113 protein-coding genes and 5 tRNA genes (2 of these 118 only partly in view) are annotated in these 111548 nt (G+C 70.0%); 56 read left to right on the top strand and 62 right to left on the bottom strand.

All coding sequences use genetic code 11. The annotated features are described in order from the left end of the window. Positions 1-469: the 5' end (the start) of a valine--tRNA ligase gene (locus ACFVW6_RS14685; protein WP_378827609.1), read on the bottom strand. Its footprint begins 2210 nt before the window's first position; 469 of the gene's 2679 nt are visible here — the first part of the coding sequence; its start codon is at positions 467-469; its stop codon lies beyond the left edge, outside the window. 310 nt (positions 470-779) lie between these two features. Between ACFVW6_RS14685 and ACFVW6_RS14680 the strand changes: the two genes are divergently transcribed. Next, positions 780-1481 carry an AAA family ATPase gene (locus ACFVW6_RS14680; RefSeq protein ID WP_378827611.1) on the top strand — a complete coding sequence of 234 codons (702 nt, stop codon included), beginning with the start codon at positions 780-782 and terminating at the stop codon, positions 1479-1481. A 119-nt stretch (positions 1482-1600) separates the two neighbouring features. Here the strand turns inward: ACFVW6_RS14680 and ACFVW6_RS14675 are convergent, their stop codons facing one another. Continuing rightward, positions 1601-2551 (bottom strand): YegS/Rv2252/BmrU family lipid kinase, encoded by a 951-nt coding sequence (locus ACFVW6_RS14675; RefSeq protein ID WP_378827613.1) that lies wholly within the window; start codon positions 2549-2551, stop codon positions 1601-1603. A 76-nt stretch (positions 2552-2627) separates the two neighbouring features. Further along, a complete protein-coding gene (locus ACFVW6_RS14670; RefSeq protein ID WP_378827616.1) occupies positions 2628-4256 on the bottom strand; it encodes an FAD-binding oxidoreductase in 1629 nt (542 codons plus the stop codon). A 193-nt stretch (positions 4257-4449) separates the two neighbouring features. Between ACFVW6_RS14670 and ACFVW6_RS14665 the strand changes: the two genes are divergently transcribed. Continuing rightward, positions 4450-5070 carry a helix-turn-helix domain-containing protein gene (locus tag ACFVW6_RS14665; protein WP_316573868.1) on the top strand — a complete coding sequence of 207 codons (621 nt, stop codon included), beginning with the start codon at positions 4450-4452 and terminating at the stop codon, positions 5068-5070. Next, the gene (locus ACFVW6_RS14660) at positions 5060-6607 is read left to right on the top strand and encodes an FAD-dependent oxidoreductase (protein ID WP_378827619.1); all 1548 of its coding nucleotides are present in this window, start codon (positions 5060-5062) and stop codon (positions 6605-6607) included. Before ACFVW6_RS14665 ends, ACFVW6_RS14660 begins: the two co-directional genes overlap by 11 nt. Positions 6608-6854: 247 nt before the next feature. Here ACFVW6_RS14660 and ACFVW6_RS14655 read toward each other — a convergent pair whose 3' ends face one another. Both ACFVW6_RS14655 and ACFVW6_RS14650 read right to left on the bottom strand, forming a co-directional pair. Continuing rightward, positions 6855-7430, bottom strand: a complete 576-nt coding sequence (locus ACFVW6_RS14655; RefSeq protein ID WP_378827621.1) for a GNAT family N-acetyltransferase — start codon at positions 7428-7430, stop codon at positions 6855-6857. Next, on the bottom strand, positions 7427-8104 hold the full coding sequence (locus ACFVW6_RS14650; RefSeq protein ID WP_355277103.1) for a TetR/AcrR family transcriptional regulator: 678 nt from the start codon (positions 8102-8104) through the stop codon (positions 7427-7429). Before ACFVW6_RS14650 ends, ACFVW6_RS14655 begins: the two co-directional genes overlap by 4 nt. A gap of 275 nt (positions 8105-8379) precedes the next feature. Between ACFVW6_RS14650 and ACFVW6_RS14645 the strand changes: the two genes are divergently transcribed. After that, entirely contained in the window at positions 8380-9576 is a 1197-nt protein-coding gene (locus ACFVW6_RS14645) for an FHA domain-containing protein (protein ID WP_378827624.1), read from the top strand. A 79-nt stretch (positions 9577-9655) separates the two neighbouring features. Here ACFVW6_RS14645 and mihF read toward each other — a convergent pair whose 3' ends face one another. Further along, a complete protein-coding gene (mihF, locus tag ACFVW6_RS14640) occupies positions 9656-9970 on the bottom strand; it encodes an integration host factor, actinobacterial type (protein ID WP_019045768.1) in 315 nt (104 codons plus the stop codon). Between the two features lie 179 nt (positions 9971-10149). Here mihF and ACFVW6_RS14635 point away from each other — a divergent pair, with 179 nt between their 5' ends. Together ACFVW6_RS14635 and ACFVW6_RS14630 are read left to right on the top strand one after the other, a co-directional pair. Beyond that, on the top strand, positions 10150-10344 hold the full coding sequence (locus tag ACFVW6_RS14635) for a hypothetical protein (RefSeq protein ID WP_378827626.1): 195 nt from the start codon (positions 10150-10152) through the stop codon (positions 10342-10344). Positions 10345-10634: 290 nt separating this feature from the next. Further along, positions 10635-11444: a hypothetical protein gene (locus ACFVW6_RS14630; RefSeq protein ID WP_355277094.1), complete on the top strand. Its 810-nt coding sequence runs from the start codon at positions 10635-10637 to the stop codon at positions 11442-11444. A 75-nt stretch (positions 11445-11519) separates the two neighbouring features. On the opposite strand, the gene clpX is transcribed toward ACFVW6_RS14630, so the two are convergent. From clpX to ACFVW6_RS14605, 5 genes are all read right to left on the bottom strand, one after another. After that, a complete protein-coding gene (clpX, locus tag ACFVW6_RS14625) occupies positions 11520-12800 on the bottom strand; it encodes an ATP-dependent Clp protease ATP-binding subunit ClpX (RefSeq protein ID WP_218721478.1) in 1281 nt (426 codons plus the stop codon). A gap of 240 nt (positions 12801-13040) precedes the next feature. Continuing rightward, positions 13041-13706 carry an ATP-dependent Clp protease proteolytic subunit gene (locus ACFVW6_RS14620; protein WP_218721479.1) on the bottom strand — a complete coding sequence of 222 codons (666 nt, stop codon included), beginning with the start codon at positions 13704-13706 and terminating at the stop codon, positions 13041-13043. A gap of 42 nt (positions 13707-13748) precedes the next feature. Beyond that, on the bottom strand, positions 13749-14324 hold the full coding sequence (locus tag ACFVW6_RS14615) for an ATP-dependent Clp protease proteolytic subunit (RefSeq protein WP_030202569.1): 576 nt from the start codon (positions 14322-14324) through the stop codon (positions 13749-13751). A gap of 187 nt (positions 14325-14511) precedes the next feature. Continuing rightward, positions 14512-15876, bottom strand: a complete 1365-nt coding sequence (gene tig / locus ACFVW6_RS14610) for a trigger factor (protein ID WP_218721480.1) — start codon at positions 15874-15876, stop codon at positions 14512-14514. A 137-nt stretch (positions 15877-16013) separates the two neighbouring features. Then, positions 16014-16568, bottom strand: coding sequence for an FKBP-type peptidyl-prolyl cis-trans isomerase (locus ACFVW6_RS14605; protein WP_378827630.1), 555 nt, complete (start codon positions 16566-16568; stop codon positions 16014-16016). Between the two features lie 165 nt (positions 16569-16733). On the opposite strand from ACFVW6_RS14605, the gene ACFVW6_RS14600 reads away from it, so the two are divergent. Then, positions 16734-19208: a phosphoketolase gene (locus ACFVW6_RS14600; RefSeq protein ID WP_378827632.1), complete on the top strand. Its 2475-nt coding sequence runs from the start codon at positions 16734-16736 to the stop codon at positions 19206-19208. Positions 19209-19250: 42 nt separating this feature from the next. Next, entirely contained in the window at positions 19251-20051 is an 801-nt protein-coding gene (locus ACFVW6_RS14595; RefSeq protein WP_378827634.1) for a metallophosphoesterase, read from the top strand. Here ACFVW6_RS14595 and ACFVW6_RS14590 read toward each other — a convergent pair. Further along, positions 20048-20452, bottom strand: coding sequence for a DUF1801 domain-containing protein (locus tag ACFVW6_RS14590; RefSeq protein WP_378827636.1), 405 nt, complete (start codon positions 20450-20452; stop codon positions 20048-20050). The two genes, ACFVW6_RS14595 and ACFVW6_RS14590, sit on opposite strands and share 4 nt — an antisense overlap. A gap of 160 nt (positions 20453-20612) precedes the next feature. Between ACFVW6_RS14590 and ACFVW6_RS14585 the strand changes: the two genes are divergently transcribed. After that, entirely contained in the window at positions 20613-20981 is a 369-nt protein-coding gene (locus tag ACFVW6_RS14585; RefSeq protein ID WP_378827638.1) for a hypothetical protein, read from the top strand. 4 nt (positions 20982-20985) lie between these two features. On the opposite strand, the gene ACFVW6_RS14580 is transcribed toward ACFVW6_RS14585, so the two are convergent. The 4 genes from ACFVW6_RS14580 to ACFVW6_RS14565 all read right to left on the bottom strand — a co-directional run bounded on the left by ACFVW6_RS14580 (position 20986) and on the right by ACFVW6_RS14565 (position 23383). Then, positions 20986-22278, bottom strand: a complete 1293-nt coding sequence (locus ACFVW6_RS14580) for a GDSL-type esterase/lipase family protein (RefSeq protein WP_378827640.1) — start codon at positions 22276-22278, stop codon at positions 20986-20988. Between the two features lie 111 nt (positions 22279-22389). Then, positions 22390-23148 (bottom strand): 3-oxoacyl-ACP reductase FabG, encoded by a 759-nt coding sequence (fabG, locus tag ACFVW6_RS14575; RefSeq protein WP_357348112.1) that lies wholly within the window; start codon positions 23146-23148, stop codon positions 22390-22392. Positions 23149-23194: 46 nt separating this feature from the next. Beyond that, positions 23195-23271 (bottom strand) — tRNA-Pro (locus ACFVW6_RS14570). A gap of 41 nt (positions 23272-23312) precedes the next feature. After that, positions 23313-23383: transfer RNA gene (locus ACFVW6_RS14565), tRNA-Gly, on the bottom strand. Positions 23384-24081: 698 nt separating this feature from the next. On the opposite strand from ACFVW6_RS14565, the gene ACFVW6_RS14560 reads away from it, so the two are divergent. Next, positions 24082-25038: a GGDEF domain-containing protein gene (locus ACFVW6_RS14560; RefSeq protein ID WP_355277070.1), complete on the top strand. Its 957-nt coding sequence runs from the start codon at positions 24082-24084 to the stop codon at positions 25036-25038. A gap of 53 nt (positions 25039-25091) precedes the next feature. On the opposite strand, the gene ACFVW6_RS14555 is transcribed toward ACFVW6_RS14560, so the two are convergent. Continuing rightward, positions 25092-26309 (bottom strand): MFS transporter, encoded by a 1218-nt coding sequence (locus ACFVW6_RS14555; protein ID WP_378827644.1) that lies wholly within the window; start codon positions 26307-26309, stop codon positions 25092-25094. Between the two features lie 92 nt (positions 26310-26401). On the opposite strand from ACFVW6_RS14555, the gene ACFVW6_RS14550 reads away from it, so the two are divergent. Then, positions 26402-27034 (top strand): helix-turn-helix domain-containing protein, encoded by a 633-nt coding sequence (locus ACFVW6_RS14550; RefSeq protein WP_378827646.1) that lies wholly within the window; start codon positions 26402-26404, stop codon positions 27032-27034. Here the strand turns inward: ACFVW6_RS14550 and ACFVW6_RS14545 are convergent. Together ACFVW6_RS14545 and ACFVW6_RS14540 are read right to left on the bottom strand one after the other, a co-directional pair. Continuing rightward, on the bottom strand, positions 26985-27788 hold the full coding sequence (locus tag ACFVW6_RS14545) for an Fpg/Nei family DNA glycosylase (RefSeq protein ID WP_378827648.1): 804 nt from the start codon (positions 27786-27788) through the stop codon (positions 26985-26987). The two genes, ACFVW6_RS14550 and ACFVW6_RS14545, sit on opposite strands and share 50 nt — an antisense overlap. 34 nt (positions 27789-27822) lie before the next feature. Next, positions 27823-28296 carry a ribose-5-phosphate isomerase gene (locus tag ACFVW6_RS14540; RefSeq protein ID WP_355277062.1) on the bottom strand — a complete coding sequence of 158 codons (474 nt, stop codon included), beginning with the start codon at positions 28294-28296 and terminating at the stop codon, positions 27823-27825. A gap of 348 nt (positions 28297-28644) precedes the next feature. Between ACFVW6_RS14540 and ACFVW6_RS14535 the strand changes: the two genes are divergently transcribed. Further along, positions 28645-29562, top strand: a complete 918-nt coding sequence (locus tag ACFVW6_RS14535; RefSeq protein ID WP_355277195.1) for a M48 family metallopeptidase — start codon at positions 28645-28647, stop codon at positions 29560-29562. Positions 29563-29610: 48 nt separating this feature from the next. On the opposite strand, the gene ACFVW6_RS14530 is transcribed toward ACFVW6_RS14535, so the two are convergent. Next, positions 29611-30255, bottom strand: a complete 645-nt coding sequence (locus ACFVW6_RS14530; protein ID WP_378827651.1) for a disulfide bond formation protein DsbA — start codon at positions 30253-30255, stop codon at positions 29611-29613. Between the two features lie 144 nt (positions 30256-30399). Here ACFVW6_RS14530 and ACFVW6_RS14525 point away from each other — a divergent pair, with 144 nt between their 5' ends. The 3 genes from ACFVW6_RS14525 (at position 30400) to ACFVW6_RS14515 (ending at position 33384) form a co-directional block, all read left to right on the top strand. Further along, positions 30400-31620 carry an NAD(P)/FAD-dependent oxidoreductase gene (locus ACFVW6_RS14525; protein WP_378827653.1) on the top strand — a complete coding sequence of 407 codons (1221 nt, stop codon included), beginning with the start codon at positions 30400-30402 and terminating at the stop codon, positions 31618-31620. A gap of 106 nt (positions 31621-31726) precedes the next feature. Next, positions 31727-32122 carry a YciI family protein gene (locus ACFVW6_RS14520; RefSeq protein ID WP_355277055.1) on the top strand — a complete coding sequence of 132 codons (396 nt, stop codon included), beginning with the start codon at positions 31727-31729 and terminating at the stop codon, positions 32120-32122. Beyond that, entirely contained in the window at positions 32119-33384 is a 1266-nt protein-coding gene (locus tag ACFVW6_RS14515) for an RNA polymerase sigma factor (protein WP_378827656.1), read from the top strand. Before ACFVW6_RS14520 ends, ACFVW6_RS14515 begins: the two co-directional genes overlap by 4 nt. Before the next feature lie 107 nt (positions 33385-33491). On the opposite strand, the gene ACFVW6_RS14510 is transcribed toward ACFVW6_RS14515, so the two are convergent. Then, the gene (locus tag ACFVW6_RS14510; protein WP_378827658.1) at positions 33492-33905 is read right to left on the bottom strand and encodes a MarR family winged helix-turn-helix transcriptional regulator; all 414 of its coding nucleotides are present in this window, start codon (positions 33903-33905) and stop codon (positions 33492-33494) included. A 71-nt stretch (positions 33906-33976) separates the two neighbouring features. Here ACFVW6_RS14510 and ACFVW6_RS14505 point away from each other — a divergent pair, with 71 nt between their 5' ends. Genes ACFVW6_RS14505 through ACFVW6_RS14495 form a run of 3 tightly spaced genes read left to right on the top strand, consistent with a single transcriptional unit; the run spans position 33977 to position 35366 of the window. Continuing rightward, positions 33977-34387 (top strand): MarR family winged helix-turn-helix transcriptional regulator, encoded by a 411-nt coding sequence (locus tag ACFVW6_RS14505; RefSeq protein ID WP_378827661.1) that lies wholly within the window; start codon positions 33977-33979, stop codon positions 34385-34387. Between the two features lie 25 nt (positions 34388-34412). Then, positions 34413-34889: an NUDIX domain-containing protein gene (locus ACFVW6_RS14500; RefSeq protein ID WP_378827663.1), complete on the top strand. Its 477-nt coding sequence runs from the start codon at positions 34413-34415 to the stop codon at positions 34887-34889. Between the two features lie 45 nt (positions 34890-34934). Beyond that, entirely contained in the window at positions 34935-35366 is a 432-nt protein-coding gene (locus ACFVW6_RS14495; RefSeq protein WP_355277044.1) for a nitroreductase family deazaflavin-dependent oxidoreductase, read from the top strand. Here the strand turns inward: ACFVW6_RS14495 and ACFVW6_RS14490 are convergent, their stop codons facing one another. Then, positions 35367-36314 (bottom strand): AraC family transcriptional regulator, encoded by a 948-nt coding sequence (locus ACFVW6_RS14490; protein WP_378827665.1) that lies wholly within the window; start codon positions 36312-36314, stop codon positions 35367-35369. A 126-nt stretch (positions 36315-36440) separates the two neighbouring features. Between ACFVW6_RS14490 and ACFVW6_RS14485 the strand changes: the two genes are divergently transcribed. Further along, entirely contained in the window at positions 36441-37151 is a 711-nt protein-coding gene (locus tag ACFVW6_RS14485; RefSeq protein WP_378827667.1) for an NAD(P)H oxidoreductase, read from the top strand. 82 nt (positions 37152-37233) lie between these two features. On the opposite strand, the gene ACFVW6_RS14480 is transcribed toward ACFVW6_RS14485, so the two are convergent. Continuing rightward, the gene (locus ACFVW6_RS14480; protein WP_378827669.1) at positions 37234-38127 is read right to left on the bottom strand and encodes an NAD(P)-dependent oxidoreductase; all 894 of its coding nucleotides are present in this window, start codon (positions 38125-38127) and stop codon (positions 37234-37236) included. A 50-nt stretch (positions 38128-38177) separates the two neighbouring features. Between ACFVW6_RS14480 and ACFVW6_RS14475 the strand changes: the two genes are divergently transcribed. Further along, positions 38178-38534 carry a helix-turn-helix domain-containing protein gene (locus tag ACFVW6_RS14475; protein WP_357348141.1) on the top strand — a complete coding sequence of 119 codons (357 nt, stop codon included), beginning with the start codon at positions 38178-38180 and terminating at the stop codon, positions 38532-38534. An 18-nt stretch (positions 38535-38552) separates the two neighbouring features. Here the strand turns inward: ACFVW6_RS14475 and ACFVW6_RS14470 are convergent, their stop codons facing one another. Together ACFVW6_RS14470 and ACFVW6_RS14465 are read right to left on the bottom strand one after the other, a co-directional pair. Then, complete coding sequence (locus ACFVW6_RS14470; protein ID WP_378827672.1) at positions 38553-39377, bottom strand: phosphoribosylaminoimidazolesuccinocarboxamide synthase; 825 nt, start codon at positions 39375-39377, stop codon at positions 38553-38555. A gap of 134 nt (positions 39378-39511) precedes the next feature. Continuing rightward, a complete protein-coding gene (locus tag ACFVW6_RS14465) occupies positions 39512-40468 on the bottom strand; it encodes a GlxA family transcriptional regulator (protein WP_378827674.1) in 957 nt (318 codons plus the stop codon). Positions 40469-40538: 70 nt separating this feature from the next. Here ACFVW6_RS14465 and ACFVW6_RS14460 point away from each other — a divergent pair, with 70 nt between their 5' ends. The 5 genes from ACFVW6_RS14460 (at position 40539) to ACFVW6_RS14440 (ending at position 46176) form a co-directional block, all read left to right on the top strand. After that, the gene (locus ACFVW6_RS14460) at positions 40539-41486 is read left to right on the top strand and encodes an NADP-dependent oxidoreductase (RefSeq protein WP_378827676.1); all 948 of its coding nucleotides are present in this window, start codon (positions 40539-40541) and stop codon (positions 41484-41486) included. A 165-nt stretch (positions 41487-41651) separates the two neighbouring features. Next, positions 41652-44243: an aminopeptidase N gene (gene pepN / locus ACFVW6_RS14455; protein WP_378827679.1), complete on the top strand. Its 2592-nt coding sequence runs from the start codon at positions 41652-41654 to the stop codon at positions 44241-44243. A 149-nt stretch (positions 44244-44392) separates the two neighbouring features. Beyond that, a complete protein-coding gene (locus ACFVW6_RS14450) occupies positions 44393-44854 on the top strand; it encodes an SRPBCC family protein (protein ID WP_378827681.1) in 462 nt (153 codons plus the stop codon). A 99-nt stretch (positions 44855-44953) separates the two neighbouring features. Next, entirely contained in the window at positions 44954-45559 is a 606-nt protein-coding gene (locus ACFVW6_RS14445; protein WP_355277019.1) for an ATP-dependent Clp protease proteolytic subunit, read from the top strand. A gap of 26 nt (positions 45560-45585) precedes the next feature. Further along, positions 45586-46176 (top strand): ClpP family protease, encoded by a 591-nt coding sequence (locus tag ACFVW6_RS14440; protein ID WP_218721508.1) that lies wholly within the window; start codon positions 45586-45588, stop codon positions 46174-46176. 86 nt (positions 46177-46262) lie between these two features. On the opposite strand, the gene ACFVW6_RS14435 is transcribed toward ACFVW6_RS14440, so the two are convergent. Genes ACFVW6_RS14435 through ACFVW6_RS14425 form a run of 3 tightly spaced genes read right to left on the bottom strand, consistent with a single transcriptional unit; the run spans position 46263 to position 49524 of the window. Next, a complete protein-coding gene (locus ACFVW6_RS14435; protein WP_365015650.1) occupies positions 46263-47099 on the bottom strand; it encodes an SDR family oxidoreductase in 837 nt (278 codons plus the stop codon). Next, on the bottom strand, positions 47096-48574 hold the full coding sequence (locus tag ACFVW6_RS14430; RefSeq protein WP_378827684.1) for a flavin-containing monooxygenase: 1479 nt from the start codon (positions 48572-48574) through the stop codon (positions 47096-47098). The genes ACFVW6_RS14435 and ACFVW6_RS14430 overlap by 4 nt, the downstream gene beginning before the upstream one ends. Continuing rightward, positions 48571-49524 (bottom strand): patatin-like phospholipase family protein, encoded by a 954-nt coding sequence (locus ACFVW6_RS14425; RefSeq protein ID WP_378827686.1) that lies wholly within the window; start codon positions 49522-49524, stop codon positions 48571-48573. Before ACFVW6_RS14425 ends, ACFVW6_RS14430 begins: the two co-directional genes overlap by 4 nt. A 71-nt stretch (positions 49525-49595) precedes the next feature. Here ACFVW6_RS14425 and ACFVW6_RS14420 point away from each other — a divergent pair, with 71 nt between their 5' ends. After that, a complete protein-coding gene (locus ACFVW6_RS14420) occupies positions 49596-50186 on the top strand; it encodes a TetR/AcrR family transcriptional regulator (RefSeq protein WP_378828180.1) in 591 nt (196 codons plus the stop codon). A 9-nt stretch (positions 50187-50195) separates the two neighbouring features. Here the strand turns inward: ACFVW6_RS14420 and ACFVW6_RS14415 are convergent, their stop codons facing one another. The 6 genes from ACFVW6_RS14415 to ACFVW6_RS14390 all read right to left on the bottom strand — a co-directional run bounded on the left by ACFVW6_RS14415 (position 50196) and on the right by ACFVW6_RS14390 (position 55367). Further along, positions 50196-50600, bottom strand: a complete 405-nt coding sequence (locus ACFVW6_RS14415; protein WP_355277005.1) for a helix-turn-helix transcriptional regulator — start codon at positions 50598-50600, stop codon at positions 50196-50198. 58 nt (positions 50601-50658) lie between these two features. Further along, positions 50659-51867 (bottom strand): lipase family protein, encoded by a 1209-nt coding sequence (locus tag ACFVW6_RS14410; protein ID WP_378827688.1) that lies wholly within the window; start codon positions 51865-51867, stop codon positions 50659-50661. A 114-nt stretch (positions 51868-51981) separates the two neighbouring features. Then, the gene (locus ACFVW6_RS14405; RefSeq protein ID WP_378827691.1) at positions 51982-52848 is read right to left on the bottom strand and encodes an alpha/beta fold hydrolase; all 867 of its coding nucleotides are present in this window, start codon (positions 52846-52848) and stop codon (positions 51982-51984) included. A gap of 27 nt (positions 52849-52875) precedes the next feature. Continuing rightward, on the bottom strand, positions 52876-53505 hold the full coding sequence (locus ACFVW6_RS14400; RefSeq protein ID WP_378827693.1) for an HD domain-containing protein: 630 nt from the start codon (positions 53503-53505) through the stop codon (positions 52876-52878). A gap of 13 nt (positions 53506-53518) precedes the next feature. Then, complete coding sequence (locus ACFVW6_RS14395; RefSeq protein WP_378827695.1) at positions 53519-54664, bottom strand: MFS transporter; 1146 nt, start codon at positions 54662-54664, stop codon at positions 53519-53521. Positions 54665-54743: 79 nt separating this feature from the next. Continuing rightward, positions 54744-55367, bottom strand: coding sequence for a pyridoxamine 5'-phosphate oxidase family protein (locus ACFVW6_RS14390; protein WP_378827697.1), 624 nt, complete (start codon positions 55365-55367; stop codon positions 54744-54746). A 400-nt stretch (positions 55368-55767) separates the two neighbouring features. On the opposite strand from ACFVW6_RS14390, the gene ACFVW6_RS14385 reads away from it, so the two are divergent. Then, positions 55768-56802 (top strand): helix-turn-helix domain-containing protein, encoded by a 1035-nt coding sequence (locus tag ACFVW6_RS14385; RefSeq protein WP_378827699.1) that lies wholly within the window; start codon positions 55768-55770, stop codon positions 56800-56802. A 23-nt stretch (positions 56803-56825) separates the two neighbouring features. Here ACFVW6_RS14385 and ACFVW6_RS14380 read toward each other — a convergent pair whose 3' ends face one another. From ACFVW6_RS14380 to ACFVW6_RS14365, 4 genes are all read right to left on the bottom strand, one after another. Further along, on the bottom strand, positions 56826-57290 hold the full coding sequence (locus ACFVW6_RS14380) for a DUF5130 domain-containing protein (protein WP_355276990.1): 465 nt from the start codon (positions 57288-57290) through the stop codon (positions 56826-56828). Further along, the gene (locus ACFVW6_RS14375) at positions 57277-57555 is read right to left on the bottom strand and encodes a hypothetical protein (protein WP_355276987.1); all 279 of its coding nucleotides are present in this window, start codon (positions 57553-57555) and stop codon (positions 57277-57279) included. The genes ACFVW6_RS14380 and ACFVW6_RS14375 overlap by 14 nt, the downstream gene beginning before the upstream one ends. Before the next feature lie 70 nt (positions 57556-57625). Then, positions 57626-59227 carry a glycoside hydrolase family 13 protein gene (locus ACFVW6_RS14370; RefSeq protein WP_378827702.1) on the bottom strand — a complete coding sequence of 534 codons (1602 nt, stop codon included), beginning with the start codon at positions 59225-59227 and terminating at the stop codon, positions 57626-57628. Between the two features lie 176 nt (positions 59228-59403). After that, positions 59404-59817 (bottom strand): globin, encoded by a 414-nt coding sequence (locus ACFVW6_RS14365; protein WP_355276981.1) that lies wholly within the window; start codon positions 59815-59817, stop codon positions 59404-59406. Positions 59818-60002: 185 nt separating this feature from the next. Here ACFVW6_RS14365 and ACFVW6_RS14360 point away from each other — a divergent pair, with 185 nt between their 5' ends. Further along, positions 60003-60716: an HNH endonuclease gene (locus ACFVW6_RS14360; protein ID WP_255588610.1), complete on the top strand. Its 714-nt coding sequence runs from the start codon at positions 60003-60005 to the stop codon at positions 60714-60716. Position 60717: 1 nt separating this feature from the next. Here the strand turns inward: ACFVW6_RS14360 and ACFVW6_RS14355 are convergent, their stop codons facing one another. After that, positions 60718-61287: an XRE family transcriptional regulator gene (locus ACFVW6_RS14355; RefSeq protein ID WP_355276977.1), complete on the bottom strand. Its 570-nt coding sequence runs from the start codon at positions 61285-61287 to the stop codon at positions 60718-60720. A gap of 67 nt (positions 61288-61354) precedes the next feature. Here ACFVW6_RS14355 and ACFVW6_RS14350 point away from each other — a divergent pair, with 67 nt between their 5' ends. From ACFVW6_RS14350 to ACFVW6_RS14340, 3 genes are all read left to right on the top strand, one after another. Beyond that, a complete protein-coding gene (locus ACFVW6_RS14350) occupies positions 61355-62053 on the top strand; it encodes an AzlC family ABC transporter permease (protein WP_355276976.1) in 699 nt (232 codons plus the stop codon). A gap of 73 nt (positions 62054-62126) precedes the next feature. Beyond that, on the top strand, positions 62127-62447 hold the full coding sequence (locus ACFVW6_RS14345; protein ID WP_355276973.1) for an AzlD domain-containing protein: 321 nt from the start codon (positions 62127-62129) through the stop codon (positions 62445-62447). 101 nt (positions 62448-62548) lie between these two features. Then, complete coding sequence (locus ACFVW6_RS14340; RefSeq protein WP_378827707.1) at positions 62549-63058, top strand: DinB family protein; 510 nt, start codon at positions 62549-62551, stop codon at positions 63056-63058. A gap of 48 nt (positions 63059-63106) precedes the next feature. On the opposite strand, the gene ACFVW6_RS14335 is transcribed toward ACFVW6_RS14340, so the two are convergent. The 7 genes from ACFVW6_RS14335 to ACFVW6_RS14305 all read right to left on the bottom strand — a co-directional run bounded on the left by ACFVW6_RS14335 (position 63107) and on the right by ACFVW6_RS14305 (position 74848). Beyond that, positions 63107-63778 (bottom strand): hypothetical protein, encoded by a 672-nt coding sequence (locus tag ACFVW6_RS14335; protein WP_357348181.1) that lies wholly within the window; start codon positions 63776-63778, stop codon positions 63107-63109. Positions 63779-63783: 5 nt separating this feature from the next. Beyond that, positions 63784-64209: a thioesterase family protein gene (locus ACFVW6_RS14330; RefSeq protein WP_355277193.1), complete on the bottom strand. Its 426-nt coding sequence runs from the start codon at positions 64207-64209 to the stop codon at positions 63784-63786. A gap of 41 nt (positions 64210-64250) precedes the next feature. Then, positions 64251-69131 carry an NAD-glutamate dehydrogenase gene (locus tag ACFVW6_RS14325; RefSeq protein WP_378827709.1) on the bottom strand — a complete coding sequence of 1627 codons (4881 nt, stop codon included), beginning with the start codon at positions 69129-69131 and terminating at the stop codon, positions 64251-64253. 246 nt (positions 69132-69377) lie between these two features. Next, positions 69378-71054 (bottom strand): energy-dependent translational throttle protein EttA, encoded by a 1677-nt coding sequence (ettA, locus tag ACFVW6_RS14320; protein ID WP_355276963.1) that lies wholly within the window; start codon positions 71052-71054, stop codon positions 69378-69380. Positions 71055-71123: 69 nt separating this feature from the next. Beyond that, positions 71124-71687 (bottom strand): single-stranded DNA-binding protein, encoded by a 564-nt coding sequence (locus ACFVW6_RS14315; RefSeq protein WP_378827713.1) that lies wholly within the window; start codon positions 71685-71687, stop codon positions 71124-71126. Between the two features lie 123 nt (positions 71688-71810). Continuing rightward, positions 71811-72764, bottom strand: a complete 954-nt coding sequence (locus ACFVW6_RS14310; protein ID WP_378827715.1) for a serine/threonine dehydratase — start codon at positions 72762-72764, stop codon at positions 71811-71813. Between the two features lie 17 nt (positions 72765-72781). Then, positions 72782-74848 (bottom strand): cytochrome c oxidase assembly protein, encoded by a 2067-nt coding sequence (locus ACFVW6_RS14305; protein WP_357348191.1) that lies wholly within the window; start codon positions 74846-74848, stop codon positions 72782-72784. Between the two features lie 135 nt (positions 74849-74983). On the opposite strand from ACFVW6_RS14305, the gene ACFVW6_RS14300 reads away from it, so the two are divergent. Further along, positions 74984-75057: transfer RNA gene (locus ACFVW6_RS14300), tRNA-Arg, on the top strand. Positions 75058-75180: 123 nt separating this feature from the next. Here the strand turns inward: ACFVW6_RS14300 and ACFVW6_RS14295 are convergent. From ACFVW6_RS14295 to ACFVW6_RS14285, 3 genes are all read right to left on the bottom strand, one after another. Beyond that, the gene (locus ACFVW6_RS14295; protein ID WP_378827717.1) at positions 75181-75441 is read right to left on the bottom strand and encodes a hypothetical protein; all 261 of its coding nucleotides are present in this window, start codon (positions 75439-75441) and stop codon (positions 75181-75183) included. 78 nt (positions 75442-75519) lie between these two features. Next, the gene (locus ACFVW6_RS14290; RefSeq protein WP_378827719.1) at positions 75520-76842 is read right to left on the bottom strand and encodes a DUF1214 domain-containing protein; all 1323 of its coding nucleotides are present in this window, start codon (positions 76840-76842) and stop codon (positions 75520-75522) included. 203 nt (positions 76843-77045) lie between these two features. After that, on the bottom strand, positions 77046-77207 hold the full coding sequence (locus ACFVW6_RS14285) for a hypothetical protein (RefSeq protein WP_378827722.1): 162 nt from the start codon (positions 77205-77207) through the stop codon (positions 77046-77048). 180 nt (positions 77208-77387) lie between these two features. Between ACFVW6_RS14285 and ACFVW6_RS14280 the strand changes: the two genes are divergently transcribed. The 3 genes from ACFVW6_RS14280 (at position 77388) to ACFVW6_RS14270 (ending at position 80509) form a co-directional block, all read left to right on the top strand. Further along, positions 77388-79115: a WD40 repeat domain-containing protein gene (locus ACFVW6_RS14280; protein WP_378827724.1), complete on the top strand. Its 1728-nt coding sequence runs from the start codon at positions 77388-77390 to the stop codon at positions 79113-79115. 622 nt (positions 79116-79737) lie between these two features. Next, positions 79738-80241 carry a DinB family protein gene (locus ACFVW6_RS14275; RefSeq protein WP_378827726.1) on the top strand — a complete coding sequence of 168 codons (504 nt, stop codon included), beginning with the start codon at positions 79738-79740 and terminating at the stop codon, positions 80239-80241. Positions 80242-80296: 55 nt separating this feature from the next. After that, positions 80297-80509 carry a hypothetical protein gene (locus ACFVW6_RS14270; protein ID WP_218720840.1) on the top strand — a complete coding sequence of 71 codons (213 nt, stop codon included), beginning with the start codon at positions 80297-80299 and terminating at the stop codon, positions 80507-80509. 60 nt (positions 80510-80569) lie between these two features. Here ACFVW6_RS14270 and ACFVW6_RS14265 read toward each other — a convergent pair whose 3' ends face one another. From ACFVW6_RS14265 to ACFVW6_RS14255, 3 genes are all read right to left on the bottom strand, one after another. After that, positions 80570-80749, bottom strand: coding sequence for a hypothetical protein (locus tag ACFVW6_RS14265; RefSeq protein WP_355276921.1), 180 nt, complete (start codon positions 80747-80749; stop codon positions 80570-80572). Between the two features lie 90 nt (positions 80750-80839). Further along, a complete protein-coding gene (locus tag ACFVW6_RS14260) occupies positions 80840-81178 on the bottom strand; it encodes a hypothetical protein (RefSeq protein ID WP_378827730.1) in 339 nt (112 codons plus the stop codon). Positions 81179-81395: 217 nt separating this feature from the next. After that, a complete protein-coding gene (locus tag ACFVW6_RS14255; protein WP_378827732.1) occupies positions 81396-83255 on the bottom strand; it encodes a glycoside hydrolase family 5 protein in 1860 nt (619 codons plus the stop codon). A gap of 104 nt (positions 83256-83359) precedes the next feature. On the opposite strand from ACFVW6_RS14255, the gene ACFVW6_RS14250 reads away from it, so the two are divergent. The 5 genes from ACFVW6_RS14250 to ACFVW6_RS14230 all read left to right on the top strand — a co-directional run bounded on the left by ACFVW6_RS14250 (position 83360) and on the right by ACFVW6_RS14230 (position 88677). Further along, positions 83360-84310, top strand: a complete 951-nt coding sequence (locus ACFVW6_RS14250) for a LysR family transcriptional regulator (protein ID WP_378827735.1) — start codon at positions 83360-83362, stop codon at positions 84308-84310. Positions 84311-84544: 234 nt separating this feature from the next. After that, positions 84545-85915, top strand: a complete 1371-nt coding sequence (locus tag ACFVW6_RS14245; RefSeq protein WP_378827737.1) for an ATP-binding protein — start codon at positions 84545-84547, stop codon at positions 85913-85915. A 62-nt stretch (positions 85916-85977) separates the two neighbouring features. Beyond that, positions 85978-86853 (top strand): ABC-2 family transporter protein, encoded by an 876-nt coding sequence (locus tag ACFVW6_RS14240; protein ID WP_355276909.1) that lies wholly within the window; start codon positions 85978-85980, stop codon positions 86851-86853. Beyond that, positions 86846-87679 (top strand): ABC transporter permease, encoded by an 834-nt coding sequence (locus ACFVW6_RS14235; RefSeq protein WP_378827740.1) that lies wholly within the window; start codon positions 86846-86848, stop codon positions 87677-87679. Before ACFVW6_RS14240 ends, ACFVW6_RS14235 begins: the two co-directional genes overlap by 8 nt. Positions 87680-87681: 2 nt before the next feature. Beyond that, positions 87682-88677, top strand: a complete 996-nt coding sequence (locus ACFVW6_RS14230; RefSeq protein WP_355276906.1) for an ATP-binding cassette domain-containing protein — start codon at positions 87682-87684, stop codon at positions 88675-88677. A gap of 1 nt (position 88678) precedes the next feature. On the opposite strand, the gene ACFVW6_RS14225 is transcribed toward ACFVW6_RS14230, so the two are convergent. Beyond that, on the bottom strand, positions 88679-88987 hold the full coding sequence (locus ACFVW6_RS14225) for a hypothetical protein (protein ID WP_355276904.1): 309 nt from the start codon (positions 88985-88987) through the stop codon (positions 88679-88681). A 368-nt stretch (positions 88988-89355) separates the two neighbouring features. On the opposite strand from ACFVW6_RS14225, the gene ACFVW6_RS14220 reads away from it, so the two are divergent. Next, positions 89356-89886 (top strand): DUF4254 domain-containing protein, encoded by a 531-nt coding sequence (locus ACFVW6_RS14220; RefSeq protein WP_355276901.1) that lies wholly within the window; start codon positions 89356-89358, stop codon positions 89884-89886. Between the two features lie 3 nt (positions 89887-89889). On the opposite strand, the gene ACFVW6_RS14215 is transcribed toward ACFVW6_RS14220, so the two are convergent. The 3 genes from ACFVW6_RS14215 to ACFVW6_RS14205 are packed head-to-tail and all read right to left on the bottom strand — an operon-like array spanning position 89890 to position 92479. Beyond that, positions 89890-90156 (bottom strand): hypothetical protein, encoded by a 267-nt coding sequence (locus tag ACFVW6_RS14215; RefSeq protein WP_378827744.1) that lies wholly within the window; start codon positions 90154-90156, stop codon positions 89890-89892. Between the two features lie 42 nt (positions 90157-90198). Then, complete coding sequence (locus ACFVW6_RS14210) at positions 90199-91347, bottom strand: fatty acid desaturase family protein (RefSeq protein ID WP_378827746.1); 1149 nt, start codon at positions 91345-91347, stop codon at positions 90199-90201. Positions 91348-91387: 40 nt separating this feature from the next. Next, complete coding sequence (locus tag ACFVW6_RS14205; protein ID WP_378827749.1) at positions 91388-92479, bottom strand: ferredoxin reductase; 1092 nt, start codon at positions 92477-92479, stop codon at positions 91388-91390. Between the two features lie 143 nt (positions 92480-92622). Between ACFVW6_RS14205 and ACFVW6_RS14200 the strand changes: the two genes are divergently transcribed. After that, positions 92623-93270, top strand: a complete 648-nt coding sequence (locus ACFVW6_RS14200) for a TetR family transcriptional regulator (protein WP_378827751.1) — start codon at positions 92623-92625, stop codon at positions 93268-93270. Positions 93271-93395: 125 nt separating this feature from the next. Here the strand turns inward: ACFVW6_RS14200 and ACFVW6_RS14195 are convergent, their stop codons facing one another. Continuing rightward, positions 93396-94730, bottom strand: a complete 1335-nt coding sequence (locus ACFVW6_RS14195; RefSeq protein WP_355276891.1) for an MFS transporter — start codon at positions 94728-94730, stop codon at positions 93396-93398. A gap of 114 nt (positions 94731-94844) precedes the next feature. On the opposite strand from ACFVW6_RS14195, the gene ACFVW6_RS14190 reads away from it, so the two are divergent. Then, entirely contained in the window at positions 94845-95399 is a 555-nt protein-coding gene (locus ACFVW6_RS14190) for a PadR family transcriptional regulator (RefSeq protein ID WP_355276889.1), read from the top strand. Then, complete coding sequence (locus ACFVW6_RS14185) at positions 95396-97426, top strand: FAD-dependent oxidoreductase (protein WP_378827754.1); 2031 nt, start codon at positions 95396-95398, stop codon at positions 97424-97426. Before ACFVW6_RS14190 ends, ACFVW6_RS14185 begins: the two co-directional genes overlap by 4 nt. Before the next feature lie 112 nt (positions 97427-97538). Here ACFVW6_RS14185 and ACFVW6_RS14180 read toward each other — a convergent pair whose 3' ends face one another. Beyond that, positions 97539-98615 (bottom strand): phosphotransferase enzyme family protein, encoded by a 1077-nt coding sequence (locus ACFVW6_RS14180; protein WP_378827756.1) that lies wholly within the window; start codon positions 98613-98615, stop codon positions 97539-97541. 227 nt (positions 98616-98842) lie between these two features. On the opposite strand from ACFVW6_RS14180, the gene cmrA reads away from it, so the two are divergent. From cmrA to ACFVW6_RS14165, 3 genes are all read left to right on the top strand, one after another. Further along, a complete protein-coding gene (gene cmrA, locus ACFVW6_RS14175; RefSeq protein ID WP_355276883.1) occupies positions 98843-99646 on the top strand; it encodes a mycolate reductase in 804 nt (267 codons plus the stop codon). A gap of 153 nt (positions 99647-99799) precedes the next feature. Next, entirely contained in the window at positions 99800-101101 is a 1302-nt protein-coding gene (locus tag ACFVW6_RS14170) for a diaminopimelate decarboxylase family protein (protein ID WP_378827760.1), read from the top strand. Positions 101102-101202: 101 nt separating this feature from the next. Further along, the gene (locus tag ACFVW6_RS14165) at positions 101203-101535 is read left to right on the top strand and encodes a hypothetical protein (protein ID WP_355276879.1); all 333 of its coding nucleotides are present in this window, start codon (positions 101203-101205) and stop codon (positions 101533-101535) included. Positions 101536-101597: 62 nt separating this feature from the next. On the opposite strand, the gene ACFVW6_RS14160 is transcribed toward ACFVW6_RS14165, so the two are convergent. Next, positions 101598-103259, bottom strand: coding sequence for a helicase HerA-like domain-containing protein (locus ACFVW6_RS14160; RefSeq protein WP_378827762.1), 1662 nt, complete (start codon positions 103257-103259; stop codon positions 101598-101600). Positions 103260-103361: 102 nt separating this feature from the next. Between ACFVW6_RS14160 and orn the strand changes: the two genes are divergently transcribed. From orn to ACFVW6_RS14145, 3 genes are all read left to right on the top strand, one after another. Next, positions 103362-104000, top strand: a complete 639-nt coding sequence (orn, locus tag ACFVW6_RS14155; RefSeq protein ID WP_378827764.1) for an oligoribonuclease — start codon at positions 103362-103364, stop codon at positions 103998-104000. Positions 104001-104055: 55 nt separating this feature from the next. Next, a tRNA-His gene (locus ACFVW6_RS14150) sits at positions 104056-104128 on the top strand. Positions 104129-104250: 122 nt separating this feature from the next. Beyond that, entirely contained in the window at positions 104251-105561 is a 1311-nt protein-coding gene (locus tag ACFVW6_RS14145) for an FAD-binding oxidoreductase (protein WP_378827766.1), read from the top strand. Between the two features lie 2 nt (positions 105562-105563). Here ACFVW6_RS14145 and ACFVW6_RS14140 read toward each other — a convergent pair whose 3' ends face one another. Next, positions 105564-106091, bottom strand: a complete 528-nt coding sequence (locus tag ACFVW6_RS14140; RefSeq protein ID WP_378827770.1) for a CGNR zinc finger domain-containing protein — start codon at positions 106089-106091, stop codon at positions 105564-105566. Between the two features lie 25 nt (positions 106092-106116). Between ACFVW6_RS14140 and ACFVW6_RS14135 the strand changes: the two genes are divergently transcribed. Together ACFVW6_RS14135 and ACFVW6_RS14130 are read left to right on the top strand one after the other, a co-directional pair. Then, complete coding sequence (locus ACFVW6_RS14135; RefSeq protein ID WP_355276869.1) at positions 106117-106293, top strand: hypothetical protein; 177 nt, start codon at positions 106117-106119, stop codon at positions 106291-106293. 108 nt (positions 106294-106401) lie between these two features. Then, entirely contained in the window at positions 106402-106755 is a 354-nt protein-coding gene (locus ACFVW6_RS14130) for a hypothetical protein (protein ID WP_218720864.1), read from the top strand. A gap of 64 nt (positions 106756-106819) precedes the next feature. Here ACFVW6_RS14130 and ACFVW6_RS14125 read toward each other — a convergent pair whose 3' ends face one another. Beyond that, positions 106820-108028: an Ig-like domain-containing protein gene (locus ACFVW6_RS14125; protein ID WP_355276868.1), complete on the bottom strand. Its 1209-nt coding sequence runs from the start codon at positions 108026-108028 to the stop codon at positions 106820-106822. Positions 108029-108381: 353 nt separating this feature from the next. Between ACFVW6_RS14125 and ACFVW6_RS14120 the strand changes: the two genes are divergently transcribed. The 3 genes from ACFVW6_RS14120 (at position 108382) to ACFVW6_RS14110 (ending at position 110122) form a co-directional block, all read left to right on the top strand. Further along, positions 108382-108454: transfer RNA gene (locus tag ACFVW6_RS14120), tRNA-Lys, on the top strand. A gap of 619 nt (positions 108455-109073) precedes the next feature. Beyond that, entirely contained in the window at positions 109074-109703 is a 630-nt protein-coding gene (locus ACFVW6_RS14115; protein ID WP_355276867.1) for a transglycosylase SLT domain-containing protein, read from the top strand. A 74-nt stretch (positions 109704-109777) separates the two neighbouring features. After that, positions 109778-110122 carry a hypothetical protein gene (locus ACFVW6_RS14110; protein ID WP_355276865.1) on the top strand — a complete coding sequence of 115 codons (345 nt, stop codon included), beginning with the start codon at positions 109778-109780 and terminating at the stop codon, positions 110120-110122. A 9-nt stretch (positions 110123-110131) separates the two neighbouring features. On the opposite strand, the gene ACFVW6_RS14105 is transcribed toward ACFVW6_RS14110, so the two are convergent. After that, positions 110132-110752, bottom strand: a complete 621-nt coding sequence (locus tag ACFVW6_RS14105; RefSeq protein ID WP_378827775.1) for a LysE/ArgO family amino acid transporter — start codon at positions 110750-110752, stop codon at positions 110132-110134. Between the two features lie 72 nt (positions 110753-110824). On the opposite strand from ACFVW6_RS14105, the gene ACFVW6_RS14100 reads away from it, so the two are divergent. Further along, on the top strand, positions 110825-111548 hold the 5' portion of the coding sequence (locus ACFVW6_RS14100) for a LysR family transcriptional regulator ArgP (protein ID WP_378827777.1). The gene runs 176 nt beyond the window's last position; only the first 724 of its 900 coding nucleotides appear in the window; it begins with the start codon at positions 110825-110827; its stop codon lies off the right edge, out of view.

Raw genomic sequence — 111548 nt, 5'->3', positions numbered from 1 at the left:
AGCGGTCGCGGCTCCAGTCGACGCCGTCACCGAGGCGGCGCATCTGCGCCTGGATCGCGCCACCGGATTCGCGCTTCCAGTCCCAGACCTTGTCGATGAACAGCTCGCGGCCGAAGTCCTCTTTGGTCTTGCCGTCGACGGCCAGCTGCTTCTCCACCACGGTCTGGGTGGCGATGCCGGCGTGGTCCATGCCGGGCAGCCACAGCACCTCGTAGCCCTGCATGCGCTTGCGGCGGGTGAGGGTGTCCATGAGGGTGTGGTCGAGGGCGTGGCCCATGTGCAGGGTGCCGGTGACGTTCGGCGGCGGCAGCACGATCGAGTAGGCGGGCTTGCCGCTGGTCGCGTCGGCGCCGAAGTATCCGGCGGCTACCCAGCCCTCGTACAGGTCGGCCTCTACCTCGCTGGGGTTCCAGCTCTTGGGCAGGGCATCGGCACGATTACGCGAGTTGTCTGGGGCTGCGCTGGTCACGCCCCAATCCTAAGGGGCGCCGCCTCGGCGGCTTACCACCACCTCCGGCGGTCGGCCCCGGAGAAAAACAGAGACGGAATCTTCGGTGGATGAGGGACACCGAAGACTCCGTCTACCCCTGTGATACTACCGGCGATTCGCGGTGGCCAGGGGAATCCATAGGCAATTCTCAGCTTCAGGTTGCCGCGCGAGTAACTTTTGTTTCCCGGCCACAACGACACGCGGAAGTTGTTGTGAGCCAACCGGCTCCGACGAAGATCCGGGTAATCCCCGATTGCCGAATTGTCCGTTTTCGCGGATTCTGGAGAGGGTGACGCCCCCGCTCGATTCCGCCGCCTCTCCCCCGCCCCGTGCCGCGCGCACCCGGACCGTCCGGCCCGCCGCGCTGCTCGACCTCCGCGCGGACGAGGTCGACGAGCTCCACTACCCCGCCGCCAGCGTGCTGGTCTTCGCCGGTGTGCCCGGCGCGGGCAAATCCACTGCGCTACACCGCTTCTTCGCCGCCGGACCGGAGGCCGAGCAGCCGGTGCGCACGGCTTCGGGCGCGCTGGTGCTCGATTCCAACCACACCCGCAACCGGCTCCGGCACCGGCTCGGCCTGCTGCCGTACCCGCTGTGGCGACCCCTGGTGCACCTCGCGCACTACCGCGCCATCCGCGCCGCGCTGCACACCGCCGAGGGGCCGGTGGCCATCCACGACTGCGCCACCTTCGGCTGGAGCCGCGCGCTGATCGCGCGCTGGGCCCGCGAGGGTCGCCGGGAACTGCACATGGTGCTGATCGATGTGCCCGCGACGCAGGCCAGGGACGGGCAGATCACCCGGGGCAGGCGGGTCAACGGGGTGGCGTTCACCGCGCACTGCCGCCGGTGGGAACACATGATGCGCGACCTGGGCGCACGCGGCGAGGGACCGCTCCTGGTGTCGCCGTCACCGCTGGACTCGGCGTCGGTGGTGATCGTCGACCGCCCGACCCTGAGCACGGTCGCCCGCGTCACCTTCGACGCCGCCTGAGCCGCCACACGCCTCGCGGTGCCCAGGGAAGGCACCGCGAGGCAAGGCGACCGTCCTGCGCCCGGACTACCGTGCGCGGCGCGGCTCCACGCCCGGCGCAGCGCGCGGGCGGCGGCGCCTCAGGGCACCAGCACCGTCAGCGCGCCCGGCATCGCCTGCACGGTGACCGGCAGCATCCCCGCCGGCTCGCCGTCGGCGGTGGCGTAACCGCCGTCGGCGCTGACGGTGATCCGCCGGGCGCGGTAGCGCTTGGTCGACGGATGGTCGATGCGCTTGCCCGCCGACAGCGCGGGCAACAGCCGTGCCATCTCCAGCCGGGAGACCGCGCCGACCACGGTGATGTCGAGGTAGCCGTCGTCGGCGACCGCCTCCGGGCAGACCAGCATGCCGCCGCCGTAGGTACGGGTGTTGCCGATCGGGGCCATCACGGCATCCGTGTGCACGACCGTGTGCTCGCCCTCGGGGTTGTCGAGCGCGCCGGGCGCCAGGCCCGACAGCTCGATCGTGAACGGCAGCGTGTAGCCGCGCATCAGCTCGGCCACCGCCGCCACGGTGTAGCGCAGCGGGCCGCGCGGGTAGCGCATCTTGTTGGCGCGCAGGGTGACCCGCGCGTCGAACCCGGTGCCGACGACGGTGGCGAACCAGGTGGGCGTCGCGTACGTCGACTCGATCCGGCCGAGATCGATGTGACGGACCCGTCCGCGCAGCACGATGTCGGTGGCGGCCTCCGGATTACCGGTCGGGATGCCGAGTTCCCTGGCCAGGTCGTTGCCGGTGCCCGCGGGGACGAGGCCGAGCGGCACCGTGCTGTGCGCGACCGCGGCGAGCAGCACGTTCATCAGCCCGTCGCCGCCGACGCAGAGCACCGCGTCGGGCCTGCGGAGCTCGCTGGTCACGGCCGCCTTGACCTGCTCGACGGATTCGGCCGCGCTGGGCGCGCGGACCTCGGCCACCTCGACGCCCTGCGCCAGCAACCGCTCCAGCACGGCCTCGGCGACACCGTCGCCCCGGCCCGCGCCCGAATGCGGATTGGTGACGACGAGCACGCGTCGCACCGCGAGTTCACTCACGACTCCACCTCACCGGGACTCGGCGCCGTCGTGCGCGACCGCGCGCGACGGTTCTGGATCGCTCGCCGAGACTCCCTCACGGCACCAGCTTTCCAGGATTCAGCACGCCGGCGGGGTCGAGTTCCCGCTTCACCGCGCGCAAGACGCGAACACCCAGGTCACCGATCTCCGACTGCATCCACGGACGGTGGTCGGCGCCGACGGCGTGGTGATGGGTGATGGTGCCGCCCGCGGCGATGATCGCGTCGCCGACCGCCGACTTGGCGATCCGCCACTGCGCGATCGGATCGTCGAGCTGCTTGGCGACGATGGTGAAGTACAGCGAGGCGCCGGTCGGGTAGGTGTGCGAGATGTGACACATCACCAGGGCGGGCGTGCCCTGCGCGCCGAGCGAATCCATCAGCGCCCCGGTCACCTTGGTCTTCAGGTTCGACAGGTTCGCCCAGGTGGTCGCGGTCTCCAGGGTCTCGCACAGCACGCCGACGTCGAGCAGCGCGTCCCGCAGGTACGGCGCGGCGAAGCGGCCGTGCTCCCACTGCTGGGCAGGCGCCTCACCCAGCGCGATGCCACCGGCGGCGGTGAGCAGCCCGCTCGCCTCCAGCGCGCGGGCGGCGACGTGCGCCTCGGTGCCCTCGTAGGTGGTGATGGCCAGGCAGCCGGTGACCGGCGCGCCGCCGATGTCCCCGGAGCGGGCCAGGTTCAGCCCGGTCTCGGCCTCGTCGGACAGGCGGAGCACGGTCGGCGCGGCGCCGGTCTGCACCAGGGTGCGCAGCGCGGCAGCGCCGGTGGCGAAGTCGGGGAACGACCAGGCCTGGTAGGCCGTGGTCGCCGGGACCGGGTGCACGCGCAGCGTGACCGAGGTGATGATGCCCAGGGTGCCCTCGGAACCGACGAACAGCTCCCGCAGGTCCGGCCCGGCGGCCGAGGCGGGCGCGCGCCCGAGTTCCACGGTGCCCTGCGGAGTGGCGACGACCAGGCGCTCGACCATGTCGTCGAAGCGGCCGTAGCCCGCCGAGGCCTGACCGGACGACCTGGTCGCGGCGAACCCGCCGATGGTGGCGAATTCGAAGCTCTGCGGGAAGTGCCCCAGCGAGAGCCCGTGCGCGCCGAGCAGCTTCTCGGCCTGCGGACCGGTGAGGCCGGCGCCGAGGGTGGCGAGCCCGCTCACCGGGTCGACGCCGGTGAGGGTGTCGAGCCTGCGCAGATCCAGCGCGATGACGGTGTCGAACTGCCCGCGCACCGGGTCGACGCCGCCGACCACGCTGGTGCCGCCGCCGAACGGGACGACCGCGACGGCGTGCTCGGAGCAGTAGGCCAGCAGCGCGATGACCTGCGCGTGATCGGCCGGGAAGACGATGGCGTCCGGCGCGTCCTGCGGGCCGGTGGCCCGGCGCCGGAGCAGATCGGGGGTGCTCTTGCCGCCCGCGTGACGCAGCCGGGCGACATTCTCGGTACTGAGATTTTCGTCACCGACGATAGCGGCGATCCCGGCGCGGTCGGTGTCGGTGAGGGCGGCGGGGCGCAGCGGCACGTCGCCCTCGTCGCGACGCGCCACCGGCTCGCCCGAGATGCCGAACACCTGCGCGAGCAGGCCGCGGATCTGCGCCGACAGGGGCTGGTGTCCTGCGGGGACACCCCAGGCGTCCCACACCATACTCGGCGGCAGGGTGGCGGCACCGGAATTTTCGGGTTGCGTCTCGACCATGCGTTACATTCTGACATATAGTGTCAAGCAGTAACCAGTACGATATGTCCTCGAGTCGACATCCGATCGCTGTCGGATGTCACTGCCCCGCATTCACGACACCGACCCCGCTGGCCCGCTCGATACCCTTGAGCGTTCCAGCTCGACCACGGCGCCCCTTCCGGCGCCGCCGAACACACCGGGGTGAAGCACGATGATCGACATCGCAACCAACGCGGACGAGCAACTCTCGCCCACCGACGTGGCGATCCTCGATGCCACGCGCGCCTGTGTCGTCGATTTCGGTGTCCGTCGCACCACGCTCACCGAGGTGGCGCGCCGCGCCGGGGTCAGCAGGCCGACGGTGTACCGGCGCTGGCCCGACACCGGGTCGCTGATCGCCGAGCTCCTGGTCCGTGAGTTACGCACGATCGTCGGCGAGACCATGCCCGAGATCGGCCTCGGCCGGGATCGGCTGGTGCGCGGCATCGTCGCCGGTGCGGCCGCGATCCGGGCGAACGCGGTGTTCGCCAAGATCTTCCGGACCGACACCGACCTCATGCTCACCTATGTGTTCGGCAGGCTGGGGCGCAACCAGCGCACGCTGATCGAGCTGTTCGCGACCGCGATCCGGCTCGGCCACGACGACGGTTCGATCCGGGCGGGCGATGCCGAGCAGATGGCGACCATGCTGTTGCTCATCACCCAGTCCGCGGTGCAGTCCGCGGGCACGGTGGAGCCGCTGCTGGCCGGTGCGCAGTTCGACGCGGAGCTGTCGAGGGCGATCGAGGGTTACCTGCTCCCTCCTCGCGACAAGGACTGTGATGACTCCTGATTCGAAGGCCGCCCTGCACGCGACCCGCCGCACCGCCGACCTGACCGCGCTGGGCGATCGCCCCGAGGTCGACGTGCTGGTGATCGGCGGCGGCGTGACCGGCGCCGGCGTCGCGCTCGACGCCGCCTCCCGCGGACTGCGCACGCTGCTCATCGAGCGCACCGACTTCGCGTTCGGCACCAGCCGCTGGAGTTCGAAGCTGGTGCACGGCGGCCTGCGCTACCTGGCGAGCGGGCGGGTCGGCATCGCGCACGAGAGCGCGGTCGAGCGCGGCGTCATGCTGCGCACCACCGCGCCGCATCTGGTGCGCCCGCTGCCCCAGCTGGTGCCGCTGCTGCCCGGCATCAAGGCGTCCCAGAGTGCGCTCATCCGCGCGGGTTTCGCCGCCGGTGACGCGCTGCGCGTCGCCGCCCGCACCTCCGCCGACACCCTGCCCCGCTCCCGCCGGGTCGCCGCCGCCGAGGCGCTGCGCCTGGCCCCGACCGTGCGCCGCGAGGGCCTGCGCGGCGGCCTGCAGGCCTGGGACGGCCAGCTCGTCGACGACGCGCGCCTGGTCGTCGCCCTGGCCCGCACCGCGGCCGCGCACGGCGCGACCGTGCTCACCAGGGCGGAAGCCGTGACGGCGAGCGGTGATTCGGTCCAGCTGCGCGACACGATCACCGGCGAGACGCTGACCGTGCGGGCCCGCGCGGTGATCAACGCGACCGGTGTGTGGGCGGGCGAGGTCGACCACAGCATCAAGCTGCGGCCCAGCCGCGGCACCCACCTGGTGTTCGACGCCGCCGCGTTCGGCGGCCTGAGCGCCGCGCTGACGGTGCCGGTCCCCGGCAGCATCAGCCGCTTCGTGTTCGCCCTGCCCGCCGCGCACGGCCGCGTCTACCTCGGTCTCACCGATGAGGAGGCGCCCGGTCCGATCCCTGACGAGCCGCAGCCCACCGAGTCCGAGATCGACTTCCTGCTCGACACCATCAACACCGCGCTGCGGGAACCGTTGACCCGCGCCGATATCCGTGGCCGCTTCGCCGGTCTGCGCCCGCTGCTCGAGACCGCCGACGACAGCACCGCCGACATCTCCCGCGAGCACGCGGTCCTCACCTCCCCCGACGGCCTGATCACCGTCGTCGGCGGCAAGCTCACCACCTACCGCCAGATGGCGCAGGACGCCGTCGACGCCGCCGTCGCCCACGCGGGACTGCCCGCGTCGGCCTGCCGGACGACCAGGCTCCCCCTGGTCGGCGCCGTCGCCGGCGCGGCCCGCGACCGCATCGACGCGCCCCCGGTCCTGATCGAGCGCTACGGCAGCGAGGCGGGCCGGATCGTCTCGGCGTGGCTGGCCGACCCGTCGCTGCGCGAGCCGGTCGCCCCCGGAATCGACGTCACCGCCGCCGAATTCGACTTCGCCATCAGCCACGAAGGCGCCCTCACCATCGACGACCTGCTCGACCGCCGCACCCGCATCGGCCTGGTCCCCGAGGACCGCGCCGCCGCCACGCCTGCCGCGGAGGCCGCTTTCGCCAGGGCTGTCGTCGGCAGCTGACAGCGCCGCCCTGCACGGCTTCGCGCACTGGCGCGACCGACCGCCACCCCGGTGCGGCTTCGCGCACTGGCCCGACCGACCGCCACCCCCGGTGAGGCTGGGCGCAACAGTCCGACCGACTGCCACCCGGGCGCGGCTTCGCACAGCGGTCCGACCGACTGCCACCCAGGCGCGACGCGGTTGGTCCGGCGGACCGAGCCACCCTGCGCCGATCGCCCGGCCACTTGCATCCGCGGCCGGGCGACCGTCAGCCGTAGATCCAGGTGTCCAGGTCGGCGCGCATGCAGGCGCGGGGCCATTCGTCGAGACCGTGGGCGCTCTCGGCGGCGCGGATGGCACGCAGCTCCGGCGTCTCGTCGGCGACCGGGATGTAGGTGAACCCGAGCCGCTCGTAGTACGGGCCGTTCCACGGGACCTCGGTGAACGTGGTGAGGGTGATCTCGCGCAGCCCACGCTCTTTCGCCCAGCGGACGGCGTGGTCGATCAGGCGTTTGCCGATGCGCAGCCCGGCGTGGGCCGGGTCCACCGAGACCTGGTCCACGTGCGGCTCGCCGTCGACCATGCCGAGCACCAGGTAGCCGATGGCGCGGCCGGTCTCGTCGGGCCAGACCCAGGCGCGCCCCGCGGTGATGTATTCGCGCAGGGTGTCGGCGGGCGGCGGGTCGTCGTCGGCGACCGCGGTCATGCCCACCGCGGCGAACGGGGCGCCCGCGCGCTGCTCGATCTCCTGCAGCACCGGGATCTCGGCCTCGGTCGCGGGCCGGAGGGGACCGCCGCTCGCCCGCGGTCGCTCGGCGATCCCCGACTCGTCCACGCCGGTCATCGCGCGTCCACCGGGGTGGCGAGGATGCCGTTGAGCATGGCGCGCAGCGCCCACCGGCCGCGCGCGTCGCCGTCGCCCGCGAGCATCTGCTCGCGCAGCGCGACGATCGTCGGGTAGCGCTCGGCGGGCAGTTCGGCGAAGCGCCCGCCGATCTCGGCGAGGTAGTCCGACTCGGTGCCGCCCTGGGTGTTGTAGGCCGCCTGCTCGGCCGCCTCGGCGGTGATGTGCAGGTGGATCAGGTCGACGGCCCAGGAGGCGGTCGCCGGATCGAGGCCGCCCTCGCGCAGTAACGCCAGCAGCTGTTCGATCAGGCCGAGCGCGTGTTCGGTGGTCGGGATCCGGCCGAACGCGACCAGGGCCAGCCCCTCGTGCCTGCCGAGCACCTCGATGGCGCGCTCGACGACGGCGGTCAGGCGCGCACGCCAGTCGCCGTCGGCGGGCGTGGTGACGGTGGACAGGACGTGATCGAGCATGCCGGTCATCAGGTCGTCGCGGTTGGCGACGTAGACGTAGAGCGACGCGGCGCCGGTGTCGAGTTCCTGGGCGACCCGGCGCATGGTGAGCGCGGCAAGGCCGTCGCTGTCGAGGATGCGCAGACCGGTCTCGATGACGACCTCGCGGCTCAACGGCGCTTTCGCCGGTCGGGCCCGGCGGCTGACGGGTGCGGCGTTCATGCGCCGATCATACGTGGGCCACGAACGACGTTTGACACGAACAATGTTCGTACGGCTCGATGGACGACTCCCGCGGGCCTCGCTGCGCCCGCCCGCCGCGCGCACGGGTTGCCCGGCCCGCCGAAAACCGCTGCGCCGGTACCGCATCGATCCCGACTCCCCTCCGCGAAACCGCAGGTGGGCCCCTGTTCGCCCACTGTTCGCGGCCACATCCCGCAACCGCACGCGACGACTCGATCTATGCTGGCAAAGGCCAGTCCGACAAGGAGGCATTGATGCGCGCGCATTCGTCTACCGTGGCCATCGTGCCCGGTACCGGGATCGTCGCCCGATTCGGCGACGTCGTCATGTATCTCGCGGGTGAGACCCCGTCCACCGACCGACTACTCGGCGCGGTCGAAACCGTCGCGATGAGCACCGCGGCCTCCGCGCCCGGCGCCGCGCTGGCCCAGCGACTGGCCGGCGTCGTCTTCGGCGGCGCGTCCGCCCCGCCGCCGTTCGGCGTCCTCGCTCCGACCGCCGACGGGATGCTGATCCTGTTGCGCGGCGCGGTGATCGCCGAGATCTCCGGCGCCGAGGGCAACCGCCGTCTGGCCGGCGACCGCGCCTTCACCTGGGTCGACGAGATCATCCGTGAGCCAGTCCGCCGGATCGCGGTCGGCGCCGAGATGGCCGACCCGACCAGCGCCAATCCACGCACCGACCTGCGGGCCGGCATCGTCACCGGCAACGGATTCGTGCTCAACCTCGGACGGCGCCGCAATCCCGCGCCGCGCCGGGTCGAGGCGATCGACGAGCCGCCGCCCACCGAGGCCACCGGCTTCCGCGCCCTGCGCACACCGGCGGGTCATACCGAGAACGGGGAGGCCAGACCGGCGACCGCGGGTTTCGCCGTCCCCAGCGCCGAGGCCGGATCCTCCGGTCCGGCAACCGGTTTCGTGGCCGCCCCCGAGGTGGGTGATCCCGACGGCGAGACGGTGAGCACGGGCTCGCGCCCGGCGACCGTCGACGGTGAGACCGTCAGCACCGGTCCGCGCAATTCCCCCGCCACCAACGCGCCGCTGGCCTGGTCCCAGGCCCTGGACGCGGCGAAGCGGGCCGAGCCCGTCGCACTGGGGAAGTCCGGACCGCATCCCACCAGCTCGCGCGGCGCCCTCGTCACCGAGGACGGGCTGAGCTATCCGCTGGATCGGCCCTATGTCCTGGGCCGTAACCCCTCCGGCGACGAATCGGTGCGGGCCGCCGCCGCCACCCCCATCCTGATCGAACGCGACCGGCTCGTGTCCCGGGTCCACGCCTTCGTCGCCCCCGACCGGGGCAAGGTGTTCGTCCGGGAGGCCCCCGCCACCTCCGGCACGTTCTTCGCCGCCCCCGACTCCGAACGCTGGTCGCGCGTCGGCACCCTGCCCATCGAACTGCAACCGGGCTGGCGCCTGCGCATCAACGATTTCCTGCTGACCTACTGCGTCTGAACCAGCTCATCGGGCCGAACTGTCCCGACGCCCGTGGTGTGCACGCTGTGCGTCCACGGGCGTCGGACCGCGATTCGGCTCAGGCCTCGAGGGCGTCCAGCAGTGCCGCGCGCTGGCGAGCACCGAGGCCGCCGATGCGGCGATCCTCGGGGATCTCGGCCTGATCCATCAGCTTGGCCGCCTTCACCGGGCCGACACCCGGCAGCGCCTTGATCACGGCGGCGACCTTGGTCTTCTTGACCAGGTCGTCGCTGTCGGCCTTCTTGAGCAGATCGGCGACGGTGACCTTGCCCTCCTTCACCTTGCCGATCAGTTCCGAGCGCGCCTTGCGCACGGCAGCCGCTTTGGCCAACGCCTCGGTGCGCTGTTCGGCGGTCATCGTAGGCAGTGCCATGTCTCCTCCGCTTCCACTCGTCACTCGAACATCTGATTGACGGACCGAGTAAACAGCAACCGAACGGCAGCACCAGTCCGACACACCGCGAGGATACGCCGATGAGTTTTGCGTGCTGGGCCCGTCGTAATGGGTGAACGACCTGCAAGACGGACGAAACGGACGAAAGGATCGGCGCCATGGAGCTCTCCCTGACCCAGTTCCGCACCATCGACGGCGTCTCCCAGGCGCCGGGCGGGCCGGACGAGGACACCGTCGACGGCTTCACCCGCGGCGGCTGGTCGGCCCCGTTCGACGACGAGGACTTCGACGTCTTCATCGCGAGCTACCGCGCCGACGGGGCACCGAAGTACGGCGATTTCTCCGCGGGGTGATCCACGTAACACCGCGCCCAGCTGCGACGAAACACCAGCAGAAGCACAAAACGGGACCAAGGTTCAACGGCGAACCACGGAGGATCAACGAAGCTCCTCGACCCCGGGCGCGACCGGTCACCGGTCGTCACCGTCTCCCCGTGGATGTGCGATGACAGCTACACAGTTGTGCGCCAGACGTTTCCGGCAGCGGCGGGTCGGCGAGAAATCCGGCCCGCGGTTGTGCTCTCCCCGGCTCCATGCGCAAGAATGACGCGACCCGGCGAACCCCTTTGCTACTTGGAGTTGCGATGCGCGAGGAACACCCGCTCGATGACGAGGTCGTTGCGTTGCCTGTCCGGGTCGAACGGGCCAGGCGGCGCATCGCCTACCAGTCCGATCCGGCCCTGACCGACGCACTGTCGGAAGACGAACTGCGCGCTGAGCGCGAGCTCGCCGAGAAGATCCGCACCTACGAGCGCGACCAGCGCTGGAAGCAGATCAAGGCCGCGTCCATGCACGCCGATCGGCTGCGCGAGACCACCGCCGAGATGGAGCGGGCCGAGATGGCGGACGTGATGCTGGCCCGCAAGGCCATCGCCGCCCAGCGCCGCGAATCCAACCCGCGCGCCCGGCTGGCCTCGCTCTACCAGCACCGCACCTGGTCGCTGCGTGCCCTGGCCGGCGTGGTCATCGCGGGCATGCTGTGGTCGGCGGTGAACGTCCAGCACAACATCGCCCCCGGCGGCCCGAGCGACCCGCTCTACTGGGCCAGCTTCGGCCTGGAGGCCATGATCAGCGTCTGCCTGGTCATCATCATGATCGGCACCACCCGGGTGGCCGAGTGGGGCGTGATGGGCAACCGCACCCAGGTGCTGGTCGCGGAACTGTTCCTGCTCTCGCTCACCATCGCCCTCAACACCTATCCCCACCTGAGCGCGGGACACTGGTACGACGCCGCCGTCCACGCCGTGGCCCCGGTCATGATCGGCGTGGCCCTGATGATCCACAACGCCGCCAGCGCCCGCTACAGCACCGCCATCGCCCGCGCCTCGGCCGAGATCCCCTCCGACGACGCCGAGGACCTCCTCTCCGCGGCGCCCGCCTTTCGCGAGAGCTAGCGAACAACCACACACGACAGAGGGCCCCTGCTCCAGCTGGAGCAGGGGCCCTCTGTCGATGGCGCTGTGTGGGCTCTACGCCGACTTCTCGCGGCGCTCGGTGCGCTGGGTCTTGCGCGGGACGATCGTCGGGAGGACGTTCTCGGTGACGGTGTCGGCGTTCACGACCACCTTGGCGACGTCGTCGCGGCCGGGGATGTCGTACATCACCGGGAGCAGGACTTCCTCCATGATGGCGCGCAGGCCACGGGCACCGGTGCCGCGCAGGATCGCCTGGTCGGCGACCGCTTCGAGGGCGTCGGTGGTGAACTCGAGGTCGACGCCGTCCATCTCGAACAGCCGCACGTACTGCTTGACCAGCGCGTTCTTCGGCTCCGAGAGGATCTTGACCAGCGATTCCTTGTCCAGGTTGGTCACCGAGGCGACGACCGGAAGGCGGCCGATGAACTCGGGGATCAGGCCGAACTTGATCAGGTCCTCGGGCATCACGTCGGCGAAGTGGTCGTCGGTGTCGACCTCGGCCTTGGAGCGGACCTCGGCGCCGAAGCCGATGCCACGGTGCCCGGTGCGGTCGGAGATGATCTTCTCCAGGCCCGCGAACGCGCCGGCCACGATGAACAGCACGTTGGTGGTGTCGATCTGGATGAACTCCTGGTGCGGGTGCTTGCGACCGCCCTGCGGCGGCACACTCGCCTGGGTGCCCTCCAGGATCTTCAGCAGCGCCTGCTGCACGCCCTCACCGGAGACATCGCGGGTGATCGACGGGTTCTCGCTCTTGCGGGCGATCTTGTCGACCTCGTCGATGTAGATGATGCCGGTCTCGGCGCGCTTGACGTCGTAGTCGGCGGCCTGGATGAGCTTCAGCAGGATGTTCTCGACGTCCTCACCGACGTAGCCCGCCTCGGTGAGCGCGGTGGCGTCGGCGATGGCGAACGGCACGTTCAGCATCTTCGCCAGCGTCTGCGCGAGGTAGGTCTTACCGCAGCCGGTGGGGCCGAGCATCAGGATGTTCGACTTGGCCAGCTCGACGGTCTCACCGCGGCTGTCGCGGCCCTTGTCGCCGGCCTGGATGCGCTTGTAGTGGTTGTAGACCGCGACCGCGAGGGTGCGCTTGGCCGTGTCCTGCCCGATGACGTAGTTCTCCAGGAAGTCCCGGATCTCCGACGGCTTGGGCAGCTCGTCGAGCTTGACCTCGCTCGACTCGGCCAGCTCTTCCTCGATGATCTCGTTGCAGAGGTCGATGCACTCGTCGCAGATATAGACCCCGGGGCCCGCAATGAGCTTCTTGACCTGCTTCTGGCTCTTTCCGCAGAACGAGCACTTGAGCAGATCGCCGCCGTCTCCGATGCGCGCCATCTCGTAGGTCCCTACTTCCTTGTCCGAGTGCGACCGTCGTCCCCCGATTGGGCCGGAAATACGTTTCGGTGCCGTCAATCAGAGCAGTGGTCCCTGAGTCGACCGTACCTGGTGTGCGCGAGAGAGGTCGACAACTCGCGCATGTTTCTGTGAAGCGTTGTGCGGGTTCTCACCATTGTGAGGCCCACGGTCGAAAAAAGATGGGCCCGCCGCCCAGATCGGGCGACGGGCCCGGGCGTGTCACTTCTGTCCGCTGAGCTTCCGGTAATCGAAGACCTGGTCGACGATGCCGTACTCCTTGGCCTCCTCGGCCGTCAGGATCTTGTCGCGGTCGGTGTCCTTGCGGACCTGCTCCTCGGACTTGCCGGTGTGGCGCGAGATGGTGACCTCCATCAGGCGGCGCATCCGCTCGATCTCGGCCGCGGCGATCTCGAGGTCGGACACCTGGCCCTGCACGCCGCCCGAGGACGGCTGGTGGATCAGGATGCGCGCGTTGGGCAGCGCGGCGCGCTTACCGGGCGCACCGGCGGCCAGCAGCACCGCGGCGGCCGAGGCGGCCTGACCGAGGCACACCGTCACCACGTCGGGGCGGACGTACTGCATGGTGTCGTAGATCGCCATCAGCGCGGTGAACGAGCCACCGGGCGAGTTGATGTACATGGTGATGTCGCGGTCGGGGTCCTGGGACTCCAGCACCAGCAGCTGCGCCATGATGTCGTTCGCCGAGACGTCGTCGACCTGGTTGCCCAGGAAGATGATGCGCTCCTCGAAGAGCTTGTTGTACGGGTCCGACGTCTTGACACCGAACGAGGTCTGCTCGGTGAACTGCGGCAGGATGTAGCGCGCCTGCGGGAGGCCCGCAGCGGAGCCGCCATGTCCGGCGCGCGGGTCGAAGAGGTTGGCCATCTTTATCTCCAAGCTTGTCTCGAGTGAGGGGGGACGGCGGCGTTACTTCGCCTGGTTCGCGTGGGTGACCACGTGGTCGATGAAGCCGTATTCGAGGGCTTCCTTCGCCGTGAACCAGCGGTCGCGGTCCGCGTCCTCGGTCACCTGCTCCACCGACTTGCCGGTGTGCAGCGACTGCAGCTCGTTGAGCTCGCGCTTGGTGTGGGCGAACTGCTCGGCCATGATCGCGATGTCGGCCGCCGAACCACCGATGCCCGCCGACGGCTGGTGCATCATGATCCGGGTGTGCGGCAGCGCGAAACGCTTGCCCTTGGTGCCCGCGGTCAGCAGGAACTGCCCCATCGACGCGGCCAGGCCCATCGCGACAGTCTTGATGTCGCACTCGGCGAACTGCATCGTGTCGTAGATGGCCATACCCGCGGTGACCGAGCCACCCGGGGAGTTGATGTAGAGCGAGATGTCCTTGGTCGGATCCTCGGCCGAGAGCAGCAGGATCTGCGCGCACAGCTTGTTCGCGATGTCATCGTCGACCTGCGTGCCGAGGAAGATGATGCGCTCGCGCAGCAGCCGCTCGTACACCGAATCACTGAGGTTGAGACCAGCAGTAGCGGCTGTCATGACCCCTGCCTGGTTGATTGTCACGGATACCTGCCTTCTCTTCTCACCGATTGCTACGGCCATACGGTTCGTCGTCACAAACAGTAACGAAGCAGGGCGGCACCGAACTCCCGGTACCGCCCTTCTTCGCTCACAGCGCAATCCAAGCACCCCCTGTGGGGTACCGGTCACACCGGCATCACAAAACTTATTCGGCGGCGGCCTCGACCTGCTCGGTCTCGGCGGAATCCGCGGGGTCACCGAACATTTCGGTGGTGTCCACCACGTTGCCCTCGGAGTCGGTGACCTTCACCTGGCCGACGACACCGGCCAGCGCCTTGCCACGACGGACGTCGGCGAACACCGCGCCCAGCTGACCGGCCTGCTGCACCTGCTGGATGAACTGCTCCGGCGACATGCCGTAGCGCTGGGCCTGGAACAGGATTCGCTCGGTCAGCTCCTGCTGGCCGACCTGGGTGTTCTCGGCCTCGGCGATGGCGTCGAGCAGCAGCTGGGTCTTCACCGACTTCTCGGCGGCTTCCTGGGTGTCCTTGTCGAACTCCTCGCGGGAGGAGCCCTGCGCCTCGAGCGCCTCGGCCAGCTTGGCCTCGTCGTGGTCGAAGCCGTGGACGGCGTCGTGCAGCACCGCGTCGACCTCGGCCTTGACGACGGCCTCGGGCAGCGGGACCTCGACGGTCTCGAGCAGGGTGTCGAGCACCTTGTCGCGGATCTGACCGGCCTGCTCGACCTTCTTGACGCGCTCGACGCGGCCCTTCAGGTCTTCCTTGAGCTCGTCGATGGTGTCGAATTCACTGGCCAGCTGGGCGAACTCGTCGTCGGCCTCGGGCAGCTCGCGCTCCTTCACCGACTGCACGGTGACGGTGATGACGGCTTCCTTACCGGCGTGCTCACCGGCGACCAGGGTGGAGGTGAACTCCTTCGACTCGCCGGCCGACAGACCGGTGATCGCCTCGTCGAGGCCCTCGATCAGCTGACCCGAACCGACCTCGTGCGACAGGCCGGTGGTGGCCGCCTCCGGGACGTCCTCGCCGTCGACGGTGGCCGACAGGTCGATCGAGACGAAGTCGCCGTCCTGCACGGCGCGCTCGACACCGGTCAGGGTGCCGAAGCGCTGACGCAGCGAGGTGAGCTGCTGCTCGATGTCGGCGTCCTCGATGGTGAACGCGTCGACGGTGACCTCGAGGCCCGAGTAGTCCGGCAGCGCGATCTCGGGGCGCACGTCGACCTCGGCGGTGAACGCCAGCTCTTCGCCGTCCTCGATCTTGGTGATCTCGATCTCGGGCTGGCCGATGACCTTCACCTCGGCGGACTGCACGGCCTCGGCGTAGCGACCCGGCAGCGCGTCGTTGACGACCTGCTCCAGCACGGCGCCACGGCCGACACGGGTCTCGATCAGCTTGGCCGGAGCCTTGCCCGGACGGAAGCCGGGGATGCGGACCTGCTGGGCCAGCGCCTTGTACGCCTTGTCGAAGTCGGGCTTCAGCTCCTCGAAGGGCACCTCGACGTTGATCCGGACCCGGGTCGGGCTCAGCTGCTCGACGGTGCTCTTCACGGACATGCTCCTTGGTTCGTAGTTCAGTGGTGTCCCCGCATGGGACGTCGCGCCATGAGTCGGTGCGACGAACGCATCCCGACCAGGGTAGTTGACCGCCTTCGCGGTCGTGCAATCGGCGGCTGTTTGGGCGGCGGCTAGCGGCCGACCTGCACCGCGTCGGTGACGAAGACCAGCGTCTCGTTCGGCGCGACGCCGTTGCCGCCCGCACCGTAGCCGAGGTTCGGCGGCACGATCAGCAGCCGGCGCGCGCCCTGCTGCACGCCGAGCAGACCCTGGTCCCAGCCCTCGATGACCTGGCCGGCGCCGAGGGTCAGCTGGAACGGCTTGCCACGCTTGAACGAGCTGTCCAGGGTCTCCTTGTCCGACCAGGTGACCAGCGCGTAGTTCATGGTCAGCGGCTGACCGGCGACCGCGCCGGGGCCGTTGCCCGCGACGAGGTCCTTGACGATCAGGGTCTTGGGCGGATCACAGGAGTCGGGAATCGTGATCTCCGGTGCGTCGCCGTAGCCACCGCTGACCTTGATGTCGTCGGCGGTGCATTCGCGGCCCTTGCTGGCCGTGGACTGGCCCGCGGCGGCGGTGCTGCTGCTCGGCGAACTCGCCGTATCCGAGTCCGAGCCGCACGCCGCTGTCGCGATCGCGGCGGCCGCGACGAGTCCGATGCCGATGATCCTGCCGAGAGAATGCATGGCCCGCACAGTAATAGACCGCGGGCGCGGCGCCGGGAACGGGCACGGCGGTAGGCTCGGCGGTGCGTTTCTCCACCGGTGTCGCCGAGTGCCGAATCGGCGCCCCGTGCAGGTCCCGGCGGCGCGGACGGCGCCGCAGCTCACCGAGTACGAGGAGAGTCCGCGATGACCCGGACCAGCGATCTCGACGCCGACACCGCCGCCGACAACGTGGGCGGCGGCGACGGCGAGACCATCGCCCCGCAGCCCTACGTCCTCATTGACGCCCCCGGCCCACTGTCCCGCGACGAGCTGGTCGCGGTGGACACCTGGTGGCGGGCCGCCAACTATCTCGCGGTCGGCCAGATCTATCTGATGCGCAATCCGCTGCTGCGCGAGCCGCTGCGCGCCGAGGACATCAAGCCGCGCCTGCTCGGCCATTTCGGCACCGTGCCCGGCCTGAATCTGGTGTGGGCGCATGCGAATCGGGTGATCCGGAGTCGCGGGCTCGACGCGGTGTACGTGGCGGGCCCCGGCCACGGCGGCCCCGGCCCGAACGCCTGTGCCTGGCTGGAGGGCGCCTACACCGAGCTCTACCCCGACATCGCGCGCGACAGCCACGGCATGCGCAGGCTGTTCCACCAGTTCTCCTTCCCCGGCGGCGTGCCGAGCCACTGCGCGCCGGAGACGCCCGGCTCGTTCCACGAGGGCGGCGAACTCGGCTACAGCCTGCTGCACGCCTACGGCGCCGCGCTCGATCATCCCGATCTGACGGTGTTCTGCGTGATCGGCGACGGCGAGGCCGAGACCGGCCCGCTGGCGGCCAGCTGGCACGCGAACAAATTCCTCAACGCGGCGCGCGACGGCGCGGTGGTGCCGATCCTGGCGCTCAACGAGTACAAGATCGCCAACCCGACGATCCTCGCCCGCATCCCGACCGACGAACTGGTCGCGCTGCTGCGCGGCTACGGCTACGAGCCGCTGATCGTCTCCGGCGACGACCCGGCCCCGGTGCACCAGGCGCTGGCCACGGCGATGGACACCTGCCTGGACCGCATCGCCGGATTCCAGCGCGCGGCCCGCGTCGACGGCGACACCACCCGGCCGCGCTGGCCGATGATCGTGCTGCACACACCGAAGGGCTGGACCTGTCCCCCGGTCGTCGACGGCGAACAGGTCGAGGGCACCTTCCGCGCCCACCAGGTTCCCCTGCCCGCGGCCCGCACCAACCCTCGGCACCGGCGCGTGCTGGAGCAGTGGCTGCGCTCGTATCGCCCCGAAGAACTGTTCGACGAGCACGGCGCCCCGGTCGCCGCCGTGCTCAGCCAGATCCCGGACCGGCCGATGAGCCTGAACCCGGTCGCCAACGGCGGGCTGCTCGTGCGCGATCTGGACCTGCCGGACTGGCGCGAGTACGGTGTCGCCGTCGAGCGGCCCGGGTCGGGACCGCACGAGGCGACCCGGGTGCTGGGCAGCTGGCTGCGCGATGTCACGGTGCGCAATCCGCACAACTTCCTCACCCTCGCCCCGGACGAACTGGTCAGCAACCGGCTCCAGGACATCCTCGAGGTGACCGGACGGGACTGGCAGGCCGAGGTCGGCTGCTGGGATGTCGACCTGTCGCCGACCGGCCGCGCCGTGGAGGTGCTCTCCGAGCACCTGTGCCAGGGCCTGCTGGAGGGCTACCTGCTCACCGGCAGGCACGGGGTGTTCACCTGTTACGAGGCGTTCATCCACATCGTCGACGCCATGTTCAACCAGCACGCCAAGTGGCTCGACGCCAGCCTGGCGGTGCCGTGGCGGCGCCGGATCCCCAGCCTGAACTATCTGCTCACCTCGCACGTGTGGCGCCAGGACCACAACGGATTCACCCATCAGGACCCGGGGTTCCTCGATGTCGTGGCGAACAAGAGTCCCGAGATCGTGCGGGTGTACCTGCCGCCGGACGCGAACACGCTGCTGTCCACCTACGACCACTGCCTGCGCTCGCTGCACTACGCCAATGTGGTCGTCGCGGGCAAACAGCCGGGGCCGGACTGGCTTTCGGTGTCCGAGGCCGCGCTGCACTGCGCCCGCGGGGTCGGGATCTGGGAGTGGGCCTGCCACAACGACGACCCCGGCACCACCCCCGACGTGGTGCTCGGCTGCGCGGGCGACATCCCCACCCTGGAAACGCTCGCCGCCGCCGCGATCCTGCGCGATCGGCTGCCCGACCTGCGGGTCCGGGTGGTCAATGTCGTCGACCTGATGCGGATGCTGCCCGCAGGCGAACACCCGCACGGCCTGCCCGACGCCGAGTTCGACGCGCTGTTCACCATCGACCGCCCGGTGATCTTCGCCTTCCACGGCTACCCCTGGCTGGTCCACCGGCTCACCTATCGCCGCACCAACCACGCCGAACTGCACGTGCGCGGATACAAGGAGAAGGGCACGACCACCACTCCCTTCGACATGGTGATGCTCAACGACCTCGACCGCTTCCACCTGGTGCTCGACGTGATCGATCGGGTGCCCGGCCTGCGCGCGCGGGCGGCGGGTCTGCGCCAGGAGATGGTCGACGCCCGGCTGATCGCCCGGCGCTGGACCAGGGAGCACGGCGAGGACATCCCGGTCGTCGCGAACTGGGTCTGGCCCGAGGCCGCGATCCCCACTGTGACGTAACGCGGTTGCGGCGCGGGCCCGCGCTGCACGACGATGGAGTCGATGACCGAGCCCCGCCGCCCCGACACCCTCCCCCGCGATCGTCGCGACCTCACCGGCCCCTTCGACGTGATCGGCGACGTACACGGCTGCCGCGGCGAGCTGGAAACCCTGCTGGGCGAACTCGGCTACATCCTCGAGCGCGACGAGCGCGGCCGGGCGATCGGCGCCGCGCACCCGGAGGCGCGCACGGTGGTCTTCGTCGGCGATCTCGTCGACCGCGGCCCCGACACCCCCGGTGTGCTGCGCCTGGCGATGGGCATGGTCGCCGCGCGCACCGCGCTGTGCGTCACCGGGAACCACGAGTACAAACTGGTGCGCGCGCTGGACGGACGCAATGTCCGCGTCGCCCACGGTCTCGAGCTGTCCCTGGCCCAGCTGGCCACCGAAGACGCCGAATTCCGCGCCGCCGCACACACTTTCCTGCGCGAGCTACCGAGCCACTATCTGCTCGACCGCGGCAAGCTGGTCGTCGCCCACGCCGGCCTGCCGGAAAGCCTGCACGGCAGCACCTCCGGCCGCGCCCGCTCCTTCGCCCTCTACGGCTCCCCCACCGGCGACTTCGACGAACACGGCCTGCCCATCCGCTACGACTGGGCCCAGGACTACCGCGGCGCCGCCACCGTCCTCTACGGCCACACCCCCGTCACCAAACTGACCTGGGTCAACAACACCCTCTGCCTCGACACCGGCGCCGTCTTCGGCGGCACCCTCTCCGCCCTGCGCTACCCCGAACTGACCACGATCTCCGTCCCCGCCGAACAGATCTGGAGCGAACGCGCCGGCATCACTCCCGGCAGTTAGTCCTCGCCGCGGGCCTGTTTGATCTTGCGCCAGCCGCCAGCGCGGTTGTCGGCGATGATCTGTTTCAGCATCTTGCTCAGGGCGCGGTCGTTGAGGGTCTGGCCCTCGTAGACGGCGACGGTGCGCGCGGTCTTGTTGTCGTGGCCGCCGGTGATGATGTTGTCCGGGTCGGGGACGATGGCGCCGTCGTAGAGGAAGATGTTGACGTGCGTCTTGGCGGCGAGCAGCGCGCAGATATTGCCGTCGAGGACGAAATAGGGCTGCACGCGCCGTTTCACGGTTTCGACGACCTCGGGGTCGGCGGCGTGGACGAGGTCGCGGACCTGGCGGCAGACGGCCTGCTGCCAGGTGGGGAGCGCGTCGATGTAGGCGTCCACGCGCGGATCGGCGACGTAGGTCACCGATCGATGGTGACACATCGGCGGGCCGGTGTCCGGGCAGCGCGCCCGGCGGGATCGTCGCCGAATCGTCAACTCGACATCCCGGGCGAGCGGGCCGCGACCTGGCGAAACGGGCTTACCATCGCACCGGACGACCCGACTCATCGCCGAGGAGAGGTTCATGCGCCGAACAATGCTCGCCCTGTCCGTGCTCTGTCCGCTGGTCGGCGCCGGGCTGGCCGCCGCCGATCCGGCGCCGCCGGGGACCGGAACCGCCGGGACCCTGAGCGTCCTGGCCTTCACCGGCCGGGACCCGATCCCGGTCAACCGCGCCGAGATCACGGTGACCCGCTGCGGTGAGACCCAGGTCGTGACGACCCTGACCAGCGGCCCCGACGGCCGCGCCACCGCCGCCCTGCCCGACGGTTGCTACGAGGCGAGGGTGATCACCGTGCCCGGCGGGTGCGCGCTGGCCGACACCGCACCGGCGCGCCTGCAGGTCGCCGCGGGCACCCAGGTGAGTACCGAGTTCCGGTTCCGCTGCGCCTGAGCCCTCAGCCGCAGACGGGAAGGAACCGGTCGAGGTCGATCGCCTCGGCCATCGCCCGGTAGCCCGCCGCGTTGGGGTGCAGGTTGTCCGCGCCCGCGTAGCGGGGATCGAGGACGTCCGGGTTCGCCGGATCCCGCAGCGCCGCATCGAAATCCACCACGCTGTCGGACAGCCGCTGGGTCCGGATCCAGGCGTTGATCCGCTGCCGCACCGGATTCGCGTACGGCAGCGTGGCCATGCCGTCCAGCAGGGCGTTGCTCGTCGGCAGCAGGGTGCCCAGGTGGACGCGCAGCCCGGCGGCGTGCAGGCGGTCGATCAGGCCGGTGTACCCGGCGACCACCTCGTCGTAGCCCGCGCCGATCGGAATCCCCAGATCGTTGATGCCCTCGAGCACGATCACCTCGCTGACCCCGGCCTTGTCGATGACGTCGGCCTGCAGCCGGGCGCCCGCGTGCGGCCCGAACTGAGGGATGAAGCCGTCGCGGGTGACCCGGTTGCCCGAGATCCCCGCGTTGAGCACGCTGAACGGCTTGCCCGCGGCGTCGAGCCTGCGCTGCAGGAAGTCGGGATAGCGCACGTTCCGATCGATCACGCTCGGGTCCTGCGGGGTGCCGAGGTAGGTGGCCGACACATAGCCGTCGGTGATCGAGTCGCCGAAGGCCACGATGGTCGAGACCGCCCCCGGCGCCCGCACATCCAGACCCGAGACGAACGGCACCGCGGTTGTGCTCAACGGCAGCAGCGCGCCCGACGGATCGGTGGTGTGATCACCGGCGAACGGGAGGCTGTAATAACTGGTGGCGTTGCCGTTGAAATGCTCGGTCGGCAGCACCGCGAGTCCGGGCGCGTGCACGCTCACCGCCAGCGGCGCGAACGCCTCGAACTCGAGCCGGACCGGGTCGCTCACCACATCGCTCCACGGCGCGATGGTCACGGCCCGCTCGCCGCCGAAGGTCACCTCGCGCACGGAGTCGGGGCGCACCGCCGCGCCCGCGCTCTGGGCCCCCACCGTCACGTGTCCCACGGTCATCGCGATCGGCCGGGTGCGATTGGTCAGATGGACCCGCAGCTCCGAGCCACCCCGGTGCGGCGTGATCACCACGCGATAGGTCTGGTCCGAGAGCGACAGCTGGGGAATCAGCGACGGGTCGGCGGCACTGAGCGAATCGGAGGGCGCCGCCATCCAGCTGCCCACCCAGGCGGGTTCGTCGCAGGTGCTCGGCGCTGCCCCGGCGATCCCGGTCGACATCGATCCGGCCAGTACCATCGCGGCCCCGAGAACCGCCCACTTCCCCACGCCGCACAACCTCCAGAGTCACCACCCGACCGTTATCGGGGGTAACAGTAAAAGCGGCGCCGTACCGGCGGGTACGAATCGCGAAAATTCTTCGCGCCCACCGGCTTCGCGTCAGTTGGTGGGGCCACCGGCGACGTAGAGAACCTGACCGGACACGAAGCCCGCGCCCTCGCTCACGAAGAACGATGCCGCGTTGGCGATGTCGGCGGGCGTGCCGACCCGGTTGACCGGGATCTGCGCGGCGGCGGCCTGCTTGAACGCCTCGAAGTCGACGCCGACCCGCGCGGCGGTCGCGGCGGTCATGTCGGTTTCGATGAAGCCGGGGGCGATCGCGTTCGCGGTGACGCCGAATTTGCCCAGCTCGAAGGCCAGGGTCTTGGTGAAGCCCTGCATGCCCGCCTTGGCGGCGGAGTAGTTGGCCTGGCCGCGGTTGCCGAGCGCCGAGGTGCTCGACAGGTTCACGATGCGGCCGAACTTCGCGTCCACCATGTACTTCTGCACCGCCTTCGTCATCAGGAAGGCGCCGCGCAGGTGCACGTTCAGGACGGTGTCCCAGTCGTCCACCGACATCTTGAACAGCAGGTTGTCGCGCAGCACGCCCGCGTTGTTGATCAGCACGGTCGGCGCGCCGAGCTCGGTGGCGATCCGCTCGACCGCGGCGGCGACCGCGGCCTCGTCGGCCACATCGGCGCCGACGGCGAGGGCGCTGCCCCCGGCGGCCTCGATGGCGGCGACGGTGTTCGCGCAGGCGGCGGCGTCGAGATCGAGCACGGCGACGGCGAATCCGTCGGCGGCGAGCTTGCCCGCGACGGCGGCGCCGATGCCCCGCGCGGCACCGGTGACGATCGCGACCCTGCGTTCCGTGGACATCTGCACTCCTCCGCGCTGACACAACCGTGAGCTGGGCGAATGGTGATGGTCGGGGTGACAGGATTTGAACCTGCGACCCTCCGCTCCCAAAGCGGATGCGCTACCAAGCTGCGCTACACCCCGAGGCCTCGGGGCTGCGACGCCGTCGAGGGAATTCATGTTTGAGCGGGTGACGGGAATCGAACCCGCACCATCAGCTTGGAAGGCTGAGGTTCTACCATTGAACTACACCCGCAGGCATACGACATCGATGGGATCGCCACGATGTCGTGTGCGCCACGACTGTACCGAATCCCGCGCGCTAAATGCCAATCCGCCCCCGGCGAGCACGGCGGCGCGCCCCCGCCCCGCGGTGACGACCCCCGCCGGCGCCGGTGCCCGATTAGGGCCTAATGACCCTATCCACACGAACCCCCGCCCGGCCACGATGGTTGATGCGCGCCAATGGGGACCGGCGCCTGCTCCACCGGGGGAATAAATAGGAGAATTTTCCTTAAAAACCTGGCATGTGGGCGGCGAGTAGGCCACCATGAAATGGCGCGTGACGGGCTCCTTGTCGGGGGGAGTCGTGGTCACTCGGCCACCTCGTCACGACTCGCCCCTGGGCCAGGAGGAACCGCATGGCAATGCAACGCCCACCCCCTCGAGATGGGCTCTACGCTGCATGTTTCGGTCTTCCCAAAGTTTTTTCGGGAAGTGTGTAACGCCGGGACACCTGTAGCGATGTCATAGCCGATCGCCATTCGCGAGAGACTGCAACGCGTTCTACAACGCGGCTTTTCGGTCTCGGGTGGCTTGCTAGGATCCTTTTTGCCGGACGGGGGTATCTGGAAAGGGGGCGGTGAGCGTGTGCCGAACTCGGTGGACTCAACCGCGTAGCAGTGCGAACGATCGAGGTGGCGCGCTTGTCGCCACCGACCGCCGGTGATGTCGATGACTGTCCACATCGAGCCACCGGTCGCCGCGATGGCCCGCGCCTGGGCCCGCGCGGTGTGCGCCGAACCGGGATCGTCCACGGCGCCGCACCAGCTGGAGCCGGTGCTCGTCGAGATCGTCGAGCGGCTGCTGCATCTGGCGCGGACCGAACCGTTCCCGGTGCCGCAGGCGCGGATGCTCGGCGCCCGGCTGGCCGAGGCGCCCTTCGAACGAACCAGGATGCTGGCGCACGCCACCCGCTGGCTGCTCGGCTTCCCCTCCGGCGTGCCCGGCTCGCTGGTGGCCACCCGCTGGCCGCTGGTCGCCAGTCAGGCCATCGACAGTTACGCGCAGGCGCTGCAGGAACGGGCGCTCGCGCAACAGGAACAGAACATCTCGGCGAAAGTGTCGCTGCGCGTACAGGAGATCGCCGCGCTACAGCACCGCTTGCGCCACGAAGCAACCCACGACGCGCTGACCGATCTGGCCAACCGCACGTTGCTGCAGGAACGGGTACGGGCCTTCGCGGCCGACCCGACCCGCGGCGTCGGTGTACTGGTGGTCGACCTGGACCGGTTCAAGCAGATCAACGACGGCTACGGGCACGCGATCGGCGACGAGGTCTTGGTCGAACTGGCCAACCGGCTGCGCGAGGTGTGCCCGCCCGAGACGGTGATCTGCCGGTACGGCGGTGACGAGTTCGTCGTCGCCGCCAACCCGCGGCGCGACACCCTCGGCGAGCTGGCGCACCACGTGGTGGCCGCGCTGCGCGACCCGGTGTGGTCGAGCGCGGGGCCGGTACCGGTCTCGGCGAGCGTGGGCACGGCGTTCTGCGCGCCGGGAAAGACGTGCGATTTCACCGATCTGCTGCGTCGCGCCGACCGCGCGATGTATTCGGCGAAATCCGCGGGCGGGCGGCGTTTCGCGCTCGCCGAATCGGGCGACCCGGAACTGGGAACCGCGGTCGCGGGCTGAGTCGGATCGCGAAGCCTGCACTTCGCGTTCCGGCTCAACCCCTTTCGATGTAGTCAGGCAGTGTGCTCGGATCCGGCTCGGCGTCTCGCGTCGAGCCGGATCAGCGGCAGCGCCGCGACCGCGAGCACCGCGCCGATCAGGCCGACCGAGGTGAGCCCGCCGCCGTGGGTGAGGGTGACGGCCGCGAGCACCGGAGTGCCGCTGATCCCCAGCTGGAAGGCCGACACCGTGGTGGCGCCCGCGAGCGTCGGCGCCGCGGCCGCGATGGTGAAGACCCGGCCGTACAGGGCGGGATTGAGGACGAACGCCGCGACCCCGAGCGCGAAGACCGCGGGCACCACCACCCCTACCCATGCCATCGCCGTCGCGAGCAGCACCGACAGCAGGCCGATGGCGATCGTCCCGGCCGTCAACGCGGCGTGCGGCCGCCGGTCGGCGATCCGGCCGCCGAGGGACAGGCCGACGAAGGCGCCCACGCCGAACAGCGCGAGGACGGCCGGAATCCACACGGCCGCAACACCGGTGACCTCGCCGAGCAGCGCCGCCAGGTAGTTGAACGTGATCATGTAGGCGGCCGTGCTCAGGATGGTGATCGCGTAGATGCCCCACAGCGCGGGTTCGCGCATCACCGCGAGCTCGCGGCGCACCTCCGGCCTCGCCCCGGATTCCGCTGCGGTGGTGGGGATTCCGAGCAGGCAGCCGACCATCCCCGCGAGCGTCAGCAGCACGACCGCGACGAATCCCCCACGCCAGCCGAGGAAATGACTCAGCAGCGTCCCCATCGGACCACCGACCACCATCGCCACGCTGAGCCCGCTCACCACCACCGCGGACGCCCGCCCGACCCGATCCGGGGTCACCAGGCGGACCGCCGTGACCGACGCCACGGCGAAGAACCCCGCGTAGGCCACACCGGCGACGACCCGCGAGATCAGCAGCACCCGATAGTCACCGACCAGCCCGATCGCGATACTCGCCGCGAAGACCGCCTGGGTCACCAGCAGCGCCGAGCGCCGCGGCAGGCGCAGGCCGAGCACCGCGCACGGCGGTCCGCCGACGACCACACCGAGCGCGAACGCGGTGATGAGCATGCCCGCGGACGAGAGCGGCACCCTCAGATCGAGCGCCACATCGGGCAGCACGCCCGCGAGCAGGAACTCCGCGCTGCCCATCGCGAACAGACTGAACCCCAGCAGATATACCCCGGCGGGCAGCCGGTCGCCGATACGCGATGCCGGGGCGGTCGTGTCCATTTCCCTTGTCGAATCCATCTCGGATCACCTCCGCGACGAGCATCCCGACGCCTTTGCGGTATCAGCAAAGAGCCTTGCCGTTTCCGGGACGGATCGATTCCACTGGGCGCATGGAGGACCAACCGACCGTCGGCGCGGTGATCGAGCAGATCGGGCCGCGGTTGCGCCGGGCGCGGGAGAAGCGGAACGTCAGCCTGGCCGCGGTCGCGCGGGCCACCGGCGTCTCGACGAGCACGCTGTCGCGGCTGGAATCGGGGCAGCGCAGGCCCGGTCTCGAACTGCTGCTGCCGATCACGGCGGCGCTGGGCATCGGGCTGGACGAGATCGTCGCGGCGCCACGCGTCGTCGATCCCCGGGTGCCGCGGGAGTCCACCGGCGACGGCGGCCGGCTGCTGATCCCGCTGTCCCGTCACCCCGGGGAGCCCCGCGCCTACAAGATGATCATTCCCGCCCGCGACGAGGACCCGTTCCCGCGCGCCCATGACGGCCACGAGTGGCTGTACGTGCTGCGCGGGCGGCTGCGGGTCCGGCTCGGCGACCACGATTTCGTCATGGGCGCCGGCGAGGCGGCCGAATTCGACTGCCGGATCCCGCACTGGTTCGGCGCGGCGGGCCGGGGCAGTGTCGAGATCCTCAGCCTCTTCGGCGCGCACGGTGAGCGCATCCACGTCAGGGCGAGTTCGCCCGGCGGCCTCAGCGCGGCTGACAGGTCGGGCACCAGAAGAGGTTTCGCCCCTCCATGACGCCGTGCGCGATCGGGGTCGCGCACGCCCGGCAGGGCTCGCCCTGGCGGCGGTAGACGTAGGTGCGCGGCCGGTCCTTGGCGTAGGACGGTGCGCCGGTGTCGTGTTCGGGCCGGACGACGTGCATCCGGCCGGTGGCCACGCCGACCGGCATCAGCTCGACCAGGTCGGCCCACAGGGCGTCCCATTCCTCGGCGCTGACCGAGGTGCCCGGCCGGAACGGCGAGATGCCGTGCCGGAACAGCACTTCCGCGCGGTAGACATTGCCGACGCCGGCGATCAGCGCCTGATCCATCAGCAGCGCGCCGATCGCCCTGCGGGAGCGCCGGATGCGCGCGCCCGCCCGGTCGTGATCGGCGTCGGGGCGCAGCGGGTCGGCGCCGAGGCGGGCGAGGAGCGTGTCGACCTCCGGCGGCAGCAGCACCTCGCAGGCGGTCGGCCCGCGCAGATCGCTGCCGAAATCCGTCGCGGCGCCGAGCATCCGCATCCGCACCTGGCCGACCGGCGCCGCCAACGGCAGTTCGGCCTCGCTGAAAGTGCCGTACAGGCCCAGATGCACGTGCACCGTCAGCCCGGACGCGTAGTGGTGCAGCAGATGCTTCCCGACGGCCTCGGCCGACTCCAGCACCCGCCCGTCCACCATCGCCGCGCCCTCGGCGAAGCGCCCCTGCGGACTCGAAACCCGCACGGCTCCACCGGCGAACCGCTCCTGATGCAGGCGGGCGATGCGATGAAGGGTGTGCCCCTCAGGCAAGAAACACACCTTCCTCGAGCTGAGTGCGGAACTGTCAGTACGCGGGGACCGCGGGGGCCTCGCCGGACTTCTCGTAGTCGGCGAGGATGTCGATGCGGCGCTGGTGGCGCGGCTCTTCCGACCACGCCTGGGCGAGGAACGCGTCGACGATGGCGAGAGCTTCCTCGGTGGTGTGCATGCGGCCGCCGATCCCGATCAGCTGGGCGTTGTTGTGTTCGCGGGCCAGCTTGGCGGTTTCGACGCTCCAGGCCAGGGCGCAGCGCGCGCCGGGGACCTTGTTGGCGGCGATCTGCTCGCCGTTGCCGCTGCCACCGAAGACCAGGCCGAGCGAGCCCGGGTCGGCGACGGTGCGGCGGGCCGCCTCGATGCAGAACGCGGGGTAGTCGTCGAGGGCGTCGTACTCGAGAGCACCACAGTCGACGACGTCGTGTCCGGCCTCCTGCAGATGGGCCTTGACGTGATTCTTCAGTTCGAAACCGGCATGGTCGGCACCCAGGTAAACGCGCATGGCTGCGATTGTGTCAGGCCCGCTTAGAGTCGTTTCATGCACCCGCACGAACCGCATCAGCCGCCTTCGGCAGGTCCCCCGCCGGGGCATTCCGGCCCACCCGCCGAGTCGGTACCGTCGCTGGACAAGGGCACCGGCGACGCCCCCGTTCCACCGCAGTACCCCGGGCCCGCCGCGTCGCCCTGGGCCCAGCAGGCCCCGCCGACCGGTGGATTTCCGGCCCAGCCGTACGCACCCGCACCGCAGTACCCCGGCCCGTATCCCCCGGTGCCACAGGCCGGTTACTACCCGCCAGGCGGGCCGCCGATCCCCCCGCAGCAGCAGCCGCGCGGGCTGTCGCCGTTCGGGATGCCCGCCCGGCATTCGTGGGAGATCCCGCTGCTGGTGGTCGTGATCATGTTCACGACGGTGGCGTATCTGCTGGTCGCGCTGATCCTGCTGGTCGAGCTGTTCGCCGAGCCGGTGCTCGACGACAAGGGCCAGCCGGTCGACACCGGGTCGATCCTGACAAGTCCGTACGTGCTGCTGCTGGTGTTCGCGCCGGTGCTGCTGTGGCTCGGCCGTGGCCTCAACTACGCGACCCAGCGGATCAACGGCGTGAAGATGTCGCCGACGCAGTTCCCCGAGGGCTACCGGATGGTGCAGGAGGCGGCGGCGCGCTTCGGGATGAGCAAGGTGCCCGACGCCTACGTCGTGCTGGGCAACGGCCAGATCAACGCGTTCGCGTCCGGGCACGGGTTCCGCCGGTTCGTGGTGGTCTACAGCGACCTGTTCGAAATCGGCGGCACCGCCCGCGATCCCGACGCGCTGGCCTTCATCATCGGCCACGAGGTGGGGCATATCGCCGCGGGGCACGTGTCGTACTGGCGCCAGCTCGGCATGTTCGTCGCGCCGTGGCTGCCGATCCTGGGGTCCTCGCTGATCCGCGCGCAGGAGTACACCGCGGACAATCACGGCTTCTGCAATCGGTACCAGGGCGCGCCCGGCGCGATGGGCACGCTGGCCGCAGGCAAGTACCTCAACGCCCAGGTCGGTTTCGACGAGATGGCCGACCGGGCCGCGATCGAGAAGGGCGGATTCGTCTGGCTGGTCAACGCCATGTCCAGCCATCCGGTCCTCACCTGGCGGATGTGGGCGCTGCGCGACCGCAGCAAGCATGGCCCGATGTTCCTGCGGCCGAGCGCACCCCACCCCGGGGCCATCCCGCCGCCGGGCGGCTATCCGCCGATCACCGCGCCGCGCGCGCTGCCGCCGAAGCCGGTGTGATCAGGTCGGCGGGGTGCCGGACGGTGGGTCCGGCACCCCGTTCGGCACTCAGTCGAAGACCGGGTCCTCGGTGCGCGTGCGCTTGAGCTCGAAGAAGTGCGGGTACGAGGCCAGCGCGACCACGCCGTCCCACACCCGGCCCGCGTCCTCGCCACGCGGAATGCGCGAGAGCACGGGACCGAAGAACGCGACGCCGTTGACGTGGATGGTCGGCGTGCCCACATCGGGGCCGACCTTGTCCATGCCCGCGTGGTGGCTGGTGCGCAGCGCCTCGTCGAACTCGGTGCTGGTCGCGGCGTCGGCCAGCTCGGCGGGCAGCTCCAGCTCGACCAGCGCGTCGGCGACGACCGCGGACAGCGTCTCGGCGACGGTGTCGCGCTGGTACTCGTCCCTGCGCTCGTGGATGCGGGTGCCCAGCGCGGTGTAGAGCGGCAGCAGGATCTCGTCACCGGACTTCTCGGCGGCGGCGATGGCGACCCGGACCGGGCCCCAGCCCGCCGCCATCAGGTCGACGTAGCGCTCGGGCAGATCGTCCTTGCCCTCGTTGAGCACCGACAGACTCATCACGTGGAAGCGCGCCTCGATATCGCGCACCTTCTCCACCTCGAGGATCCAGCGGGACGTGATCCAGCACCAGGGGCACAGCGGATCGAACCAGAAATCGACGACGTCCTTCGTGGCCTGATCGCTCACGATTTTCCTCTCGGGTCAGCACGGCGGGGCGATACGCCCACCGGATGGTGCAACCCCGCGACGACCGGAATCGTTCCCGTGCGGCAGCTCGCGCACTAGGCTCGAGGCGAGGGAGTCCGGTCGTCCGCGAGAAGGAGTCCGTTCATGAGCTCGAATCAGCATTTCGTCGTCATCGGCGGCGGACTCGGTGCAGCCAAGCTGGCCGAGGCTCTGCGCGCCAACGACTTCGACGGCCGGGTGACGGTGCTGGCCGCCGAGGAGGAGCTGCCCTACGAGCGGCCGCCGCTGTCCAAACAGCATCTGGCCGGCACCCAGCAGCTTCCCGATTTCACCGTCGACCAGGGGTCCTGGTACCGCGATCACCACATCGACCTGCGGCTGGGCACCACCGCGACGGCCTTCGATCCGGCCGCGCACACCGTCACGCTGCCCGACGGTTCCACCCTGAGCTACGACAAGCTGGCCCTGGCCACCGGTTCGCGCCCGCGCACCCTGCCGATTCCGGGGGCCGCCGCGCCGAACGTGTACACGCTGCGCACGATCGGGGATTCGGACGTGATCGCCGAGATCCTGCGCTCGCACCGCAAGCTGGTGATCATCGGCGCGGGCTGGATCGGGCTCGAGGTCGCCGCGCAGGCGCGGGCCAGGCAGGTCGACGTCACCGTGCTCGAGGCGGCCGAGCTGCCGCTGATCGGCGCGCTCGGTCCGGAGATGGGCGCGTTCTACGCCGAGCTGCATCGCTCGCACGGCGTCGACCTGCGGACCGGCACGAATGTCGAGATGATCCTGACCGAGGACGGCATGGCGACCGGCGTGCAGCTCGGCGACGGCACGGTGGTGCCCGCGCAGGCGGTGCTGGTCGCGGTGGGCGCGGCGCCCAATATCGAAGGCGCCCTGGCCGCCGGGCTCACGACGAACGGCGGCGTGGTGGTCGACGCGGCCCTGCGCACCAGCGATCCGGATGTGGTCGCGGTCGGCGACATCGCCGAGCAGCAGCATCCGGTGCTGAACCGGCCGGTGCGGGTCGAGCACTGGGCCACCGCGCTGAACCAGCCCGCCGTGGCGGCGCTGACCATGCTGGGCAAACCCGCCTCCTACGACCGCCTCCCGTACTTCTTCAGCGATCAGTACGACGTCGGCATGGAGTACACCGGCTATGTCGGCCGCGACGACGACGTGCGCGTGGTGGTGCGCGGCGACCAGGACGAACGCGAGTTCGTGGCGTTCTGGCTGGACCCGGAGAACCGGGTCGTGGCGGGGATGAACGTCAATGTCTGGGACGTGACCGAGCGGATCAAGCAGCTGATCCTCTCGGGTGCCCCGGTCGATCCGGAACGGCTGGCCGACCCCGACATTCCCCTGTGACTCAGTTCACACCGACTGGCGGGGCGGATGTGTCGAACGGCGCGCGCCCGCTCCGACCATGTCTCGAGCGCGCCCGCGGGGCGCCCCCGACACCAGGAGCGATGCGATGAAGTTCATGCTGGTCAAGACCTACGCCGAGGCCGCCTACTGCAACACCCCGATTCCCGAGTGGGCGCCCGAGGACATCGCCGCCCACATCGATTTCCAGCGGGTGCTGGGCGAACAGCTCGCCGCCGCGGGCGAACTGGTCGACGCCCAGGGCCTGGCCGGGCCGGATCAGGCGCTGATCGTGCTCTCCGACGGCCGCTCGGCGCCGGTGGTCACCGACGGCCCGTTCCCGGAGACCAAGGAGTTCCTGGCCGGCTACTGGATCGTCGACGTCGACTCGCGCGAGCGCGCCATCGAGATCGCCGCGCAGGCCTCGGCCGCGCCCGGCCCCGGCGGCACACCGATCGGCGAGTACATCGAGGTGCGCCAGGTCATGAGCGCCCCCGCGGAGTGAGTACCGCCCCACGCATCGAGGACCTGCTGCGCGAGCTCGCCCCGCAGGTCCTCGGTGTCCTGGTCCGCCGGTTCGGCGATTTCGACCTGGCCGAGGACGCCGTGCAGGACGCGCTGCTGGCCGCCGCGACCCAGTGGCGGACCGAGGGCCTGCCGGAGCATCCGCGCGGCTGGCTGATCCAGGTCGCCCAGCGCCGGATGGCCGACGCGGTGCGCGCCGAGGTCGCCCGGCGGCGAAGGGAAACTACGGTGTTCGTGCGCGAGGTGCCCGCCGAGGCGAGCACCCGGGACGACACCCTCGACATGTACTTCCTGTGCTGCCACCCCGACCTGCCGCCCGCGGGCGCGATCGCGTTGACGCTGCGCGCGGTCGGTGGCCTGAGCACCGCCGAGATCGCCGCCGCCTTCCTGGTCCCCGAAGCGACCATGGCGCAACGCATCTCCCGCGCGAAGAAGCGGCTGGCCGAGTCGGAGCGCCCGTTCGCCGACGGCGCGCAGGACGGCGCGCGGCTGAGCGCGGTGCTCCAGGTGCTGTACGTGATCTTCACCGAGGGCCACACCAGCAGTGCCGGGTCGGGGCTGCGCCGTGCCGACCTGTCCGCCGAGGCGATCCGGCTGACCCGCGCGCTGCGCGCCCTGCTGCCCGACAACACCGAGGTCACCGGCCTGCTCGCGCTGATGCTGCTCACCGATGCCCGCCGGGCCACCCGCTCGGGTCCGCACGGCGAACTGGTCCCGCTGCACGAACAGGACCGCACCCGCTGGGATCGCGCCCAGATCACCGAGGGCCTGCGCCTGCTCACCGCGACAATGCCCGCGGGCCTGACCGGGAGCTACCAGCTCCAGGCCGCGATCGCGGGCCTGCACGCCCAGGCCGCGCACGTGGCGGACACCGACTGGGCCCGGATCCTGGTGCTCTACACCATGATCGAGCGGTCGAATCCGAATCCGATGGTCACCTTGAACCGGGCCGTGGCGACCGCCATGGTGCACGGCCCGGCCGCCGGACTCGCCCTCGCCGACACGGTGGCCGAGCCGCTGGCCCGCTCCCACCGCCTGGCCGCGGTGCGCGGGCACCTGCACGAGATGGCGGGTGACGACGCGGCCGCCGTCGCCCAGTACCAGCTGGCCGCCACACAGACGGCGAGCGTGCCGGAGCGCGACTACCTGCTGTTGCGCGCCGCCCGCGTGCGTTCGGCCGCGGTGGACCGCCCCGGCGTCGCCGATGCCGTCGACCCGGGTCCGGCCGCACCCGTCCCTTGAGCGCCGCCACGATCAAGGGGCGGACCTGCCCCCGCCGCCGGATCGGCCCGCCGCACCCGACGGCGTTCGGATGGTCGACGGGCACACGCGGGTAGGGCCGATGGACCTCAGCCCGCCCGCTCCAGATTCGCGATCATGCGCGCGAGAGTGCCCGTGAGCGCGGTGAATTCGTCGTCGGTGACACCCTCGGCCAGCTGTCGACGGATCGCCCCCACCGACCGTGCGGAGGACTCGTGCGCCGCCCCGCCCGCGTCGGTGACGGTCCACCGGCCGTCCGCCTCGCGGGTGATCCACCCACGCGTGGCCAAGGCAGCGGTGACGTCCGCGATCGACTCGCCGTCGGATTCCCAGAACGGGCGCAGCGCGTCGACCAGGTCGGCGCCGGGTTCCCGGGCGATCGTGTTCAGCGTCTGCCATTCGCGCCGCGACATGCCCACGCTCTCGACCGCCCGATCGAAGCTCGCCTCGATGAGCTGGTCCAGGCGCTTGACCTGGTAGCCGATCAACCTGCGCTCGGTCATCGCACACCTTTCATGCCTATCAGCAACTACATGTTCTATTGCATGTACATGTTCGACGGTAGCATGAGCCCGTGGACGAGGTCGAGCGGATCGAACGGGCGATGATCGCCATCCGGCGGCGCCAGACCCGGCGCACCCTGGCGGCGGACGCGCCGAGCGGGCAGGCCTTCGACGTGCTCGACGTCGTCGAGGACGCCACCGAGCCGACCGTGTCGACGGTGGCCGCCGCGCTGGCGGTAGACCAGCCGCGGGCCAGCAAGCTCGTCGCCGCCGCCGTGACGGCGGGCTACCTGCGCCGCGTCGCCGACCAATCCGACGGCCGGCGCTCGCTGCTGGTGCTCACCGAGCCCGGCCGGGACCTGCTCGAGCGCGCGCACGAGCGCCGCCGCGGCGCCTTCGACCGCGCGATGACCGGATGGCCGGACACCGACCGCGCCGAGTTCGCCCGCCTGCTCGGCCGCTTCGTCGACGGCCTCGACTGACCGCGTTCCTGGCAGACTCTCCGTCGTGACGGATGTATTCAGTGCGGGCGTCCTGGTCTACCGCCGCGGCGAGGACGGGATCGAAGTCCTGCTCGGACACCTGGGTGGCCCGCTGTGGGCGAAGAAGGACGCCTCGGCGTGGTCGATTCCCAAGGGCGAGTACGTGCCCGAGGAGGAATCGGCGCGCGCGGCCGCGGCCAGGGAGTTCACCGAGGAACTCGGGCTTCCGGTCCCCGCGGGCGAGTGGACCGGCCTCGGTGACGTGACCTACGGCAGCGGCAACCGACGCAAGACCGTCACCGTGTGGGCGGTCGAGGGCGATCTGGACCCGGCCGAGGTGGTCCCGGGGACCTTCGAGATGGAGTGGCCGCCCCGCTCGGGTCGGCTGCGCGAGTTCCCCGAGATCGACCGGGCGGACTGGTTCGATCCGGCCACCGCGCTGGACAAACTCGGAAAAGGCCAGCGACCCTTCCTCGCCCGCCTCACCGAGCTGCTCGGCTGATCACGGGCACCCCGCCCGTTCACGGAAGCGGAGTAGATTGCGGACATGCCCAGCGACTTGCAGCTGAAGATCATGAACGCCGGTCACCGCGCCCTGCTCACGCTCACCGGCGGCCGCATCGGCAAGAGCATCTTCGGGATGCCGTCCCTCGAACTCACCACGATCGGCCGCAAATCCGGAACGCCGCGCAAGGTGATGCTGACCGCGCCGGTCATCGACGGTGACACCATCGTCGTCGTCGCCTCGCGCGGCGGCGATCCGACCCATCCGGCCTGGTACCTCAACCTGCGCGACAATCCGGACGTCGAGGTGTCGCTGCAGACCGGCCCGACCCGCCCGATGACGGCCCATATCGCCACGCCCGAGGAGCGGGCGAAGCTGTGGCCCCGGGTCGTGGCGGGCTACAAGGGCTACGGCGACTACCAGACCAAGACCGACCGGGAGATCCCGCTGGTCCTGCTGACCCCGCGCGCCTGATCAGACGAGCGCGGCCCGAAACTCCGTCGGGCTGCTGCCGCGCGAGCGCTTGAACGCGGCACTGAAACCGAAGGCGTCGGAGTAGCCGACACTGGTCGCGACCTGGGCGACGCTGCGCGCGGGATCGGCGAGCAGCTCCTCGGCCTCGGCCATCCGCCATTCGGTCAGGTAGGTCAGCGGCGGTTCGCCGATCACCTCGGTGAACCGCTTCGCGAACAGCGCCCGGGACACGGCGGCCTCGGCGGCCAGGCTCGCCACCGTCCAGCGGTGGAACGGCCTGGCGTGGATGGCCTCCAGGGCCGGGCCGACCACCGGGTCGGCCATGCCGCGATACCAGGCGGGCGCGCAGTGCTGCTGCTCGGCGAGCCAGGTGCGCAGGTTGCAGACCAGCGCCCAGTCCAGCAGGCGGTCCATCATGGCCTGAGACCCCGCGCTGTGCCGGACCGCCTCCGCGGCCGACTCCTCCAGCCAGGTGCACACATCGCTGTCGGCGGCGACCACCATCACCGGCGGTAGCGCGCGCAGCAGCCGTTCGTGCCGCCTGCCCGAGGCGCGATAGGCCCCGACGATCATCGAGGTCTCCTCCGGCGCACCGGTTTCGGTGACCTCCTCGATCAACTCCGGTGTGGCACAGCTCAGATCGGCCGGTCCGAAGCCGTTCGGCACGAAGCACGACAGTTCGTACTCGACCGGCGGGCGATCGGCGGCGGTGTCGATATCGGTGAGCCGGAACGGTTCTCCGGCCTGGATCACCGCGGTGTCGCCCGCGACGAGCCGGGTGCGCGAGCCGTCGGCGAGCACCAGGGTGCCGCCGCCGCGCAGGACGCACACCATGATCAGCGGGGCCCGGTCGGCGAAGTGGATCGTCCACGGCGCGCGCAGGACGGCGTGGGCGAGGACCGAGCCGTCGGCACGGATGCCACTCAGCAGTGAACTCAACGGATCCATGCCACCAGCGTAGACGAACTCCTATCAACCCGAGATGATCACCCATAGATCGTCCATGCGATTCACGGTGTACTCGAAGGCACGGGGCGCACGCCCCACCGCCACGATCGAAACAGGGAGTCCACCGTGTCGCAGTCCCCCGCCACCGCCACCGACCCGCAGCCGACCGAATCCGGCACTCGCCGTGCGCTTGTCGTGCTCTCCCACCATCGCCGCGACTCGCTGACCGCGCACATCGCCGACCTGTCCGTCGCCCGGCTCGTCGCCGGCGGCTACGAGGTCGACCTGCTCGACCTGCACGCCGAGGGTTTCGACCCGCGGATGACCGTCGCCGATCAGCCCGATTGGGGTCATCGGGACAAGGAGTACTCCGCCGAGACCGAGGCGCACATGCGGCGCCTGCTCGCCGCCGACGTGGTCGTGGTGGTGTTCCCGGTCTACTGGCAGAGCCCGCCCGCGATCCTCAAGGGCTGGATCGATCGGGTCTGGAACTACGGCTTCGCCTACGGCCGCAGCAAGCCCCGGCTGGCGGGCAAGCGCGTGCTGTGGGTCGGCCTGGCCGGCGCCACCGCCGACGACGCGATCGTCCCCGGCATGCAGGCGGTGCTCGAGGGCCTGCTCAGCGAGGGCCTGGCCTACTACAGCGGCTTCGCCGATTCGCGGGTGCGCCTGCTGCCCGATGCCGAGGAACAGCCGCAGTCGCTCGACGCCGAGGGCAATCTGCTGATCGGCGAGGCGATCAGCGGCGACGCGCGCACCGCGCACTACGCCGCGTTCGACGCGACGGCCGCCGGCTTCGTCGACGAGTTCCTGGCCGCCCAGCTGGTCGACGCCTGAGCCCCCCGGCGACCGTGTGGTGACGGCGAGGTCACCACACGGTCGGCCGGTCCGGCTCGCGATCGAGCGAGCCACCTCGTCGTCACAGCCCGGTGAGCGTCCGCCGCAGCACACCGAAGAGCTCGGTGGGGTTGCCGGATTCGACGGCCGCCTTGTCGATCAGATCGATGGCGGCGGCGGTGAATTCGTCGCTCTGTTCCTGCACGAAGTCGGCCGGGGTGTCGATGCCCACCGCGTGCTGGGTGAGCAGGGTCGCCATGGCCTGGAGGAACGGGGCCATCAGCCCGGCCAGCCGCTCGGCGGTGCCGCCGGTGCTGCGGACCATCGCGCCGCCCTGCTGGAACGCGGCGAACATCGCGTACATGCCGCCCAGGATCGAGACGTCGTACATGGCCGCCGCGCCCAGGTCGGCGCCGACGAACTCGGCCGAGCCGAACAGCTCGAGCACCGGGCGGTACCGCTCGAACGCCGCGCTCGCGCCGCTGTACAGCACGAACGCGCCCGGTCCGCCGATCATCGACGGCACCGCCATGATGCCGCCATCGATCAGCTCGACCCCGCCGGCCGCGGCCCAGCGGCCCAGCGCCCGTGCCTGTTCCGGCGTGGTGGTGGTCAGGTTCACCACGGTGCGCCCGCGCAGCGACGCCGCCGCGGGCTCGAGGTGTTCGCGCGCCGCCGCGTCGTCGAGCACACACAGGATCACCAGATCGGCCGCCGCCAGCGCCTCGGCGGAGGTCGCCGCGAGCACCGCGCCCTCGGCCACGAGCGGCTGCGCCCGCGCCGCGGTGCGGTTCCACACCGTCACCTGGTGACCGCCCGCCAGCAGCGCCCGCGCCAGCGCGGTGCCCATCGCGCCGAGCCCGATCACCGAAACCCGCTGTGCCGTCGCCGAGTTGGTCATTGTTCCCCTTGGTTCGCAGCTCTCGTTGCCGGTCGGCAACGCCCTCCCAGATTCGCCGGTAGCGGTACACTGCACAAGTACCGACTATGAAGTCCAATACTCACCAAAAAGTAAGTAAGGCGACCATGAAGCAGCGAGAGCGTCCGTATTCGTGCGGGATCGATGCCGCGCTCGACGTCGTCGGCGGCAAGTGGAAGGCGCTGATCCTGTGGGCGCTGTCCACCGGCACCCAGCGCTTCGGCGACCTCAAGCGGCTGGTGCCCGGCGTCACCGAGAAGATGCTGATCCAGCAGCTCCGCGAGCTCGAGCACGACGGGATCGTGCACCGGGAGATCTACGCGCAGGTGCCCCCGAAGGTCGAGTACTCACTCACCGACCTGGGGGTCTCCCTGAACGCGGCGCTGGTCACGCTCGGCGCGTGGGGCACCGCCAACATGGACCACATCTGCGAGGTCAAAGGCGTTGCCGCGCCGGTGCACTGACCGGGCGCGGCGCGCCGCTCAGCTCCAGGTCCGGCCGGTGATGCGCTCGTAGGCCTCTTCGTACTTGCGCCGGGTCGCCTCGACCACCTCGGCGGGGATCTCCGGGCCCGGGTACTCCTTGTTCCAGCCGGTGGAAGTCGACCAGTCGCGCACGAACTGCTTGTCGAAGGAGCGCTGGGCGCGGCCCGGCTCCCATTCGTCGGCGGGCCAGAAGCGCGAGGAATCCGAGGTCAGCACCTCGTCGCCGAGGGTGAGCACGTCACCGTCCCAGCCGAATTCGACCTTGGTGTCGGCGACGATCACGCCGGCCTTCGCCGCGTGCTCGGCACCGCGCGAGTAGATCTCGAGGGTCAGATCGCGCAGCCGCTCGGCGACCTCGCGGCCCTCCTGGTTCACCACATCGGCGAAGCTGATCGCCTCGTCGTGCCCTTCGGCGGCCTTGGTGGAGGGGGTGAAGATCGGCTCGGGCAGCTTGTCGCCGTCGCGCAGCCCCGGCGGCAGGGCGATGCCCGACACGGTGCCCGACTGCTGGTACTCCTTGAGCCCCGAGCCGGTCAGGTAGCCGCGCGCGATGCACTCGACCTGCACCATCTTCAGCGGCTTGACCCGGATACCGCGCCCGGCGAACTCGGCGGGCACGTCGGTGGCCGAGACCACGTGATTGGGGATGCCGGTGAAGTACTCGAACCACCAGTTCGACAGCTGCGTCAGCAGCGCGCCCTTGTCCGGGATCGGGGTCGGCAGCACGACGTCGTAGACCGAGACGCGGTCCGAGGCGACGAGCAGCAGGGTGTCGCCGTCCTCGTAGAGGTCGCGAACTTTCCCGGCGTGCACATGCTTCAACGTCGAGCCTCCGAATCCTGGGTGCGGTTTGCCCGGAACTCTACCGGCTGCCCCGCACCCCGATCGGGCCTGGTCACCGCGACGCGAGGCCGGTCACATTCCGTCGCGGCGCGCTCTCGTCACCGGTGGTCCGGTCACGCGCTCGCGCGGTCGCTGTCGCTGCGGCGGAAGGTCCGGCGGTAGGCCAGCGGGGCGACGCCGATCGCGGTCTGGAAATGCTGGCGCAGTGAGGTTCCGGTGGCGAAGCCGACCCGGCCCGCGATCTGCTCGACCGACAGCTCACTGGCCTCGAGCAGGTCGCGGGCGCGCACCACGCGCTGCTGGGTGAGCCAGCGGCCGGGGCTCAGGCCCACTTCGTCACCGAAGCGGCGGGCGAAGGTGCGGCTGCTCATGCCCGCGTGCCGGGCGAGGTCGGCCATGGTCAGCGGCAGATCCAGGTTCTCCAGGGCCCAGTGCCTGGTCGCGGCGGTGCTCGCCATCGCCGGATCGGGGACGGGCAGGTCGATGTACTGCGCCTGCCCACCCTCCCGCCACGGCGGCACCACGCATCGGCGCGCCACCTCATTGGCCACCGCGCTGCCGTGATCGGCGCGCACGATGTGCAGGCACAGGTCGACCCCGGAGGCCGCGCCCGCCGAGGTCAGGACATCGCCGTCGTCGACGAACAGGACGTCGGGGTCGAGCCGCACCAGGGGAAAGTGCCTGCGGAACAACGCGGCCATCCGCCAGTGCGTGGTCGCGGGCCTGCCGTCGAGCAGACCCGCCGCGGCCAGGACGAACGCGCCGGTGCAGATCGACACGACGCGCGTGCCGGGCCGGATCCGCGCGAGCGCGCCCCGAGTCACCGCGCCGAGCCCGGCGAGCGCCTCGGTGATGTCGGACGCGGGGATCACCACCGTGTCGGCGGTCGCCAGCAGTTCGGGCCCGTGCTCGACGGCGATCCGGAAGTCGGCGCAGGTCCGCACCGGCCGCCCGTCGACGGAACAGGTGAGCACCTCGTAGCGGTCGTCGATGGTGCCGAAGACGCGCTGCGGGGTGCCGAGTTCGAACGGGTAGACGCCGTCGAGCGCCAGGACCACCACACGATGCATGGCACGATTCTATCGGATGATGACTTTCATGCCATTTCCCCGGCGGCCGCCACCCGGCACCGTTGACCCCATGACCGACACCATGCGCGCCATCAGTCAGGACACCCTCGGCGGACCCGAGGTGCTGCGCGAGATCGAATTGCCCCGTCCCACACCCGGTCCGAGCGAAGTCCTGGTTCAGGTGCACGCGGCGGGCCTCAACCCCACCGACTGGAAACACCGGGCGCGGTCCGGGTTGTTCCTGCCCCCGCCGCCGTTCGTCCTCGGGTGGGATGTCTCGGGCACCGTGGCGGCCGTCGGGGTGGGCGTCACCCTGTTCGCGCCGGGTGACGAGGTGTTCGGCATGCTGCCCTACCCACACGGCCACGGCTCGCTCGCGGAGTACGTCACCGGCCCGGCCAGGGCCTTCGCGCGCAAGCCGAGCCAGGTCGACCACACCGTGGCCGGGGCGACACCACTGGCCGCGCTCACCGCGTGGCAGGCCCTGGTCGATACCGCGCGGGTCGCGGCGGGACAGCGGGTGCTGATCCACGCGGCGGGCGGCGGCGTGGGACATCTGGCGGTGCAGATCGCGAAGGCCCGCGGCGCGTACGTGATCGGGACGGCGAGCGCCGCCAAACACGAGCACCTGCGCGAACTCGGCGCCGACGAACTGATCGACTACCGGACCGTGGATTTCGCCACGGCCGTCACCGACGTGGACGTCGTGCTGGACACCCTGGGCGCGGCGAACGCCCGCCGGTCCCTGCCTACGCTGCGGCCCGGTGGCGTGCTGGTCACCATCCTGCCGACCGGCGACGCCGACCTGCGGGCCGACGCGGACCGCCATGGGGTGCGCTACGCCGAACTGCTGGTGGAGGCCGATCACGCCGGGATGAGCGCGATCGCCGAGCTGCTCGCCGCGGGCACGCTGCGCCCGACCATCGCCGGGGTGTTCCCCCTGGCCGCGGCGGCGAAGGCGCACGCGCTCGGGGAGACGGATCGGACGCTCGGGAAACTCGTCGTCACGGTGCGCTGACCGATCGGCGCCGCCACCAGCGGGGTGGCGGCGCCGTCGGCGCGCGGGTGGCGGGAAACTCGTGAGCGGTGCTCGACGGCAAGTGGCATTGTGGACGCTGATGTGCGCTCCGGTGCCGACCGGAACGCCGAGCCGTGCCGTGTTCGTCGACGACGAAGGAGATCTATGTCCGCCCCGAATCTCACCCGCGACCAGGCGGTCGAACGCGCCGCGACGGTGGCCGTGCAGAACTACCGGATCGAACTCGACCTCACCGACCAGCCGCGAAGCGCGGGCTCGGAAGTGTCGGACACCTTCGGTTCGAAGACCACGGTCACCTTCACCGCCACCCCCGGCGCGAGCACGTTCATCGACCTGGTGGCGCCGCGGGTGCGCTCGGCCGTGCTGAACGGGACCCCGCTGGACATCAGCGACTACGACGAGTCGACCGGGATCACGCTGCCCGAGCTGGCCGCGACCAACGAGCTCGTCGTCGAGGCGGACTGCGAGTACTCGCACACCGGTGAGGGTCTGCACCGCTTCGTCGACCCGGCCGACGACAACGTCTACCTGTACTCGCAGTTCGAGACCGCCGACGCCAAGCGGATGTTCGCCTGCTTCGACCAGCCCGACCTCAAGGCCACCTTCGACATCGTCGCCACCGCGCCCGGTGACTGGCGGGTCGTCTCCAACGGCGCCACCGCCGAGGAGCACAAGGTCGGCGCGGTCGTGCGGCACACCTTCGCGACCACTCCGAAGATGAGCACCTACCTGGTCGCCATGATCGCCGGCCCGTATGCCACCTGGACCGACACCTACACCGACGGCCACGGCGAGATCCCGCTCGGCCTGTTCTGCCGCGCCTCGCTGGCCGAGCACATGGACGCCGAGCGGCTGTTCACCGAGACCAAGCAGGGTTTCGCCTTCTACCACGACAACTTCGGCGTGCCGTACGCCTTCGGCAAGTACGACCAGCTGTTCGTGCCGGAGTTCAACGCGGGCGCGATGGAGAACGCGGGCGCGGTCACCTTCCTCGAGGACTACGTGTTCCGCTCCAAGGTGACCCGCGCGTCCTACGAGCGCCGCGCCGAGACCGTGCTGCACGAGATGGCGCACATGTGGTTCGGCGACCTGGTCACCATGAAGTGGTGGGACGACCTGTGGCTCAACGAGTCGTTCGCGACCTTCGCCTCGGTGCTGTGCCAGGCCGAGGCCACCGAATACACCAGCGCCTGGACCACATTCGCGAATGTGGAGAAGTCCTGGGCCTACCGCCAGGACCAGCTGCCCTCGACCCACCCGATCGCCGCCGACATCCCCGACCTGCACGCGGTCGAGGTCAACTTCGACGGCATCACCTACGCCAAGGGCGCCAGCGTGCTCAAGCAGCTCGTCGCCTACGTCGGGTTGCAGCCGTTCCTGGCCGGGCTGCGTGCCTACTTCGCCGAACACGCCTACGGCAACGCCACCTTCGACGATCTGCTCGCCGCGCTGGAGCAGGCGTCGGGACGTGACCTGTCGGACTGGGGCGCGCAGTGGCTCAAGACCACCGGCCTGAACATTCTGCGCCCGGACTTCCTCGTCGCCGCCGACGGCACGTTCGCGAGTTTCGCCGTGGTGCAGGAGGGTGCCGAGCCCGGTGCCGGTGAGCACCGCGTGCACCGGATCGCGATCGGTGTCTACGACGACGTCGACGGCAAGCTGGTGCGCACCCACCGCGTCGAGCTCGATCTCGACGCGACCGGGCGCACCGAGGTGCCGGAGCTGGCCGGGGTGCCGCGCGGTCAGCTCGTGCTGGTCAACGACGACGACCTCACCTACTGCTCGCTGCGCCTCGACCCCGACTCGCTCGACGTGGTGGTGCAGCGCGTCGGTGACATCGCCGATTCGCTGCCGCGCACGCTGGCCTGGTCGGCGGCCTGGGAGATGACCCGTCAGGCCGAGATGAAGGCCCGCGATTTCGTCGCGCTGGTGCAGCGCGGGATCGGCGCGGAGTCCGAGATCGGCGTGGTGCAGCGGCTGCTCATGCAGGCAGCCACCGCCATCTCCAGCTACGCCGAACCGGGGTGGGCCGAGCAGGAGGGCTGGCCCGGCTTCGCCGACCGGCTGCTCGAGCTGGCCCGCGCGGCCGAGGCGGGGTCGGATCATCAGCTCGCCTTCGTCAACGCCCTCACCGGCGCGAAGCTCCAGTCGCGCCACACCGGCGTGCTGACGCAGCTGCTCGACGGCGATCCCGCGGCCGCCGGGCTGGCCGGGCTCACCATCGACACCGACCTGCGCTGGCGCGTCGTCACCGCGCTGGCGGCGGCGGGGCAGATCGATGCCGACGGGATCGACGCGCCGACCATCGACGCCGAGCTGGCGGGCGACCCGACCGCGGCGGGCAAGCGCCAGGCCGCGGCGGCGGCCACCGCGCGGCCGATCGCCGAGGTGAAGGCGCAGGCCTGGAACACGGTGATGGGCGACGACTCGGTGCCCAACATCACCGCCCGCGCCATCGTCGGCGGCTTCGCGCCCGCCGGTCAGGGCGCGTTGCTCGCGCCGTACGTGGACAAGTACTTCGCCGACATCCCGGCGGTGTGGGAGCGCAGGTCCAGCGAGGTCGCCCAGACCGTCGTCATCGGCCTGTACCCGCACTGGGCCATCAGCGAGGACGCGGTCGCCAAGGCCGACGAGTTCCTGGCGGGCGATCACCCGCCGGCCCTGTACCGCCTGGTCTCCGAGGGCCGTGCCGGGATCGAACGGTCGCTGCGCGCACGCGAGTTCGACGCCAAGTAGGTGGCACCAGGACAGGCCCCGATCCCCCGCGGATCGGGGCCTGTCGTGTTCTCGCTGTGGCTCAACGCATTTCGCCACGTCGGCGGATCCGGCGGGTAGGCTCCGACCCGGGGGATCACCTCCATGTCGGTCTTCGAAGGAGAAGCGGGATGGAAACCATCGCTGTCGAGCGGGTGATCGCGGCGCCGATCGATCAGGTCTTCGACTGGTGCGCGACCACGACGAACTACGAGCGCTCGTTCTGGGTGCTGCGCAACCGGCTGGCCCACCCCGGTCAGGGCGCGCCGTACGGGGTCGGCGCGATCCGGCGGCACACCTGGCTGATCGGCCACCTCGAGGAACGGATCACGCGCTACGACCCGCCGTTCTCGTTCGACTACCTGGTCACCCGCAGCGTTCCGCCGTCACGGCACGAGGGCGGCACCATGACCTTCACGACCGTGCCGGGCGGCACGCGGGTCGTCTGGACGACCACCATGGAGGCGAAGGTGCCACTGCTCGCCGGACCGGTCACGCGCGGGCTGGCGGCGCCGGTGGTCGCCAGGATCTTCGGGCAGATCCTCGATATCTGCGCGAAGGAGCTGACCGTGGCCGAGCCGACCGCGGGCTGATCCAGCGCCACCCCGGCGGGCCGCCTCTGCTGCTGTGAGCGGATCTGCCGGGAGCAGCAACGGCGGCGAAACCCGGTGCGCGCGAGGCACCGTGGACGCATGGCACACGACGACAAGACCCCGATGTTCAGCTGGCGGGCCCGCGAACAACTGTTCGGCCGCCGCATCCTCGTGCTCGACGGCGCGCTCGACGACGACAACGGCACCCTGCTGATCACCCAGCTGCTCACACTGGCCGCGCAGAGCCCCGAGGCCCCGATCTCGCTGTGGATCCACTCCCCTGGCGGCTCGGTGCCCTCGATGCTCGCCATCCGCGACGTGATGCGACTGGTCCCGTGCGAGGTCTCCACCCTCGCCCTCGGACTGGCGTGCAGCGCTGGGCAATTCCTGCTCTCCTCCGGCACGCCGGGACGCCGGTTCGCGCTGCCGCACGCCCGCATCCTCATGCACCAGGGCTCGGCCGGCATCGGCGGCAGCGCCGTGGAGGTCGAGGTGCAGGCCGACGATCTGCGCTACACCGTCGACACCGTGCTCGGCCTGATCGCCGCCGACACCGGCCAGCCGTTCGACCGGATCTACGAGGACTCGCTGCACGACCGCTGGTTCACCGCCACCCAGGCCAAGGACTACGGCTTCATCGACCACATCGTCGAATCGTTCGACCAGGTCGTCCCCAACCGCCACCGCATCGGCATCACGGCCTGAGACAGGTTCTCGCAGAGGAGATTCCCATGACCAGTTACACCATCCCCAATGTCGTGTCCCAGCATCGCGGCGGTGAACGAATCACCGACATCTACTCGCATCTGCTCAGCGAGCGCATCGTCTACCTGGGCACACCCATCGATTCCGGTGTCGCCAACGCGCTCATCGCCCAGCTGCTGCACCTGGAATCCGACAGCCCCGGCCAGCCGATCAGCCTGTACATCAACTGCGAGGGCGGCGACCTGTCCGCCATGCTCGCTGTCTACGACACCATGAGTTTCATCAAGGCGCCCGTGCACACCACCTGCGTCGGCCAGGCCATCGCGGTCGGCGCGGTGCTGCTGGCCGGTGGCGCGGCCGGGCATCGCGCGATGCTGCCGCACACCCGGATCGTGTTGCACCAGCCCGCGACTCGCGGCCAGGGCACCATCCCGGACCTGATCCTGCAGGCCGACGAGATCGTCCGGATGCGGGCGGCCATCGAGGCGATCCTGTCCAAGCACACCGGGCAGACGCCGGAGACCCTGCGCCGCGACACCGACCGGGACCGCGTGTTCACCGCCGCGACGGCGCTGGAATACGGCCTGGTCGACCGCGTATTGCACGAGCGGGAGTGAGCGCCGGGCTGTGCGCATGCCCGCCGGGATCGGCCGAGCCGATTCCTCGGCGGCGCGACGCACGCACAGCCCGATTCAGCGTTGGCTCACTGCTTTTCGATGCGGTCCAGGTAGGCCCGGCGCACCGTGTCGTCGACCCGGGTGATCGCGGCGTCGTCGTGGGCGGCCTTGCGGAAGACCCGCATCACCGGCTCGGGCACCAGCCCGGCGGCATCGGCCATCAGCCCGACATACGACGGCACCGCGATCTCGGCGGCCCTGGACTTCACGCTGCGGACCACGGCGGCGGCGATGTCCTCGGGATCGACGGCGGGCAGGATGCCGTAGTCGATGCCGGAACTGAGTTCGGTGCGCACCGCCGAGGGCAGCACCGCGCTCACGCTCACGCCGGTGGCGTCCATCTCCAGCCGGGTCGCCGCGGTCAGCCCGACCACCGCGAACTTGCTGGCGTTGTAGACCGCCAGGCCCTTGATCGGGAACTTGCCCGCGAGCGAGGCGACATTCACCACGTGGCCGTAGCCGCGCTCGACCATGCCCGGCAGGGCCAGCCGCATCCCGTGGATGACGCCGTAGACGTTGACGTCCATGGTGAGCTGGTCGATCCGGTCGGCCTGCTCGAGGAAGGCGCCGTTGGGCATCACGCCCGCGTTGTTCACCAGCACGTCCAGCGGTGCGCCGCGCCAGGTCTCGGCGGCCGCGAGGAACGCCGCGTAGGAGCCCTTGTCGGTGACGTCGAGGACATGGCCCATCGCCCGGTCGCCGAGTCCGTCGGCGGCCTGCACCGCCAGCGCCTCGTCGAGATCGCCGAGCGCGACATAGGCGCCCCTGGCGGCGAAGGCCGCGGCGGTGGCCAGGCCGATGCCGCGCGCGGCGCCGGTGATCGCGACCAGCGCGCCGTCCAGATCAATCCGTGGGTAGCTCATGCGGGGACCGCCATCTCGTCGTCGTGGGTGATGCTGAAGTCGTCGGGGTCGAAGGCGCTGACCCGGCGGGTCAGTTCGCCGGTGGACCAGGGCCAGCTGAAACTGTTGCGGCCGTTGGCATCCAGGTAGTAGCTCTGGCAGCCGCCCGCGTTGTAGACGGTGCCGGTGAGCGCGGCCTGCACCTGGTCGACGTAGCGGGCCTGGACCTCGGGGCGCACGTCCAGGATCGCCCAGCCGTGGCGCCGGGCACGCGCGATCGCCGAAACCAGGAAGTCGACCTGCGCCTCCAGGATGGCGAAGGCCGAGGAGTGGCCGGTGCCGAGGCTGGGGCCGAGCACGGTGAACGCGTTCGGGAAACCGGTGGTGACGGTGCCGAGGTAGGCCTCGGGCGAGCCCTGCCAGTGCTCGGCCATGGTGCGGCCGTCGGCACCGCGCACGATGTCGGCCAGCGGGGTGTCGAGGATGTGGAAGCCGGTGCCCAGGATGACGGCGTCGACCTCGGCGGTGCTGCCGTCGGCGCCGAGCACGGTGCTGCCGCGGAACTCGGCGACGGCGGTGGCGTGCACGTCGACGTTGTCCTTGGTCAGCGACTGGAGGTAGCTGTTGGAGAACAGGATTCGCTTGCAGCCGAGCAGGTAGTCGGGGGTGAGCTCGGCGCGCAGCTGCGGATCACGCACCACCGCGCGCAGATACGCCGAGCCGACCTTCTGCACGGTCTGCATCAGCGGCCGCGGATGGCGGAACGCCACACCGAGCGCTTCCATCAGCCCGTACTCGACCGAGCGCAACGCCTTGTGCGCGAACGGCAGCCTGCGCATTACCCGCTTCTCGACGGCGGGCACCGGATGGTCGAGCTTGGGCAGCACCCACTGCGCGGTGCGCTGGAACAGGTGCAACTCGGCGACCTCGGGCTGGATGGCGGGCACGAACTGCACCGCCGAGGCGCCGGTCCCCACCACGGCGACGCGCTTGCCGCGCAGGTCGTAGTCGTGGTTCCAGCGCGCGGAGTGGAAGACCTCGCCGGGGAACTCGGCCAGGCCGGGGATGTCGGGGAAGCGCGGTTCGTTCCACGGGCCCGCGGCCGAGACGACGAACCGGGCCGTCAGCTCCCCGGTGCTGGTGTCGAGGCGCCACCGGCGGTCGGTGTCATCCCAGCTCGCACCGAGCACTTCGACGCCGAAGCGGGTGCGCGCGGCCAGACCGTTGTCGCGGGCCACCCGGTCGACGTAGGCGAGGATCTCGGGCTGCGTCGCGAACAGCCGCGACCATTCGCTGTTGGGCGCGAAGGAGAACGAGTACAGGCCCGAGGGGACGTCGCAGGCGCAGCCCGGATAGGTGTTGGCGCGCCAGGTACCGCCGAAGGTCTCGGCCTTGTCGAGGATCACGACGTCCTCGACGCCCGCCTCGGCGAGCTTGATGGCGGCGCAGATGCCCGAGATACCCGCACCGATCACGACCACTTCGTGGTGACTCATACGTTTTCTCCTTCGACAGCAGATGTCCGGATCGCGTCGGCGACCCGGGCGGGGACGGCCCGGTGGGCGGCGGCCAGGGTGGCCGGGCGCCGGGCGGAGTCCATGAAGTTGGCGCCCATGGCCGCGAGTTCGGCGGGGCCGGGCTCGACCCGGATCACCCGGGTGCCCCGCGCGCGCAGCAGCGCCACCTCGCGATCGAGGCCGCGCGTCATCTGGCCGCGCAGCAGTCGTTCGACCCGGCTCAGGCCGGTGGCGGGCGCGCCGCCCTCGGTGGTCATCGGCGCGACGACCACCACCTCGTCGAGGTCGAGCGGGGCCAGCAGATCGGCCGACACCGAGGACACCGCGCCACCGTCGACGAACGGGCGGCCGCGCACCGGCACCGGCGGGAACCAGCCGGGGATGGCCCAGGAGGCGGCGATGGCGGTCCCGAGGTCGACGGTCGGCGCGCTCGGTGACCCGAAGGCGACCCGCTCGCCGGTGCGCGGGTCGGCGGCGACCAGCCAGGTGGCCGGATGGTCGACCCACCCGCCGCGCGGGGTCAGCGCCCGGCCGAAGGCGCGCAGCCAGTCGGCGTCACCGCGGCCCTTGGGCAGCAGTCCGGCCAGCGCGGTGTAGACCGATCCGCCGCGCACACCGGCGCCGATCAGCCCGAGACCGGGCAGCCCGAGGCCGGGTACCGGCGGCGTCATCCCGGGGTCGACGGCCACATGCCGGGCCAGGACCGGATCGGCACCGGGCGCGCCGTCGAGCGCGGCGAGCAGGTCGGCCGGGGTTCGGCCCGCGCCGAGCGCGGCGACGATCTCGGCGCCAGCGGAGGTGCCGATCAGTACGTCGGCGGTGCGGACATCCCAGCCGAGTGCCTGTTCGACGGCGTCGAGGGCGACCGCGGTCCAGGCGAAGCCGAGGATGCCGCCGCACCCGATGGCGAGGCCACGTCGTGTAGTCATAACTCGGATACTAACGGTATTTGAATTCCAGCGGTACCCCGACTTGCTACACTTTTGCCGTGGCCGCCCGGATGACACGTAAGGAATCGCACGCTCAGACCCGCGAACGACTGGTCGAGACCGCCAAGCGACTTTTCCTCGCGGACGGCTACAACGTGACCTCACTCGAGAAGGTGGCCGCCGAGGCGGGCTTCTCCAAGGGCGCCGTCTACTCGAACTTCGCCACCAAGCACGAACTGGGCCTGGCCGTGATCGATGTCGTGCACGTGGAGCGCGCGCACTCGCTCAGCGAGGCGGTCCTGCGCCACGACACGATGACCGAGCGGATCGAGGGGTTCGCGCGCTGGGCCGACGAGAACATCGGTGATGTCGGCTGGACGGCGCTCGAGGTCGAATTCGCCACCAGCACCCGGCACATGCCGGAGGTGCGCACCGAGCTGGCGGCGCGCAGGCGGTCGATGACCGCGGTGCTCGGCTCGCTGATCCAGGTCCAGGCCGACGAGATGGGCTTCGAGCTGCCGATCTCGGCCGACGACGCCGCCGTGCAGCTGCTCTCGCTCGGTATCGGTCTCGGCGTGCAACGCGCGATCGACCCCGAGATGCCGGTCAGCGCGCTGGTCGACCTGCTGCGCAGCCTGCTCGAATCGGTCCGGACGGCGTAACCGTCCGGCTCAGGCCACCATGAGGACGGCGTTCGGCGCGAACGAGTTCTGCACGGGCGCGGGCTGCGCGTGCGTGCCGATACCGCGGTCACCGCCGAGGACGACGGCCCTGGCCGGGACCCGGCCGCGCAGCGACTCGGCCACCTGGGCGACCAGATCGCTCAGCGAGGTGTCGAGCGCGCCGGCCAGCGCCGCGATCATCTCACTCGACGGCTCCTTGCGGCCGCGCTCGACCTCGGACAGGTACTGCGGGGAGATACCGGCGCGACCGGCGGTGTCGACGAGCGTGGAGCGTTGCTCGAGCCGCAGCGTCCGCAGCCGCTCGCCGAGGGCTTCGCGCCACAACGGTTCGGGGCGCGGCCGCCGTTCGCCGCGTCCGCCCGGAATCACCCGCAACCCGCTGTGTTCGCCCATACGTCGAGCGTAGGGACACCGGTCCCGACACACCCGGTTCTTCTGCTGTGGGCGTAACTCAGCGGGTGATGCCGAAGCGGGTGTCCACCCAGCCGAGCGCGTCGGCGAAGGACGCCGCCACGATGCCGCTGTGGTCGACGTCGTCGTACTTGCGGTAGTCGACGGACTGACCGTTGAGCTGCTGTTCGGCCACCATCGCGTCGGTCGACTTCAGCGGCACGGTCATGTCGGAGCGGCCCTGCAGGACCAGCACCGGCGCCGCGAAACGCAAGGCGCTGGGATCATTGTCGTCGAGGACCCGGAGCAGGCCGGACAGATCACCGTCCTTCGTGAACACGTCCTTCGCCGACAGCCCGCCCCACTTGCTCCGATCCCGCAGTCCCGCGGTGCATTCGGAGTCGGCGAGCGGCAGCATCGAGACCGCGCGCCCGGTGAGGAACCGGCCGGGATCGACATCGGTGACGGTCTGCGCGCCGCGCACCAGCAGCGGCACGTACAGCGAGACGTCCCCGGTGCCGAGCTTGCCGAGCGGATTCGACACCGCCCACTTCGCCATCCTGATCTGTTCACCCAGGTGCGAGGCGGGTGCCAGCGCGACCGCGCCCAGCAGTTCCGCGCCGGGCGCCCACCCGCCCGCCGCGCTCGCGGCGAACAGGGCGGCGTGCCCGCCTTGCGAATGCCCCATCGCCACCCAGCGCGTGCCCACGGTCCGGTCGACTTCGCGTGCGGCCGTGGCGATATCGCTCATCGCCCGCTGTTCGGTCTCGCCGATCAGATAGCCGTGGTTGCCCGGCGTGCCGAGGCCGAGATAGTCGGTTCTGGCCACGGCGTAGCCCTTGGCGACCCAGCGGGCCTGGTCGTCGCGGCCCGGCGAGGACCCCTCGGTGCGCGAGGGCGCGCACGCATCGGCGACGCCGTTGGTGCCCGGTGCCCACGACAGCAGCGGCCAGCCGCCCGCCGGTGGCGTCCCCTCCGGCACGGCGAGCGTGCCCGAGACCGCGACGGGGGCGCCCTGCGCGTCGACCGATCGGTAGAGCACCAGGAAGTTGCGGGCGCCCGGCACCGCCTGCGACCCGGTGACCGGTTGCGTCCGGATCACCGACCCGTGCGGGCCCGGAATCGATTCCGCGGGTGGCGAATAGAAGTCCGACCGTGGCGCTCCCACGACCTCGGCCGCGCTCGCCGTGTCCGGCGCGCAGGCCGTGGCGGGCCAGGCCAGACAGGCCACCGCGGCGGCCGTGATCACCCGGGCGATTCCCGTCTGCATGTTCCCCCCACTGCCACCGAACGGCCGCCCCGCGCGACCGGTAAACCGCCGATCAGGTTACTCGATGCCGCGCGGACGGCCGGGCGCCGCACGTCGCCCGGCCGTCCGTCGGGCTCAGCGCAGGGTCCGGCCGAGGAAGTCGCGGATCAGCGCGGCGATCTCCGGTCCGTGCGTCTCCAGGGCGAAATGGCCCGCGTCGAGCAGGTGCAGTTCCGCGTCGGGCAGGTCGTTGAGGTAGGCGCGGGCACCGTCGGCCCCGAAGATCTCGTCGTGCTCACCCCAGGCGATCAGGGTCGGCGGGCGATGCTCGGCGAAGTACTTCTGGAACGCGGGATAACCGTCGAGGTTGTTCTTGTAGTCGAAGAACAACTGGAGCTGGATCTCCTTGTTGCCAGGGCGATCCAGGTAGGCCTGGTCGAGAGTCCACGTGTCCGGGCTCACCAGCGACAGCCGGTCGGCCGGAACACCGTGTGTGTACTGCCATTTCGTGGCGTCGAGCTCGAGCAGCTTGCGCACCTCGGGTTCATGGGTGACGCGGTCGGTCGCGTGCGCGAACAGTACCTCCCAGAACGGCGTGAAGCCCTCCAGGTAGGCGTTGCCGCTCTGGGTGATGATCGCGGTGACCCGCTCCGGGTTGCGCGAGGCGATGCGCAGGCCGATGGGGGCGCCGTAGTCCTGGATGTAGATCGCGAAGCGATCGATGCCGAGGGTGTCGAGCAGGTCGAGGGTGATGTCGGTGAGCGCGTCGAAGGTGTAGTCGAACTCGTCGACACCCGGCGCGGCCGACTGGCCGAAGCCCAGGTGGTCGGGCGCGATGACGTGGTAGTCCTCGGCGAGGGCCGGGATCAGGTTGCGGAACATGGCCGAGCTCGTCGGGAAGCCGTGCAGCAGAAGCACAGTGGGACGGTCCGGGTCGCCCGCTTCGCGGTAGAAGACGGTGTGGCCCTGGATCTGGACGGTGTTGTGGCGGATCTGGCTCATGATGGATCTCTCTTTCTCGGTGGGTGATTACTCGGACCAGGCGGAGTTCTGGATGACCTCGACGAAGTCGCCGCGCCGGAAGCCGGGGACGAAATGGGCCAGCACATCGGCTTTCACGGTGCCGAAGGTGGTGTCGGGGCGGTCGCGGATGCCGTCGGTGAAGGCGGCGAGGATCTGGCGTTTGAAGTCGGGGCGGGGATGCTCGGCGACCACGGCGTCGCGCTGTCGGTCGGAGATCGCGTCGTAGCCGATTCCCAGCACGTCCAGCTCGACGCCACGCGTGACCAGCGCGATCTCGGGCGCCATGTGCAGGGGGATCTCCGGGGTGGTGTGCAGGGCGATGCCGGTCCAGGCGAGGTCGGCCAGGCAGTCGGCGATGCCGTGTGCGCGCAGGAAGCGTCGGGCCTCGTCGGCGCCGTCGATCTCGAAGCGCTGGTTGCCGGAGCGGTAGCGCCGGGTCAGGCCCAGGTCGTGGAACATGGCGGCGACGTAGAGGATCTCGGGGTCGTAGCTCAGGCCCGACGCCGCCCCGCGCAGGGCGCCGAAGTAGTAGACGCGGCGGGAGTGGTGGTAGATCAGCGGGCTCGCCGCGGTGCGGACCAGCTCGGTGGCCTCGGCCACCAGCGCGGAATCCGGAATCGCCGGAAGCTCGGTCATCGGGGTTTTCCTTTCAGGCGGTGACCGGTTCGCGGTGGCGAACCGGAGTGATCAGGGCCGCGGCGGCGGCGGTGAACACCAGACCCAGCGCGAAATAGCCGCGGTAGCTGTCGGTCAGGGCGTGTACGACGGTCGCCACGGCGAGGCCGGTGGCAGCGGACAGCTGGTGGATCACCCAGGCCGGGGCGAGCGTGCGGCCCATCCGGGCCGGGTCGAGGCCGCGCGAGAGGATCGCCATGGTCAGCGGGATGACCGGGAACGAGGCGACGCCGAACAGCACGGCCACCACGACCAGCACCTGCGGGCCGGGGACGAACACGGCGGGCAGCAGGGCGGCCAGGCGCACCGAATACAGCACCCGCAGCAGGGGTTCCGGTGGATAGCACCGCAGCAGGCGCACCATCGCGGCCGAGGTGAGTCCGGCCGCGAGGGCAGCCAGGGCAACGAGCCTGCCCGCGCCCGCCACCGACCAGCCCTGCTCCACCGCGTGCTTGGGCAGCATCAGCACGACCACGTACAGGGTCGCCGCGTGTAACCCGAAGGACACCAGCACTGTCCATCGGTCGGCCAGCGACTCCCCGGCGCCGGCGACCGTCGCCGCCCGCTGATCCGTCGGCAGCAACCGCCACAGCACGGCGGTGGCGGCCAGGCCGATCGCGCCGAGCAGCGCGAAGGTGCCGCGCACGCCGATCGGCTCGAACAGCGCCGTGGCCGCCCACGGCGTGATCAGCTGACCCAGGTTGATGCCGATCGCCGCGCGCGCCATGGCGGGTCCGGCCTGCGCGCCGTGCGCCCGGCCGAGCAGGGTGGTCACGGTCAGCGTCGAGGAGGACGCGAAGCCGAGGCCGCCGAGCACCATGTAGGCCGCGACGAACTGCCAGGTCTCGGTGACCGTGGCCAGCACCAGGTAGCTGCTCGAGATCAGGGTGAGCCCGCCGATCAGCACGAGCTTGGGCCCGAACAGGTCGAGCAGCCTGCCGATGCCCTGCTGCGCCAGCCCGGTGACCGCGGTGCCCAGCGCGGCGGCGACGGCCAGCGCTGTCGCCGAGACGCCGTACGCGGCGGCGGTCGGCGCGAAGAACACGCCCATCGTGAAGTTCAGGCCGAACGACACGGTCATCGCGGCGAGTCCGGCCCAGGCGAGATGTTCACGTCGCATGCCGTCACCTCCTAACTATCTAATGTGATTTGAATGGTTATAACTGGGCCGCGGTCGGCGGCATTCCCGTCGCCGGACATCAATCGCGCGCGGAATCGCTTCGTAGGCGGGCGATCTCGGCTTCCAGTTCGCCGATCCGATCCCGCAGGACCTGCATCGCCTCGGCGACCGCCGCGCGCGGGAACAGCGGCGGAATGTGCTGGCGGCAGTTCCAGTCGAACGCCTCTACCTCGATCAGCACCGCGCGCTCGACCCGCGCCGGGTAGCCCTCGATCGTGAGCGCGGCGATCAGGTCCGGATCGTCGGCGGCCTCGACCACCCGCGCCCGGCCGAAGATCTTCATCCGCGTCTGCGTGGCGTAGTCCATCAGGAACAGCGAGACCCGGTCGTCGTGGTCGAGATTGCCGCGGCTGATGTACTGCTTGTTGCCCCGGAAGTCGGCGAAGCCCAGCGTGCGCTCACCGAGGACCTTCAGGAATCCCGGTGCGCCACCGCGGTGCTGGATGTAGGGCCAGCCGGTCTCACCGACCGTCGCCAGGTAGAAGCTGTCCCGCTCGCCGATGAACCAGGCCTCGTCGGGCCCGATCCGGTCGGCGACCTCGGGCACCTGCGCCATCCACTCGTAGCTGCGCAGGCTGCCGTGCGCGCGCTGATGCGCACGCACCAGCGGAGTGAACGCGACTTGCGCGTAGCGCCCGGTCACGACTACCCCTTCGCCCGTTCGGCATCGCTCCCGGTGACGACGCGGACCCGCCGCGGCGCCAGTCGCGCTCGGATCGAACCGAATCGGGCGTGCGCGGCGCGGCCGGACGGCGGGACGGTGTGGAAGGTCATGGGCTCGCCCTTTCGGTTCGTGAGGATGGCTGCCATCGCTCTAACCATCTAACAACAGATAGAAGGTTAGAGCGGAGGTGTTTGATTCCCGGTTCGGGGAAAAACTTTCGGATGGGCGACGGAACGCCTTCGCGGCGTACTCAGAACCTACGGCGCGGGCGGGGCCCCGACGGCGGACCGCCGACGCCGCGCAGCGGACTTTCCGCGCCAGCCCGACCGGCCGGAAATTCGGTTGGGGCGCCACGACCGCCGTGGACTAGCATCCGCTGGTGATCGACAGCACCATCCCGGTACGCACCGCCCGGCTGATCCGGGCGACCGCGCGGGATGTCGGGGTCACCGAGGCCGAGCTGCGGCATCTGCCCGGCCCCGATCCCGCGGGCATCGCCGACGGACTGTCCCGCATCCCCACCGAATCGACTTGGCGCATCTGGGAACTCGTCCACGCGGTCGGCGGTCCCGGCGCCGGGCTGCGCGCGGGCGCGGCCGCCGAGCGCGGGCAGCTGCTCGAATGGGACTACCTGTTCACCAGCGCGCCCACCCTGGCCGAGGGCGTCCGCGCCGCGTTCGATCTGCGGGCACTGGTCACCGATCCGGGCGTCGGCTGGACCGTGCGCGAGGACGGCGGACTGCTGGTCCTGCGGTTCGACGCGATCGAGCCGGATCCGCTGCTGGCTCCGGTCGAGGACTTCGTCCTGACGACGGTGCTGCGGCGGATGCGCGAGGCCACGCGCACGGCGATCACGCCCGTGCACGTCGCGCTCAGCCGGCGCGCGCCCGCCACCCGGCAGCACCTCGTCGACGTCTTCGGCACCCGGCGGATCGACTTCGGCGCCCCCCGCGCCCAGCTGACCTTCCTCGACGTCGGCGCGCTGCCCACCGGCACCGACCCGCAACTGGGCGCCCTGGTGCGGCAGCACGCCGAGCTCGCCCTCGCCACCTCCGGCCCCGTCCCCACCTACCGGGAAGCACTGCGCGCCGCGATCCTCGACGAACTCGCCGCGGGCGACCTCGAACTCCCCGCCGTCGCGGCCCGCTTCGCCGCCAGCCCCCGCACCTTCCAGCGCAGGCTCGCCGAGGCGGGCACCACCTGGCGCGACGAAGTCGACGCCGCCCGCCGCGAGCGCGCCGAAGCGCTCCTGCGCGAGTCCGACCTCCCCGTCCAGTCCATCGCCGCCCGCCTCGGCTACAGCGACGCGCGGACCCTGCGCCGCTCCTTCCGGCGCTGGACCGGCCAGAGCCCGGACACCTTCCGGCGGGCCGCCGGGCCGGGAAACACGAACGGCGCGTTCACCCGAAGGTGAACGCGCCGTTCGGCGGAAACGAACTAGCGGCCGATGGCCGCGGCCATCACGCGGACGGCGGAGATCAGGCCGTCGATCAGGTTGCCCTGACGGAACGACGCCAGCGCGGCGGTGACGCCCAGCTGGCAGATGCGATCGTTGGCACGCTCGGCGACGTTGGCGCCGGAGCGCACCTCGATGGCGTGCTGGTTCGGCGAGACCGCGATGAGCACCGAGTCGGCCGCCTCGGGGGTGTTCGGCAGGACCGCGTCGGCGCCGGCCGCCGGGTCGTTGCCGAGATCGCCGAGGTAGATGTTGAAGCGGACCTTGGTCGCGCGGGTCGCTTCGGTGAGCGCGTTGTCGAGCATGATGCGCTCACGGTCGGTGAACGGCACCTCGTCGAAGACGGTGCCCGGCTCGTGCACGCCCGAGACGCGGCCGCTGCTGGTCAGCGCGAATCCGTGCGGCAGGTCGGCTTCGACCACCGCAGGCCAATTAGAACTTGCCACTTGCCCGGCCTCCGATCAGCTCCGCGTTCGCGGCGTCGAGAGCCGCATGGCTGCCATGCGACTCGGCGGTGTGGTGACCCGCCGCGGCGGTCACCTCATCGGTAGCACTCCACAGCACCGGCTGGTGGGTCCACTTCTGCCCGAGCGCGAAGTGGGCCGGCTTCTCGCCGGGGAATGGCTTACCGAGATAGGACAAACCCGCGATCGCGAAGTAGATCGCGGCCGGGATGCCGACGAAGATCAGCACTGTCTCGAGAATGCTCACGGACCAACGGTAGACGATGCTGTGTAGTAGTTCATCCTCCGGCACTCCCGAAACCGCGTGTCCGCCCTCCTCAGACCAGCCAGGCCGCCGCGTTCGCGGGCAGCCGGTCGTCGGCGACCGGGGCGCTGGCCAGCAGCACCTCCCCCGGCGGCAGCTGGATCGGCCCGTCGGAGGCATTGAGGACGCAGATCAGTCCCCCGGGCCTGCGGAAGGCCAGGCACCCGTCCGGGCTGCCGTACCACTCGATCCGGTCGCCCGCGAATTCCGGTCGCGTGCCACGCAGGTCGATCGCCAGCCGGTACAGCGACAGGGTCGAATGCAGGGTCTCCAGCTGGGCTTCCACCGTGCGGTCGGCCCAGTCGGCGGGGATCGGCAGCCACGGGGTGCCCGTGGTGAAGCCGAACGGGGTGGCCGCGCCCTCCCACGGGATCGGTACCCGGCAGCCGTCGCGCCCGCGTTCGGTGTGACCGGAGCGCTCCCACACCGGGTCCCGCAGCGCGTCCTCGGGCAGATCGTCGACATTGGGCAGGCCGAGTTCGGCGCCGTTGTAGACGAAGACCGCGCCGGGCAGGGCCAGCTCGACCATCATCATCGCCCGCGCCCGCGCCACCCCGGTGCGGCCGTCGCCGTAGCGGGTGACCTCGCGTTCGATGTCGTGGTTCGACAGCGTCCAGGTCGGCGGGGCACCGACACCGCTCACCGCGTCGAGCGAGTGCGTGATGGCCGCGCGCACGCCCTCGGCGGTGAAGGGGGTCTCGGCCAGCCGGAAGTTGAACGCCAGGTGCAGTTCGTCCGGGCGGACATACTCGCCGAAGCGGGTGTTGTCGTCGACCCACACCTCGCCGATCGATACCGCGTGCGGGTAGTCGTCGAGCACCGTGCGGATGCGGCGGTGGATAGCGTGCACGCCGGGATTGTTGAAGCGGGGATCGTCGTCGTCGTGAACCAGCATCTTGGTCTCGACCTTCGCCATGTCGGGCAGGCCGTCGGGCTTGGCCATCCCGTGCGCGACATCGATGCGGAAGCCGTCGACCCCGCGGTCGAGCCAGAACCGCAGCGTCTTCTCGAAATCGGCGGCGACCTCGGGATTCTCCCAGTTCAGGTCCGGCTGTTCGGGCGCGAAGATGTGCAGGTACCACTGGCCCGGCGTGCCGTCCGGCTCGGTGATCCTGGTCCAGGCCGGGCCGCCGAAGATGCTCGGCCAGTTGTTGGGCGGCTCGGCGCCGTCGGGACCGCGGCCGTCCCGGAACAGGTAGCGGGCTCGCTCGGGGCTGCCCGGCGCCGCCTCCAGCGCCGCGGCGAACCACGGGTGCTCGACGCTGGTGTGGTTGGGCACCAGGTCCATCGTCACCTTGATCTCGCGGTCGTGCGCCTCGGCGATCAGCTCGTCGAAGGCGGCCAGCCCGCCGAAGAGCGGGTCGATGTCGCGCGGGTCGGCCACGTCGTAGCCCCCGTCGGCCTGCGGCGAGCGCATCACCGGACAGATCCACAGCGCGTCGACGCCCAGTAACTCCAGGTAGCCCATCTTTTCGCGAACGCCGCCCAGATCGCCGACACCGTCACCGTCGGAGTCCGCGAACGAGCGTGGGTAGACCTGATAGAACACGGCGGTTGTCCACCACGGAGCGGTGCTGTTTTCCCCCGGCACCGGCGAGGCAGGTGTCTGTGTCACAACCGCAATATTGCCAAAGATTGCCCGGGATATTCCTACGGCGCGAGACTTTCTGCGAATCTGGCAAATCGCCAGCGTTCGCCACGCCGGGGCGAAACACCGGGGTAAACCTCGGCATCGAGCCGAAACCGCGGCGCCACCTGCCGGTCATCAGCGAACGCGGGGCACCCTCACCCTCAGCCGGGCGCGTTCTGCAGTGAGGCGGCCGCCATCTGGAAGTAGTCCATCAGCTGCTTGCGGTGCGCGTCGTCCAGGATCGACGGCTCGATCTCGCCGACCGCGATGGTCATGCACCGCATCCAGGCGTCGCGCTCGAGCGGGCCGACGACGAACGGGTGGTGCCGCATCCGCAGCCGCGGGTGCCCGCGCTCGTCGGAGTAGGTGCGCGGACCGCCCCAGTACTGTTCGAGGAACATCCGCAGTCGGCGCTCGGCCGGGCCGAGGTCCTCCTCCGGGTACAGCGGGCGCAGGATCTCGTCGGCAGCGACCTCGCGATAGAACACGGACACGATGCGGCGGAACGTCTCGGCGCCACCCACCGCTTCGTAGAACGAGGTCGTTGTCTGCTCACCTGAAGTCACGGCCTCCATTGTGCCCCGATGGCCCGGCGGGCGGCCGGGCGGCAGCCGCGGTCACGAACGCGCGGCCCTTCAACCACAGTTCACCCGGAAGTTTGAAAAATAGCCGTGCAATACCGGCGGAACCATGGTCAACTGGGGGGCAGTATCGGCCCCAGATACCACATGATCCTGCCAATCATGAAATTGAGGTCAAGATGAAGCAGCGACCAGGCGCCCGGTCACACGAGGCGCGCGCGCACCGACAACTCCAGCCCGCCGACGTCCACAATCGTGGCTCGGGGGCCATTCCGCTGCACATCTTGTCCGATCACCATCCGGGCGCACACGGTCATCACGACCTGCCGCATCACCCCGCGCCATTGCACCTTGCCGGAGACCACGACGCCGCCGCATGGCGCAAACGCCGGGTCCTCCTCCTCAACGCCACCTACGAGCCGCTCACCGCGCTGTCCGCGCGCCGTGCTGTTGTCCTGCTGATCTGCGCCAAAGCCGACGCCGTTCACGACAACCCCGAAGCCCCGGTCCTGCATTCGGCGGGTGCCGAAGTGGCGATTCCCTCCGTCATCCGGTTGCGCACCTACGTGCGCGTGCCCTATCGCGCCCGGGTGCCGATGACCCGTGCCGCGCTCATGCACCGCGACCGCTATCGCTGCGGATACTGCGGCGGCAAGGCCGAGACCATCGACCACGTGATCCCGCGCAGCCGCGGCGGCGAGCACTCGTGGGAGAACTGCGTCGCCAGCTGCGCCCCCTGTAACCACCGCAAGGCCGACAAGATGCTCACCGAGCTCGGCTGGACGCTGCGCCACCCCCTGGTCTCCCCCAAGGGCCCGCACTGGCGGCTGCTGTCCACCACCGCCGACCTGGATCCGATCTGGTTGCAGTACCTCGGCGAAGGAGCCGCCTGACTCAGGGGCTCTCGATGACCATCGAGGCCCAGGTCCCCGGCTCGAGCGCCTCGAAGATGTGCGGAAGATCGCCCAGGTAGCGGACGTAGTCGCCGGGGCCGATCTCGATGGGCTCGTCCGCCGGGCCGACCAGCGCGCGCCCGGCGGCCAGCACCACGTGCTCGACCACGCCCGGGTTGTGCGGGTCGGAGCGGCGAGTGTGGCCGGGCTCGGCTGCGACCCGGTAGACGTCGCAGCGGGTGTGTGACTGACCGGCTGCGAGCAACGTCACTCGATAGTCCGCGTCGGCCGACGGCACCGGCGCGCCCTCGTCGGCACGGATCACCTGGACGTTGGGCCGGGGCGGGTCCAGCAGCCGCGAGAACGGCATTTCCAGCGCGACGCACAGTGCCCACAGGGTTTCCAGGCTGGGATTGCCGGTGCCCGATTCCAGTTGGGACAGTGTCGATTTCGCGACGCCCGCCCGGCTCGCGACCTCGGTCAGCGACAAACCCGCGCGTGCGCGTTCGCGGCGCAGCGACGCCGCGATCACCGCTTGGGGTGGTCCGGTCACCGGGTCCTGCCGGTCCATCTACGCCTCCTGGGAGCTGGCGATGTCGCGTTGACTTTACCCACCCGGCCCGTTCATTATGAGAAACATGCGTTCGATATGGCGAACACTCGATCGGCGAACCCTCACCGCCGTGGCCGCGGCCTGCCTGGCCGTCGGCCTCTTCGGCGTGTCCTACGGCGCGTCGACGATCGCGGCCGGATTCCCGGTCTGGATGCCGATCGTGATGGCGGTGACCGTGCTGGCCGGCGGGTCCGAGCTGCTGTTCTTCGGCATCGTCGCGGCCGGTGGCAGCCCACTCGCCGCCGTGGTCGCCGGACTGCTGCTCAACGCCAGGCACCTGCCGTACGGCCTGTCCGCGCCGGAGGTGTTCGGCCGGGGCTGGCAGCGGGTGCTCGGCATCCACGTGCTCAACGACGAGTCGGTCGCGTTCGCGACCGCGCCCGGTGACCAGGAACGCAAGCGCGCCGCCTACTGGGCCTGCGGCATCGGCGTCGCCCTGAGCTGGCCGCTCGGTGCGAGCATCGGCGCCGCCCTCGGTTCGCTCGTCCCCGACACCTCGGCCCTCGGCCTGGACGCGGTCTTCCCGGTCATCCTGCTCGCGCTCATCCTGCCCGCCCTGCGCGACCGCGCCACCCTGCGCCCGGTCCTGGTCGGCGCGGCTCTCGCCGTGGTCGCCGCCCCGTTCGTCCCCGCCGGGCTGCCGGTGCTGATCGCCCTGCTCGGCCTGGTGTTCGCGCTGCGTCCGCCGGAGAAGACCATCACCCCGACGGCGCAACCATGCTGACCTCGACCACTCCACCGGGCCCACCGACAACCCTGGCCTCAGCGATGGCCACCTCCCCGCGACGGTGTGCCGCGTGAACACCCCGTACCTGCTCCCCGCGATGCTCGCCCTCGCCGTCGGCACCTACGCGCTGCGCTGGACCGGCCCCGCCCTGCGGCATCGACTCCGCTTGTCGCCCAGAATGATCCACCTGCTCGACACCGGCGCCCTGATCCTGCTCGCGGCGCTGGTCGCGACAGCCACCCTCCCGACCGGCTCCGGTGAGCTGGGCATCGCATTGCCCGCCGGAGTCGGCGTCGGCGGCATCCTCGCTTGGCGTCGCGCTCCTCTGCTGGTCACCGTGATCGCCGCCGCGGCGACCACGGCACTCCTGCGCCTGGCCGGCGTGCACTGACCCGACTCACCACCCGGTGCCACCGCTCGCGACCGCCGCTTCACTCGGTAGCACGCGTCGACACGGAAACGATGTCCGACCGGACTGGCACCATGTCGGCCGTGACCACCATCGAACGGCCGATGCCGCCCCTGGATGCCGATGAACGCGCGACCGCGGAGGCGTGGCTCGACTTCTATCGCGCGACGCTGGCGCTCAAATGTCAGGGACTCGACGATGACCAGTTGCGGATCGCCGCCGGACCGTCGGCGCTGACGCTGCTCGGTCTGCTCCAGCACATGGCCGAGGTGGAACGGAACTGGTTCCGCCGGGTCCTCGCCGGGGAGCAGGCGCCGCCGATCTACGACCCGACCGCCGACACCGCGGGGCACGACGGCGGGTTCGATCTCACCGACGACTCGTCCTACGACAAGGCTGTCGCGATCTGGCACGACGAGATCGCCCAGGCCCGCCGCAACTGCGCCGCACGCGAGCTGGACGACACCAGTCCGTTCCTGGACGGCCGGGTCAGTCTGCGCTGGATCTACACGCACATGATCGCCGAGTACGCGCGCCACTGCGGCCACGCGGATCTCCTCCGCGAACGCATCGACGGCACCACCGGCGTCTGATCCGTCGCGGGCCCGCAATTCCCCCGACCGCGCCGGACAGCGCGGATGTCAGCTGGGCGACAACGGGATTCCGCCGCCGAGGCGCCGCGCGACCGAACCGTAGCGGGCGTCGAGGCGCAGCCAGGTGCGGGTGGCGCGGACCCGGACCAGTTCCGTGGGCTGGATGCGGCGCGATTCGGCCTTCTCCCCCGCGTGCGGGATGAAATCCATGGCGGTGAGGGCGAAGACCACGCGCATCGGGACCTCGACCGCGAGATCGTCCGCGCCGGTGACGGTGAGCACCGACTGGTCGAGCAGCGAGGCGGGCGGGCCGTGGGCACCGCCGTGCTCGCGGGCCAGGTCGGCACCGCGCTCGGCCAGCTCGACGAGGGCCCGGGCCGGGACGTCGTCGACGTGGGTGAAGCCTTCGGCGGGTGGCAGCGCGCCCCGCCAGGCCGAATCCATCGAGTAGCCGAGGTCGATCGGATGACCGGTGCGCAGCCCCGCCAGCACCGTGTCGGCGCCGACGGTGACATCGTCGACGCCGAGCTCGGCGGTCACGGTGCGCACCGCGAGCGTCTCGAAACCCGTTGCGACCCACGCGGAGACGAGGCTGGAACCACGCCGCCGCAGCCGGACCACGGCGGCCGCGTCGAGCCGGGTCGCCCGGGTGAGGAAGGTGGCCAGGTTCTCGCGTTCGGCCGGATCGGGCGCGTGCAGCACCCGCTGTTCGGAGCTCACGGACGTCAGGCCCGCCACAGGGCCAGGTAGTCGCGTTCGGTGTCGCTGAGCCTGCGCAACCGCTGGGTCTCGATGTCGAACGCGGCGAGCTGGGTGGTGGCGGTGACCGCGGGCGTCGAATCCGGGGCGGCGCCGCTGGCGCGCACCTCGTAGCCGATCGTGAAGTCGACCGCCCGCAACTGCTTGACCCACATGGCGATGTCGAGCGGGGTGTCCTCGTGCCGCAACTGGCCCCGGTACTTCACATGCAGGTCGACCAGCACACAGCCCTGCCGCCCCATCGACGCCGTCGGCTTGTCCTCGTCGAACAGCCACGGAATCCTGGCCTCTTCCAGCAGGGTCACCATCCGCGCGTGGTTGACGTGCTGGAACACGTCCATGTCCGACCAGCGGATCTCGACCTTGGCGTGAAAGCGCTGGGGCAACACCAGGTTCGCCCCCGGCGCGGCCGTGGCTGTGTTCGGCGAGCTCGTCACCGTGGTACCTCCGATTGGGCGCCCACCCCGCTCACCATGCTCCGCACCTGTCGCGCGGCGACCGACAGTGTGGCGAGGTCGTGGGTCCCGGACTCGAACAATTCCGACAGTGCCGCGCGCGCACGACCCAGCCGGGACTGGTTCTTCGACTCCCAGTATGCAATTTTCTCGTCGGCCGTCTCCTCCGGGTCACCCGCGGACAGCACATCGAGGGTGAGCGAGCGCAGCGAACCGTACATGTCGTCGCGCAGCGCGAGCCGGGCCAGCGCGTGCCAGCGGTCGCCGCGTTCGAGGTGGCTGACCGCCTCGAGCAGCCAGTCGATCTTGAGGTGCTCGTTGAGCGCGTAGTACAGCGCGCCCACCTCGGTGCCGTCCCGGTCGGCGATATCGGCGATGTCGACGATGTCGAGCAGCGGGTACAGGCTCAGCAGCCCGAACACCTCGGTCGCCAGCTCGGTAGGCGCGCCACGGGCGATCAGCTCGGCCGCGCCCTGGGTGAGCGAGGTGACGTGGTGCCCGCGCAGCCAGCCCGGCACCTGCGGCGCCAGCTCCTGCACCCGGCGGTGGTAGCGGTTGATCTCCGCGCCGACCGCGATCGGCTGCGGCCGGTTGCTGAGCAGCCAGCGCGAGGCCCGGTCCAGGGTCCGCTTGGACTCCAGCTCCAACAGATCGCACACCCCGGCGGGCGCGTCGGCGCTGCGGATGCGCGCCCACACGTCGTGCAGCTCGAAGATCTCGGCGGCCGCGGCGAACGCGCGCACGGTGTCGGAGGTGCTGGCGCCGACCTCCTCGTTGAGCCGGTGCGCGTAGGTGATGCCGGCGTAGTCGACGACCTCGTTGACGATCATCGTGGTGACGATCTCGCGACGCAGCCGGTGCTTCTTGATCGCGGCGCCGAACCGCTCGCGCAGCGGCGTCGGGAAGTACAGCGGCAGCCTGCGCGCGAAGTAGACGCTGTCGGGCAGATCGGTGTCGAGCAGATCGGCCTTGAGCCCCAGCTTGACGTGCGCGAGCAGGTTGGCCAGCTCCGGCGAGGTGAGCCCGCGGCCCTCCTCGTCGCGCCGTTTCAGCTCGACGTCGGTCGGCAGCGCCTCCAGCTCACGGTCAAGGCCGCGCCGCTGCTCGAGATCGTCGATGACGCGGGCGTGCACGCTGACCATCTGCGGCGCGTCGGTGCGCGCGATGCCGATCAGCACGTTCTGATCGACGTTGTCCTGCAACACCATCCGCGCGACCTCGTCGGTCATCGAGGCCAGCAGCGGATTGCGGTCGGCGGGCGCCAGCGCGCCCGCGCTCACCACGCCGTCGAGCAGCACCTTGATGTTGACCTCGTGGTCGGAGCAGTCCACGCCCGCGGAGTTGTCCAGCGCGTCGGTGTTCATCTTGCCGCCGCCCCGGCAGAACTCGATCCGGCCCAGCGCGGTGGCACCCAGGTTGCCGCCCTCGCCGATCACCTTGACCCGCAACTGATTACCGTCGACCCGGACCGCGTCGTTGGACTTGTCGCCCACCTCGGCATTGGATTCGCTCGCGGCCTTGACGTAGGTGCCGATGCCACCGTTCCACAGCAGCTGGACGGGAGCGAGCAGGATGGCCCGCACCAGTTCCGGCGGCGTGAGCGCCTGCACCGAGTCGGGCAGCCCCAGGGCGAGCCGGGCCTGCGGCGAGATCGGCACCGACTTCACGGTCCGCTCGAACACACCGCCGCCCGCGCTGATCAGCGATCGATCGTAGTCGGCCCAGGAGGACCGCGGCAGCGCGAACAGCCGCTCGCGTTCGGCGTAGGAGGTGGCGGCGTCGGGGTTCGGGTCGAGGAAGATGTGCCGGTGGTCGAACGCGGCGACAAGGCGGATGTGGCGCGAGAGCAGCATGCCGTTGCCGAACACGTCACCGCTCATGTCGCCGACGCCGACGACGGTGAAGTCCTGGCTCTGGGTGTCGATGCCCATCTCGCGGAAGTGCCGCTTGACCGCTTCCCACGCGCCCCTGGCGGTGATGCCCATGGCCTTGTGGTCGTAGCCGGCCGAGCCGCCGGAGGCGAACGCGTCACCGAGCCAGAAGCCGTAGCGGGTGGCCACGTCGTTGGCGATGTCGGAGAAGCTGGCGGTGCCCTTGTCGGCGGCGACGACCAGGTATGTGTCGTCGCCGTCGCGGCGGACCACCCGGGCGGGTGGCAGCACGGCGCCGGTGGCCAGGTCGACATTGTCGGTCACGTCGAGCAGGCCGGAGATGAAGGTGCGGTAGCAGGCGACGCCCTCGGCGATGCTCGCCTGCCGGTCGACGGCGGGATCACCGGTGGCGGCGGGCGGGTTCTTCACCACGAAACCGCCCTTCGCGCCGACCGGCACGATCACCGCGTTCTTCACCGCCTGCGCCTTCACCAGACCCAGGATCTCGGTGCGGAAGTCCTCGAGCCGGTCCGACCAGCGCAGCCCACCACGCGCCACCGACCCGAACCGCAGGTGCACGCCCTCGACCCGCGGCGAGTAGACGAAGATCTCGAATTGCGGTCGCGGCTTGGGCAATTCGGCGATCTCGCGCGGCTCCACCTTGAACGACAGGTACTCGCGCGGACGGTCCTCGGCGTCGACGACGTAGTAGTTGGTGCGCAGCGTCGCCTTGATCAGGCCGAGGATGGCGCGCAGGATGCGGTCGGCATCCATGCTGACCACCTGGTCGATACCGGCGCGGACCTTCGTCTCGAGCTCCACCGCGACCTCGGCCGAGACAGTGTCCGGATCGAACCGCGCGGCGAACAGGTCGACGAACGCGCGCGCGACCTCCGGATGCGTCAGCAGCACCCGGGCGATGTTCACCTGGCTGTACGGGAAACCGGCCTGCTGCAGGTACTTCGCGTACGCGCGCAGGATCGCCACCGACCGCCACGGGAGTCCGGCCCGCAGCACCAGCTCGTTGAGGCCGTCGGCCTCGGCCCGGCCGTACCAGACCGCCTCGAAGGCATCGGTGAACCGGGAGTGCAGCTCGTCCTCGTGGGTGGCCTGCTCGAGCAGTTCGGCGTCGAGATCGCCACCGAGCGCGTTGCGCAGCAGTTCGGGGCGGGCTTGCAGGCCGAAGTCGTAGATCCAGCGCTCGGCGCCGCTCTCCAGTTCCAGCTGGTAGGGCCGCTCGTCGACCACCTCGACGCCGAGACTCTGCAGCACCGGCAGCACCTGGCTCAGCGAGACACCCGATCCGGCGATGTAGAGGCTGAAGCGCCACGACCCCGGCGCGGCCTCCGGCTTGCGGTACAGGTGCTGACCGATGCCGCCCTCGGTGAGCCGCTCCAGCCTGCCGACATCGCCCAGCGCCCTGGCCGGACCGAAGTCCTCCTTGTAGCTTTCCGGGAACGCCTCCGAATACCGCTTCACGACAGCGGGATCCAGCACCGTGGAGGTGGAGACCGCGTCGTCGATCCGGTCGTCCCAGGTGTGGCTGGCGGCGTTCAGCAGGGCCTGCAGGCGCAGCCGGTTGTCCTCGGAGGTGTCGGGCGCCGCGGTGGCGTCGGCGGGCAGCGTCACCGTGAAATACACACTGGCGAGCTCGCTTTCGCTCACCCGCGCCGAGTAGTCGATGTCGGCGCCGCCGAGCTCGCGGACCAGGATCTCCTGCATCTGCAGCCGCACGGCCGTGGTGTAACGATCACGCGGCAGGTACACCATGCAGGCCACGAAACGGCCGTAGCTGTCACTGCGCAGGAACAGCCGCACCTGCCTGCGCAGCGCGACGCCGAGCACGGCCACCGCGGTGCGGCGCATCGCCTCGGTGTCGGCGGAGAAGAGTTCGGTCCGCGGGAAGGACTCGATCACCTCGAGCATCGCCTGCCCGGAGAACGAGTCCTTGTCGAACCCGGCGGCCTCGATCGCGGTCCGCACCCTGGTGTTGATGACCGGGATGTCGAGCACGTTCTCGTGCACCGCGCTGACGGTGAACACGCCGATGAACAGGTGCACGCCGACCACGGCACCCGCGTCGTCGACATCGGCGACACCGACGAAGTAGGGGTACACCGAGCGGTGCACGGTCGCGCGGACCAGACCCTGGGTGAGCATCAGCAGCGGACGGTCGCCGCCGTTGATCGGGACCTGGAAGTCGGTGCCGATGTCGGCGCGCAGCACACCGAGGCTCGCGCCGGCCACCTGCGTGGACACGGTGTGGCCGTGCTCGGTGTCGCGCCGATAGCGCGCGTAGCCGAGCAGGGTGAAATTGCCGCGGGACAGCCAGCGCAGCAGCTCCGCGCATTCGGCCAGATCGGTGGCGGGGAACGGGGCCGAACCCGAGCCAGCGGTGCGGTCGAGCTGGTCGGCCAGCGAGCTCTGCACCCTGGTCATCGCCTCGGTGTCGTCGATGACCTGACGGACGTCGGCGACCACTTCGGGCAGCGTGCGTTCGATGTGGTCGAGCTGGGCCCGGCTGGTCGACGGGTGCAGCTGCAGGTGCATCCACGACTCCGGCTTGCCGGTCGCGCCGTTGCCGTCCACCTCGTGCGGCGCGGCGGTGACCAGCGCGCCGTGCTCGTCGCGGGTGACCTCGAAGATCGGGTGGATGACCTCGGTGACACTCACCTGCATCCGGCCCAGCGCCGCGGTGATCGACTCGACCAGCAGCGGCATGTCGTCGGTGACCAGCTGCACCGCCGCGCCCATGCCCGACCCGTCGTCGGGATGGTAGACCCGCACCAGCGCCGTGCCGGCGGGGCGCTCGGCGGCCAGTTCCATGTGCCGCCGGAAGATCTGGTTGATGCCGGTGACCGGGAAGTCCGCGTCACCGGCGTCGACGTGTCGGAAATACGCCCCCTCGAGTGTCGCGAGATCACCGCGCAGACTCTGCGGGATTCCCGCGGCCCACGCCGCGCTCGACATTTCCGACGAGACCGTCATCGTTTCGCCCACTCCCATGGATTCGGTTCGCTTCGATTCCGCAACTCAGGTGACGCAAATTCGAGACTAGCCGGGGCTCCACGGACACGCGGAGGGAATTTCAGCTTGCCGCGCCGGTAACTTGGCCAACGTTCGGTGAACGCCGGGGAAGGCGTCGCTACCAGTCGTTTTCACGCGCTGACGCCGACGGCCCGGCGGAAGGATCATCGAGGATCGTTCCGCCGGGCCGCCACAGCAAACTCTGGATCAGTCGCGGGTCAGCTTGCGGTGGGTCACGCGGTGCGGGCGCGCCGCTTCGGCACCGAGGCGGTCGATCTTGTTCGCCTCGTAGGCCTCGAAGTTGCCCTCGAACCAGAACCACTTGGCTTCGTTGTCGCTGTCGCCCTCCCACGCCAGGATGTGGGTGCAGGTGCGGTCCAGGAACCAGCGGTCGTGGGAGATCACGACGGCGCAGCCGGGGAACTGCTCGAGCGCGTTCTCCAGCGAGCTGAGGGTTTCGACGTCGAGGTCGTTGGTCGGCTCGTCGAGCAGGATCAGGTTGCCGCCCTGCTTGAGGGTCAGCGCCAGGTTCAGGCGGTTGCGCTCACCACCGGAGAGCACGCCGGCCGGCTTCTGCTGGTCCGGGCCCTTGAAGCCGAACGCGCTGACGTAGGCGCGCGAGGGCATCTCCTGGTTGCCGACCTCGATGAAGTCGAGCCCGTCGGAGACGACCTGCCAGACGTTCTTGTTCGGGTCGATGCCGGCGCGATTCTGGTCGACGTAGCTGAGCTTGACCGTCTCGCCGACCTTGACCTCGCCGCTGTCCGGCGCCTCCAGCCCGACGATGGTCTTGAACAGCGTGGTCTTACCGACACCGTTGGGGCCGATCACGCCGACGATGCCGTTGCGCGGCAGCGTGAAGGACAGATCCTTGATCAGCTGACGATCGCCGAAGCCCTTGTCGAGGTTCGACACGTTGACCACGATGTCGCCCAGGCGCGGACCCGCGGGGATCTGGATCTCCTCGAAGTCCAACTTGCGGTGCTTCTCGGCCTCCGCGGCCATCTCCTCGTAGCGACCGAGGCGGGCCTTGTTCTTGGCCTGCCGGGCCTTGGCGCCGGAGCGCACCCAGGCCAGCTCCTCCTTGAGGCGCTTCTGCAGCTTCTGGTCCTTCTTGCCCTGGACCTCGAGGCGCTGGGCCTTCTTCTCCAGGTAGGTGGAGTAGTTGCCCTCGTACGGGTACGCGCGGCCGCGGTCGAGTTCGAGGATCCACTGGGCGACGTTGTCGAGGAAGTACCGGTCGTGGGTGACGGCCAGCACGGCGCCCGGGTAGGCGGCCAGGTGCTGCTCGAGCCACAGCACGCTCTCGGCGTCGAGGTGGTTGGTCGGCTCGTCGAGCAGCAGCAGGTCGGGCTTGCTCAGCAGCAGCTTGCACAGCGCGACGCGGCGGCGCTCACCACCGGAGAGGTTGGTGACCGGCTCGTCCGGCGGCGGGCAGCGCAGCGCGTCCATGGCCTGCTCGAGCTGGGAGTCGACATCCCACGCGTCGGCGTGGTCGAGGAACTCCTGCAGCTTGCCCATCTCGTCCATGAGCTCGTCGGAGTAGTCGGTGGCCATCAGTTCGGCGATCTCGTTGAAGCGATCCAGCTTCACCTTGACCTCGCCGAGGCCCTCCTCCACGTTGCCGCGGACGGTCTTCTCCTCGTTGAGGTGCGGCTCCTGCATGAGGATGCCGACGGTGGCGCCGGGCGCGAGGAACGCCTCGCCGTTGTTCGGCCGGTCCAGCCCCGCCATGATCTTCAGCACGGACGACTTACCCGCGCCGTTCGGGCCGACCACACCGATCTTGGCGCCGGGCAGGAAGTTCAGCGTCACGTCGTCGAGGATGACCTTGTCGCCGTGCGCCTTGCGAACCTTGATCATCTGATAAATGAACTCAGCCATATACGGAAGCCTATCGGTGCGGTTAACGGGGATGAGATGCGGAGCGGGCCGGTGCCGCGGATGCGACCCTCAGGCCTCGACCTGCGCGGGCGTACCGGAGATCGGCACCGCAACCGGCGATCGCGCCGGGAGGGAATCCGCCGCGGTCGTAGAGGCTACGGCAGTGGGTACCGTCGGCGCATACTCGGCCGCGTCCTGCGCGGGGACCGGGGGTACAGCGCCCCGGCGGTCCGAAATATTCCGCACGGCGTGCGGAACGGAGCGCGCCGCGTCGGATCGCCGGACGACCGACGCGCTGCACCGCCCCAGATCAGGGCCGACGGCGACCGCGCGCATCTCCAGATCCCGGCGCTCGGTGCCGTCCTTGCCGCGATACTCGTGCGAGCGCAGCTGACCGTAGGCGATCACCGGATCGCCCCGATGCAGCGACCGGTCCACCCCGGCCACCAGCCTGCGCCAGCAGCTCACCGTGAGATACAGCGTGCCGTTGTCCACCCATTCCCCGGCCGCGGCGTCGAACCGGCGCGAATTGCTCGCCATCCGGAAGGTCACCACCTGCTCACCGTTGGCCAGATCACGCCGGGCCGGATGGGTCACCACCGTGCCGATCACCGTCGCGTGTGCCTCGTACATCGAATCCGCCCCCACTCGGTCGCCGTGTTGCGCTGACCATCCAAGAATGGACTCGCGAACAGCCGAACGGGCGGGCGCGGACACGACTGGGGACAACCTCGACGGTTGTGGAGATCTCCTGTGTCAGAGCACGGGGAGTTCGGTGTTCGCCCCGCACAGGACGACGATCGGGCGCACGCCCGGGTCCGGGCGGTAGACACCGCTCTGCACCGCGGCCAGCGCGGCGGCGCCCTCCAGCTCGACGACGACGCGGAATTCGCGCCACAGGTACTCCCTGGCCGCGGTGATCGCGTCGTCGGCCACCGACAGGGCGGGCATCCGATGCCTGCGCGCGATGTCGAAGGCGATCTCGCCGACCCGGGTCGCGCACAGCAGCTCGGTGGCCCTGGCCTTCGCGTCGATGTCGACCGGCCTGCCCGCGGCCAGCGCGGCCGAGAGCGCGGGGGTGTGCTCGGACTCCACGCCGACGATCTGCCTGCGCCTGCCCAGCGCGGCGCCGAGACCGGCGATCAGCCCGCCGCCACCGATCGCCGCCAGTACCGGCGGCCGCCCGCGCACCTGCTCCTCCAGTTCGAGGCCGATCACACCGGCGCCCGCCACGACGGCTGGCATGTCGTAGGCGTGCAGGTGCTGGGCGCCGCGTTCGGCGGCCAGCGTCACGGCCCTGCGCTGCGCCTCGGCGTAGCTCGTCCCGTGCCAGAGCACCTCGGCGCCGTGCGCCCACATCGCGGCGACCTTGGTGTGCGGGGCCGACTCCGGCACCACCACCGTGCAGGCCTTGCCCAGCTGCGCGGCGGCCAGCGCGACCGCGATCCCGGCATTGCCGCCGGACGCGACGACGACGTGGTCGGCGCCCTTGTCCGCGGCCAGCAGCGCGTTGAGCGCGCCACGCACCTTGAACGTGCCGCCGTGCTGCAGGAACTCCAGCTTCAGCGAGACCGGGACGGCGCCGTCGGGCCCGTCGACGGTCGTGTGGAACACCGGGGTCTTGCGCACCCGGCCCGACAGCCTGCGCCGCGCCGCCCGCACATCCGTGCGCAGCACGCGATGCGGTTCGGCGCGATGTGTGGCATTCACCGGCACACCGCAACCACTCACTGACGCACCTCGCCGTCGCGACGCGCCAGCTCGGCGTACATCGCGTTGTAGGCGGTGAGTTCGGCGTCGTTGTCGCGGTCGGCGGCCCGGTCGGTGCGCTTGGCCAGGCGCTGATCGCTGCGCGACCACTGGATCAGCAGGGCCAGCATCACCACGACCAACGGCACCTCGCCGCTGGCCCAGGCGAAACTGCCGCCGTTGCGCTGGTCGGCGAGCAGATCGATGTTCCAGCCGAGGCCGAGGGTGCGGTAGAACCAGCCGCCGAGCACGGTGTTCATGCTCATCAGCGCGATGCCGAAGAAGGCATGGAACGGCAACGTGCCGAACACCATGGCGAGCTTGGTCAGCGGCGCCACCTCACGCGGCTTCGGATCGATGCCGATCACCACCCAGTAGAACAGGTAGCCGCTGATCAGGAAGTGCGCGTTCATCATCAGGTGCGCGGCGTGCGAGTCGACGTAGGTGTCGAAGATCCCGCCCAGGTACAGCGCGTAGAACCCGGCCACGAAGATGATCGACGCCACGACCGGCTGGGTCAGGAACCGGGAGACCGGGTTGTGCACCGCGGCCAGGATCCACTCGCGCGGACCGGGCACACCCTCGCGTCCGGCGGGCGGCAGCGCGCGCAACGCCAGCGTCACCGCGCCGCCGAGGGCGAGCAGGATCGGCGCCAGCATCGACAGCGCCATGTGCGCGCCCATGTGCACGCTGAACATGGCGGGCGAGTACCGGCCGACACCCGAGGACGTGGCCAACAGCAGCACCAGACAACCGCTGCACCAGGCGATGGTCCGCCCGATCGGCCAGGCGTCGCCGCGCTTTCGCAGGCGGTACACCCCGAGCAGGTAGAGCGCCGCGAGCACGATCGCGAGGGTGCCGAAGATCAGGTCGAAGCGCCAGTCGAACAGCAGTCGGCCGACCGTCGGCGGCCCGGCCAGGGTGTAGCCGAGTTCCACTTCCACCGGCGTCGGGATCGAGGTGGGCGGCGGGGGCGGGGTGCGCCCGAGGCCGACGGCCAGGCCGATGGTGGCCGCGAAGATCAGCATCTCCACCCCGGCGAAGCGGATGAGCGCCCTGCGGTCGCGCGGATCGGCGGCGAGCGCGGGCAGCGCGGCCCGGCGCTGCAGGTAGCCGAGCACGCCGAGGACGAGCAGCGCCGCCACCTTGGCCAGCACCAGCTTGCCGTAGGTCGTGCTGAACAGGTCGGCGGCGGGCAGCCGCACCCAGGCGTTGACCACGCCGCTGAGACCGATCACCACGAACGCGATGGTCGCGGCGACCGAGAACCGCCGCGCGGCGACATCGGTGCCCGCGCCGCCGCGCAGGGCGTGCGCGAGCACGGCGATCAGGCCGCCGACCCAGACCGCGGCCGCGACCATGTGCAGGATCAGCGAGTTGGTGGCCACGTCGTGGGCGCCGCCGGAGGACGAATGCCCGGTCAGCGCGAGCGGCATCATGGTGATCAGCGAGCCCGCCAGCAGCAGCGGCGTCCAGCCCCAGCGCAGGGCCAGGCGGCAGCCGATGGCGACGATCAGCGCCAACAGCGTGGTGGTCCGCCACGCGCCGGCGACCTCGACCTGAGCGATCACCGGCCACAGCACCTCGGGCCGCCAGATGTCACCGACCGGCTGCCCGGTCGTGTCCGAGACCGTCAGCGGCACCAGCAGCGCCGCGCAGCCCGCCCAGACCAGCGCGGCGTCGGCGGCCCGGCGCACCGCGCGGTAGCCACCGGCTTCGAGCAGTCCGCTGTCGCGGGGCGGCAGCAGGAACGCGGCGAACAGCAGCGAGCCGACGGTCACCGCGGCGGCCAGATCGGCCACCGCCCGCAGCGCGGGCAAGCCATATGTTGTCAACGGCCCCGGATCGGGTATACCCAGCAGACTGAGGGCCTGCGCCGCCGACAACCCGACCACGATCGCCGCGACGACCGCGGCCATCGCCCCGGCGACGACGCTCAGTACCCCGAACGTCGCGGCGTTCCCTGTCGGCGCAGCCCGACCCGCTTCCACCGGTGGCGCGCCGTCCACGGCGGGTCCAGCGGAACGGTCCTGCGATAACGACATGACAACGAGGGTAGTTCGACCTGCCCGGAGCCGACCCGATGGGGCGGCGCTGCCGATCCCAGCACTCGTTCTGGTCGGTCGCTATACTTTTCGCGCTGGACACCGGCGCCGAGTTCGGCCAAGGTGGATGCCACTGCCTCCGTAGCTCAGTTGGATAGAGCAAGGGCCTTCTAATCCCTAGGTCGCAGGTTCGATTCCTGCCGGGGGCGCATCGAAGATGGGAACGGAACCGGCGCGTCGCAGTTGGCGCGCCGGTTCCGCCCGCCCAGCTGCGCGGATGGCGCGTGTTGACCCTGCCGTCAGGGTTCCGCGTACCGTGTCACGGACCGTGGCTAGGGTTGGCCGACGAGTGTGATCCGGTAGGTCGCCCGGTGGTGGGTTCTGTTGTAGCGGATCTCCAGGCGCAGCGCCTCGAACAGGGACCGGGCAAGTTCCTCGGGCAGGTCTTGGACATCGATCGTGCCGGTGGGTAGCGCGTCCAGCAACGCCGGGGTAGGTGTGAGCAGATCCTCTGCCGCGTCGGTCTCGCAGGCCCGCGTGGGCCGGTCCGGGATTCGGACCGGCCTGAGGATGGTGTGCCAGGTCGCGCCCACCGTCGGTGCGGTGCTTTCGCTCGAGCGTTCGGAAGACGACCCGCTTGCCGAATGCCGCCCGGTGGGGCTGGGTAGGTATCAGGTGGGTTCGATGTCGGGTAGACGCCAGGTCTTGTCGAACAGGGCGGGAGTGGGGCCGTAGAAGCGGGCCAGCAGCTCGAAGTCGCCAGTGGGCGAGGTCGGGATCCAGTTCGCGGGCCGTTCGGTCGGTGGGTTCGGGCCGATGACCAAGGTGACCGAGCCGTCGGGGTCGCTGGTGAGTCCTTCGGTGTTGGAGGAGCGGCTGGCCCATTCGACGTCACGGATGAGGGTGTGGGTGTCGCGGTCGTAGGCGGTGATCGACCAGTACAGGGTCACCGGTGCGTTCGCGGGCACGGTGAGCTGGTAGGTGTGGGCGCCGTGCAGACGGTTGCCGTCGCGGTCGCGGATGGCCATGAGGTAGAACTGGCCGCTGCCGAGCTTCTTGGCCGCGAAGAAGGCGAAGGTGTAGGTCAGGCCGCGGGCGTCGACCGGATAGGAGTTCGGGTCACGGTAGCCGCTTTCAAGGGCGGTGATCAGCTCGCGCGACGCCGGCAGTGCCCATCGGCTATCGGGGTAGAAGCCGGGGACGAACGCCTCTTCGTAGCGCTGGCCGAGCCAGCCGAACGCGGCGTCGACTCCGCGCGTGAGCAGTTCGCGGGTGGCCTGGTCGGGAGCGAATAGGGTGCCTTTGGCGAGGCCGAGGGTGGCGAGCTGGTCGATCATCACCGCGTCGCGGGTCAGCCACGGCTCGGCCTGCAGGCGCCGGTCGAGCAGATCGAAGAACGACGAGTCGGTGGGCAGGGTCGCATCGAACATCCGGCCGTAGGCATCGAGGAACACCGTCTCGGGCGGATGGTCTGCCGCGGCCAGTGGGTAGAGCCGGGCCTGCCTGCCGTAGTCGACCGCGGCCCGGACCGCGTCCTGGCCGCCGCCGGTGAGGTTGGAACGCAGCAACGCGAAGCTGCTGTAGGTCTCGCCGGAGACCGGTATGTAGCCGTTGGGCACCGGGTCGGTGTGGCCGGGTGGCAGCAGGAGATAGCGGGCGCCGTTCCCGGCGTCGGCGCCGGCGGGGCCGACATCGGTCAGCGGGGTCTGCCAGGCGCTGTCGATCGACCCGGTGATCGAGGCGTTCGCTGTGGCGTCGGGGATCTCGAACACCATCGGACCGCCGGAGGTGTCGATGAACGCCATGAGGTAGACCGCGTCCGGGTTCGGGGTGAGGGTCTGGTTTTGCCAGTCCAGCAGCCGGGACCAGTACACGATCTGGTTCGGGCCCCCGCCCAGCGCGGTCGCCGCCTGATACATGGCCTCGAAGTTGACCGCGGGCACACCCCACACCGTCGCCGCGATCGCCCGCGCCACCACGATCTGATCTTGCAAGGGCCGCTCCATGGCCACAGCGTGGCTCGCAGAAAACGCTACGGCCTCACCCATCCGGGGTGAACTCGACCAGGTGAGAGCCCGAGCGCGTGTTCGGAAAACGACCGTTTTCCGAACATCGGTACTGCGGCGCCGAGTTGCCAGCGGCACTGGTGATGGCGCCCGGCCGTTCAGGGGCAGCGGTGTCGTGGGGCGACCCCTGGTCACCAGAAAAGTTCGATGAGTCGTGCGCCGAGCTCTTGGAGCGCGCCGCTGATCAGGGCGCCGAAGGTGCCCGCTACGGCGGCCAGTAGTGGTGTTCGGCTCCAGCGACGTCGCGGTGCAGGGTTTGAGTCGAGGTCGCGTGGGGCGTCGGTGTCGGTCATAGGGGGTGTTCTTTCCGTTGCGGTGGTCGTGGCGATGTGTGCCGCAACAGGAAAGACCGAGGCTGGACGCGATACAACGTGACGGGTCGGCTAGCGTTGGTGAAATCGCATGTAGCACCCGGTTTTTCGTCTCCCCGAGTCGGGCCGAATCGGGGATGAACGGGTGAGAGGAACCGTTGGATGAGCAGTACCGGCAGCGGCGTAGAAGGTTCGACATCGTCGCGGGAGCGGTTCATCGTCGAACTCGCCGCGTTACGGCAGTCATCGGATCTGACCGCCGGTGACGTCGCCGCCTGGATTCAGCATCGGCACGGCCTCAAGGTCGCGGAGTCGACGATCAGTGAGTGGCTCAAGCCCGAGCCGCGAATCCCCCGCGACAACAAGAAGTTTTTGCTGGTGGTCGAGTGCCTACACGTTGGTGCCGGTCGCGCGTGGAACGCGACCGCGGTGGCGCACTGGACGAGGCTGCACGCCAGCGCTTACCGCGAGAACAGAACATCGGGTACCAAGCTGGTCCCGGAGACCGCCGGCAGCGACGCCGAGCGCCCGCCTACCCATGACTCACCAGCGCGGTCTTTCACGGCCGTTGTCGAGAACGTTGCCGCTGACGACCTTCCGGAGCCGACCGCGCCCTGGGAACTGGCACCGCCGGACCGTCCCCACATCGCCGATGTTGCGCTGCCAGAAGCGCAACCCGGTCTCGGTGGCGAGGAAATCACTGTCGATCCTCCCGCCTCACCGGCCGCACCGACATATCAGGCCTCCGGTCCGAACCAGCTACCCACAATGCTCGGGTCCTCGCGGCCGGCGCGACCGCCTCAGGTGTCCCGCCGGAGTCTGCTGGTCACCGGCACAGTTGTAGCTGCTGCCGCTGCTGTGTGGTCCGCGCCCGACTTTTTCCGGAAGATTTTTTTCGATCCGAACGACAAGGTTCTCTACCACCGAGAGATCACCTCGCTGGCGTTCAGCCCCGACGGTGCGCTGGTCGGTGCATCCAGCGGTGACGACAAAGGAGTCGGCCTGTGGAGCGTGGACACGCGTGAACCTGTCGAGTCGGGACTGCTGATCGGAACCCCCGTCACTTCAATGATGTTCAGCCCCGACGGAGCGCTGCTGTTGACGAGCAGCTACACCAGCGCTACCGCGTCCCCTGACACGATCACCTGCACAGTGCAGTTGTGGGATGCGCGAACCCGGCGCCCCTTCGGATCCCCCTTCCTCATCGAACAAGAGGAGGACCCCTACGACGACGACGCCAGAGCCAAAATAGCTTTCGCCACCTTCAGTCCTGACGGAGCGCTGCTGGCCACGGCCGGCTACACCAGCGGGGTGCAGCTGTGGGACATCCGTTCACGCCATCCCCGCGGGTCGACACAAATCGCCGGCGAGGTGGCGCACTCGATCACGTTCAGTCCGGACGGCAGTGTCCTGGCCATCAACAGCGTTCCACGGACCCAGGACCCCCCTACCACCAGCACAGTGCGGTTCTTTGACACCCGAACACGTCAGCTCGACGGCACAACGCTCATCGACCCCTCCGGAGCAGTGGACTCGATCCTGTTCAGTCCGACCGGGGCACTGCTCGCGACCACCACATACAAACCCGAAGCTGACGGCGAAAACGGTGTGGGGACGCTACGACTGTGGGATGCCGATACCCGGCAACCCGACGAGCACCCTCTCGTCCATCAGTCCGGCCGGGTCCGTATGGGATTCAGCCGCGACGGGGCACTGCTCGCGACCAGCCGCGCCAACACCGTGAGCGTGTGGAACGTCCAAGACCGACGCCCGACCAGAAACGAGTTCAACCACATAGGCGGAGACGCAACGGCCGTAGCCTTCAGTCCCGACGGCTCTCTGCTTGCCGCCAGCGGCGAAGGGCAGATCCACTTCTGGGCTCTCCGGTAATCGAGGACACCGGCGATCGAACCACGGCCCGGCGGTGTTCGGAAACCCGTTCGGAAACAGGCAGGCTCGTTCCTGGTTGTCGAACACGTTTCCCGAACAGGCAGAGGCGCAGTCCGGGCGCCATTCGGCCAGCAGCCCCGACAACGCCGTCACCCGGGTTGCAGAATCGGACACCGACTGGTCGTTGTTGGATAGGTGGCCTGCACTCGGCAGTCGGATGGGCACCGCCCACCAGGTTGGCCACCAGACCCTTCCAACCTTCAACCACCGATCCGAAGGCGACGAACCGATGGGGCCGCGCCCGGAAGCGACATCGTTGCAGCGCCCAGAAAGTTTGGGCCGGGATTCTTGGCGTATTTTTAGTGGCACCTCGCAAACTAAAACAGGTCAGGGCCGCATATGGCCCGGAGTGCCGGGCGCACCAGGTAGGGATTGCCCGTGGTTGGGCTGGCAGATCACCCCTATTCCGTCGGCCGTGATGCTCGGCGACTCTCTCGAATTCCGAAATCCGGCGGCCCCGCCGTGCCCAGACATCGGCTGTTCAGCCCTCCCCCGAAACGGTCGCGCGCCGTCGCGCGCGATCCACCCGAATCCCGAACCCCACCGATTGGAGCGAAAACCTATGAGCACCAATGGAATTACCACCGGCAGCGAGCGGGCGATCATCGAAGACCTGCTCGACCGCAATCGCGCGGCACTCGTCGCGACCGCGCGCGGCCTGTCCGAGGATGATGCCCGACGGCGGCTCGTCGCCTCGCTGACGACCCCGATCTCGCTGCTCAAGCACGCGGCGGCCGCGGAGCGGATCTGGTTCCAGCGGTTCTGGGCGGAGCTGGACGAAGCCGACTGTGACGGCTATTCGCGCCGCGACGAGGGCACCTTCGCCGTCGCGGACGACGAGTCGCTGGCCGAGGTCATCGCCGAGTTCGAGCGGGCGAGCGCGCGGTCACGGGAGATCGCGTCGCGCTTCGCCCTCGACGACACCAAGATCAACCCCCGCGAGGGCGAGGTCAGCATGCGCTGGACGCTGCTCGCGATGATCCAGGAATTCGCCCGGCACGCGGGGCACGGCGACATTCTCCGCGAGCAGATCGACGCGACGGGAGCGCGCGCGCCGATCGCGTGACGGCTCGGTACGCGCCGCGCTCGCGCGGACGCCGCCGATGTGCATAATCGAACACATGTGCGAATCCATCCGGCCCTATCTGCGCGCCGGCGTATGGACCGAACCGTCGCCGCGCTTCTGCCCGAACGGGCACCGGCTCGGGGCCGGGCGCGCGCTGGTCGTCGCGATGCCGTGCCGCCGGATCGGTGGTCACCACCGGGTCCACACCTGTCTGGCCTGCGGTGCCGTCACCTACAGCCCGCCCGCGCACAACGACTGCGAGCACTGAGATCCACAAGCCGGGGCGCGCCGCCCCCGGCCCGCCGGAGCGACCTGACCGCGCGCAGCCTCAGTGCGAGTAGTCCCGGAAGGTCATGACACCGCCCACCACGACGATGATCGCCGTGAGGATGTAGACCATGACGCGGAACCACGTCGGACCGTAGTAACTGACTGCCATCGACGCGCCGAGCGCCGCGAGAATCATCACCACGCCGTAAGCGGGCGTGCGCTGCTCCCTGTCAACCATTCCTCCAGTGTCCGCCGACGACGCGGCGGTGCCAATGCCCGCGACCGGGCCGACGCCGGAGCGCCACACCACCGTGCCCGACGACCACACTCACCGCGCCCCACCGACGGCGACGCCGGGCGCGGGCAGCCGCATCCGGTTGCCCACCGGGGCCGGGAACCACACCTCGGCCGACACGGGCGCAGGACGGCGCCGGTGGATGCGCCGCCACGCCGTCGCGAACAGCGCCGCGGCGACGGCCAGCGCCACCACCACCGCGCCGATCGCCAGCCAGAGCGACACCGTCACCGCCGTGCCCTCCCGCCCCGCGCCGCTGCGGTAGATGAGCACCGCGGCGGCCACCGGCCCGGCCATTCCCCCGGCCGCGATCGTCAGCAGCATCGCGCCGGTGAGCAACTCGACCACCCGCAACGGCCGCCGCGTCCGCACCCGGACTGCGCGGTGGCTTCCTCCCAGCGAACCCCATGTTCTCCCGACCAACGCCACAGCCAGCCCCTTCCGCTCCTCTGCCAACACCCGCATTCGAACCGGACACTGCACGGTATACCGCTGCTCGACCGCCCGACGAAAATGAAACCGAACAGTTGCCGAGTCAGACGGCAGCAACCATGCAGCGATCTGGGTGTTGACGCGAACGAACGAGGGCTCAGCGCAGGGCGCGGCAGTACAGCGCGTCGGGATGGGCACCGCGGGCGTTGGCCCACGAGAAGGCGATGCCCGCCGCGTACTCGGTGGCCGCGCACTGGGCCTTGTAGTACCCGTGCGCGTAGTCGCCGCCTTCGCCGGAGGCGGGGCGGCTGTCGCCGCGGTCGTCCCAGAGCGTGCGGCCAGCGCCGGCCAGTGGCAGGCGGGCGGGGGCGCACAGGACGGCCGACATCTTGTCGCCGCGCAGGCTGTAGCCGATCATGAACTGCCCGTCCCGGCACTGGTACTTGGTGAAGCCACCGGCCCAGTCGGTGCTGACCCGCTCCGAGTCCACTTTCACGGCCGTGGTGCCCGGCTGCCAGAGCGCGCCCTCGGTGGCGTCGGTGCACAGCCCGCCCTGCCCGCGCGAGCTGATGCCGATCAACCGCTGATCATCGGGGCAGACGAGTTTGTGCGCACCGCTGTCCCAGTCGGCCGCGGCCCGCACCGAGCGGTTGTCGTCCTCGTGGATGCCGTTGAGCATCGACCAGGTCCGGACCGGCGCGACCGGCCCGGTCTTGCCGTCCGCGGCGAGCAGCCGGCGCACGTGCGCGCCGCGCCAGTCGTCGGCGTCGGTGACGCTGCGCAGGCCGCCCGCGGTGTCGTAGCGCAGCAGGCCCCACTGATTGCCCGCGTCGTTCTGGTGGAACCCGACGAGCGGCCAGTAGGCGAAGTCCAGATCCTTCTCGACGAGGAAGTCGACCAGGGCGCCGAACCAGGCGCGATCCAGCGGTTCGGCGTCCTTGCCGATCCCGAATTCACTGATCCACACCGGCGCGGTGAAATGCCGGTCCGGCGTGGTCGCCACGAACCCGGCGAGTTCGTTCATCGCCTGGAACAGCTCGGCGCGCGACAGATCGCGGAAGCGGGGGTCGGTGGTCTCGCCCCAGCCGGTCGCACCGGTGTGATGGCGGCCGATATAGCCGTAGAAGTGCGCCGCGTAGACGACCTTGTGCGACTGCTTCAGCGTCACCGACAGCCGGTTCAGCGGCTCGAGCATGGGACGTTCGTGCGGGGTCAGATCGGTGGGGATGCCGATCCAGTTCAGGCCCTCGATCATCACCAGCAGGTCCGGATTCGCGCCGCCGACGATGGCGTCACCGGCCTCCTGCGCGGCGTCGTACCAGTCGTGGTTGTCGCCGAGGCCCCAGTTCGGGTCGTCCCAGGTGTCGCGGCGCACCTCGTTGCGCAGGTCGGCGCCGACGACGCCGGTGTTGCCCCGGTAGCGGGCGGCCATGAACGTCCAGTCGTCGATCCACTCGTCCCACGACTGGCCGGAATTCCAGCGCTCGTTGCCGTCGACGGCGCAGCACCAGCGGGTGGAGGTGGTGTGATTGTTGAGGATGACGGCGAGCCCGGCGTCGGTGAGCGCGGTGACCGCGCGATCGAACACCTCGAGCGGACGCAGCCCGTTGAGCTGCGGATTGGCCGTCAGCCCCTGCACCGGGCGGGCGTCGGTGATCATCTCGTTGGAGAACGGCAGCCGAATGCTGTTGAGCCCCAGCGCCTTGAAGTCGGCGATCAGGACGTCCATCCGGACCCGGTCCAGCCCGAGCGGCGCCCGGTGCCCGTTCTCCTGGGCGAAGTTGGCGGCGTCGGTCTCGTCGTCGCCGCTGCCGTTCCAGGTGCCGCTCGACCCGTGCCAGTTCCCGGATTTGAGCTTGACCCGATTCCCGTTCGCGTCGACGATGTAGCGCCCGCTGGTGCTGAGCGGGCCGTGGATTCCGCCCGGATCGGCGACCGCGGGCGCGCTGTCGCGCAGAAGCGGAGTGAGGAGCGCCCCGAACAGGCAGGCGACGACGGCGAAGATCCTGAGCTGCATGCCGACGAACGCTAACGCACCGGAAATCCTCTGTGAAACAGCTGAATTTCACCGATTCATCGGATTCGGTTGTCAATCGCCGCACCCGCACTAGGCTGCGCGCCATGGAGGTGCACACCCGGCAGTTGCGATACTTCGTCGCGGTGGCCGAGGAGCTGAACTTCACCCGCGCCGCCCAGCGTCTGCACGTCTCCCAACAGGGCTTGAGCACCCAGATCAAACAGCTGGAGCGGGAGCTGGACGTGGCTCTGTTCGCTCGCACCACCCGCACCGTCGAGCTCACCGCCGCCGGTGCCGTGTTCCTCCGCGACGCCAGGGCGGCGCTGACCGGCCTGCACGCGGCGATCGAGCGGGCCAGGTCGACGCACCGCGGGGAACGGGATCGCCTGGTCCTCGGGCTGATGGAGGGCGGCGCCCTCACTCTCACCGAGCCGATCCTGTCGGCGTTCCGGGAGCGTCATCCCGAGGTATCGGTGGAGCTGCGGCATTTCAGCTACGCGGACCCGGCCGTCGGCCTGACCGACGGCTCGGTCGACGTCGCCTTCGCCCGGCGCCCGTTCCGCGACGACGGCGTGCGCTTCGAGCCGCTGTTCACCGAACCGCTGATGGTGATGCTGCCGTCGAACCATCGGCTGGCCGACCGCGCCGAGGTCGCGGCGCACGAGCTGCTCGACGAACCGATGCTCGGCGCCGCCACCGCGGATCCGGTCTGGAATGCCTACTGGGAGCTCGCCGAGCATCGGAACGGGCTGGCCGCGCTCGTGGTCGGCCGGTCGAGCTCCTTGCTCGAGGAGCTGAACAAGGTCGCGACCGGTGTCGGCATCGTGCTCACCGCGGCGTGCGCCAGGTGGGTCCCGTTTCCGCGGGTCCGGTTGGTCCCGGTCGCCGGGACCACGCCGAACGAGGTCGCGGTCGGCTGGCGCGCCGACCACGAAACGCCCCTGATCCGCTCGTTCGTCGAGATCGCCCGATCGGTGCGCGACGCCAACCCCGACCTCGTCCGCGATCTCCAGGACCCCGACTTCGCGGACTGTTCGGTGCCACCCCAGCTCTGAGCACCGAACCGCCGTGACCTGCGGCGACGCCCCAGCACGACGGTGCGATGCCAGCGACACGCCCGGGTACGGGTAACCTTCCCCCTCATGTGGATCATTCTCGCCATTTCCGTGGTCAGCTCCGTGATCATTGCGATCCTGTTCGCCACCGGCTTCCCGGAGCACTGAGCCGTCGCGGTAGCCGTCCTATAGCTGTCCGGCCCCGTTCGCGGGATGTGGTGAGAAGATGGCTGGGTGCCGAACAGTAGCCAGCCCAGTGCGCGGTCCGACGACGGCCGCTCGTTCGTAGTCGCCGACGCCACCGACAGCGCGCTGGTCGCCGGTTCGCTGGCCGTAGTCGTCGCGGCCGAGCGCCGTCAGCTCGTGCTCGTCGAGGAACGGTCGGAGACGACCCCGGTTCGCCTGCGCGGCCGGTTGATCGGCGAATTGAACGACGACGGCATCGACGTCCGCGCCGGCTACGCCTTCACCGAGGGCACGGTCGAGATGGTCGACGCCGCCACGGTCCAGACACTGCACGAGACGACCGGCGCGCTGCTCGACGTCGGGGTGAACCTCACCCCGCCCGGCGGCCCGGCCCGGCTGCTGCCCAAGCGGTTCAACCGGCACACCTTCTGGTGTGGGCAGAGCGGGTCCGGCAAGACCTACGCGCTCGGCGTCGTCCTCGAGCAGGTGATCGCGCACACCGCGCTGCCCGTGGTGATCTTCGACCCCAATTCCGATTTCGTCCGGCTCGGCGAGATCGCCCCCGGTGCGACCGGCCCCACCGCCGACGCGTTGCGCGAGCGCGACATCCGGGTGCTGCGCCCGCATTCCGCGCACCCGCTGCGGGCCAGGTTCACCGCGCTGCCGCTGACCTCCAAGGCCGCGATCCTGCGGATCGATCCGATCGCCGATCGCGAGGAGTTCAACGAGCTGATCCACCTCGCCGACCAGCTCGCCGCCGCCGAGCTAGAGGAAACCCTGCCGTCGCTGCTGCGCTCGGAATCCGCGGCGCAGCGGCGCCTGGCGATGCGCATCGAGAACCTCGGGCTGCACGAGTGGGAGGTGTGGGCCCGCCAGGACCGCGCGGTCACCGAGGTCGTCGAGGAACGCCCCGACGCGACCGTGCTCGACCTGGGCGGATTCTCCACCGCCGCACAGCAGCTCGTGGTCGCGCTGGCCCTGCTCGACGACCTGTGGGCCCGCCGCGAGGAGCGCCGCCCTATCCTGCTCGTCATCGACGAGGCGCACAATCTGGCCTCGCCCCGGCTGGATTCCCCGATCGCGATCGCGGTGCGCGAGCGGTTGATCCAGATCGCCGCCGAAGGCCGCAAATTCGGGCTGTGGCTGCTGCTGTCGACGCAACGTCCGTCGAAGGTGCACTCCGGCATCATCTCCCAGTGCGACAATCTCGCGCTGATGAAGATGACCTCCCCCGTCGACCTCGCCGAACTCGGCACCTACTTCGGGTACGCGCCCGCGGCCCTGCTCGGCCGCTCCCCCTGGTTCCGCCAGGGCGAGGCGCTGTTCGCCGGCGGTTTCGTCCCGGCGCCCGCGCTGGCCAAAGTGAGCGCGCGGATCACCCCCGAGGGCGGCAGCGACGTCGGGGTTCCGCTGCGCTGAGCAGTCACGATCGTCGGCGTTTTCGTCCGGATCACGGTGGGGCCGCCTAGAGTTGACTGATTGTGCGGGGCGATGCGGAGGGGGACGGCCGAGTTGCCCTCGCGGTGCGCCGGTGCGCATTCCGTCGGCGCAGGCCGAGCGCCCTCGGCGTGTACTGGAAGCTGGCGCGGGCCGGATTCAAACGGCAGGCCCAGTACAAGCTGGCGATGTTCGCCGGGCTGTTCACCAACTGCGTGTTCGGTTTCGTCCGGGCGGCGGTGATGGTGGCCGCGGTCCGCGCCGCCGGCGATTTCGGCGGCTACGACGAGGGCACCATCGGCGCGTACGTGTGGCTGTCGCAGGCGCTGCTCGGCGCGACCCAGTTCATGGGCCCGCCGATCGACCTGGTGGAACGGATCAAATCCGGTGACGTCGCCATCGATTTCCTGCGCCCGGTCGACGTCCAGCTCAGCTATCTGGCCACCGATATGGGCCGGGCGGCCTGCACGTTCCTGCCCCGCGGCGTGCCGAGCATCATCATCGGCGCCGCGACCTTCGGGCTGTCGATGCCGACGACGCCGGTGGCCTATCTGCTCGGCCTGATCAGCGTGCTGCTCGCGGTGGCGCTGTCGTTCCTGTGCCTGTTCGCGGTCGCGCTGATCGGGTTCTGGGTGGTGGAGATCCGCGGGATCCGGGTGCTGTACCAGATCGTCGGCACCTTCCTGGCCGGGCTCTTCGTCCCGGTCCACATGTTTCCCGACTGGTTGCGGACGATAGCGATGGCTACCCCGTTTCCCTCCATCCTCCAGGCACCGATCGATACGCTGTCCGGGCGGGTCGCCGGCATGGACGCCTTGCTCACTGTTGCGGCGCAAGGCTTCTGGGTGCTGGTGATCGGACTGCTCGGCAGGGTGTTGCTGCGGGCGGGACAACGCAGGTTGGAGGTACAGGGTGGCTGAACCGGATTCCGCGCGCATCGTGGCCGGGACCTGGTTCACCCCCTATCTCGCAGTATTGCGTTCGCGTGTGAAAGCACAGCAGGTGTACCGGCTCTCGTTCGCCACCGAGGTGTTCAGCGCCTTCCTGATCGGCCTGGTCGAGTTCGCCGAGGTGTGGGTCATCTTCCACAATGTCGGCACGCTCGGCGGGCTCGACACCAACGCGGCGCTGCTGCTGTTCGGGCTGTCCAACACCTCCTTCGCGCTGGCCCAGGTGCTGGTCGGGCACCTGGACTCGCTGCCGGCGATGATCCGGATGGGCACCCTCGACGCCTATCACCTGCGCCCGCAACCCCTGCTGCTGCAACTGATCACCAGCGATATCTCGCTGCGCAGGCTCGCGCGCGCCGCCGTCGCGGTGATCGTGCTCGGGGTGGGGCTGTGGCGCAACGAAATCGACTGGGGCATCGCCCCGGTTACCTTGATCGTGATCACCCTGATCAGTGGAATTGCCCTGTTCTGTGGCCTTTTCGTATGCGCGGCGGGACTACAGTTCTTTCTGATCGACGGTGCCGAGCTCACCAACAGCTTCACCTACGGCGGATCCTTCGCCGCGATGCAGCCCGCTTCGGTGTTCCCCGCGCCGCTGAAGCTGTTGTTCGGGTTCGCGATTCCCGTCGCGTTCACCGCCTACGTGCCGACGATAGCGCTGCTCGGTCTCCCCGGACCGCCGCTGTTGCCCGCGTGGTCGGCCTGGTTGACACCGGCGGCGGCGGCATGGGTGTGGTTACTGGCCTTCGCAGCGTGGCGGATAGGAACGAGGCACTATCAGGGAGGAGGGGGATAGCGATGGAGGACGAGTACGGCTCCGCGGAGCCGATCATCGACATCGACGACCTCACCCGGCAGTTCACGGTCTACCGCAAGAACGGCAGCCGCTGGCGCAGACACCGGGACACCATCACCGCGGTCGACCGGATGAGCTTCCGGATCGAACGCGGTTCCGCGGTCGGCTATATCGGCGCCAACGGCGCGGGCAAGTCGACCACGATCAAGATGCTCACCGGCATCCTGGTGCCGACCACCGGCAGCGTCCGCACCTGCGGGCTGGAACCGGTGCGCCAGCGCAGGGAGCTGGCCGCGCGGATCGGCGTCGTGTTCGGGCAGCGCTCGCAGCTGTGGTGGGATCTGCCGCTGCACGAGTCGTTCTCGATCCTGGCGGCGATCCACCGCCTCGATCCCGACATCGCCGACAAGCGCACCCACGAGCTGGTCGAACAGCTCGAGATGGCCGACACCCTCGACACCCCCGTCCGCCAGCTCTCGCTCGGCCAGCGCATGCGCGCGGAAGTGGCCGCCGCGCTGCTGCATTCGCCGGAGCTGGTGATCTTGGACGAGCCGACGATCGGCCTGGACGTGCTGTCCAAACAACGATTACGCGAGTTCCTGCGCGCCGAACGGATCGAGCGCGGCACCACGCTGCTGCTCACCACCCACGACATGGGCGATATCGAACGGCTCTGCGACCGCGTCCTGGTCGTCGATCACGGCAGGCTGGTGTACGACGGTTCACTGGCCGGGCTCGGCGCCACCGTCGGCGCACGCCGGGTGCTGGTGGTCGACCTGGCCGCGCCCACACCGGATCTCGACGACCTGCCCTGCGGGGCGCAGCTGCTGTCCAGTGAGGCGGGCGGCATGCGCCAGCGCCTGGCCTTCGACGCCGAACACACCACGGCGGCGGCGTTACTGGCCGCGGTGTCGGACCGGGCGCAGGTGCGCGACCTGTCGATCGAGGAACCGGGCATCGAGGACGTGGTGCGCCGGATCTACGAATCGGCCCGCTGAGTCAGCTCGGCGCGTTCGGCGTGCCGGAATACAGGCTGACCTCGCCGTTCTCGCCGAGGAACGCGTTGACCAGCATGATCCGCTGCGCCTGGAGGTCGCCGGGCTCCGGCGCGCTGGTGGTGATCGAGATCTGCGGTATCGCAGCCCAGTTCACCACATAGCGTTCGGGCGGGCCGTCGTCGTCGGACAGGCGCGCGAGCCGGAACACCGAGACCGCGCGGCGCTCCATCAGGTCGCGCACGACGTCGGCGATTCGCTGCGGGTCTTCCAGCGCGAACAGGAACCCGAAGGTCAGTTCGGGTGAGGACACATAGGCCGGCACATTTATCGAGGTTAGTGCATGCGGCGGCAATCGCGGCGGGTACGGTCGCACCGATTGCCGGGAATGTGCGGATGGGTAACACGGGAGACGTCTCGTGGTGACCCCGCCGTAACGGTGCATAACAATTTCCGCAGACCGGGCGATTTGTACACCATACTATTGCGCGGTCGCGCCGAATCGCGCTTTCCTGAGAGGGTCCCGATTTTTCCCCGGGTCGTCTTCCTCGCCGCAGCGTCGCGGATATTCGTCGACGCCCGGGCGGGGCTACGCCGGTGCCGGGGAGTGCACCTCCCCCGAATCCTCCCCGGCTCTGGCGTATCCAAGCACGAAATTCAGCGTATTCAGGGGCGTGCATCATGCCGTTCGATCCCGGCCATCGTGTGGATGCCACGCAATTCCCGCCACCCTCGGCGCTGTTGCGGGCCTTCCTGGAATCCACCGACCCCGACCCGGCGCGGCACCGGGTACTCGAGGCCGCGAATCGGCTGGCCCGCTGCCACGACCGCAGGCATCAGGCGATCGAGGCGGCCCGCGCGCCGGAGGCCACCAGCGGCCGGATCGCGGCGTGCGGCAAATTGATCGACCAGATCGACGGCGACCGCGCCACGCTGATCGACCGCATCGACGAGTGGGTCGCCGCCAATGTGGCGCACCGGGCGGGCGCCTCGCTGCACACCGAGACCCTCGGCGCGGTGATCGACCGGATGGCGGCGAAATGGATCGCCGCCCAGCGGGCGCTGGGCGGCGATCCGGTCGAGAAGACGACCCCGCGGCAGTGGGAGGCACGCACCCATCTGCACTGGTGCCGGCTGGCCGAATTGACCGACGGCTACCGGGATCTGATCACCGATGTCACCGAACACCGCAGGCGGCTGCCGGTGTGGTGAGGGTCAGGCCTTGTCGCCGGGAACCGGCTCGGTGACCTCGGCTTCGACCTCGGCCTCGACGGGCTCGTCCGCGGCCTCGGCCTCGACGAACTCGGTGTAGGCGCGCTCGGCGTCGAGCTGCTGCTCGGCGTCGCGGCGCGCCGCCGCGGCGGCCTCGTTCATCTCGATCGCGTCGGTGATGAACTCACCGATCTCGCGCGCGACCTCGGCGACCGCCCCGGTGATCAGCGTGGCGATATTGCCGACGTGCCTGGCACCGGAGGACGTCAATTCCTGGACAAGATCTTTGTTGCTTTCGAATTTGCCGACCATTTACACGCCCACTTCGGTTGCCTTCCGATTACGCATAACGATAACACTGGGCTTGGGGGCCCTCTTGACGAAGCGATCCGGCACCGAGAGCAGGAAGATCTTGGCCCAGACCGAGCCGATCTGCTTGGAGAAACGACCGGTGTTGTACGGCAAGCCGTACTTCTCGGCCAGCGCCTTCACCTCGGGCGCCATCTCCGGGTAGCGGTTGGCCGGGATGTCGGGGAACAGGTGGTGCTCGATCTGGTGCGACAGGTTGCCGGACAGGATGTGGAACAGCTTGGAGCCCTTGATGTTGGCCGAGCCGAGCATCTGCCGGACGTACCACTCGCCGCGGGTCTCGACCTCGGTCTCCTCCTTGGTGAACGTCTGTACACCCGAGGGGAAGTGACCGCAGAAGATGATCGAGTAGGTCCACAGGTTGCGCACCAGGTTGGCCGCGGCGTTGCCGGCCAGGGTGTGGAAGAACAGCGGGCCGGTGAGCAGCGGGAAGGCCACGTAGTCCTTGACGACCTGCCTGCTCGCCTTCTTGGCCTGCCCCTGGAGCAGCGGCTTGATCTGGGCCCAGGTGCGCTTGCCCTTGACGATGTTGTCGAACTCGAGGTCGTGGAGCATCACGCCCCACTCGAAGAAGGTCATCAGCAGGAAGGCGTACACCGGGTTGCCCAGGTAATACGGGTGCCACTTCTGGCCCTCGTCCATGCGCAGGACGCCGTAGCCGATGTCGCGGTCCATGTCGTGGACGTTGGTGTAGGTGTGGTGCATGTAGTTGTGCGAGTGCTTCCACTGGTCGGCCGGGCAGACCGTGTCCCAGTCGAATTCGCGGGAGTTGATGCCGCGCTCACGCATCCAGTCGTACTGACCGTGCATGACGTTGTGGCCGATCTCCATGTTGTCCAGGATCTTCGACACGCCCAGCGCCGCCACGCCCGCCAGCCAGAACGGCGGCAGGAAGCCCAGGTACATCAGGCCGCGGCCGGCGATCTCCAGGCCACGCTGGGTCTTGATGATCTTGTAGATGTAGTCGCGGTCGCGTTCGCCCAGATCGGCCTCGACGCGGGCGCGCAGTTCGTCGAGCGCCCGGCCGAGCTCCTCGACCTGGTCCGGGGTCAGGATGACCGGGCCGTCTTTGCCTTCGGTGAGGATCGTCATGGCTGTATCTCCCCTTGGTTGGTTTCTCGGTACTCGGTGTCTAGAGGGCGATGTCGACGTCGCCGACGGCCGTGTTCACGCAGATCTGGATCTGCTTGTCGGGATCGGCGTCGAGCTCGCCGGTGCGCAGGTTGCGGGTGCAGCCGGAGACCTTGGTCGCGGTGCAGGAGAAGCAGATGCCCATCCGGCAGCCGTATTCCGGGGTCAGGCCCGCCGATTCGGCCTGCTCGAGCAGCGACGCTCCGGTGTTGTCGGCGGCGACGTCGCTGCCGGAGAAGGTGATGGTGCCGGTGGCCTCGGCCGGGTCGGCCGGCACGGTGGTGAGGGTGAACTCCTCGCTGTGCACCCGATCGGCGAGACCCTCGGCCTCGAAGATCGTCTGCACGGCCCGCATCAGCGGCGGCGGACCGCAGACGAAGGTCTGCGCGTCGGCGAACCACGGCGCGACCCGCTCGAGCTCGTCGTAGTCGAAGAAGCCACTGCCGGTGGAGGTCTCACCGTCGACGACGGTGCCCGGCTCGACCGGGTAGCGGTACTCGATCCGGAAGTTCGGCCTGCGGTTGGCGATCGCGGTCAGCTCGGCCCGGTGCGGCACCATCTCGGGCTGACGCGCGTAGTGCAGGAAGGTGATCTCGCCGGTGAAGCCCTCGGCGTCGAGGGTGCGCAGCATCGACAGCACCGGGGTGATGCCGCTGCCGCCGCTGACCAGCAGCACCCGGTCCGGGCGACGCTCGGGCAGGGCGAACACGCCCGCGGCGGGCGCGAGGTCGACGACCATGCCCGGCTCGGCGTGGTCGTGCAGGTAGTTCGACACCAGCCCGCCCGGGTGCGCCTTCACGGTCAGCTGGAGGAAGCGGTCGCCGCGGCTCTCCGGATCGATCGGCGAGTAGCAGCGGGTGTGCCGGACGCCGTTGATCGAGACGCCGATCTGCACGTACTGACCCGCGCTGTGGCCGCGCCACTGCCGGGAGGCGCGCAGGGTGAGCGTCACCGAACCGGGCACCGCGTGCGAGACATGAGTGACCTCGGCGCGCAGCTCCCGCGCGGTGAGCGCGGGCGAGACCAGCTCCAGGTACCGGTCCAGCGGATGCGGCGTCGTCAACGTCTGCACCAGGTCGATCAGTCCCACCATGCGTCTTGCCCCTCTGCGGAAGTTGTGCGGCATGCGATTCACAATTCAGTGCACGCCTGTACACTCACCAGTGTGCCGGATGGACCCAGCCCGCTGTCAACCGGCAAAGATGTGAGGCGGGCAACATATCCAGGGAAGCGACTATGGTGAACGGATGTATGCTCACCGATGTGACTGAGCAGGCAGGAACCCGCAACGAGCGCAAGGCGCACACCCGTGCGGCCCTCCTCGAAGGCACCCTGACGCTGGCCGCCGACCGCGGATTCGCGGCGTTGAGCCTGCGGGAGATCGCCCGCTCGGCCGGCATCGTGCCGACCGCGTTCTATCGCCATTTCGCCTCGCTCGACGACCTCGGCGCCACGCTGGTCGACGAGGGCGTGACGGCGCTGCGCCTGGCATTGCGCGAGGTCAGACGCAAACCGGACGCGCATCTGGCCGATACAGTGCGCTTCGTGTTCGAGCAGGTCAGGGCCAAGCGCGCGCTGTTCGGCTTCCTCATCCGCGAGCGCCACGGCGGGCCTGCCCCGCTGCGCCAGGCGATCGCGATGGAGATGCAGCTGATCGTGCGCGAGATCGTCGCCGATCTGTCCCGGCTGCGCGCACTGGACACCTGGAGCACCACCGAGCTCGAGATCGCGGCCGACCTACTGGTCACCACGGTCACCGACGGGATCGCCGCCTACGTCGCGGCGACACCGCGCGAGGAGTCGGCGGTGGTCGAACGCACCGTCATGCAGATGCGCCTGATCGCGCTGGGCATCGGCGGCTGGGTTCCCAAAACCGCTGACTGAGGGATGTTTCCGGGGCTGTGGCCGCATGCGGTCCATGGTGTAACACACCCCACATGCCGCACAGCCGGAATTTCAGAGTACGGGCGTACACACAGTGCGGGCCGCCCCGTTCTGGTGAACCACCACTACGCCGCGGTCACCGTGGAGGCGGGCGCGCGCACCGGCAGCAGGACGAGCAGACCCGCCGCCAGGACGACGAGCAGTCCGGCGATCCCGGCCCGGTCGCTGTGGAAGATCGACACGAACACACCGAACAGCAGGGGCGCGAGGAACGAGACCGCCCGCCCGGTGGTGGTGTACAGCCCGAACAGCTGACCCTCCCGCCCGGGCGGCGCCAGCCGCGCCAGGAACGAGCGCGCCGAGGCCTGCGCGGGCCCGACGAACACGGTGAGCGCGAGCCCGAAGATCCAGAACATCAGCGAGCCCGACACCACCAGCAGCACCAGCCCGCACGCGAGCATCCCGATCAGCGAGGCCACGATCACCCGCTTGGGCCCGAGGGTGTCGTCGAAGCGACCCGCCGCGATCGCCGCCGCGCCCGCCACGACATTGGCGGCGATGCCGAACAGCAGCACATCGGCGTCGGCGAAGCCGTACACCTGCACCGCGAGCACCGCCCCGAAGGTGAACACCCCGGCCAGCCCGTCCCGGAAGACCGCGCTGGCGAGCAGGAACCACACGGTGTGCCGGTCACGCGCCCACAGCTCGCGCACATCGCGCCACAGGACCCGGTAGGAACCGAGCAGCCCGGCCCGCGCCGCGCCGGGGTCGGCGGTGGTGCGCGGGAGTTCGGGCACCGCGAACAGCACCGGCAGCGCGAAGACGGTGAACCAGACCGCCGCCAGCACGATGGCCAGGCGCACATTGAGCCCCTGATCGGTGGGCATGCCGAGCACGCCGCGGGTATCGCCGTCCCCGGCCAGGAACCCCACGTAGCAGATCAGCAGCAGCACGATGCCACCGAAATAGCCCATCGCCCAGCCGAATCCGGAGACCCGCCCGACCGTGGCCGGCGTCGAGACCTGCCGCATCATGGCGTTGTAGGGCACACCGGCCAGCTCGAACACGGCCGAGGCGAAGGCCAGCAGCGCCAGCCCGAGCCACAGATCGTGGTAGTCGTCGTGGACGAAGAACATCAGCGACATCGCGCCGACGGTGAGCGCGGTCAGGGTCGCCAGCGCTCGCTTGCGGGAGCCGACCGCGTCGAAGTACTGCCCGCAGACCGGCGCGGTCAGCGCGACGACCAGCCCCGCCGCCGCCAGGGCCCAGCCCAGCCAGGCGCTGGCCGGGGTGTCACCGGGCAGGTCGTCGCCGACCTTGTCGGTGAGATACACCGAGAACACGAAGGTCAGCGTGACGGCCTGGAACGCCGAGGACCCCCAGTCCCACAATCCCCACGCCACTACCTGCCCGCGCCCGGCCGCCTCGCCGACGGTCTCGGCCGCGTTCACCTCGGTCATGGCCGAAGCGTAATGGGGATCACGGCTCCCGGCAGGGCACATCGGCGTTTCGGCACGCCGTCAATCATATGAACCTGGTTGCATAGTACCGAGCGTTCCGGATACCCTCGTCCCATGGCACTGGAGCACGCGCTGCTGGTCTCGCTCAGCGAACGGGCCGGCTCGGGCTATGAACTCGCTCGCCGATTCGACAAGTCGATCGGCTATTTCTGGAGTGCCACCCACCAGCAGATCTACCGGGTACTCAAGCGTATGGAGGATTCCGGTTGGGTGACCGTGGAATCGGTCGCCCAACAGGGAAAACCCGACAAGAAGGTGTACTCGGTGGCCGCCGCGGGCCGGACCGAGCTCGCCCGCTGGATCGCCGAACCCACCGAGTACAGCCCGTCCCACGACGAACTCGGCGTGAAGATCCGCGGCGCCGCGCACGGCGACATCGACGCCGTGCTGGGCGAGGTGGCCCGCCACCGCGCCCAGCACGCGCAGCGGCTCGACGAGTACCGCCTCAGCGAGAAGAAATTCTTCCCGGCGCCGGACCAGCTCTCCGGCGCCGCCCTGCACCAGTATCTGGTGCTGCGCGCGGGCATCCGCGCGGAGTCCGGCTACGTCGAATGGTGCGACGAAGTACTGCAGGCCCTGCGACCCCGAAAAGGTGACGACCTTCCATGACTTCCTATCCCCACCTGTTCGAGCCACTCGACCTCGGCCACACCACCCTGCGCAACCGGGTGGTCATGGGCTCCATGCACACCGGCCTCGAGGACCGGGCCTGGGACACCAACAAGCTGGCCGCCTACTTCGCCGAGCGCGCCCGCGGCGGGGTCGGCCTGATCATCACCGGCGGCTACGCCCCCAACCGCACCGGCTGGCTCGCGCCGTTCGGCGGCAAGCTGACCACCAAGTCCGAGGCCTACCGCCACCGCCGGATCACCAAGGCGGTGCACGCCGAGGGCGGCAAGATCGCCATCCAGATCCTGCACGCCGGTCGCTATTCCTACATGCCGACCAGTGTCTCGGCCTCGGCGATCAAGTCCGCGATCAACCCGTTCAAGCCGCGCGCGCTCTCGGCCAAGGGCATCGAGAACACCATCGACGACTACGCGCGCTGCGCCGAGCTGGCCAAGTTCGCCGGCTACGACGGCTGCGAGATCATGGGTGGTGAGGGCTATTTCATCAACCAGTTCCTCGCGCCCAGGGTGAACAAGCGCACCGACAAGTGGGGCGGCACCGCCGAGAACCGGCGCAGGCTGCCCGTGGAGATCGCCAAGCGCATCCGCGCCGCCGTCGGCTCCGACTTCATCATCGTGTTCCGGCTGTCGATGGCCGAGCTGGTGGAGAAGGGCCAGACCTTCGAGGAGATCATCGCGCTGGCCCAGGAACTGGAGGCCGCGGGCGTCGACATCCTCAACACCGACATCGGCTGGCACGAGGCGCGGGTACCCACCATCGTCACCTCGGTGCCGCGCGCGGCGTTCGTGGAGTTCACCGCCAAGGTCGCCCGCCGGGTGAACATCCCGGTCTGCGCGTCCAACCGGATCAACATGCCCGAGATCGCCGAGGAGATCCTCACCCGCGGCGACGCGGCGCTGATCTCGCTGGCCCGGCCGCTGCTGGCCGATGCCGAGTGGGCCAACAAGGCCGAGGGCGACCGCGCCGACGAGATCAACACCTGCATCGCCTGCAACCAGGCCTGCCTCGACCACGCCTTCGGCAACAAGAAGGTGTCGTGCCTGGTCAACCCGCGCGCGGGTAGCGAGACCACGTTGCAGCTGTTGCCGACCCGGCGCGCCAAGCGGTTCGCGGTGGTGGGTGCCGGTCCGGCCGGTCTGTCGGCCGCGGTCAGCCTGGCCGAACGCGGTCACCACGTCGACCTGTTCGAGGCCGACGACAAGATCGGCGGCCAGTTCGACATCGCCCGCCGCATCCCCGGCAAGGAGGAGTTCGACGAGTCGATCCGCTACTTCCGCCGCAAGATCGAACTCACCGGCGTCACCCTGCACCTGGAGAGGCGGGTCAGCGCCGACGAGCTGATCGCGGGCAGGTACGACTCGGTGGTGCTGGCGACCGGCGTGCGCCCGCGCATCCCCAACATCCCCGGCATCGACCACCCGATGGTGCTGTCCTACGCCGAACTGGTGAAGGAGGAGAAGCCGGTCGGCAAGAAGGTCGCGGTGATCGGCGCGGGCGGCATCGGCTACGACGTGAGCGAATTCCTCACCGTCGAAGGACATCCCACCCTCAAGCTCGACGAGTGGAAGGAGGAGTGGGGTGTGGACTCCGAGGACGAGCAGGTCCGCGGTCAGCTCAAGCAGCCCAAGCCCTCCCCCGCCGCCCGCGACGTGGTGCTGTTGCAGCGCAAGTCGACCCCGTTCGGCAAGGACCTGGGCAAGACCTCCGGCTGGGTGCACCGCGCCGCGCTCAAGGCCAAGGGCGTCGAACAGGTCGGCGGCGTGAACTACGAGCGCATCGACGATCAGGGCCTGCACATCAGCTTCGGTGAGAAGCACGAGAAGCCGCGGGTGATCGAGGTCGACAACGTGATCGTCTGCGCGGGCCAGGAATCGGTGCGCGAGCTGGAAGAGCCGCTGCGCGCGGCCGGCGTGGACCTGCACCTGATCGGTGGCGCCGACGTGGCCGCCGAGCTCGATGCCAAGCGGGCCATCGCCCAGGGCACCCGCCTGGCGGCGCGCCTGTAACCGCAGACCCGGTCGTCCGACGCGAGGGACGATCGCCGCACCGCCCCGTACACCGAACTCGCATCCGGTGTGCGGGGCGGTGTTCTGCGTCCACGAGGATCGGCGCGAGTCGCTAACCGGCGGCCGTGTCGCGCACGAGGGCGAGCAAGGCACGTCCGTCCGAGGTCTGGAACCAGGACAGATGGCCGAGTAGCCAGTCACGGTAGGCGATCTCGGCATTGCGCGGCTCGGCGGCGACACTCAGGAAGTAGTCGATCTCAGATAGCTCGTAGCCGAGATGGACCAGCGGGAGGAGGTCGGCGAGCAGTACCTGTTCGGCGGCCGCGAGCGGACGCACCGCCCGGTAGCCCTCGAGCAGCGCGCGCACCTGCTCCGCGCGGACGTGGGCAGGCCCGCCGTCCCGCAGCGACACCCAGTCCACCGCAGCGCGTTCGATCGCGGTGGCGAGGTCGAAGACGGCCGTCGTGCGGTCGGCCAAGCCGAAGTCGAAGACCGAGGTGACCTCGGAGCCGGTCCAGAGCAGATTGGTCGCGTGCCAGTCGCCGTGCGTCCACAGCAGGGCGACACCGGTGAGATCGACGCGCAGATCCGGGATTTCGGCCCGCCAGTCACGATCGGCGAGGAAACGGGCGACGGCGGGGCGGCGGGCGATGTGCCACTCGAAGGCACGCGCGACGTCATCGCCGTGCAGGCTGGCGACCAGGGGCCGAGCCGGTCGCGCCGGAGCGTCGAAACCCGCTGCGGCCAGGTGCATCCGGGCCATCATCGCACCGGCGGCCGCCGCATCGGCGGTGTCGCGGTACGGCGTCCAGGAGAAGTCGGCGCGATACCGGTCCTCGCCCGCCCCCGCCCGCTGGACTTCGTAGACGAAGCCGGGCGCGCCACCGACAGGCCGAGCGCCGCGAGTGGCCCGGACTTCGGGCACCGGGATGCCCCCGGCGCGCAGGTGCGCCATGAACCTGTGTTCCTCGGCGAGCGCGGACAGGTCGCGGAGATGCAGCGGCAGCCGCTTCACCACGACCATGGCCCCGTCGCCCAATCGCACGCCGACCGTCGAGGACAGCGGACGCGCACTGCGCCAGACGATCTCGACGGGCTCGGCTCCGCCCCAGGTCGCCTCGACGGCTTCGGCGATCTCGTCCTCGGTCGGCGACGGCCAGGTAGGCGCGGCGGACGGCTCATCGCCCATTCCGAACACCTGGTGCTCAGCCACCATGGCCACCGCCGATCGGCGGGCCCGGTCGGCCGAGGGTGCGCGGCGGCCCGAGGGTGCGCGGCGCTGCGGGATCGGTCCGGCGATTCGGCGATTCGGTCGTCATGACGGGGGTAAGCCTAGGGCCACGGCGACCCGGTCGACTGAGCTCGGTGGGCGACGTGGCCACCGCCCGGCTCCGGCCGATCCCCTAAGCTCCCCGTGTGAGCTTGCCCTCCCCCACTGCAGACAATCGTGCCGTCGTCACCGGCGCGTCCTCCGGAATCGGCACCGCGCTGGCCGCCGAACTGGCCGGACGCGGTTACTCGCTGATCCTGGTCGCGCGGCGTGGTGAGATCCTCACCGAACTGGCCCAGCGGCTGACGCTGGCGCACGGGATCACCGCCGAGGTGCGCGCGGTCGACCTCGCCGACCGGACCCAGCGGGCGAGCCTGGTCGACGAACTCGCCGTGCGCGATATCGCGGTCCTGTGCAACAACGCAGGCATCGCCACCTTCGGCCCGGTCGCCGAGCTGGACTTCGCCTATGAGCGCGCGCAGATGGAACTCAACGCGACCGCCGTGCACGACCTGACCCTGGCCGTGCTGCCGGGCATGATCGAGCGCAAGGCGGGCGGCATCCTGATCAGCGGCTCGGCCGCGGGCAACATGCCGATCCCGAACAACGCCACCTACGCCGCGTCCAAGGCGTTCGCCAACACCTTCTCCGAGTCGCTGCGCGGCGAGCTCAAGGGCACCGGCGTCAACGTCACCCTGCTGGCGCCCGGCCCGGTGCGCACCGAGACCCCGGCGCCCGAGGACGCCTCGATCGTGGACAGGATGGTCCCCGACTTCCTCTGGGTCTCCTCCGAGTACACCGCCAAGGTCTCCATCGACGCGCTGGCCCGCAACAAGATGCGCATCGTGCCCGGCCTGATCAGCAAGGGCATGAGCGTCGCGGGGAACTACGGTCCGCGCGCGGTGACCGCCCCGATCGCCGGCGCGTTCTACAAGAAGCTGGGCGGCTGATCATCCCTGACGGGTCGCGTGTGTCAGCAACCCGTCAGGAACTCCGGCCGGGTGGTCAAGGACTCGTCAATACCGAGGTCAGCGGCCCGCGCACGGCGTAGTCCTGGAATCGGCCCCGCCATCGGAACGCGGGGGCGTCCCCAGGAGACCACCGTGACGTTGCTCGACATCTTCCCGTCGTTGCGCGCGACCACCGTGCCGCGGCTCGACCCCGCTGTCTGGCCGGCCGACACCCACTACGACCAGGACGGCCGGATCACCCTCGGCACGGTCGCCCTCGCCGATCTCGCCGACGAGTTCGGCACCCCCGTGCACGTGGTCGACGAGGCCGAGGTGCGCGAGCGCTGCCGCGCCTACCGCAAGCACTTCCCCGATGCCGAGATCGTCTACGCGGGCACCGCGCTGATGGTGGGCGCGGTGGCGCGCTGGGTCGTCGAGGAGGGCCTGTCGGTGCAGGTCGGGTCCGCGGGTGAGCTGTCGGTCGCGCTGGCCGCAGGCATCGAGCCGCGCCGGATCGTGCTGCACGGCAACGGCAAGACCTTCGACGAGCTGAAGACCGCCGTCGGCTGTGGCGTCGGCCGCATCGTCGTCGGGTCGCTCACCGAGATCACCCTGCTGGCCGCGCTGGCCACCGCGCCCCAGCAGATCCTGCTGCGCGTCGCCACCGGGATCGATGTGCCCGGCGGCCCGCAGTTCGGCTTCCCGCTCGGCAGCGATTCGTTCGAGACCGCGGTCGCCCGGATCGCGACCCAGCCGAATCTCCAGCTCATCGGCCTGCACTGCCACCTGGGAGCGCAGATTCACAATCCGGACCACTACGGCGAGGCCATCCGCCGGATGGTCGGCGAGCTGGCCTGGATCGACAACGAATACGGCATGCTGCTGACCCACCTCGACATCGGCGGCGGGCACGCGGTGGCCTACCGCAGCGGCGACGCCGAACTGAACCTGCGCGAACTCGCCGACATTCTCGACGACGCGCTCGACGCCGCCTGCGCCCGGCACCGCTTCCCCCGGCCCGCGATCACCATGGAACCGGGCCGCGCGATCGTCGCCAGGGCCGGCGTCACGCTGTACCGGGTGCTCTCGATCACCGAGACGGCCGAGGGCGGACATCGCGTGATCGTCGACGGCGGCAGCTGCGGTGGGCAGTGCCGCGGGCAGGGCGGCGCGCTGGTGGTCAACCGGCATCCCACCGGCGCGCAGCTGACGGCGTCGATCGCGGGCAGGCACAGCGAATCCGGCGAACTCATCGCCACCGAGGTACGGCTGCCCGCCGATCTGCGTCCCGGCGAAGTGCTCGCGCTGCCGTGCACCGGCGCGTACCACCACGGGCTGGCCTCGACCTACAGCACCGTCGGCAGACCGCCGATCGTCGCCGTCGCCGAGGGCCGCGTCCAGCAGCTCCTGCGCCGGGAGACGACCGCCGATCTGCTGATGCGTGAACTCGGCTGAACCGGGCATCGGGCGCCGTCAGGGGCTGGTGGCGACGCCCGTACCGAGCCTAGGATCGGACATGTCGGGGAAATCGAACAAATCCGACCGACGAGGCAGCCATGAAGACCGACACGACACATCAGGCAGGCATGCGCCGACTGCTCCTGGGTCTCGCGGTAGTGGGTGCGACCCTCACCCTTCCGCTGACGGTGGCGGCACCCGCCATCGCCGCGCCCGCCGTCACCCCCGGCGTGGTGCAGACCGAGTATCCGCGCTGCGACGACTGGAACCACCGCGGCTGGGAGTACTGCGACCGCGACCGCGGCTACCGCTGTGACAACGACTGGTACGGCCGCGACCACCGGTACGACCGCAACTGGGAATACTGTGACCGTGGCCGCGGCGGCGGCTACCACAACTGGTTCCCCTGGGGATGGTTCGGCAGCAGCTGAGACCCATCGCCCCGCATCGCACGACCGGGGACGACCGCCGGCCGTGCGATGACCAGTGCTCGCTAGCGCCGCCGCGTACCGAAGATGCTGCGGCTGATCTCCCGGCCCGCCGCACTGGCCGCTGAGCGCAGGAAGCTCTTCACCGCCGGGTTCTTCATGATCCGCTCGGCCGCCGAATCCTCTTCCGGCTGTGCGCGTCCCGGCGCCCGCGGCGCTTCGGGGGCCGGATCGGCGGCGGCCACACTCGCCAGCAGCATCTCGTAGGCCGATTCGCGATCGATGCTCTGTCCGTACTTGCCCTGCAGCGGACTCGACAGGGCCTTGGACTTGATCGCCTCGTCGCCGATGGTGTCCATCAGCGAGCGCGGCGGCGCGATCTTGGTCCAGGCCACCGGGGTCGGCGCGCCCTTCTCCGAGAGCACGGTGACCACGGCCTCGCCGGTGCCCAGCGAGGTCAGCGCCTCCTCCAGGTCGTACACCGTCGACTTGGGGTAGGTCCGCACCGTCTTCGACAGCGCCTTCTGATCGTCGGGGGTGAACGCGCGCAGCGCGTGCTGGACGCGCGCGCCGAGCTGGGACAGCACCGGATTCGGGATGTCGGTGGGCAGCTGGGTGCAGAAGAACACGCCGACACCCTTGGACCGGATCAGCTTCACCGTCTGCTCGACCTGCTGCAGGAACGCCTTGGACGCCTCGGCGAAGAGCAGGTGCGCCTCGTCGAAGATGAAGACCAGCTTGGGCTTGTCGACGTCGCCCACCTCGGGCAGCGTCTGGAACAGGTCGGCGAGCACCCACATCAGGAAGGTGGAGAACAGCACCGGACGCGCCGCCTGCTGGCCGAGCTCGAACAGCGTGATCACACCCTGGCCGCCCGCGGTGCGCAGCAGATCGGCCGGATCGAGTTCGGGTTCGCCGAAGAACGTGTCGCCGCCCTCGGCCTCCAGGTTCACCAGGGCGCGCAGGATCACCCCCGCCGTCTGCGCCGAGACGCCGCCGATGCCCTTGAGGTCTTCCTTGCCCTCGGGGCTGGTCAGATGGGTGATCACCGCGCGCAGGTCCTTGAGATCCAGCAGGGCGAGGCCGCGCTGGTCGGCCCAGTGGAAGATCAGGCCGAGCGTGGATTCCTGGGTGTCGTTGAGGCCGAGCACCTTGCTGAGCAGGATCGGGCCGAACGAGGAGATGGTCGCCCGGATCGGCACGCCGATGCCGCCGGTGCCGAGCGAGACGAACTCGGTGGGGAAACCGCTGGGCGCCCAGTCGGTGGCCCCGGTCTCGGCGGCTCGCGCGGTGATCTTGTCGTTGGTCTGACCCGGTTCGCTCAGGCCGGACAGGTCGCCCTTGATATCGGCCATCACCACGGGAACGCCCGCCCGGGACAGGTGCTCGGCGATGCCCTGCAGCGTCTTGGTCTTGCCGGTGCCGGTGGCGCCGGCGACCAGACCGTGCCGGTTCATCATCCGCAGCGGAATCCGCACCCGCGCAGCGGGATCGGTGACGCCGTCGACCATCACGGTGCCGAGTTCGAGCGCGGGTCCGTCGAAGGCGTAGCCCGCCGCGATCTCGGCGGCCGCGCCGGACGCCGCGGGCGCCTGCGCCGCTTCGGCGCTCGTCGCGGCGGCTTCCGCCTCGGCGGCTTCCGCGGCCGCGGCGGCCTCCGCGGCGACCCGCGCCGCCTCCTCGGCCGCCTTGCGAGCCGCTGCCGCCTTCTCCTGGGGGGTGGTCATTCGCGCGTCCTCCGTCTGGTCACAACTGCCGTACGCAAGAAATGCTCGAAACGTCTGCCGGGGAATTCCAAGCAAACTGTATCGCCCGTTAGGGTGACTCAGGTGTCAGACAAACTCTTGGTCTGGATGGATTGCGAGATGACGGGGCTCCGCCTCGACAGCGACAAGCTGATCGAGATCGCCGCGCTCGTGACCGACAGCGACCTGAACATTCTCGGTGACGGTGTCGACATCGTCATCCACGCCGACGACGCGGCGCTGGCCTGCATGCCCCCGGTCGTCGCCGACATGCACGCGAAATCCGGTCTCACCGAAGAGGTTCGGCGCTCCACCGTGACCCTCGAGCAGGCGCAGGCCGAGGTACTCGACTACATCTGCCAGTACGCGCCCACCGCGCGCACGGTGCCGCTGTGCGGTAACTCGATCGCCACCGACCGCGGCTTCATCGCCCGCGACATGCCCGAACTCGACGAGCACCTGCACTACCGGATGGTCGACGTGAGCTCGATCAAGGAGCTGTGCCGCCGCTGGTACCCGCGCATCTACTTCGGGCAGCCGGAGAAGGGCCTGGCACACCGCGCCCTGGCCGACATCAAGGAATCCATCCGCGAGCTCGAGTACTACCGCCGCACCGCGTTCGTGCCGCTGCCCGGCCCGTCCACCACGGAGATCGCGGCGGTCGCCGAGGCCGTCACCGAGGCCGTCGATGTCACCGGAACAAGCCCACGACCAGCCGATTAGGGCCTGAGGGCCGAGACAGGCTACTATTTACCGCGCCGGTGAATAACCGGTGATGGTGACTGTAGTTCAGTTGGTAGAGCACCAGGTTGTGATCCTGGCTGTCGCGGGTTCGAGTCCCGTCAGTCACCCCTAGTGAGAAAGCCCGGTCCACACGGACCGGGCTTTCTGCATTCCCGGCGCCTTCATGTCACACTCGCGGCCCCGCCGTCGTCGACTCGGTGGACCACCGAGAGAAGTGAGGATTTCGAGCATGGGTATCGACGAACTGCGCGGCACCGTCCAGGGCACCGTGCTGCTGCCGGGTGACGCGGACTTCGAGCAGGCCGCCCGGCCGTGGAACGTGGCGGTGACCCAGTCGGTCGGCGCCGTCGTCGCGGCCGCCGACGCCGACGACATCGCCGCCGTCGTGCGCTGGGCGGCCCGCGCGGGCCGCACCGTGGTGACCCAGCCGACCGGCCACGGCGCCACCGGCGACATCGACGACGCCGTGCTGCTGCGCACCGGCGCGCTCGACGACATCGCGATCGATCCGGCCGCGCGGCGGGCCAGGGTGGGGTCCGGCGCCCAGTGGGGCCGCGTGCAGGCCGCCGCGGCGGCGCACGGGCTGTCCGGCCTGGCGGGCAGCAATCCCGTCGTCGGCGTGACCGGCTACACCCTGGGCGGCGGCTTCGGCTGGCTGGCCCGCGCGCACGGCTGGGCGTCGAACGCGGTCCGCGCGTTCGACATCGTCGACGCCGACGGCGTCCGGCGCCGGGTCGACGCCGCGTCCGATCCCGACCTGTTCTGGGCGCTGCGCGGCGGCGGTGGCGATTTCGCGATCGTCACCGCGCTCGAGTTCGATCTGGTCGAGCTGCCCCAGCTCTACGGCGGCCGGGTGAGCTGGTCGGCCGAGCGCACGCACGAGGCGTTCGAGCTGTTCACCGCGCTCACCACCGACGCGCCCGCCGAACTGTCGGTGTGGCTGCAGCGCTATCAGCTGCCGGGCGCGGCGCCGACGGTCGCGATCGACGTCGCCTACCTCGGCGACCCGGCCGACGGCCGCGCGCTGACCCGGGGCCTGGACGCGCTGCCGGGCGCGCTCGTCGACACCAGGGCGGCGATGACGGCCGACCAGCTCGGCACCATCACCGCCGAGCCGACCGATCCGAGTCCGTCGCTCTCACGCGGCGAACTGCTCGCCGACCTCGGTGACGCGGTGGTGAAGACGCTCATCGACGCGCCGGTGGCGCCGCTGCTCAACATCCAGCTCCGCGGCCTGGGCGGAGCGCTCGCCGCATCCGGCCCGCACGACGGCGCCCGCGGGCCGGTCACCGAGCCCTACGCGCTGTACCTCCTCGGCCTCGGCCTGCCGCACCTGGTCGACGACGTGACCGCCGGGTTCGCCTCGATCCTGGACCAGCTCGGCCCGCACATCACCGGCGCCAAGCCCTACACCTTCCTGGCTCCCGGCGAATCCGCGAGCGCGGCGTTCGACGCGGCGACGCTGGCCCGGCTGCGCCTGCTCAAGCAGGACCGCGACCCGCACAACGTCCTGCGGGCCAACTTCCCGGTCCTGGGCTGACGCTAACGGGCGGCGGCGCGGCTCGCCCGATGCCTGCGCACGGCCGAGCGGTTCGCGCAGGCCGGGCTACAGAAGCGCTGCCTGCCGTTGCGTGAGGTGTCGGCGTACACCCGCGCGCAGCCCTCGGCCGCGCAGCCACCGAGGCGATCCATGCCGAGCCCGGTCAGGTGCAGCGCGGTGCCGACGGTGATGAGCGCCGCGATCTGCCGGTCGGTGGGGACGCCAGGATCGCGGAAATGCAGGTGCCAGCCGTCGCCCGCGTGATCGGTCAGCCGGGGCGCCGAGGCGTACTCGCCGAGCAACGTGTTCAGCAGGGCGGCGCGCTCAGTGTGGTCGGCGCATTCCACCACCCGGCGCCAGCGCGCCAGAAACGCCGTCACGGACGCGAGATCGGCGGCGGTGGGCGCGGTGGCCAGCACCAGCCCCGACGCCACGCAGCGCTCGCCCAGCTCCGCCGCGTCGGCACACGGCCGGTTGAGCAGATCGACGCCGAGCTGCACCGGCTCCCGTCCGTAATGGTTGTAATGCACAATGCCATTACATCAGAATCGAAGCATGACCAGCCACCCCACGCACACCTGGCGGATCGAGTCCTGCCACCGCACCAGCGAGGGCCTCGTCGCCTATCAGCGGTGCCGCTGCGGCGCCCGCCGCGTCGTCGTCGGCGATCCCGGCGTCAGCATCTCGGGCGAACTGCGCGGCCACGACGACGGGCTCGCCGCGACCGCCTGAGGCTCTCCGACCAGGGCCATGACGAACATCACGTTTGCCCGCTACACTCTGGACCACTGCCCAGATGTGGGGCATATCTCGTCAGCGTTCGACCGGAAAGACCACTTGATGAAGCGTTCCACCGTCGTCGCGGCCTTCGCGGCCGCCACCGCGCTCGGCCCGATCGCGGGGACCGCGGCGGCCGAGTCGCCCGGCCTGCCCCTGTCCCCGTATGTCGCCGCCGCGCCGACGGCCACCGGCGATTTCGGCCTGCCCAGCGACAAGCCCGAGTCCGGCTCGGCGCAGAGCGGCTCGACCACCGGCGTCGAGACCACCGGCTCGTCCGGCACCGGCTCGGCCGGCCTGCCCAATCTGGACCGGCTGCTGTTCGGCGGCCGCATCCTCTGCGGCGCCCTCGGCAGCGCGCTGGCCGTCGCGGGCGAGGCGATGATGGACTGCGCCGACCTGCCGACACCGGCCTGACCCACCCCGCAACGAAACGAAGGGCCACCGGAAATCTCCGGTGGCCCTTCGTTTGTCGTGTCGATCAGGGGGCGTCGGCGTTGCCCGCCTTCCATTCCGGCCACGCGATGTTCCAGTCGCCGAGGCCGTCGACACCGGACAGGGTGCCGCCGACGGTGTTCTTGATGATCGTGATGTCACCACGCTTGGCGTTCTCGTACACCCAGCGCGCGTTCGCCGGGCTCAGGTTCAGGCAGCCGTGGCTGGCGTTGGAGTAGCCCTGCTGCCCGATCGACCACGGTGCCGAGTGGAAGAAGATGCCGCTGTAGGAGATTCGCGTCGCGTAGTCGACCGGGGTGCGGTAGCCGTCCGGCGAGTTCACCGAGACGCCGTAGGTCGAGGAGTCCATGATGATCTTCTCGTGCCGGTCGCTGACGATGTAGATGCCGTTGTCGGTGGGCGTGGAGTCCTTGCCCATCGAGGTCGGCATGGTCATGATCACCTGACCGTTGCGCTCCACCGTCACCTGGTGGGTGTTGTCGTCGGCGGTGAAGACCTGCGCGTCGCCCACGGTGAAGAACGAGTGGATGTTGTCCTGACCGAACAGGCCCTTGCCGAGGTCCTTGCCGTAGACGTTCACATCGATGGTGACCTTGGTGCCCGGTGCCCAGAAATGCTCTGGGCGCCACCGCACTTCGCGGTTGTTCACCCAGTAGAAGGCGCCCTCGACCGCGGGCTCGGTGGTGATCTTGATGGCGTCCTGCGCGGCCCGGCGATCGGGGATGTTCTCGTCGAACTGGATGGCCACCGGCTGACCGATGCCGACCACTTCGCCCTCGCCGGGGAGCAGGTACGGCTTGGTCTGGCTGTTCGGGGAGCTCGTGGTGAAGCTGAGCGTGGTCGAGTTCACGCCGCCGAGGCCCATCGCCGAGGCCGTCAGCTGGTAGGTCTTGCCGTACCCGAGCACCTCGCTGGTCGCCCAGGAGCGGCCGTCGGCGGCCAGCTGGCCCGCGACCGCGCGGCCCTCCCTGTTGGTGAGCGTGACCTCGGTGAACTTGCCGTCCTCGACCTGGAAGGCCATCGGCATCCCGGGCGAGACGCCGACCTGCCCGTCCTTGATGGTCGACACCAGCTTCGGCTTGATGAGTTCGGTGATCGGGTTGCGGTCGATCGCGACCTCGACCCCAGCGCCCTCGGCGGCCGAGCAGGCGGACGCGCCGAGCGCGAACACCGCCAGCAACGCCACCGGAACGATCGTCCGCAGCGACCGATGTCGCCCCCGCGTCTTACTCATGTCAACCCCGTTTCCGTACCGACGCAATAACTGTGTGCGCCGCAGATCCCACCGACGCCTATCGCTCGTGCCATCCGCGCCGGCGGGGGCGGACGAGATCGTCGTCCCGCCATTCTGCCAGCCCGCCCGGTCGCCACCAACGGGAAAGGCCCCGCGACACGACCAAGTCACAATCGTTAGATACGCGGCGGGGCCTCCGCCGTTAACAACGCGAAGGGCTCAGCATCGCCGCTGGTCAGAGCCCGATTTCACTTTCCGGCCCCAAGCCTGTTAATGTTTGTTCCGCACCGGAGAGCGGGGCTGAGGGAGACACCGAGAGGTTCTCTCCCAGAGTCGCGGTCCGAGCAAACCAAGCGCCATTAGCTCAATTGGCAGAGCAGCTGACTCTTAATCAGCGGGTTCGGGGTTCGAGTCCCTGATGGCGCACAACAGACCGCATCCCGGCAGTTACCGCAACTGCCGGGATGCGGTCTTTCTACGTCCGGTCCGCCCGTTCGGTAACGGTCACGAGGTCGTTATCGAAATGCCATGGACAGCGGTCGTCACATCACAGCAGTCCCGATCCGGACACGCTGGAGCTGCGCAAACGCTCCCGAAACCAGATTTGGGCAAACTTTTTCTGTGACGCGCGGCACATCGTTCGAGGCGGCAAACCCCCTGCATAGATAACGATTCTGCAACTGCGCGGGGAACCGACCAAGATCGGCAGCGTTTGCCGTTCAGATTCCGTTTACCTTCTGTTCACCCGTCGTGACCATTCTGCAATCAGGTCACAAACAGACCTGCGGTTTGGTTAGCCCCGAGGTATCCAACTTCCGGAGCACAGAACCGAACAGCGCGTGGTCTCCCCGCAGCCAGCTGTGGAGCACCGTGCGACGCGCGGACCGCCATCGAGCGAGTCCGACCACTACAGCGTCGCACATTCCCATACAGACAGAAACAACACATCGCCTGACCGGCGTGCGCCGCTGCGCGCGCTGCGCGATCCACCGCGCCCCCATCGGGGCCCGCGGTCGCCAGACAGAGATGAAGGAACAGAACAGCAATGCTCAACAAAGACAAGCTCAGCACCGTTATCGGCCGTCGTTCGCGCCGTGAGGCGTTCACCGTGGCGGTCGCCGCGGTCGGTCTGGTCGCCGTAGCCGCGTCCTCCGCCGTCTCCTTCGCCGACGACAGCGTTCCCGAGCGTGCTGCCATGGTCGTCGAGCAGGCGGAGAGCATCCCCGCCGTCGGCGCCGCCCCCGCCGTCGAGGCGATCCCCGCCCCGGCCCCCGCGCCGCAGGCCGCTCCGGCCCCCGCGCCCGCTCCCGAGGCCGCTCCGGCCCCGATGCCCGAGCCCGCCGCCCCCGTCTACCCGGACAACCTGGACGGCTGGATCCGCCAGGCCCTCGACATCATGGCCGCCAAGGGCATCCCCGGCAGCTACGAGGGCATCCACCGCAACATCATGCGCGAGTCGACCGGTAACCCCCAGGCGATCAACCTGTGGGACTCCAACGCCGCGATGGGCATCCCCTCCAAGGGCCTGCTCCAGGTGATCGACCCGACCTTCGCCGCGTACCACGTCGAGGGCACCCCCTTCGACGTCTGGAACCCGGTGTCCAACATCGTGGCGGCCTGCAACTACGCGGCGCACCGCTACGGCTCGATGGACAACGTCAACAGCGCCTACTGAGCCAGCTGACGGGTGAACGCCCGCGCCCCGGTCATCGCCGACCGGAGCGCGGGCGTTCGTCGTAGAATCGGCCCGTGCCAGACAGCGCCGATCAGGCACCCGATCACGCGCATTCCGACGCGGCCACCGCCAGCCGCGTCGCCAAGGCCCGTCGGCTGGCCGGCTACCTCTGGGATCGCGATATCCGCGGTGCCGAACTGCTCGCCCTGCCCGCGGCCACCCTGCGCAAACTGGCCAGGGCCGCCGACACCAATCCGCCGAGCACCGGCGAGACCTGGCAGGTGGTCGCCGACCTCCTCGACCAGAAGGACGCCTGGGCCGCCCGCAACCCCGGCCACGCCGCCGCGGTGCGGGCCAACGCCGACGAGAAGCTGCTGTGGGTGAAGCCGCCCGTCACCCCGTGGACCGCCGGGTCCTGAGCGGCGCCGTCAGGCGACGACCAGCCCGATCGCGAGCGCGAACATGATCACCGCGATCAGCGAATCGAGCACCCGCCACGCGCCCGGCCGCGCGAACAGCGGCCCGAGACGGCGCGCGCCGTATCCCAGCGCCAGGAACCAGACGACGCTCGCGAACATCGCCCCCGCGGCCAGGAACCAGCGATCGGGGCTCGCGTAGGTACTGGCGAAGGAGCCGAGCAGCACCACGGTGTCCAGGTAGACGTGCGGATTGAGCCAGGTCAGCGCCAGGCAGGTGAGGACCGACGCCCCGACGGCCACCGAGGCGCCCGCCGCCTCGGCGATCAGCGCCGACGAACTCAGCGCCCGGCGCGCCGCCAGCAGGGCATAGCCGAGCAGGAACGCCGCACCCGCGTACCGCGCCACGATCAGCACCGCGGGCACGGCCTCCACGACGGTCCCGAACCCCGCGACCCCGGCCGCGATCAGGACGATGTCGGACGCCGCGCAGACCGCGATCACCGGCAGCACGTGCTGCCCGCGCACGCCTTGGCGCAGCACGAACGCGTTCTGCGCGCCGATCGCCACGATGAGCGAGAGCCCGAAGCCCAATCCGGTGAGGGCGGCCAGTGCCGCGGAGGATGCCGTCACGTCTCTCGACGTTAAGAGACCATCAATTTTCAGACCAGCTAATGATTCTTCACTACCATTAGAATTTCTTACATGGATCTCCAGCTGGACCAGCTGCGCGCACTGGACGCGGTCCTCACCGAGGGCACCTTCGACGCGGCGGCGCGGCGCCTGAGTGTCACCCCGTCGGCCATCAGCCAGCGGATCAAAGCGCTGGAGGAAGCGGCGGGCCGCATCCTGGTGCAGCGCTCGAAACCGGTGCGCGCCACCGAATCCGGGCTCGCGGTGCTGCGGCTGGCCCGGCAGGTGGAACTGCTCACCGGCGACACCGCCCGCGAACTCGGCGACGTCGACCGCCCCGCCGGGCGGCCGGCGCGGATCCCGATCGCCGTCAACGCCGATTCGCTGGAGACCTGGGTGATGCCCGCCCTGGCCGCGGTGGGCAGCGGAATCTGCTTCGAGCTGCATCGCGAGGACGAGGAACACACCACCCGGCTGCTGCGCGACGGGACCGTGATGGCGGCGATCACCGCGACCGCGACGCCCGTCCAGGGCTGCAAGGTCGTCCCGCTCGGCGCCATGCGCTATCAGTCGCTCGCGACCCCGGCGTTCGTGGCGCACTGGTTTCCCGACGGCGCGCGTCCCGACGCGTACGCGCACGTGCCGATGATCCAGTTCGACCGCAAGGACGATCTCCAGTTCCGCCACGTCGGCCGCCGGTCACCCCTGCCGATCGACCCGCCGATGCACTTCGTCCCGTCGTCGAACGCCTTCGGCGACGCGGTGCGGCTCGGCATGGGCTGGGGCATGCTGCCCG

It is taken from the genome of Nocardia sp. NPDC058244, from assembly GCF_042882065.1.
Lineage (GTDB): Bacteria > Actinomycetota > Actinomycetes > Mycobacteriales > Mycobacteriaceae > Nocardia.
The sequence above is the reverse complement of the archived record's forward strand: the minus strand, read 5'-3'. Positions and strand labels throughout refer to the sequence as shown.

Excerpts from the sequence above, each read along its gene's own strand:
- ACFVW6_RS14670 (WP_378827616.1), bottom strand. The coding sequence starts at position 4,256 with ATGGTCGAGACGCAACCCGAAAATTCCGGTGCCGCCACCCTGCCGCCG.
- ACFVW6_RS14665 (WP_316573868.1), top strand. The coding sequence starts at position 4,450 with ATGATCGACATCGCAACCAACGCGGACGAGCAACTCTCGCCCACCGAC.
- ACFVW6_RS14660 (WP_378827619.1), top strand. The coding sequence starts at position 5,060 with ATGACTCCTGATTCGAAGGCCGCCCTGCACGCGACCCGCCGCACCGCC.
- ACFVW6_RS14655 (WP_378827621.1), bottom strand. The coding sequence starts at position 7,430 with ATGACCGGCGTGGACGAGTCGGGGATCGCCGAGCGACCGCGGGCGAGC.
- ACFVW6_RS14650 (WP_355277103.1), bottom strand. The coding sequence starts at position 8,104 with ATGAACGCCGCACCCGTCAGCCGCCGGGCCCGACCGGCGAAAGCGCCG.
- ACFVW6_RS14645 (WP_378827624.1), top strand. The coding sequence starts at position 8,380 with ATGCGCGCGCATTCGTCTACCGTGGCCATCGTGCCCGGTACCGGGATC.
- mihF (WP_019045768.1), bottom strand. The coding sequence starts at position 9,970 with ATGGCACTGCCTACGATGACCGCCGAACAGCGCACCGAGGCGTTGGCC.
- ACFVW6_RS14635 (WP_378827626.1), top strand. The coding sequence starts at position 10,150 with ATGGAGCTCTCCCTGACCCAGTTCCGCACCATCGACGGCGTCTCCCAG.
- ACFVW6_RS14630 (WP_355277094.1), top strand. The coding sequence starts at position 10,635 with ATGCGCGAGGAACACCCGCTCGATGACGAGGTCGTTGCGTTGCCTGTC.
- clpX (WP_218721478.1), bottom strand. The coding sequence starts at position 12,800 with ATGGCGCGCATCGGAGACGGCGGCGATCTGCTCAAGTGCTCGTTCTGC.
- ACFVW6_RS14620 (WP_218721479.1), bottom strand. The coding sequence starts at position 13,706 with ATGGCCAACCTCTTCGACCCGCGCGCCGGACATGGCGGCTCCGCTGCG.
- ACFVW6_RS14615 (WP_030202569.1), bottom strand. The coding sequence starts at position 14,324 with ATGACAGCCGCTACTGCTGGTCTCAACCTCAGTGATTCGGTGTACGAG.
- ACFVW6_RS14605 (WP_378827630.1), bottom strand. The coding sequence starts at position 16,568 with ATGCATTCTCTCGGCAGGATCATCGGCATCGGACTCGTCGCGGCCGCC.
- ACFVW6_RS14600 (WP_378827632.1), top strand. The coding sequence starts at position 16,734 with ATGACCCGGACCAGCGATCTCGACGCCGACACCGCCGCCGACAACGTG.
- ACFVW6_RS14595 (WP_378827634.1), top strand. The coding sequence starts at position 19,251 with ATGACCGAGCCCCGCCGCCCCGACACCCTCCCCCGCGATCGTCGCGAC.
- ACFVW6_RS14585 (WP_378827638.1), top strand. The coding sequence starts at position 20,613 with ATGCGCCGAACAATGCTCGCCCTGTCCGTGCTCTGTCCGCTGGTCGGC.
- fabG (WP_357348112.1), bottom strand. The coding sequence starts at position 23,148 with ATGTCCACGGAACGCAGGGTCGCGATCGTCACCGGTGCCGCGCGGGGC.
- ACFVW6_RS14560 (WP_355277070.1), top strand. The coding sequence starts at position 24,082 with ATGACTGTCCACATCGAGCCACCGGTCGCCGCGATGGCCCGCGCCTGG.
- ACFVW6_RS14555 (WP_378827644.1), bottom strand. The coding sequence starts at position 26,309 with ATGGATTCGACAAGGGAAATGGACACGACCGCCCCGGCATCGCGTATC.
- ACFVW6_RS14550 (WP_378827646.1), top strand. The coding sequence starts at position 26,402 with ATGGAGGACCAACCGACCGTCGGCGCGGTGATCGAGCAGATCGGGCCG.
- ACFVW6_RS14540 (WP_355277062.1), bottom strand. The coding sequence starts at position 28,296 with ATGCGCGTTTACCTGGGTGCCGACCATGCCGGTTTCGAACTGAAGAAT.
- ACFVW6_RS14535 (WP_355277195.1), top strand. The coding sequence starts at position 28,645 with ATGCCCGCCCGGCATTCGTGGGAGATCCCGCTGCTGGTGGTCGTGATC.
- ACFVW6_RS14525 (WP_378827653.1), top strand. The coding sequence starts at position 30,400 with ATGAGCTCGAATCAGCATTTCGTCGTCATCGGCGGCGGACTCGGTGCA.
- ACFVW6_RS14520 (WP_355277055.1), top strand. The coding sequence starts at position 31,727 with ATGAAGTTCATGCTGGTCAAGACCTACGCCGAGGCCGCCTACTGCAAC.
- ACFVW6_RS14510 (WP_378827658.1), bottom strand. The coding sequence starts at position 33,905 with ATGACCGAGCGCAGGTTGATCGGCTACCAGGTCAAGCGCCTGGACCAG.
- ACFVW6_RS14495 (WP_355277044.1), top strand. The coding sequence starts at position 34,935 with ATGCCCAGCGACTTGCAGCTGAAGATCATGAACGCCGGTCACCGCGCC.
- ACFVW6_RS14490 (WP_378827665.1), bottom strand. The coding sequence starts at position 36,314 with ATGGATCCGTTGAGTTCACTGCTGAGTGGCATCCGTGCCGACGGCTCG.
- ACFVW6_RS14475 (WP_357348141.1), top strand. The coding sequence starts at position 38,178 with ATGAAGCAGCGAGAGCGTCCGTATTCGTGCGGGATCGATGCCGCGCTC.
- ACFVW6_RS14465 (WP_378827674.1), bottom strand. The coding sequence starts at position 40,468 with ATGCATCGTGTGGTGGTCCTGGCGCTCGACGGCGTCTACCCGTTCGAA.
- ACFVW6_RS14460 (WP_378827676.1), top strand. The coding sequence starts at position 40,539 with ATGACCGACACCATGCGCGCCATCAGTCAGGACACCCTCGGCGGACCC.
- pepN (WP_378827679.1), top strand. The coding sequence starts at position 41,652 with ATGTCCGCCCCGAATCTCACCCGCGACCAGGCGGTCGAACGCGCCGCG.
- ACFVW6_RS14450 (WP_378827681.1), top strand. The coding sequence starts at position 44,393 with ATGGAAACCATCGCTGTCGAGCGGGTGATCGCGGCGCCGATCGATCAG.
- ACFVW6_RS14445 (WP_355277019.1), top strand. The coding sequence starts at position 44,954 with ATGGCACACGACGACAAGACCCCGATGTTCAGCTGGCGGGCCCGCGAA.
- ACFVW6_RS14440 (WP_218721508.1), top strand. The coding sequence starts at position 45,586 with ATGACCAGTTACACCATCCCCAATGTCGTGTCCCAGCATCGCGGCGGT.
- ACFVW6_RS14435 (WP_365015650.1), bottom strand. The coding sequence starts at position 47,099 with ATGAGCTACCCACGGATTGATCTGGACGGCGCGCTGGTCGCGATCACC.
- ACFVW6_RS14430 (WP_378827684.1), bottom strand. The coding sequence starts at position 48,574 with ATGAGTCACCACGAAGTGGTCGTGATCGGTGCGGGTATCTCGGGCATC.
- ACFVW6_RS14425 (WP_378827686.1), bottom strand. The coding sequence starts at position 49,524 with ATGACTACACGACGTGGCCTCGCCATCGGGTGCGGCGGCATCCTCGGC.
- ACFVW6_RS14420 (WP_378828180.1), top strand. The coding sequence starts at position 49,596 with ATGACACGTAAGGAATCGCACGCTCAGACCCGCGAACGACTGGTCGAG.
- ACFVW6_RS14415 (WP_355277005.1), bottom strand. The coding sequence starts at position 50,600 with ATGGGCGAACACAGCGGGTTGCGGGTGATTCCGGGCGGACGCGGCGAA.
- ACFVW6_RS14410 (WP_378827688.1), bottom strand. The coding sequence starts at position 51,867 with ATGCAGACGGGAATCGCCCGGGTGATCACGGCCGCCGCGGTGGCCTGT.
- ACFVW6_RS14405 (WP_378827691.1), bottom strand. The coding sequence starts at position 52,848 with ATGAGCCAGATCCGCCACAACACCGTCCAGATCCAGGGCCACACCGTC.
- ACFVW6_RS14400 (WP_378827693.1), bottom strand. The coding sequence starts at position 53,505 with ATGACCGAGCTTCCGGCGATTCCGGATTCCGCGCTGGTGGCCGAGGCC.
- ACFVW6_RS14395 (WP_378827695.1), bottom strand. The coding sequence starts at position 54,664 with ATGCGACGTGAACATCTCGCCTGGGCCGGACTCGCCGCGATGACCGTG.
- ACFVW6_RS14365 (WP_355276981.1), bottom strand. The coding sequence starts at position 59,817 with ATGGAGGCCGTGACTTCAGGTGAGCAGACAACGACCTCGTTCTACGAA.
- ACFVW6_RS14360 (WP_255588610.1), top strand. The coding sequence starts at position 60,003 with ATGAAGCAGCGACCAGGCGCCCGGTCACACGAGGCGCGCGCGCACCGA.
- ACFVW6_RS14355 (WP_355276977.1), bottom strand. The coding sequence starts at position 61,287 with ATGGACCGGCAGGACCCGGTGACCGGACCACCCCAAGCGGTGATCGCG.
- ACFVW6_RS14350 (WP_355276976.1), top strand. The coding sequence starts at position 61,355 with ATGCGTTCGATATGGCGAACACTCGATCGGCGAACCCTCACCGCCGTG.
- ACFVW6_RS14325 (WP_378827709.1), bottom strand. The coding sequence starts at position 69,131 with ATGACGGTCTCGTCGGAAATGTCGAGCGCGGCGTGGGCCGCGGGAATC.
- ettA (WP_355276963.1), bottom strand. The coding sequence starts at position 71,054 with ATGGCTGAGTTCATTTATCAGATGATCAAGGTTCGCAAGGCGCACGGC.
- ACFVW6_RS14315 (WP_378827713.1), bottom strand. The coding sequence starts at position 71,687 with ATGTACGAGGCACACGCGACGGTGATCGGCACGGTGGTGACCCATCCG.
- ACFVW6_RS14305 (WP_357348191.1), bottom strand. The coding sequence starts at position 74,848 with ATGTCGTTATCGCAGGACCGTTCCGCTGGACCCGCCGTGGACGGCGCG.
- ACFVW6_RS14285 (WP_378827722.1), bottom strand. The coding sequence starts at position 77,207 with ATGACCGACACCGACGCCCCACGCGACCTCGACTCAAACCCTGCACCG.
- ACFVW6_RS14280 (WP_378827724.1), top strand. The coding sequence starts at position 77,388 with ATGAGCAGTACCGGCAGCGGCGTAGAAGGTTCGACATCGTCGCGGGAG.
- ACFVW6_RS14275 (WP_378827726.1), top strand. The coding sequence starts at position 79,738 with ATGAGCACCAATGGAATTACCACCGGCAGCGAGCGGGCGATCATCGAA.
- ACFVW6_RS14270 (WP_218720840.1), top strand. The coding sequence starts at position 80,297 with ATGTGCGAATCCATCCGGCCCTATCTGCGCGCCGGCGTATGGACCGAA.
- ACFVW6_RS14265 (WP_355276921.1), bottom strand. The coding sequence starts at position 80,749 with ATGGTTGACAGGGAGCAGCGCACGCCCGCTTACGGCGTGGTGATGATT.
- ACFVW6_RS14255 (WP_378827732.1), bottom strand. The coding sequence starts at position 83,255 with ATGCAGCTCAGGATCTTCGCCGTCGTCGCCTGCCTGTTCGGGGCGCTC.
- ACFVW6_RS14250 (WP_378827735.1), top strand. The coding sequence starts at position 83,360 with ATGGAGGTGCACACCCGGCAGTTGCGATACTTCGTCGCGGTGGCCGAG.
- ACFVW6_RS14230 (WP_355276906.1), top strand. The coding sequence starts at position 87,682 with ATGGAGGACGAGTACGGCTCCGCGGAGCCGATCATCGACATCGACGAC.
- ACFVW6_RS14220 (WP_355276901.1), top strand. The coding sequence starts at position 89,356 with ATGCCGTTCGATCCCGGCCATCGTGTGGATGCCACGCAATTCCCGCCA.
- ACFVW6_RS14210 (WP_378827746.1), bottom strand. The coding sequence starts at position 91,347 with ATGACGATCCTCACCGAAGGCAAAGACGGCCCGGTCATCCTGACCCCG.
- ACFVW6_RS14205 (WP_378827749.1), bottom strand. The coding sequence starts at position 92,479 with ATGGTGGGACTGATCGACCTGGTGCAGACGTTGACGACGCCGCATCCG.
- ACFVW6_RS14200 (WP_378827751.1), top strand. The coding sequence starts at position 92,623 with ATGGTGAACGGATGTATGCTCACCGATGTGACTGAGCAGGCAGGAACC.
- ACFVW6_RS14195 (WP_355276891.1), bottom strand. The coding sequence starts at position 94,730 with ATGACCGAGGTGAACGCGGCCGAGACCGTCGGCGAGGCGGCCGGGCGC.
- ACFVW6_RS14190 (WP_355276889.1), top strand. The coding sequence starts at position 94,845 with ATGGCACTGGAGCACGCGCTGCTGGTCTCGCTCAGCGAACGGGCCGGC.
- ACFVW6_RS14185 (WP_378827754.1), top strand. The coding sequence starts at position 95,396 with ATGACTTCCTATCCCCACCTGTTCGAGCCACTCGACCTCGGCCACACC.
- ACFVW6_RS14180 (WP_378827756.1), bottom strand. The coding sequence starts at position 98,615 with ATGGGCGATGAGCCGTCCGCCGCGCCTACCTGGCCGTCGCCGACCGAG.
- ACFVW6_RS14165 (WP_355276879.1), top strand. The coding sequence starts at position 101,203 with ATGAAGACCGACACGACACATCAGGCAGGCATGCGCCGACTGCTCCTG.
- ACFVW6_RS14160 (WP_378827762.1), bottom strand. The coding sequence starts at position 103,259 with ATGACCACCCCCCAGGAGAAGGCGGCAGCGGCTCGCAAGGCGGCCGAG.
- ACFVW6_RS14145 (WP_378827766.1), top strand. The coding sequence starts at position 104,251 with ATGGGTATCGACGAACTGCGCGGCACCGTCCAGGGCACCGTGCTGCTG.
- ACFVW6_RS14135 (WP_355276869.1), top strand. The coding sequence starts at position 106,117 with ATGACCAGCCACCCCACGCACACCTGGCGGATCGAGTCCTGCCACCGC.
- ACFVW6_RS14130 (WP_218720864.1), top strand. The coding sequence starts at position 106,402 with ATGAAGCGTTCCACCGTCGTCGCGGCCTTCGCGGCCGCCACCGCGCTC.
- ACFVW6_RS14125 (WP_355276868.1), bottom strand. The coding sequence starts at position 108,028 with ATGAGTAAGACGCGGGGGCGACATCGGTCGCTGCGGACGATCGTTCCG.
- ACFVW6_RS14115 (WP_355276867.1), top strand. The coding sequence starts at position 109,074 with ATGCTCAACAAAGACAAGCTCAGCACCGTTATCGGCCGTCGTTCGCGC.